Source organism: Bacillota bacterium, from assembly GCA_023511485.1.
Lineage (GTDB): Bacteria > Actinomycetota > Aquicultoria > Aquicultorales > Aquicultoraceae > CADDYS01.
On the sequence record JAIMBH010000001.1, the window covers coordinates 57672 to 173014 of the forward strand.

110 protein-coding genes and 1 pseudogene (2 of these 111 cut by a window edge) are annotated in these 115343 nt (G+C 45.7%); 8 read left to right on the forward strand and 103 right to left on the reverse strand.

Going from position 1 to position 115343, the window contains the following annotated elements:
* The 6 genes and pseudogenes from wecB to fabZ form a co-directional block, all read right to left on the reverse strand.
* Nucleotides 1-596: the 5' portion of a UDP-N-acetylglucosamine 2-epimerase (non-hydrolyzing) gene (gene wecB, locus K6T91_00265; GenBank protein MCL6471234.1), read on the reverse strand. It extends 469 nt beyond the left edge of the window; 596 of the gene's 1065 nt are visible here — the first part of the coding sequence; its start codon is at nt 594-596; its stop codon lies off the left edge, out of view.
* Between the two features lie 72 nt (nt 597-668).
* Nucleotides 669-1772 (reverse strand): DegT/DnrJ/EryC1/StrS family aminotransferase, encoded by a 1104-nt coding sequence (locus K6T91_00270; protein MCL6471235.1) that lies wholly within the window; start codon nt 1770-1772, stop codon nt 669-671.
* 178 nt (nt 1773-1950) lie between these two features.
* A complete protein-coding gene (locus tag K6T91_00275) occupies nt 1951-2685 on the reverse strand; it encodes an N-acetyltransferase (protein ID MCL6471236.1) in 735 nt (244 codons plus the stop codon).
* A gap of 4 nt (nt 2686-2689) precedes the next feature.
* Nucleotides 2690-3697 (reverse strand): annotated as a pseudogene (locus tag K6T91_00280) (Gfo/Idh/MocA family oxidoreductase).
* 21 nt (nt 3698-3718) lie between these two features.
* Entirely contained in the window at nt 3719-5014 is a 1296-nt protein-coding gene (locus K6T91_00285; protein MCL6471237.1) for a nucleotide sugar dehydrogenase, read from the reverse strand.
* 129 nt (nt 5015-5143) lie between these two features.
* Complete coding sequence (fabZ, locus tag K6T91_00290) at nt 5144-5566, reverse strand: 3-hydroxyacyl-ACP dehydratase FabZ (protein ID MCL6471238.1); 423 nt, start codon at nt 5564-5566, stop codon at nt 5144-5146.
* A 263-nt stretch (nt 5567-5829) separates the two neighbouring features.
* Between fabZ and K6T91_00295 the strand changes: the two genes are divergently transcribed.
* A complete protein-coding gene (locus tag K6T91_00295) occupies nt 5830-6933 on the forward strand; it encodes a DUF3048 domain-containing protein (protein ID MCL6471239.1) in 1104 nt (367 codons plus the stop codon).
* A 97-nt stretch (nt 6934-7030) separates the two neighbouring features.
* Here the strand turns inward: K6T91_00295 and murA are convergent, their stop codons facing one another.
* From murA to lysA, 29 genes are all read right to left on the reverse strand, one after another.
* Complete coding sequence (murA, locus tag K6T91_00300; protein ID MCL6471240.1) at nt 7031-8329, reverse strand: UDP-N-acetylglucosamine 1-carboxyvinyltransferase; 1299 nt, start codon at nt 8327-8329, stop codon at nt 7031-7033.
* Nucleotides 8330-8640: 311 nt separating this feature from the next.
* Nucleotides 8641-9054, reverse strand: a complete 414-nt coding sequence (locus K6T91_00305) for a F0F1 ATP synthase subunit epsilon (GenBank protein ID MCL6471241.1) — start codon at nt 9052-9054, stop codon at nt 8641-8643.
* Between the two features lie 17 nt (nt 9055-9071).
* Nucleotides 9072-10481, reverse strand: coding sequence for a F0F1 ATP synthase subunit beta (atpD, locus tag K6T91_00310; GenBank protein MCL6471242.1), 1410 nt, complete (start codon nt 10479-10481; stop codon nt 9072-9074).
* A gap of 121 nt (nt 10482-10602) precedes the next feature.
* Nucleotides 10603-11487 (reverse strand): ATP synthase F1 subunit gamma, encoded by an 885-nt coding sequence (gene atpG, locus K6T91_00315; protein MCL6471243.1) that lies wholly within the window; start codon nt 11485-11487, stop codon nt 10603-10605.
* 15 nt (nt 11488-11502) lie between these two features.
* Nucleotides 11503-13020, reverse strand: a complete 1518-nt coding sequence (gene atpA, locus K6T91_00320) for a F0F1 ATP synthase subunit alpha (GenBank protein ID MCL6471244.1) — start codon at nt 13018-13020, stop codon at nt 11503-11505.
* A 10-nt stretch (nt 13021-13030) separates the two neighbouring features.
* Nucleotides 13031-13570: an ATP synthase F1 subunit delta gene (gene atpH / locus K6T91_00325; protein MCL6471245.1), complete on the reverse strand. Its 540-nt coding sequence runs from the start codon at nt 13568-13570 to the stop codon at nt 13031-13033.
* Nucleotides 13570-14052: a F0F1 ATP synthase subunit B gene (gene atpF / locus K6T91_00330; protein ID MCL6471246.1), complete on the reverse strand. Its 483-nt coding sequence runs from the start codon at nt 14050-14052 to the stop codon at nt 13570-13572. Before atpF ends, atpH begins: the two co-directional genes overlap by 1 nt.
* Before the next feature lie 36 nt (nt 14053-14088).
* Nucleotides 14089-14313, reverse strand: coding sequence for a F0F1 ATP synthase subunit C (gene atpE / locus K6T91_00335; protein ID MCL6471247.1), 225 nt, complete (start codon nt 14311-14313; stop codon nt 14089-14091).
* Between the two features lie 32 nt (nt 14314-14345).
* Nucleotides 14346-15182, reverse strand: coding sequence for a F0F1 ATP synthase subunit A (atpB, locus tag K6T91_00340; GenBank protein MCL6471248.1), 837 nt, complete (start codon nt 15180-15182; stop codon nt 14346-14348).
* Between the two features lie 34 nt (nt 15183-15216).
* Nucleotides 15217-15627 carry a hypothetical protein gene (locus K6T91_00345; protein ID MCL6471249.1) on the reverse strand — a complete coding sequence of 137 codons (411 nt, stop codon included), beginning with the start codon at nt 15625-15627 and terminating at the stop codon, nt 15217-15219.
* Nucleotides 15611-15991 carry an AtpZ/AtpI family protein gene (locus tag K6T91_00350; GenBank protein ID MCL6471250.1) on the reverse strand — a complete coding sequence of 127 codons (381 nt, stop codon included), beginning with the start codon at nt 15989-15991 and terminating at the stop codon, nt 15611-15613. The genes K6T91_00345 and K6T91_00350 overlap by 17 nt, the downstream gene beginning before the upstream one ends.
* A gap of 115 nt (nt 15992-16106) precedes the next feature.
* A complete protein-coding gene (locus tag K6T91_00355; protein MCL6471251.1) occupies nt 16107-16613 on the reverse strand; it encodes a cytidine/deoxycytidylate deaminase family protein in 507 nt (168 codons plus the stop codon).
* A gap of 5 nt (nt 16614-16618) precedes the next feature.
* Nucleotides 16619-17869 (reverse strand): serine hydroxymethyltransferase, encoded by a 1251-nt coding sequence (locus K6T91_00360; protein MCL6471252.1) that lies wholly within the window; start codon nt 17867-17869, stop codon nt 16619-16621.
* A complete protein-coding gene (rpiB, locus tag K6T91_00365) occupies nt 17869-18351 on the reverse strand; it encodes a ribose 5-phosphate isomerase B (GenBank protein MCL6471253.1) in 483 nt (160 codons plus the stop codon). Before rpiB ends, K6T91_00360 begins: the two co-directional genes overlap by 1 nt.
* 195 nt (nt 18352-18546) lie before the next feature.
* Nucleotides 18547-19194: a threonylcarbamoyl-AMP synthase gene (locus K6T91_00370; protein MCL6471254.1), complete on the reverse strand. Its 648-nt coding sequence runs from the start codon at nt 19192-19194 to the stop codon at nt 18547-18549.
* Nucleotides 19195-19207: 13 nt separating this feature from the next.
* Nucleotides 19208-20080 (reverse strand): peptide chain release factor N(5)-glutamine methyltransferase, encoded by an 873-nt coding sequence (gene prmC, locus K6T91_00375; GenBank protein MCL6471255.1) that lies wholly within the window; start codon nt 20078-20080, stop codon nt 19208-19210.
* Nucleotides 20080-21147 (reverse strand): peptide chain release factor 1, encoded by a 1068-nt coding sequence (gene prfA, locus K6T91_00380; protein MCL6471256.1) that lies wholly within the window; start codon nt 21145-21147, stop codon nt 20080-20082. The genes prmC and prfA overlap by 1 nt, the downstream gene beginning before the upstream one ends.
* 173 nt (nt 21148-21320) lie before the next feature.
* Nucleotides 21321-22217 carry a DUF1385 domain-containing protein gene (locus K6T91_00385; GenBank protein ID MCL6471257.1) on the reverse strand — a complete coding sequence of 299 codons (897 nt, stop codon included), beginning with the start codon at nt 22215-22217 and terminating at the stop codon, nt 21321-21323.
* Between the two features lie 60 nt (nt 22218-22277).
* A complete protein-coding gene (gene rpmE / locus K6T91_00390) occupies nt 22278-22535 on the reverse strand; it encodes a 50S ribosomal protein L31 (GenBank protein ID MCL6471258.1) in 258 nt (85 codons plus the stop codon).
* A 175-nt stretch (nt 22536-22710) separates the two neighbouring features.
* Nucleotides 22711-24147 (reverse strand): transcription termination factor Rho, encoded by a 1437-nt coding sequence (gene rho / locus K6T91_00395; GenBank protein ID MCL6471259.1) that lies wholly within the window; start codon nt 24145-24147, stop codon nt 22711-22713.
* A gap of 60 nt (nt 24148-24207) precedes the next feature.
* Nucleotides 24208-24870 carry a fructose-6-phosphate aldolase gene (gene fsa / locus K6T91_00400; protein MCL6471260.1) on the reverse strand — a complete coding sequence of 221 codons (663 nt, stop codon included), beginning with the start codon at nt 24868-24870 and terminating at the stop codon, nt 24208-24210.
* Nucleotides 24871-25043: 173 nt separating this feature from the next.
* A complete protein-coding gene (locus K6T91_00405) occupies nt 25044-26006 on the reverse strand; it encodes a zeta toxin family protein (protein ID MCL6471261.1) in 963 nt (320 codons plus the stop codon).
* Nucleotides 25993-27357, reverse strand: a complete 1365-nt coding sequence (locus tag K6T91_00410; GenBank protein MCL6471262.1) for a 2,3-diphosphoglycerate synthetase — start codon at nt 27355-27357, stop codon at nt 25993-25995. The genes K6T91_00405 and K6T91_00410 overlap by 14 nt, the downstream gene beginning before the upstream one ends.
* The gene (locus tag K6T91_00415) at nt 27354-28163 is read right to left on the reverse strand and encodes a metallophosphoesterase (GenBank protein ID MCL6471263.1); all 810 of its coding nucleotides are present in this window, start codon (nt 28161-28163) and stop codon (nt 27354-27356) included. Before K6T91_00415 ends, K6T91_00410 begins: the two co-directional genes overlap by 4 nt.
* Nucleotides 28164-28392: 229 nt before the next feature.
* Complete coding sequence (locus K6T91_00420; GenBank protein MCL6471264.1) at nt 28393-30624, reverse strand: amylo-alpha-1,6-glucosidase; 2232 nt, start codon at nt 30622-30624, stop codon at nt 28393-28395.
* Nucleotides 30625-30716: 92 nt separating this feature from the next.
* A complete protein-coding gene (gene thrB, locus K6T91_00425; protein MCL6471265.1) occupies nt 30717-31613 on the reverse strand; it encodes a homoserine kinase in 897 nt (298 codons plus the stop codon).
* 215 nt (nt 31614-31828) lie between these two features.
* Nucleotides 31829-32881: a threonine synthase gene (gene thrC, locus K6T91_00430; GenBank protein ID MCL6471266.1), complete on the reverse strand. Its 1053-nt coding sequence runs from the start codon at nt 32879-32881 to the stop codon at nt 31829-31831.
* 5 nt (nt 32882-32886) lie between these two features.
* A complete protein-coding gene (locus tag K6T91_00435) occupies nt 32887-34167 on the reverse strand; it encodes a homoserine dehydrogenase (protein ID MCL6471267.1) in 1281 nt (426 codons plus the stop codon).
* 139 nt (nt 34168-34306) lie between these two features.
* Nucleotides 34307-35611 (reverse strand): diaminopimelate decarboxylase, encoded by a 1305-nt coding sequence (gene lysA / locus K6T91_00440; GenBank protein MCL6471268.1) that lies wholly within the window; start codon nt 35609-35611, stop codon nt 34307-34309.
* Between the two features lie 265 nt (nt 35612-35876).
* Between lysA and argS the strand changes: the two genes are divergently transcribed.
* Together argS and K6T91_00450 are read left to right on the forward strand one after the other, a co-directional pair.
* Nucleotides 35877-37541: an arginine--tRNA ligase gene (argS, locus tag K6T91_00445; GenBank protein ID MCL6471269.1), complete on the forward strand. Its 1665-nt coding sequence runs from the start codon at nt 35877-35879 to the stop codon at nt 37539-37541.
* A gap of 201 nt (nt 37542-37742) precedes the next feature.
* Nucleotides 37743-38168: a BlaI/MecI/CopY family transcriptional regulator gene (locus K6T91_00450; GenBank protein ID MCL6471270.1), complete on the forward strand. Its 426-nt coding sequence runs from the start codon at nt 37743-37745 to the stop codon at nt 38166-38168.
* Between the two features lie 103 nt (nt 38169-38271).
* Here the strand turns inward: K6T91_00450 and rlmH are convergent, their stop codons facing one another.
* The 61 genes from rlmH to K6T91_00755 form a co-directional block, all read right to left on the reverse strand.
* Entirely contained in the window at nt 38272-38745 is a 474-nt protein-coding gene (rlmH, locus tag K6T91_00455) for a 23S rRNA (pseudouridine(1915)-N(3))-methyltransferase RlmH (GenBank protein MCL6471271.1), read from the reverse strand.
* Between the two features lie 10 nt (nt 38746-38755).
* Nucleotides 38756-39967 (reverse strand): trypsin-like peptidase domain-containing protein, encoded by a 1212-nt coding sequence (locus K6T91_00460; GenBank protein ID MCL6471272.1) that lies wholly within the window; start codon nt 39965-39967, stop codon nt 38756-38758.
* 179 nt (nt 39968-40146) lie between these two features.
* On the reverse strand, nt 40147-40791 hold the full coding sequence (sigH, locus tag K6T91_00465; GenBank protein MCL6471273.1) for an RNA polymerase sporulation sigma factor SigH: 645 nt from the start codon (nt 40789-40791) through the stop codon (nt 40147-40149).
* 188 nt (nt 40792-40979) lie between these two features.
* Nucleotides 40980-41486: an NYN domain-containing protein gene (locus tag K6T91_00470; protein ID MCL6471274.1), complete on the reverse strand. Its 507-nt coding sequence runs from the start codon at nt 41484-41486 to the stop codon at nt 40980-40982.
* Nucleotides 41487-41556: 70 nt separating this feature from the next.
* Nucleotides 41557-42294: a 23S rRNA (guanosine(2251)-2'-O)-methyltransferase RlmB gene (gene rlmB / locus K6T91_00475; GenBank protein MCL6471275.1), complete on the reverse strand. Its 738-nt coding sequence runs from the start codon at nt 42292-42294 to the stop codon at nt 41557-41559.
* Between the two features lie 92 nt (nt 42295-42386).
* Complete coding sequence (gene cysS / locus K6T91_00480) at nt 42387-43895, reverse strand: cysteine--tRNA ligase (GenBank protein ID MCL6471276.1); 1509 nt, start codon at nt 43893-43895, stop codon at nt 42387-42389.
* 17 nt (nt 43896-43912) lie between these two features.
* Entirely contained in the window at nt 43913-45376 is a 1464-nt protein-coding gene (gene gltX / locus K6T91_00485) for a glutamate--tRNA ligase (GenBank protein MCL6471277.1), read from the reverse strand.
* Nucleotides 45377-45536: 160 nt separating this feature from the next.
* The gene (gene ispF / locus K6T91_00490; GenBank protein MCL6471278.1) at nt 45537-46010 is read right to left on the reverse strand and encodes a 2-C-methyl-D-erythritol 2,4-cyclodiphosphate synthase; all 474 of its coding nucleotides are present in this window, start codon (nt 46008-46010) and stop codon (nt 45537-45539) included.
* Nucleotides 46007-46744, reverse strand: coding sequence for a 2-C-methyl-D-erythritol 4-phosphate cytidylyltransferase (ispD, locus tag K6T91_00495; GenBank protein MCL6471279.1), 738 nt, complete (start codon nt 46742-46744; stop codon nt 46007-46009). The genes ispF and ispD overlap by 4 nt, the downstream gene beginning before the upstream one ends.
* A gap of 8 nt (nt 46745-46752) precedes the next feature.
* Complete coding sequence (locus K6T91_00500) at nt 46753-47835, reverse strand: PIN/TRAM domain-containing protein (GenBank protein ID MCL6471280.1); 1083 nt, start codon at nt 47833-47835, stop codon at nt 46753-46755.
* A gap of 302 nt (nt 47836-48137) precedes the next feature.
* Entirely contained in the window at nt 48138-49211 is a 1074-nt protein-coding gene (gene disA / locus K6T91_00505; GenBank protein ID MCL6471281.1) for a DNA integrity scanning diadenylate cyclase DisA, read from the reverse strand.
* 202 nt (nt 49212-49413) lie between these two features.
* Nucleotides 49414-50769, reverse strand: a complete 1356-nt coding sequence (gene radA, locus K6T91_00510; GenBank protein MCL6471282.1) for a DNA repair protein RadA — start codon at nt 50767-50769, stop codon at nt 49414-49416.
* A 2-nt stretch (nt 50770-50771) separates the two neighbouring features.
* Nucleotides 50772-53240: an ATP-dependent Clp protease ATP-binding subunit gene (locus K6T91_00515; protein MCL6471283.1), complete on the reverse strand. Its 2469-nt coding sequence runs from the start codon at nt 53238-53240 to the stop codon at nt 50772-50774.
* Nucleotides 53241-53654: 414 nt separating this feature from the next.
* Nucleotides 53655-55166 carry a lysine--tRNA ligase gene (lysS, locus tag K6T91_00520; protein MCL6471284.1) on the reverse strand — a complete coding sequence of 504 codons (1512 nt, stop codon included), beginning with the start codon at nt 55164-55166 and terminating at the stop codon, nt 53655-53657.
* The gene (gene greA / locus K6T91_00525; GenBank protein MCL6471285.1) at nt 55166-55678 is read right to left on the reverse strand and encodes a transcription elongation factor GreA; all 513 of its coding nucleotides are present in this window, start codon (nt 55676-55678) and stop codon (nt 55166-55168) included. Before greA ends, lysS begins: the two co-directional genes overlap by 1 nt.
* A 347-nt stretch (nt 55679-56025) precedes the next feature.
* Entirely contained in the window at nt 56026-57105 is a 1080-nt protein-coding gene (locus K6T91_00530; protein ID MCL6471286.1) for a shikimate dehydrogenase, read from the reverse strand.
* A 105-nt stretch (nt 57106-57210) separates the two neighbouring features.
* On the reverse strand, nt 57211-58116 hold the full coding sequence (locus tag K6T91_00535) for a quinate 5-dehydrogenase (protein ID MCL6471287.1): 906 nt from the start codon (nt 58114-58116) through the stop codon (nt 57211-57213).
* Entirely contained in the window at nt 58067-58654 is a 588-nt protein-coding gene (locus K6T91_00540; protein ID MCL6471288.1) for a transcriptional regulator, read from the reverse strand. The genes K6T91_00535 and K6T91_00540 overlap by 50 nt, the downstream gene beginning before the upstream one ends.
* Before the next feature lie 177 nt (nt 58655-58831).
* On the reverse strand, nt 58832-60001 hold the full coding sequence (locus tag K6T91_00545) for a trypsin-like peptidase domain-containing protein (protein MCL6471289.1): 1170 nt from the start codon (nt 59999-60001) through the stop codon (nt 58832-58834).
* A gap of 135 nt (nt 60002-60136) precedes the next feature.
* Nucleotides 60137-60904, reverse strand: coding sequence for a type III pantothenate kinase (locus tag K6T91_00550; GenBank protein MCL6471290.1), 768 nt, complete (start codon nt 60902-60904; stop codon nt 60137-60139).
* A 156-nt stretch (nt 60905-61060) separates the two neighbouring features.
* Nucleotides 61061-61678 carry a nitroreductase family protein gene (locus K6T91_00555; GenBank protein MCL6471291.1) on the reverse strand — a complete coding sequence of 206 codons (618 nt, stop codon included), beginning with the start codon at nt 61676-61678 and terminating at the stop codon, nt 61061-61063.
* A 127-nt stretch (nt 61679-61805) separates the two neighbouring features.
* Entirely contained in the window at nt 61806-62210 is a 405-nt protein-coding gene (locus K6T91_00560; GenBank protein ID MCL6471292.1) for a DUF1284 domain-containing protein, read from the reverse strand.
* Entirely contained in the window at nt 62194-62712 is a 519-nt protein-coding gene (locus tag K6T91_00565) for a biotin transporter BioY (protein MCL6471293.1), read from the reverse strand. The genes K6T91_00560 and K6T91_00565 overlap by 17 nt, the downstream gene beginning before the upstream one ends.
* 81 nt (nt 62713-62793) lie before the next feature.
* Nucleotides 62794-63780 carry a biotin--[acetyl-CoA-carboxylase] ligase gene (locus K6T91_00570; protein ID MCL6471294.1) on the reverse strand — a complete coding sequence of 329 codons (987 nt, stop codon included), beginning with the start codon at nt 63778-63780 and terminating at the stop codon, nt 62794-62796.
* The gene (locus K6T91_00575; GenBank protein MCL6471295.1) at nt 63761-64402 is read right to left on the reverse strand and encodes a DedA family protein; all 642 of its coding nucleotides are present in this window, start codon (nt 64400-64402) and stop codon (nt 63761-63763) included. The genes K6T91_00570 and K6T91_00575 overlap by 20 nt, the downstream gene beginning before the upstream one ends.
* Nucleotides 64403-64534: 132 nt before the next feature.
* Entirely contained in the window at nt 64535-65383 is an 849-nt protein-coding gene (nadC, locus tag K6T91_00580) for a carboxylating nicotinate-nucleotide diphosphorylase (protein ID MCL6471296.1), read from the reverse strand.
* A gap of 1 nt (nt 65384) precedes the next feature.
* A complete protein-coding gene (gene nadB / locus K6T91_00585) occupies nt 65385-66992 on the reverse strand; it encodes an L-aspartate oxidase (protein MCL6471297.1) in 1608 nt (535 codons plus the stop codon).
* Between the two features lie 69 nt (nt 66993-67061).
* Complete coding sequence (gene nadA, locus K6T91_00590; GenBank protein MCL6471298.1) at nt 67062-67955, reverse strand: quinolinate synthase NadA; 894 nt, start codon at nt 67953-67955, stop codon at nt 67062-67064.
* Nucleotides 67956-68089: 134 nt separating this feature from the next.
* The gene (gene folK, locus K6T91_00595) at nt 68090-68590 is read right to left on the reverse strand and encodes a 2-amino-4-hydroxy-6-hydroxymethyldihydropteridine diphosphokinase (GenBank protein MCL6471299.1); all 501 of its coding nucleotides are present in this window, start codon (nt 68588-68590) and stop codon (nt 68090-68092) included.
* Between the two features lie 11 nt (nt 68591-68601).
* The gene (folP, locus tag K6T91_00600) at nt 68602-69801 is read right to left on the reverse strand and encodes a dihydropteroate synthase (protein ID MCL6471300.1); all 1200 of its coding nucleotides are present in this window, start codon (nt 69799-69801) and stop codon (nt 68602-68604) included.
* A gap of 51 nt (nt 69802-69852) precedes the next feature.
* Nucleotides 69853-70416, reverse strand: a complete 564-nt coding sequence (folE, locus tag K6T91_00605; protein MCL6471301.1) for a GTP cyclohydrolase I FolE — start codon at nt 70414-70416, stop codon at nt 69853-69855.
* A 194-nt stretch (nt 70417-70610) separates the two neighbouring features.
* Complete coding sequence (gene ftsH / locus K6T91_00610; GenBank protein MCL6471302.1) at nt 70611-72533, reverse strand: ATP-dependent zinc metalloprotease FtsH; 1923 nt, start codon at nt 72531-72533, stop codon at nt 70611-70613.
* A gap of 192 nt (nt 72534-72725) precedes the next feature.
* Entirely contained in the window at nt 72726-73304 is a 579-nt protein-coding gene (gene hpt, locus K6T91_00615; protein ID MCL6471303.1) for a hypoxanthine phosphoribosyltransferase, read from the reverse strand.
* A gap of 69 nt (nt 73305-73373) precedes the next feature.
* Nucleotides 73374-74765 (reverse strand): tRNA lysidine(34) synthetase TilS, encoded by a 1392-nt coding sequence (gene tilS, locus K6T91_00620; GenBank protein MCL6471304.1) that lies wholly within the window; start codon nt 74763-74765, stop codon nt 73374-73376.
* Between the two features lie 38 nt (nt 74766-74803).
* Nucleotides 74804-75958, reverse strand: coding sequence for an ABC transporter substrate-binding protein (locus K6T91_00625; protein ID MCL6471305.1), 1155 nt, complete (start codon nt 75956-75958; stop codon nt 74804-74806).
* 149 nt (nt 75959-76107) lie between these two features.
* Nucleotides 76108-76740 carry a LysE family translocator gene (locus K6T91_00630; protein MCL6471306.1) on the reverse strand — a complete coding sequence of 211 codons (633 nt, stop codon included), beginning with the start codon at nt 76738-76740 and terminating at the stop codon, nt 76108-76110.
* An 882-nt stretch (nt 76741-77622) separates the two neighbouring features.
* Nucleotides 77623-78204, reverse strand: a complete 582-nt coding sequence (locus K6T91_00635) for a hypothetical protein (GenBank protein MCL6471307.1) — start codon at nt 78202-78204, stop codon at nt 77623-77625.
* A 408-nt stretch (nt 78205-78612) separates the two neighbouring features.
* Complete coding sequence (gene fliN, locus K6T91_00640) at nt 78613-79692, reverse strand: flagellar motor switch protein FliN (GenBank protein ID MCL6471308.1); 1080 nt, start codon at nt 79690-79692, stop codon at nt 78613-78615.
* Nucleotides 79693-79703: 11 nt separating this feature from the next.
* Entirely contained in the window at nt 79704-80687 is a 984-nt protein-coding gene (gene fliM / locus K6T91_00645; protein MCL6471309.1) for a flagellar motor switch protein FliM, read from the reverse strand.
* Between the two features lie 32 nt (nt 80688-80719).
* On the reverse strand, nt 80720-81271 hold the full coding sequence (locus K6T91_00650; GenBank protein MCL6471310.1) for a flagellar basal body-associated FliL family protein: 552 nt from the start codon (nt 81269-81271) through the stop codon (nt 80720-80722).
* 115 nt (nt 81272-81386) lie between these two features.
* The gene (locus K6T91_00655) at nt 81387-81626 is read right to left on the reverse strand and encodes a flagellar FlbD family protein (protein MCL6471311.1); all 240 of its coding nucleotides are present in this window, start codon (nt 81624-81626) and stop codon (nt 81387-81389) included.
* A gap of 213 nt (nt 81627-81839) precedes the next feature.
* Nucleotides 81840-83090 carry a flagellar hook protein FlgE gene (locus tag K6T91_00660; GenBank protein MCL6471312.1) on the reverse strand — a complete coding sequence of 417 codons (1251 nt, stop codon included), beginning with the start codon at nt 83088-83090 and terminating at the stop codon, nt 81840-81842.
* Between the two features lie 139 nt (nt 83091-83229).
* The gene (locus tag K6T91_00665) at nt 83230-83610 is read right to left on the reverse strand and encodes a flagellar protein (protein ID MCL6471313.1); all 381 of its coding nucleotides are present in this window, start codon (nt 83608-83610) and stop codon (nt 83230-83232) included.
* An 83-nt stretch (nt 83611-83693) separates the two neighbouring features.
* Nucleotides 83694-84143 carry a hypothetical protein gene (locus tag K6T91_00670; protein ID MCL6471314.1) on the reverse strand — a complete coding sequence of 150 codons (450 nt, stop codon included), beginning with the start codon at nt 84141-84143 and terminating at the stop codon, nt 83694-83696.
* A gap of 12 nt (nt 84144-84155) precedes the next feature.
* Nucleotides 84156-85784, reverse strand: a complete 1629-nt coding sequence (locus K6T91_00675) for a flagellar hook-length control protein FliK (protein ID MCL6471315.1) — start codon at nt 85782-85784, stop codon at nt 84156-84158.
* Between the two features lie 21 nt (nt 85785-85805).
* Complete coding sequence (locus K6T91_00680; protein MCL6471316.1) at nt 85806-86312, reverse strand: hypothetical protein; 507 nt, start codon at nt 86310-86312, stop codon at nt 85806-85808.
* A gap of 147 nt (nt 86313-86459) precedes the next feature.
* Nucleotides 86460-87053: a lytic transglycosylase domain-containing protein gene (locus K6T91_00685; GenBank protein MCL6471317.1), complete on the reverse strand. Its 594-nt coding sequence runs from the start codon at nt 87051-87053 to the stop codon at nt 86460-86462.
* A gap of 98 nt (nt 87054-87151) precedes the next feature.
* Nucleotides 87152-87613 carry a flagellar export protein FliJ gene (gene fliJ / locus K6T91_00690; GenBank protein MCL6471318.1) on the reverse strand — a complete coding sequence of 154 codons (462 nt, stop codon included), beginning with the start codon at nt 87611-87613 and terminating at the stop codon, nt 87152-87154.
* Between the two features lie 103 nt (nt 87614-87716).
* A complete protein-coding gene (gene fliI / locus K6T91_00695) occupies nt 87717-89054 on the reverse strand; it encodes a flagellar protein export ATPase FliI (protein ID MCL6471319.1) in 1338 nt (445 codons plus the stop codon).
* Nucleotides 89038-89739 carry a hypothetical protein gene (locus K6T91_00700; GenBank protein ID MCL6471320.1) on the reverse strand — a complete coding sequence of 234 codons (702 nt, stop codon included), beginning with the start codon at nt 89737-89739 and terminating at the stop codon, nt 89038-89040. Before K6T91_00700 ends, fliI begins: the two co-directional genes overlap by 17 nt.
* A complete protein-coding gene (fliG, locus tag K6T91_00705) occupies nt 89732-90775 on the reverse strand; it encodes a flagellar motor switch protein FliG (protein ID MCL6471321.1) in 1044 nt (347 codons plus the stop codon). Before fliG ends, K6T91_00700 begins: the two co-directional genes overlap by 8 nt.
* Nucleotides 90776-90860: 85 nt before the next feature.
* The gene (gene fliF, locus K6T91_00710) at nt 90861-92504 is read right to left on the reverse strand and encodes a flagellar M-ring protein FliF (GenBank protein ID MCL6471322.1); all 1644 of its coding nucleotides are present in this window, start codon (nt 92502-92504) and stop codon (nt 90861-90863) included.
* Between the two features lie 16 nt (nt 92505-92520).
* Nucleotides 92521-92793: a flagellar hook-basal body complex protein FliE gene (gene fliE, locus K6T91_00715; GenBank protein MCL6471323.1), complete on the reverse strand. Its 273-nt coding sequence runs from the start codon at nt 92791-92793 to the stop codon at nt 92521-92523.
* 49 nt (nt 92794-92842) lie between these two features.
* Nucleotides 92843-93271 carry a flagellar basal body rod protein FlgC gene (gene flgC / locus K6T91_00720; protein ID MCL6471324.1) on the reverse strand — a complete coding sequence of 143 codons (429 nt, stop codon included), beginning with the start codon at nt 93269-93271 and terminating at the stop codon, nt 92843-92845.
* Between the two features lie 3 nt (nt 93272-93274).
* The gene (flgB, locus tag K6T91_00725) at nt 93275-93682 is read right to left on the reverse strand and encodes a flagellar basal body rod protein FlgB (GenBank protein ID MCL6471325.1); all 408 of its coding nucleotides are present in this window, start codon (nt 93680-93682) and stop codon (nt 93275-93277) included.
* On the reverse strand, nt 93682-93909 hold the full coding sequence (locus K6T91_00730) for a helix-turn-helix domain-containing protein (GenBank protein ID MCL6471326.1): 228 nt from the start codon (nt 93907-93909) through the stop codon (nt 93682-93684). The genes flgB and K6T91_00730 overlap by 1 nt, the downstream gene beginning before the upstream one ends.
* A 284-nt stretch (nt 93910-94193) precedes the next feature.
* Entirely contained in the window at nt 94194-94388 is a 195-nt protein-coding gene (locus K6T91_00735) for a hypothetical protein (GenBank protein ID MCL6471327.1), read from the reverse strand.
* Nucleotides 94389-94598: 210 nt separating this feature from the next.
* Entirely contained in the window at nt 94599-95018 is a 420-nt protein-coding gene (locus tag K6T91_00740) for a hypothetical protein (GenBank protein ID MCL6471328.1), read from the reverse strand.
* Nucleotides 95008-95406 (reverse strand): flagellar export chaperone FliS, encoded by a 399-nt coding sequence (fliS, locus tag K6T91_00745; GenBank protein ID MCL6471329.1) that lies wholly within the window; start codon nt 95404-95406, stop codon nt 95008-95010. The genes K6T91_00740 and fliS overlap by 11 nt, the downstream gene beginning before the upstream one ends.
* Before the next feature lie 38 nt (nt 95407-95444).
* Nucleotides 95445-97721, reverse strand: coding sequence for a flagellar filament capping protein FliD (fliD, locus tag K6T91_00750; GenBank protein MCL6471330.1), 2277 nt, complete (start codon nt 97719-97721; stop codon nt 95445-95447).
* A 39-nt stretch (nt 97722-97760) separates the two neighbouring features.
* On the reverse strand, nt 97761-98153 hold the full coding sequence (locus K6T91_00755; protein MCL6471331.1) for a flagellar protein FlaG: 393 nt from the start codon (nt 98151-98153) through the stop codon (nt 97761-97763).
* Between the two features lie 447 nt (nt 98154-98600).
* Here K6T91_00755 and K6T91_00760 point away from each other — a divergent pair, with 447 nt between their 5' ends.
* The 5 genes from K6T91_00760 to K6T91_00780 all read left to right on the forward strand — a co-directional run bounded on the left by K6T91_00760 (nt 98601) and on the right by K6T91_00780 (nt 105727).
* Complete coding sequence (locus K6T91_00760; protein ID MCL6471332.1) at nt 98601-99719, forward strand: glycosyltransferase; 1119 nt, start codon at nt 98601-98603, stop codon at nt 99717-99719.
* A 19-nt stretch (nt 99720-99738) separates the two neighbouring features.
* Nucleotides 99739-100857: a glycosyltransferase gene (locus K6T91_00765; GenBank protein MCL6471333.1), complete on the forward strand. Its 1119-nt coding sequence runs from the start codon at nt 99739-99741 to the stop codon at nt 100855-100857.
* 20 nt (nt 100858-100877) lie between these two features.
* Nucleotides 100878-103187, forward strand: a complete 2310-nt coding sequence (locus K6T91_00770) for an FkbM family methyltransferase (GenBank protein MCL6471334.1) — start codon at nt 100878-100880, stop codon at nt 103185-103187.
* Nucleotides 103188-103405: 218 nt separating this feature from the next.
* Complete coding sequence (locus K6T91_00775) at nt 103406-104527, forward strand: glycosyltransferase (GenBank protein MCL6471335.1); 1122 nt, start codon at nt 103406-103408, stop codon at nt 104525-104527.
* Between the two features lie 24 nt (nt 104528-104551).
* Nucleotides 104552-105727, forward strand: a complete 1176-nt coding sequence (locus K6T91_00780) for a glycosyltransferase family 4 protein (protein MCL6471336.1) — start codon at nt 104552-104554, stop codon at nt 105725-105727.
* Nucleotides 105728-105741: 14 nt separating this feature from the next.
* On the opposite strand, the gene K6T91_00785 is transcribed toward K6T91_00780, so the two are convergent.
* From K6T91_00785 to flgK, 7 genes are all read right to left on the reverse strand, one after another.
* Nucleotides 105742-110907, reverse strand: coding sequence for a glycosyltransferase (locus K6T91_00785; GenBank protein MCL6471337.1), 5166 nt, complete (start codon nt 110905-110907; stop codon nt 105742-105744).
* Nucleotides 110908-111323: 416 nt separating this feature from the next.
* The gene (locus tag K6T91_00790; GenBank protein MCL6471338.1) at nt 111324-112127 is read right to left on the reverse strand and encodes a class I SAM-dependent methyltransferase; all 804 of its coding nucleotides are present in this window, start codon (nt 112125-112127) and stop codon (nt 111324-111326) included.
* 205 nt (nt 112128-112332) lie between these two features.
* Complete coding sequence (locus tag K6T91_00795; protein ID MCL6471339.1) at nt 112333-113160, reverse strand: flagellin FliC; 828 nt, start codon at nt 113158-113160, stop codon at nt 112333-112335.
* Between the two features lie 164 nt (nt 113161-113324).
* The gene (gene csrA / locus K6T91_00800) at nt 113325-113570 is read right to left on the reverse strand and encodes a carbon storage regulator CsrA (protein MCL6471340.1); all 246 of its coding nucleotides are present in this window, start codon (nt 113568-113570) and stop codon (nt 113325-113327) included.
* A complete protein-coding gene (locus K6T91_00805; GenBank protein ID MCL6471341.1) occupies nt 113570-114013 on the reverse strand; it encodes a flagellar assembly protein FliW in 444 nt (147 codons plus the stop codon). Before K6T91_00805 ends, csrA begins: the two co-directional genes overlap by 1 nt.
* Before the next feature lie 189 nt (nt 114014-114202).
* Nucleotides 114203-115102, reverse strand: coding sequence for a flagellar hook-associated protein FlgL (gene flgL / locus K6T91_00810; GenBank protein MCL6471342.1), 900 nt, complete (start codon nt 115100-115102; stop codon nt 114203-114205).
* 10 nt (nt 115103-115112) lie between these two features.
* Nucleotides 115113-115343, reverse strand: partial view of a flagellar hook-associated protein FlgK gene (gene flgK / locus K6T91_00815; protein MCL6471343.1) — the end only. It continues 1191 nt past the right edge of the window; only the last 231 of its 1422 coding nucleotides appear in the window; the start codon falls outside the window, past its right edge; its stop codon occupies nt 115113-115115.

A 115343-nucleotide genomic window follows, 5' to 3' on the forward strand; every position in this document is an offset into this window, starting at 1 on the left:
AGAAGATAACTTTTTGGTTTAAGTTTAAGCTTATCCAAGATAAGGGACTTTTCTTCTGCGATTGCTGCAAAATGAAGGGCGGCATCATACATAACATCGCCGACAAGCTCAACACCTTCTACTATCCCTTCATTCTCAAGATTTTCAACCGCAGTTTTTGTTGGGCAGAACAAAATGTCAGAAAGCCGGTCTGTAACAATCCTGTTTATCTCTTCTGGCATCCCGCGATCAAAAGACCTTAAGCCAGCTTCTACATGTGCAACCGGGATATGAAGCTTTGCCGCAGCAAGTGCACCGGCAAGCGTTGAGTTAGTGTCTCCATAGACGAGCACCATATCCGGCTTCTCATCAATGAGCACCGCTTCTATACGCCCTATCATCTCTGCCGTTTGCTTGCCCTGCCTGCCTGAGCCAACCCCAAGATTATAATCCGGCTTTGGCAAACCCATCTCAGCAAAAAAAATTTCGGACATATTGTAGTCGTAGTGCTGTCCGGTATGGATGAGCACTTCCCGGCATAATTTGCGGATCTCTGTTGAGACAGGAAGGCTTTTTATAAATTGCGGCCTTGCCCCAACAATTGTTGCAATCTTGATCACTTAATCATTTTCCTAACTCTAATCTAACATTAATAATAGCTGTGGATATTAACCTCGCTTCAAGACCCTTTAAAAATCTACCGCCCGCTTGATTATATCAGCTATTATTTCCATATCCGACTCTTCCAATTCAGGATACAGCGGTATTGCAATAGTTTGTTTTGATGCGGCCTCACTTACCGGCAAGTCACCTTCAGTATAACCCAAATCCTTGTAAACCTCTTGCAGATGTAGCGGAACCGGATAATAAACACCATGGCCGATGCCGTTTTCCTTGAGCGCTGTTTCTATCCTCTCTCTATTTGGTACCTTGATGATGTAGAGATGATAGACATGCTTGACGTGCTCAGGTGAGCTTGGAGTTATGATTTTAGTGTCCGCAAACAGCTTATCATAATACTTAGCTTTTTGCCTGCGAGCATTATTCCAGCGATCAATGTGTTTTAGCTTTACTAAAAGTATTGCAGCTTGAAGCTCATCAAGGCGGCTGTTGTAGCCCATCAGACTATGGTGGTATTTTTTATTGCTGCCATGTTGCCTAAGCAATCTAACTTTATCTGCCAGCTCTTTATCGTTGGTTACAACCGCTCCTCCATCACCAGCAGCTCCTAAATTCTTGCTCGGGAAGAAACTGAAGCAGGCGACCGAGCCAAGCGAGCCAACTTTTCTGCCACGGTACTCAGCCCCAATTGCCTGGCAGGCATCCTCAATAACTTTGATGCCATGCCGCTGAGCAATATCATCTATTGTATCCATTTCCGCCGGTTGGCCAAATATATGCACCGGCATTATCGCTTTAGTTCGCGCAGTTATTTTTGCTTCGATCTGCTCTACATCCAAATTATAAGTTTGCGGGTCGATATCTATAAACACCGGCTTTGCACCAAGTCTTGAGATGGACTCCGCCGTTGCGAAAAAAGTAAACGGACTTGTGATTACCTCATCGCCCGGGCCAATACCGCTCGCTTCCAGCGAAAGAACCAGCGCATCGGTACCATTTGCGACACCAACCGCATACTTGGCGCCGCAATAATCAGCAATTGCTGCTTCAAACTCCTTAACCTTTGGGCCAAGTATATAACGTCCGCTTCTTAGAACATCTAAAACAGCGGATTCTACTTCGTCTTTTATCGAGCTATATTGCGCCTGTAGGTCTAATAGTGGAATTGACATCTATCCTCCCCGGATTATGTCTTAAGTGCCAATCTTCCAACGTGCTAAATTCAAGTAAAGTTACTCAAGCTATCAGCTACCAGCTGCTAAATAATATTTCTTATCCGCAGCACTGGGCAACTGCAGCACTAGAGCACAAACACCGGTACTTTGGTACATCAAGGCTTCGGCACTAATCTTACAGTTTCTCTTCCTCAGGGACATCCCTCACAACCCTTGCTGGAACACCCATAACCAATTTCCCAGGAGGAACGTCTTTTGTCACTATAGAGCCCGCCGCAATAAAGGCCTCCTCACCTACCACAACGCCAGGCAGAAGAATAGCATTTCCGCCAACGCGAGCTCCTCGTTTTATGTGAGGGCCTTTTATATGCTTAAACCGCTCTTTAGTTCGTCCCATAAAGTTATCATTTGTCGTTGTCACGCAAGGGGCTATAAAAACATGGTCTTCAAGAGTTGTATAAGCGGTTATATATGCGTTTGATTGTACTTTAGTATAGCTGCCAATCGTGACCCCGTTTTCAATACAGACGCCCCTGCCGATAAGCGAAAACTCGCCTATCCTGCAATTCTCCCTAATTGAAGCAAGATCAGCTATCATCACATTTTCTCCAATCGATGAGCCGGCATATAATACCGCCCCTGTCCCTATAATACAGTTCGCGCCCACCTTAAGCGCCGGCTGCGGCTCACTGTAGGATAAGGTGCTGGTTTTAGCGGGATTAGGCTGCTTGCCCACAACGGCACCATCGCCCATAACTACGTTCTCGCCGATCTTGGTGCCCTCATGAATTACGCAGTTGTGGCCTATCCTGACACCCTCCCCCAGCTCAACATCGGCAAGAATAATGCAGTTTTCGCCAATTTCAACTCCTTGGGGAACCTTAGCGGTCTTATGTATAAATATGCTCAAGGCCCTAACCCTCCGCTATTTTAACAGGTTTCCCACCACTTTTAAGGGATTCCTGGGCCGCCTCAAGAACTTTTACTACCCGCAAACCATCATAGCCGTCGCTTCTTGGCGGCCGCCTTGTTTTGATAGACTCAATGAAATGCTCGCACTCTGCCCTTAAAGGCTCTCTCATCTTTATGCTGGGGATAGTTATATCGCCAAACCTTAGGGTCAAATCCTGCCCGTAAGGTGTATAGCCAGGGTTGGCACCGACACCTTTATCATAAATGCGAACTTTCTCAGAGCTTTCCATATCATCAAATACCACCATTTTTTTGTTTCCAACGACGGTAAGTTTCCTTATCTTATGAGGGTCAAGCCAGCTAACGTGAATATGGGCCATCACTTTGTCGGTGCAGGATATCGAACAAAACACGACATCTTCTACTCCGTCGGTAATATACGATTCACCACGTGCCGACACCTCAACTGGCTCCTTGCCACTCAGAAGATAGAAAATGATTGAAATGTCATGCGGGGCCAGGCTCCAGAGGGCATTCTCATCCCTTCTTACCTGGCCAAGGTTGAGCCTCTGTGTGTAAAGATACTGGATATCCCCCAGCTCTCCTGAATCAACCAGGCCCTTAATATAAGTAACTGCCGGATGGTACTCAAGTAAGTGACCGACCATCAGTATCCGGTCTGCCTTCTCAGCAGTATTAATTAAATCGCGCGCTGTCTCACTGCTTAGAGTAAGCGGCTTTTCAACCATCACATGCTTGTTTGCAAGTAGCGCTTTTTTTGCAATCTCGTAGTGTGTTATAGCCGAACTAGCAATTACAACAGCATCGATTGAAGTATTGTTCAGGAGGCTGTCGATCTCCTGGGTAACCTCTATTTCTGGGTAGAGTGATTTTACTTTCTTCAGGTTATCAGGATAAAGGTCACAACAAGCCACGAGGTTGCTTTCAGGCATCTGCGCAAAATTTCGAACTAAATTTGGGCCCCAGTAGCCGTACCCTATAACTCCTACGTTAACCAATCTCTTCCCCCGCTATATCCTAACGATATTAGCCCGAATGTAATTCCTAAGCTTGTTTCTTGTATCAACAACAAGCTTTGCGTTATCAACAACCATAGTATAATCGACCGATGTATGGTCTGTTACTATAACAACGCAGTCACTCTCAGAGACAAGCTCACTCGTAAGTGCGACCGATTTATATGTCTTCGTACCGATAATTTCTTCTTCGACATACGGGTCATGATAAATAATCTGGGCGCCAAGATTATCAAGTAGGCTTATAATCTTAATTGCTGGAGATTCACGGGTGTCCCCAATATCCTTCTTATATGCAAGCCCTAGGATAAGTATCTTAGAGCCATTTACGCTCTTCTGATGGGAGTTAAGAGCCTCAGCGACCTTATTGACTACATAATATGGGACACTCTCGTTCATCTTTCCGGCAAGCTCTATGAACTCAGTATGAAAATCATATTGCCGCGCCTTCCAGGACAGATAAAATGGGTCGATCGGTATGCAATGGCCGCCAAGCCCAGGCCCGGGAGTAAAAGGCATGAAACCGAATGGTTTCGATGCGGCAGCATCGATTACCTCCCAAATATTTATTTTCATACGATCGCATAAAAGCATGAGTTCATTTACCAACGCTATATTGACGCACCGAAAAATGTTTTCTAAGAGCTTGGTCATCTCAGCAACACGAGTTGAGGATACCGGAACAACAACTTGTACAAACTGCGAGTAAAATAGTTTTGTGAGCTCGGTACAGTCAGCTGTTACGCCGCCAACAACCTTAGGCGTGTTATGAATACCGTAAGTCTTATTTCCTGGGTCGACCCGCTCAGGAGAAAATGCAAGATAAAAATCCTTACCAACAGTCAATCCGCTCTCCTCTAAAATCGGAAGGACCACCTCTTCGGTAGTTCCAGGGTAGGTCGTGCTTTCAAGTACAACAAGTTGGCCTGCTTTTAAACACTTGCTAATTTCAGCAGCTGCCGAGCGCACATACGATATATCTGGCTCACGCATCTCGCTTAGAGGGGTTGGCACGCAAATAACAATAATATCAAGGTCCCTAATAATTGAGAAATCAGTCGTTGCACTGAGTAATCCAGCATCGACCATTTTCTTTATTGCTGACGATTCGATATCAGGAATATAGCTATCCCCGGTATTTATTCTTGAGACCTTCCCTTTATCTATTTCAAGACCAATAACTTTGAATCCAACGCCCGCTATGGCCACTGCCAGCGGCAGACCAACATAGCCCATGCCAATAATCCCAACACGGGCAGTTTTTGAAGTAATTTTATTATCCAATGACATCCTTGAACCTTCTCCTAAAATAACGGGCAGAAATCTAGAAGTATCAAAGCACCAATCACGCTGGAACACTGTCGCATCTAAACCCAATGCCCTATAGCACCAATAGCCGACAGTTTGGTAAGCTATAGCCTATTTCACAGCAAATGTTAACTCTCCCTCGGCCACAATCTCGCCATTAACTGAAGCAACAGCCTTACCCTTACCAACCGGACCTTTCGATTTAGTTATTTCCACTTCGAGCACAAGCTCGTCACCCGGAACCACCTGTTTTCTAAAGCGAAAACCGTCTATGCCGGCAAAAAAAGCGATCTTTCCTTTATTCTGCTCCAGGCTTAAGATAGATACTGCACCTACCTGAGCTAAAGCTTCAACGATTAAAACACCAGGCATCACAGGAAAATTTGGGAAATGGCCTTTAAAAACTGGCTCATCGGCTTTTACATGCCTTATTCCCCTGGCTCTTTTCCCCGGCTCAAATTCGGTTATTTTATCAACCAGTAGAAACGGCTCACGGTGAGGGATTATCCTCTTGATATCTTCTACTTCAAGCACTTTGCCTCCTTAAGAAGCTTTTAGCTTTTAGTGATCAGCTATATATTGCATGCTAATGGCTAGATGCTGATCGCTGAAAGCTAGTAGATAACGACGTCCCCAGGACGTCGTTATCTACTAATAGTAGCGTTTTTCCAATTTTTTATCAAACGCCAGCAGCGCGCTATGCCGCTCTACTTGACGAAATAGCTATACTAGTTTATGCTACTATGGTACCTAAGATGGGGCTCGACCGCATTACGACTTTAAAGCTAGTTTAGAAGATGAAGAAAAAGTATTTCATAATCATAATTATCTTTACTATGCTATCCATATCAGGCGCCGCAGTAGCGCTCTACTGGCCGAAGTTATCACCTCCTAAAAAGGTTAAAGTTTCCCCTAAGAAAAAAGAAACTCCCAATATCACTGTGCCTGAAGTGAAACTGCCTGAGGCCTACTGCCCTCTTGATGATGAGAGTACAACCGCACAAAACAGCATGCGCCGGCCACTTGCAGTCATGATTGAAAACCACCCCGACGCACGGCCGCAGTCCGGCCTGACTAAAGCATGTATTGTCTACGAGACAGTAGCCGAGGGCGGAATAACCAGATTTCTGGCAATATATGTCCATAACGATGTCCGCAATATAGGACCAGTTAGAAGTGCAAGATCGTATTTCGTAGATCTAGCCAAACAATACAATGCGATATACGCTCACTGCGGCGGACCGACAACTATCCACAATATCATAAGAAGGCTTGGGGTTGCCGATCTCGACGAGTTCGCAAACAGCAAAGCCTACTGGCGTGTTAAAACACGCCATGCCCCACATAACCTTTACACATCAACCGATCGGTTAATAGCAGGCGCACAGGCGCGTAAATATGATACAAACCTAAACACTGCCAGGCTAAGCTTTAAAGAAGATGTCACCATCGATCTGCGCCCTGCCGGTGCATCAATCGATATTGATTTCTCAAAAGCCGAATCAAAGGTTCGCTATGTCTACGATCGCCAGACCAATCAATATAATCGACTAATGGCAGGACAACCCCATGTAGATGCCGACACCAACCAGCAAATTGCACCGAAAAATGTTATTGTGCAGTACGTGTCGATCTCCAAGATAGCCAACGACATTAAAGGAAGAATGCAGGTTGATTTAGTCGGCTCTGGAAAAGCAGTTGTTTTTCAAGACGGAGCGGTGATCCAAGCAATATGGCAGCGACCCACTGTAGGCAGCATAACACGCTATTACGACCTAAGCGGATCCGAGATCAAACTTAATCGGGGGCAAACGTGGATTGAGCTAGTCGACCCGTATGACATGAAGGTCAATTATCAGATTGTACCTATGGGTGCTACAGCGGCTCCTACAGGCAATTAAACCTCTACTGCCCTATCCAAGATAATGCTATCAGCATTCAGATTTCAGCTTTTTATTTGTCTATTAGCTGGCAGCTGAATGCTGATAGCTAACGAAATTAGCTACTGCCAACAACCTTGAGTGCGCTTGCGCGTTCCTTCTCGTCTACCCGTTCTATATCCGCACCAAGCGCCTGGAGTTTGTGCTCAAAGTTCTGGTATCCCCTATCTATATGATATATGTCTAAAACCTCGGTTACTCCCTCAGCAGCAAGCCCGGCCACAACGAGCGCTGCTCCGCCTCTTAAATCTGGAGCTCTGACAACAGCTCCCGTCAGTCTAGGAATTCCCCTTATTATGGCATGACGTCCCTCGGTTGTAATGTTACCTCCCATACGGTTTAGCTCGCCGACGAACATAAACCGGTTCTCAAAAATATTTTCGGTTATTATACTGGTGCCGTCCGCCATGGAGAGAATCGCCATAAACTGTGTCTGAAGGTCCGTGGGGAAGCCTGGATAAGGAAGCGTCGCAATGTCAACCGGCTTGATCCGGGAGTTTCCTTTTACCCGTATTTCACCGTTAGCAATATCTACAGTTGCCCCTATATTTCTTAATTTACTTATAACCAGCTCTAAGTGCTCATGGACTGCTCCCTCAACTACAACATCACCCCTGGTGATCGCGCCGGCAACTAGAAGCGTGCCCGCCTCTATTCGATCCGGTATTACACGGTACTCGACTCCGCTTAGAGATCCAACGCCCTCTATGCGTATTGTCGAAGTACCTGCCCCTTCTATCTTTGCGCCCATCTTAACTAAAAAATTCGCCAGATCTACGATTTCGGGTTCCCTTGCAGCATTATCGATAACCGTCGTGCCCTCTGCAAGGGTTGCCGCCATTAACAGGTTCTCAGTTGCACCAACACTTGGATAATCAAGCGCTATCTTGTTACCTACCAGCTTCTCTGATGTAGCTTCGATAAAGCCGTGGCCAACCTCAAACCTGGCACCAAGCATCTCTAAACCCCGAATATGCAAATCGATCTTACGCGAGCCAATATTGCAGCCACCTGGCATTGCAACCCGTGCTTTCCCCAGCCTTGCCAGCAGAGGGCCCAAAACAATAATAGAAGCCCGCATCTGGCTTACAAGCTCATAGGGAGCTTCAGCGTAGAGAGAATTTCCGGGTTTGATCTCGATTGTATCCAGCCCTATATAGCGAACAGCGGCTCCCAGCCGCTCAAGGACCGCCACCATAATCGTTACGTCGGTAATGAGGGGTACATTTGTTAAAACGGAAGTTTCCTCGGTTAGTAATGCTGCGGCCATTAGCTTTAGCGCAGAATTCTTAGCACCGCCCACTGTCACTTTACCGCTTAATCTATTTCCACCTTTGATGACAAATTTGCCGCTCATAAAAACTACTTCCAATCAGCCGAATTCTGTAGCAGTATATAAATTCCCGACTGCGCACAAACAAAACTACCGTGATACTTTACTTTTTGTTTATTGCTTAGAAAGAGAGTAAACCAAAGGACTATTTTACTCTTTAAAACGATACAGGCTTCACTCTTATGCTTAAGTAAACACTCACCAAAGCATAAGAGCCCAGCCTGTTTTTTAATATATTAATATAAAAGAGAATATAGGAGAATAGAGTGCCAGTCAACCGCATGCCTATAGTAGCACCGGTGACCATTGCCCGCAGCATTCTTTTTATTCGCGCTCTACCTTGATCGACCGGCGACTTTAAGCCTGAGAAGTGCTTTTCTCAAGCTAACTTCAACTTCAAGTAGCTCTTCTTCAGTCATGCCGGCCTCGGTAAGCTGCTTCTCGCGCTCCTCTTTTTTTCTTTCGGCTCGAGCTACGTCAATCTGAGAGGCAAGTTCGGCTGCATCGGCCAGTATGGTTACCTTGTCGTCTCTAAACTCAAGGTAACCACCCATAACCGCTATATGTTCTTTTTCATTGTTATTGATAACCCTTAGCTCACCGATTTCAAGCGGCGTGACGATCGGAATATGGTGCGACATGATGCCAAGCTCACCTTCAACACCACGCGCTACTACCATATCCGCTTCACCGCTATATACGATTCGCTCAGGGCTAACCACTTCGCAAAATAGCTTGTGATCAGCCATCTATTTAAACCTCCGAATTAAGCAATACCGGCCATAATCTGCTCGGCTTTTGCTACTGCATCGTCAATGGTTCCAACCATATGGAATGCCTGCTCAGGCAACGAATCATGTTTGCCCTCAACGATTTCTTTAAAACCGCGGATGGTCTCGGCAAGAGGTACATAAGCGCCTTTCTGCCCGGTAAACGCCTCTGCGACGTTAAATGGTTGACTTAAGAACTTCTCTATCTTTCTGGCCCTCTGAACCGTCAGCTTATCTTCCTCTGAGAGCTCATCCATACCGAGGATCGCAATGATATCCTGAAGCTCTTTGTACCTCTGCAGAATCTGCTGAACGCTACGCGCAACGTTATAATGCTCGTGACCGATCGCACCTGGCTCAAGAACCCTTGAAGTTGAGTCGAGCGGGTCAACTGCCGGATAAATACCCTTCTCTACAATCGCTCTTGAAAGAACGGTTGTCGCATCAAGGTGTGTAAACGCTGTCGCTGGTGCCGGATCGGTTAGGTCGTCTGCTGGAACATAAATCGCCTGTACAGATGTGACCGATCCCTTACGAGTCGATGTGATTCTCTCCTGCAGGTCACCCATCTCAGTTCCAAGTGTCGGCTGGTAGCCTACAGCGGACGGCATACGTCCAAGAAGCGCTGACACCTCGGAACCTGCCTGGGTGAAACGGAAGATATTATCAATAAAGAGAAGAACATCTCTTCCCTGATCACGGAAGTACTCAGCAATCGTAAGGCCTGTTAGACCAACACGGAGACGTGCACCTGGTGGCTCATTCATCTGGCCGAAAACAAGCGATGCCTTATCGATAACGCCTGACTCTTTCATCTCAAGCCAGAGGTCGTTACCCTCTCGGGTACGCTCACCTACGCCTGTAAAGACCGAGTATCCGCCGTGTTTGGTAGCAATGTTATGGATCAACTCCATAATCAAAACGGTTTTTCCTACACCAGCACCGCCGAATAGACCGATTTTACCACCCTTAACATATGGCGCTAAAAGATCGACAACCTTAATACCGGTCTCAAAGATTTCGGCAGTTGGCGTAAGTTGCTCAAACGCTGGGGGCTTGCGATGAATCGAATACCTCTCCGACGCCAAAATTGGCCGATCATCATCAATTGCCTCTCCAAGTACGTTTAGGAGCCTGCCAAGGGTTCCCTCCCCCACCGGAACCGTAATCGGTGCTCCGGTATCAACAACCTCCATGCCTCTTACCAGACCATCGGTTGAGGACATGGCCACAGCCCTAACCTTATTTCCCTCTAAATGCTGCTGCACTTCAGCCACAACCTCGATTTTACCGCGCGGCGTATCGGCCGAAATCTTTAGCGCGTTATAAATCGGAGGGATCTCATTGGGCTCAAATTCTGCGTCAAGAACGACGCCGATAATCTGAACTATTCTCCCTACGCCCATTTATTCACCTCTTTTATATGCGAAACTCAAACTCAGTATACATAGCAGCATTGCTTTGCTATCTAAAACAGACGCTCGCAATAGCCACTAATTTGTAATTCAACATTCGGAACTCAAAGTTTTATGCTTCCTGTAGAGCGTTGGCACCGCCTACGATTTCTGCAATCTCCTGCGTGATTTGCGCCTGCCTCGCTCTGTTGTACCACCTGGTAAGGCTTTCAATCATCTCTCCGGCACTATCGGTTGCATTTTTCATGGCGGTTCTTCTTGCCGCATGCTCGCTAGCGGCGGATTCCATGAGCGCCCTTAACACAACCGTATCTATGTATCGAGGAAGAAGATCGTAGAGCACGGTTACCGCATCCGGTTCAAACTCATAACCTGCCTCCTGTACCTTTTTGTCTTCTGTGCCGGTTATCTCCTCCTGCGCGATGGGCAAGAGCTGATGGACCATCGGCTTTTGCTCCATAACTGACTTAAAATGGTTAAATACAAGGTAAGCTTTATCAAGAGTCCCCTCTTGATACATTTCAACTAACCTGTCGGCTACTATCTTCGCCTCAACAAATGTAGGGTTGTCTGAAAATTCTGTGTGTGCAGCTATCATCTCGTAGCCAGAGAACTTTAAATAGCCTACTCCCTTTCGCCCAACAGCGAGAAACTTTACATCTCTTCCTTCGGCCACTTCTTTTCTGTACAGTGCCTCCGATTGCCTTAGAATGTTCATGTTAAACGCACCACACAAACCCCTGTTGGAGGTTATCGGTACAATAACAACGTTCTGAATCGGGTCGTGTACCTTAAGAAGCGGATGGCTATCCGGACCGACATGTTTTGCCACATTGCTTAATACCTCGACCATTTTTACGGCATACGGACGTGCAGATTCAATACGCGCCTGTGCTTTCCTGATTTTTGCAGCCGCAACCATCTCCATGGTTCTGGTTATCTGGCGCGTTTTCTCAACGCTTTTTATCCTGCTTAAGACTGCTCTTGCTTTTGACATTATGCACCACCTAAACTACACGGTCCGGCTGGCAAACATCGGTTTAAACTCCTGGATAATTTCTGAAAGTTTCTGCTCGGTCTCTTCGGAGATGACTTTCTCATCAGCGATAGCCTTTGCAACCTCCGGATATTTTGTGTGAATTACTTCAAGTAGGCCCTTTTCAAATTCCCTGATTTTTGGCACATCAATATCATCAAGAAAACCGCGTGTGCCAGCAAAAATAGCTATGACCTGATCCTCAAACGGCATTGGCACATATTGATCCTGCTTCAACACCTCAACCATGCGCTCGCCTCTTGCCAGCTGAGCCTGAGTTGCTTTATCTAACTCTGAGCCAAACTGGGCAAAAGCCTCGAGCTCACGGTACTGGGCTAGGTCAAGCCTTAGTTTTCCTGCTACCTGCTTCATGGCTTTGGTCTGTGCGTTGCCGCCAACTCGGGATACTGAAATACCTACGTTGATAGCCGGGCGCACACCTGCATAAAACAGGTCTGACTCAAGGAATATCTGGCCATCGGTAATTGAAATAACGTTTGTCGGGATATAAGCCGACACGTCACCTGCCAGAGTCTCGATAACCGGCAGAGCCGTCAGAGAACCTCCACCCAGCTCATCGCTTAACTTACATGCTCTTTCGAGTAACCTTGAGTGAAGGTAGAAAACGTCACCCGGATAAGCCTCGCGACCAGGCGGACGCCTCAAGAGTAGCGACATCTGACGATATGCCTGCGCTTGTTTGCTTAAGTCATCGTAAACAACCAGGGTGTGTTTGCCGTTATACAGGTAATGCTCTGCCATAGCACACCCCGCATAAGGTGCGATATACTGCAGCGGTGCCGGGTCTGATGCCGGAGCTGCTACAACAATTGTATATTTCATCGCATCGTACTTCTCCAGGGTCTCAACAACCTGGGCAACAGTCGATGCCTTGCCGCCGATAGCAACGTAAACACAGATAACACCAGTTTCTTTCTGGTTGATAATCGTGTCGATTGCGATAGCGGTCTTTCCGGTTCTGCGGTCGCCAATGATAAGCTCACGCTGTCCACGACCAATCGGAATCATGGAGTCAATCGCTTTTATACCAGTCTGCAAAGGCTCTTTAACCGGCTGCCTCTGGACGACACCCGGTGCCAACCACTCGATAGGCCTGTAGCCTTCAGGATTGATTGGACCCTTGCCGTCTATTGGCTGTCCAAGCGGATTAACAACACGACCAAGGAGCCCATCGCCAACAGGTACCTCAGCGATCCTGCCGGTACGCTTGACGATATCACCTTCTTGAATCTTCAAGTAATCACCCATGATAACGACACCGACATTATCCTCTTCGAGGTTCAGAGCCAGTCCGTATACACCATGGGGGAACTCCAGCATCTCGTTAGCCATGACGCCGCGTATTCCGTGGACGATAGCAATACCATCACGGGCTTCGAGAACCGTACCAACTTCTTCGACCTCTATTTGAGGTTCATACTTCTCAATTTCTTGCCTCAATATTGAGGCAATTTCTCTTGACTTGATTCTCATCTACCTCTCCTTACCGCGTTAGAGTTAATCGTTCGCGTAAGTGGCCTAAACGTGATTTTACGCTCGCGTCAATAATCTGACCATCTGCATAAATTAGCATTCCACCAACAATGCTTGGATCAACAATAGTCTCTACAGTTACCTCTTTTTGGGTGGCCTCGGAAAGCTTCTCCTGCACCTTAACCTTTAAATCATCAGTTAAAGGCACGGCAGTTACAACTTTAGCGAGTACCCTCTTTCTCTTCTCGTCAATTAACCGCTCAAGCTCATTGCGGATTTCGTTAAACAGGTCTTCCCTGTTGTTGTCAAATAAAATCCAGAAGAAGTTGCGCGTAATCGTTGATACCTCGTGAAGGAACACTTTGTTAAAGACGCTCTTCTTTTGCTCGCTATCGACTTTGACCGACTGGAAAAACCCTTCAAACTCGGGGTCGGTCATAAACTCCCCGACAAAATCAACCTCCTGGACAACTTTATCCAGCATATTCTTGTCGAGAGCTACGTCAAATAGCGCTTTTGCATATTCGTGTACTACCTGTTCGTCTCTCATTAAAAGCGACCCACTTCACTTAAGTACTTATCAATAAGTTCTGCATGTGCGTTTTGGTCAAGTTCCTTCTCGATGACCTTAGAAGCCAAATCTACGCTAATGTTGGCTACCTCAGCCCTTAACTCTTTGATTGCCTGCTCAACATCGCGATTGATTTGCTCTTCGGCTTTAGCAATCATACGTTTAGCTTCTTCTTCGGATTTCTGAATTATCTCGGCCCTCAGGCTCTCACCCAATTGTTTACCTTCGGCGATGAGTTTCTGAGCCTCAGCTCTAGCTTCAGCTAGCCTTTCCTCATACTCCCTAAGTAAACGCTCTGCCTCGAGCCTTGCATGCTCTGCCTGCTCGATAGATTCTCTTATCTTGCGTTCGCGCGCCTCTAGGATCTGTACGAGTGGACCGAATCCGAATTTGCCGAGCAATACGACTAACAGCAAGAATGCAATTGTCGTATAGACTATAAGCGGTTGGTTCAGTTCCATATAAACCACCTATTCTCTACAAAAGATTCAGTCCTTCTACTTGGAGAACAACATGATGCTGATAACGAAGCCGTATAGAGCTATAGCTTCTGTAACACCGATGCCGATGAACATTGTTGTTCTCAAGGTACCGGCGGTCTCAGGCTGGCGAGCCATACCCTCGAGAGTTTTACCGACAAGAATACCCATGCCGATTCCGGGACCGATAGCGCCAAGACCTATAGCAAGTCCAGCTCCAAGATGTGCAAGAGATCCTTCCATACCAAATTTCCTCCTTTCAGATTCCTTAGACTTTAATGTTCTGCATGTATGGATAGATTTACATACACTGCGGTCAATATCGTAAAGATATATGCCTGGATAAACGCGACAAATATCTCAAAGGCATACATCACAACCGCCATTACTAATGGCAATGGAGCAACGATTATGCTTCCAAACATAATTATCAGACCTAAGAATGAACCTATAACAACGTGACCCGCAAATAGGTTTGCGAAAAGTCGGAGAGAGAGTGAAAGCGGTTTGGATAAAAGACTCACAAACTCTATTGGGTATAAAATGACATACATTATCTTTGGAACGCCGCCCGGCGCAAGGTTCTTCCAGTACCTGAAAGGACCCTGTTTTATCATTCCGGTGCCAACGAAAGCGAGAAGGACAATAATGGAAAGCGTTGCGGTAAAACTTATATTTCCAGCCGGAGCATATGATCCGGGAATTAAACCAAGCAGGTTATTAAAGAGAATAAAGAAGAAGATAGTGCCGATAAATGGGAGCCATTTCTTGCCCTCATGCCCGAGGTTCGAATCTACTATGTCGAGCTTGACAAACACAAAAATGGCCTCAATCGCATTTCTTAAGCCCCGCGCAACTAAACCTCTACCCCTTGCCGCATAGGTAACAAGCGCAAACGTAAGTATAGAAGCAAGGATAACTATCGCTACAGCTTTATTTATCGAGAAATCAATACCAAAAAGATGCATAGCCGGGCCATGTGGCAGTGGTATTCCCCAGAGCTGAAATGCGTGGTGATTTTCAACCACTTTTCCATCAACTACTATCTGCTCTGCAAGCTTAAACTCATTTAAAAGCTCGCCTATAGGCGATGATGCCGCTTCTGCTGACAATTTAAACGCTCCTTTCCTGACTCAAGGCCGGATGCTAATCCTTTAACCAACTTTTCATGCTTATTGCAAGCATAACTGTAAAACCAAAAGCTAATGTAGTTAATGCAATCAGCCAGTTTGGCCGCACAATATGTGATATCAGGTATACTAGAAACCAGAGTCCGATCAATCTTATCGGAAAACCAGCCGCTGCTATGGCAACCATAGCTCTCGGCGATTTGCGTAAATATTTATCTGATAGCTTTACAAAGCCAACTTCGCTAAGTATATATGCCGCTAATAAGGCAAGTCCGATGGTCGTGCTCCACAAGCCAGACCATCCCCAGAAATACCAACCTGCCAGCACTGCACCTGTCCATACCGGCAAGCCGTATAACATAATCTCTTTTAACTTAAAAGGAGGCTTGTTGCGTGAGCTCTGCTTTCTCTTACTGCGAGGAGCCACTCTTTTTTCGCTCCTCTTTCTGCTCCTCTTCTACGAGAGCACGGTATAGGTTTAAAAACCCTGACAAAGCACCTATCACTACCCCTATAGCCAGAGCCCATGGCCCCCTATAACCGGTAATCCAGTTAAAAAGCCATCCTAAAAATACGCCGACGAGAACTCCCGCCACCAATTCGGTCCCTAAAGAGGCATATTTCAACATATCAGCTGTAGAAGATTTTGGAGCGTCGTCTAGCTTTCTATTGCCTGTCGTCTTTTTGCGGTTGTCAGCTGTTCGTTCTGTTACCTGTTGTTCCCTATTTGGTTCTTCGTCACCTTCGAACTCCTGATCCCAATAGGGCCAACGATCGTTTGATTGTAACATTTAATACAAAACACCTTCATGATAACATACTACAAATTTTTCCTGCTTGCAATAGCTTGGTTACTTATTTAAGTATACTTTGTCAAAAAAACCTCAATTGTGGACTGCTACCGTTTTAGAATGGTAGCTGAATAACTGCTATTCCTGCCTCATTAAGCAGGTCTTGTGCAAGTTTGTCTGGATAGCCTTCAGCGTATAATATTTCCTTAATGCCTGCATTTATTAACATTTTAGCACAAAGTACGCAGGGTTGGTGAGTGCAATAAATCGAAGCTCCTTTGACCGCAACACCGTGCACAGCGGCCTGGATCAGGGCATTTTGCTCGGCGTGCAGACCCCTACAAAGCTCGTGCCTCTCTCCTGAAGCTATCCCCTGGTCCTCTCGAAGGCACCCCACCTCGTAGCAGTGCCTAATTCCAGAGGGAGCACCATTATAGCCGGTGGCAAGAATACGTTTCTCCCTGACCAGCAAGGCGCCAACTTTTCTTCGCAAGCATGTGGAACGTTCTGAGACCTGCCTCGTAATGGACAAAAAATACTCGTCCCACGATGGTCGTGGGTCTTGCCCCAACGGTTTGATCTGACTTTCGTTGCCCTCCTCGAGCCCAGGTCCAGTTTGCATGAATGTTAAACTCCTAGCGAGAGTTTGCTATAAATAGGGAATTCTTTGCATAAGCGTTTTATCTCGTCTCTTATCTTCTCAAGAATCCGCGTGTTGCCGATATTTTCAAGCGTATCAGCTATGAGACTTGAAAGATGCTTTATTTCCTCTTCTTTAAGGCCACGTGTTGTAACCGCCGGCGTGCCTAAACGGATACCGCTGGTAACCGAAGCACTCCTTGTTTCAAATGGAATAGTGTTTTTGTTGGCGACTATGCCAACCGAGCCCAATGCATTTTCGGCCTCAGCTCCGGTTATGCCCTTATTCGTAAGGTCAACCAGCATCAGATGGGTATCAGTGCCCCCAGAGCATATCCTGAATCCGCGCTCCATAAGCACACTAGCCATTACCTTGGCATTCGTGACAATTTGGGCCGAGTATGCCTTAAACTCATCCGACATCGCCTCTTTGAAGCATACTGCTTTAGCCGCTATGGTATGCATTGAAGGGCCACCCTGTGTTCCTGGAAACACCGCTTTATCCAGGGCCTTTTCATACTCCCTGCGTGCCAGGATAAGCCCCCCTCGTGGGCCGCGCAGAGTCTTGTGTGTGGTACTAGTAACAACATCGCTGTATGGCACCGGGCTGGGATGCACACCGGCCGCAATCAGACCTGCGATATGCGCCATGTCTACCATTAGATAAGCCCCTACTTCATCAGCTATCGATTTAAAAGCTGCAAAATCGATTATCCTCGGATAGGCGCTGGCGCCGGTAACGATCATGCGGGGTTTGTTTTTTATGGCCAAGTCGCGAATCTCATCGTAATCTAGTTGCTCTGTTTTTTGGCTAACCCCATAATAAACAAAGCGATATATCTGGCCTGAGACATTTGCTGGACTGCCGTGCGTCAGATGCCCGCCATGAGAGAGCGTCAGCCCCATCACTGTATCTCCAGGCTTTAGAAGTGCAAGGTAAACAGCCGTATTAGCTTGCGCTCCAGAGTGAGGCTGAACGTTTGCATATTCGGCGCCGAAAAGTGCCTTGGCCCGCTCAATAGCAAGGTTTTCAACGATATCTACAAACTCGCAGCCTCCATAGTATCGCTTCCCAGGATACCCTTCTGCATATTTGTTAGTCATGACCGAGGTCTGCGCTTCGATGACATCCTCGCTTGTATAGTTTTCAGATGCGATAAGATCAAGCGTATTCTGTTGGCGATGTAGCTCACCCTGCATAGCTTGCCATATCTCTGGATCGCTCACCCGTAAAGTCATTAATTTTCTCCTGATCTTTCTTCTATCTTACTTATCTTTTCGACGCGCCTGGCATGCCTGCCACCTTCAAACTCAGCTTTCAACCAGGCCCGTAATATTTCTTTGGCCATCTCAGAGCCCACAATACGTGAGCCAATGGTAAGAACGTTGGCGTTATTGTGCTCACGGCTTAGCCTTGCAGAGACCGGTTCGCTGCAGTTGGCTGCCCTTATACCTTTTACCTTGTTGGCAGCAATTGCTACACCGATGCCGGTACCACAAATAAGCACACCGCGGTCGAAATTTTTACTGGCAACTTTCCTTGCCACATCTTCAGCAAAATCGGGATAATCTACTGATTCTTCATTCATTGTTCCGACGTCTAAAAACTCGATACCCTCCTGCTGAAGAACCGCCTTTAACTCTTCTTTTAAGCTGTACCCTGCATGATCAGCACCTATTACAATCTTCAGCTTCGTTACCGCCTTTCCTGCTTTACACATTTTAACAGCCTTTTAAAGGATACCCTGGTACAGACGGCCTTGTAAAGAGCCTGGTACTCAGAGTTGGACTATGCTATATATCTACTGCCAACCGCATAATTAATAGCTATCAGCTTTTGGCTTTTGGTTTTTAGTAGCCTTATAAAGAATATAGAAATAAAGAGCTGGGTGCTGATAGCTTTATATGATTTCGACTTACTTATATAGCCCCAGCTTACTTAGCACCTCTTCCCACGGAATATAGCCCTCTCGTATCAATCTTGGCTCATCGGTCGACACATCCACAACTGTTGACTCAACCCCTAGCTTTGTTTGCCCACCGTCTACAATATAGGCAACCTTTCCTCGCAATCCCTCTTCTACCTCCTTAGCCGTCTTAGGGCTTGGCTTTCCAGCAATATTTGCACTGGTGGTAGCAAGCGCAACTCCAGAAAGCTTAATCAAAAGCCTTACTATATCGTTATCTGGACACCTTATGCCAACTGTCTCACCGCCAGCTGTCACTGCATCCAGTACAGCAGCAGACCTCTTAAAAATTAATGTCAACGGACCTGGCCAGTACTCTTTCATGAGTTTCCTTGCGGTACTACTTATTTGAGCGGCATACCTTTCAGCATCCTGAGGCTCTGCTATAAGAAGTATCAATGGTTTATCTACCGGGCGGTCCTTTGCCTTAAATACTTTCAATACCGCCTTGGGATTGAGCGCATTCGCCCCTATGCCATAAACTGTATCCGTTGGAAAAACCACGAGTTCACCGGCTTTTACAGCTGCAGCAACCGGCATAAGCTCTCTTTCGCTTGGATTTCGCGGGTCTACTTTTATCGTTTTTGTACTTTGCATTTTAAACCACTTACTATATATTTTGTGCTTTTACAATCCGCTCAATATTCTGATAATCATTGATTACGCCGATGCCTGCAAAAAAACCGGTATCTCTCAACAGGTCCGCAACTTTGGTGGCCTGGCCCGCACCAACCTCAAACATAAGAATTCCGCCTGGCTTAAGGTACCTGGGCGAATCTTTTACGATTACCCTGTAGAAATCCAGACCATCCTTGCCACCGTCTAAAGCCAGCCTGGGTTCGAACTGGACTTCTCGCTGCAGTAAAACAATTTCACCGCTTGGTATATAAGGCGGATTGGAGAGCACAAGGTCAAACTCATTCTTAAAATCCCAAAGACCGGAGAATACATCAGATTGGATAAACCTGACTCGATCTGAAAGATTAGCCGTCTTTGCGTTCTCTTTGGCGACCTCCAGTGCCTCAGGCGATATATCGGTTGCAAAAACAACCGAGTCCTTATATTCATGAGCAATGCTTAAGGCAATGGCACCCGTGCCGCATCCAATATCCAGGACCTTTCTTGTCCCGCCAAGCATTCTTAGTTGCTTTAAAGCCTCTTCAACTAAAAGCTCGGTCTCAGGTCGGGGGATAAGCACTCCCTCACGACACATTAGATTGAGATACCTGAATTGCTGCCGCCCTAGAATATATTGAAGCGGCCGCCCAGTAAGTCTCTGCTTAACAGCCCGTGTTATAAAATCGTACTCTTCCGGAGACACAACGTATTCTCTGTTTAAATAAAGCTCGTAACGACTAAACCCAACCGCATCGCCGATAATATACTCGGCTTCTACCCGCGGATTTAATATAGAGCCACCCTTTAACTCGAGGGTGGCCCAATTAAGCATATCTACAACAGCTGAAGACTTTGTAGCAATCATCAAACCACCTGCTTAAGTTTAGCCGCTCTATCAGCCGCAGAGAGTGCATCTACAAGCTCGTCGATTTCCCCCTCGAGTATTGCCGGTAGGTTGTAGACGGAGAGGTTTATACGATGGTCGGTCACCCTTCCCTGCGGGAAGTTGTATGTGCGTATTCTCTCGCTTCTATCACCGGTTCCTACCTGGGACCTTCTGGCCGCGTCAAGCTCGGCTTTCTGCTCGGTCATAAGCTTCTCGTATAACCTTGCACGTAGGATCGTCATAGCGCGCTCGCGGTTTTGCAGCTGACTCTTCTCATCCTGGCACGACACTACCAAACCAGTCGGCAGGTGCGTGATTCTTACTGCCGAGTCAGTGGTATTTACCGATTGGCCGCCGGGGCCTCCAGATCTAAATACGTCCACCTTGATATCGTTTGGGTTGATCTCAACCTCAATGTCTTCGGCCTCAGGTAAAACAGCAACCGTTACCGTTGATGTGTGGATTCTTCCGCCGGACTCAGTAACGGGTATCCTCTGCACCCGGTGCACGCCGGACTCATATTTGAGCTTACTATACGCACCCTGCCCTTTAATTTCAAAAATAACCTCTTTGAACCCCCCCATATCCGAAGGGCTTGAACTCATAAGCTGTGTCTTCCAGCCATGAGATTCCGCATAGCGGGTATACATGCGATAAAGGTCGGCGGCAAAAAGGCTTGCCTCATCCCCGCCAGCACCAGCTCTTATCTCCATAATGATGTCTTTCTCGTCATTTGGGTCCTTGGCAACCAGCAAAAACTTAATCTCCTCTTCAACGTGCTCCTTTTCTTCGCGCATAGAGTGAAGCTCGCTTCGCAAGAACTCCTGCATTTCAGGGTCTTTTTCTTCCCTTATCATCTCGCTAGCATCCGCTATGCTGGCCTCTAACTCTTCTAATCGCTTGATTTGATTCATAAGAGGCATCATACCGGCGTGTGCTTTTGCCAGCTCGCGGTATTTACTTTGATCCGAAATCACAGCCGGGTCGCTAAGCTTTTCCGTTATTTCATTATACTTATCAACAAATTCTTTTAATCTCTCAAGCATTGCATCTCACCAGTTATTTCATAACCCTTTTAATTATAATGAAAGATAAAGAGCCAGTAAACAAAAGAAAAAGGCCAGTACAGCAAGCCTTTTTCTTAAGTTATAAGCTTTCAGCAGTCAGGTACTTAGCTTTAATAATACTAATAGCTGATAGCTGAAAGATAACTGCTAATTTATGGGGATTCTAAGCTAACAAGCGTGGAGTGGGTTTCAATTTGCGCTTCTTTTTGTCTTGCGTAGCCCTCTGCTCCTTCGACTTCTAAAACCCGTTTAAGCGCGGAGATCGCCACTTCTAGTTGCGACTCATCCGGCTCTTTGGTAGTAAGCCTCTGGAGTGCAAGGCCAGGTGCCATAATTATTCGCATGATAAGTGCGTTGCTATGCCGAGCCGCAAGCCGGGTTATCTCATATGAAATACCTGCAACTACCGGAAGCAAGATTATCTTGCCAACAACCCTTAACAAAATACTGCCTGTTGGCAGAAAAGAAAATGTAAATATGGCTACGACCATAACTATCAGCATAAAAGCCGTACCACATCTGATATGAAGCGTACTGTACTTCGCTGCATTTGCAGGCGTAAGCTCTTCTCCGGCTTCGTAGGCATGAATGGTTTTATGCTCTGCGCCATGATACTGAAAAACCCGCTGGATATCTTTTAACCGCGACACAACTGCGATATAGCCAACGAAAAGCATTATTCTGAACGAGCCTTCAATAAATGTAAACAGGATACGGCTTCCCTTCAATGGATCAATTGCCTTTGTAAATAAAATGGGCAGGACCATAAATAGCCCTACCACCATAACCAGTGCTATGCCTAGGGTGGCCATCATCTCTTTAGGCGTTATTTTCTCTTCCGTTGACTCGCCAAGCGAGAGATTTGCAGAAAGAGCGATGGTTTTGATTCCTAGAACCAGCGTCTCAATTAAAACAAAGATGCCCCTAAAGAAGGGTTTCTTAAGAATAGGCCAGCGATCGCTGATGGAATTGAACTTCTCGTCGATTACGACGATATTCCCTTCCGGCTCCCTGACTGCAAGGCTCCAATTCCTTGGACCTTTCATCATAACGCCTTCTATAACAGCCTGACCGCCGTAAAATGGTTTGGCCACGCCAGCCTATCCTCCCTATTGTACTACTTCTACTTCTTCTTTGGCCTCCGACCCTTCAGAACCAGTCCCTGTTACCTCAAGACCGTATTTCTTCTGGAAACGTTGTACCCTACCGCCGCTATCGACTAACTTCTGCTTACCGGTGTAGAACGGGTGACATTTCGAGCATAGCTCTACCCTAAGTTCCGGTTTTGTTGAGCGAGTAACAAAAGTCTCGCCGCAGGAGCACGTAACTCTCGCCTCAACATAGTTAGGATGAATACCGCTTTTCAAGCCTTACACCTCCAAAAAAATAGTTCACAGCATCGTGATGTACTTTTGCCGTGAACTGTTGACCTCGGCTAAACTGCATTAAAATGTTAGCATAACGAGCCGGGATTGACAAATTTTTTAGCTATCAGCTATCAGTTCTTTTATAGGACTGATAGCTGAATGCTGATAGCTTCTTTTAGTAATTGTCGCTGGTACGCGACTTTGATATCTGCATTAGAAATTCCTGGTTTGATTTGGTTTCCTTCATCTTATCAATCAGAAGTTCTATAGCAGCTCCCGGGTCGAGCGCATGCAGAACCCTTCTTAGTTTCCAGATTAGCTGCGCCTCATCCGGCGGCAGAATAAGCTCTTCTTTTCTTGTACCGGATTTTTCGATATCAATTGCTGGGAATATCCTCTTATCGGCAAGCTTCCTATCAAGGTGGAGCTCCATATTTCCAGTACCTTTAAATTCTTCAAAGATAACTTCGTCCATTCGACTGCCGGTATCGATAAGAGCCGTGGCTAGGATGGTTAAGCTACCGCCGCCTTCTATATTTCTTGCCGCACCGAAGAACCTTTTTGGTGGAAAGAGAGCTGTTGAGTCAACACCGCCCGAAAGAATTCTCCCGCTTGCTGGGGTGGTCAGGTTATATGCTCTGGCAAGCCTGGTGATAGAATCAAGCATGATTACGACATCCCGTCCATGTTCGACCAATCTCTTTGCCCTCTCCAACACGAGTTCAGCCACTGCAACATGATTGTCTGCAGGCTGGTCAAAGGTTGAGCTTACAACCTCACCTTTAATGGACCGCTCCATATCGGTAACCTCTTCCGGTCGCTCATCAACAAGTAGCGCCATCATATGCACTTCGGGATTATTAGTGGTTATTGCATTTGCAATTTGCTTTAGTATCGTAGTCTTTCCAGCTTTAGGGGGAGATACAATAAGTCCTCTCTGCCCTTTGCCAATTGGCGCTGTAATATCGATGATTCTCGTTGTAATTTCATACGGTGTAGTCTCAAGCCTGAACCGCTGATTTGGATAAATAGGAGTAAGTGACTCAAATTGTGCGCGGGACCTTGCAGCTTCTGGGTCAGAGCCGTTTACAGCCTCAATCCTAAGTAATGCGTTATACTTCTCGGTGTCTTTGGGGGGCCTTACCTGACCCTCGACTTCATCGCCACGCCTTAGATTAAACCGTCTTATCTGCGATAGTGAAACATATATATCGCCCTCACTTGGAAGATACCCCTGGGTTCTCAAAAAACCGTAACCGTCACTTAGGATATCGAGAATACCCTTCTTAACCAAAAGCTTTTCTTCGCGCGCTTGCTCTTCCCTTACTTCAACCCTTGGCTCGTATTTTTCTTCAGGTTTCGATGGGGTAATTGTCTTTTCCCAAGATGTGGTCGAGGGCTCACGCGCCGCTGTTCCTGTGGTAGTTGCCGTTTCGGCTGCCTTAGCTGTCGCACCGGTGGAGTTCAAATCCCCGTCACTTTTCGACTGCACGGAGAGAATCGCATCTATGAGTTCCTGCTTTCTTAACGTAGAAACACCGCCAATGCCCAACTCCGCAGCGATAGGCCTCAGTTCTGCTAAAGTTTTTGATTCTAGTTGTGCTTTATTCACTCTTTCACCTTCTTTGCCAGAAAAATAATTTTCATGTACTGTTTGGGTATTGGGCGGTTCCTACTTTATCGGTGATACGCACTCCTGAAGCTTTTTCCAATCAGCATTAAACTTTTCTATTCCTATATCGGTAAGTGGATGCTTAATCATTTGCTTCAACACGTTATATGGCACTGTTGCTATATCCGCGCCCACTTGCGCTGATTGGATCACATGGAGAGGATGCCTAATACTGGCTGATATGATTTCCGTCTTAATATCATAAATATCGTAGATTGACACTATTTTGTCAAGTTCTGCAATGCCGTCATGACCAATATCGTCCAGTCTCCCGACAAAAGGGCTCACATAGGCCGCCCCGACCTGTGCTGCTAACAGGGCTTGGTTTGCTGAAAATACAAGGGTCATGTTTACCTTAATTCCCTCTTTACTTAGAACGCTGGTTGCTGCGAGGCCTTCCTCCATAAGAGGGATTTTAACTACTACATTTGGGGCAATCGATGCCAGCTCCCTCGCTTCCTGAATTATACCGTCTCTTTTTGTACTGATCGCTTCTGCGCTTACCGGACCATCGATGATCGCGGCAATTTCTGCAATCGATGATTCAAAATCCTTCCCTTCTTTGCTGCACAGGGATGGATTGGTAGTAACACCACATATAATACCCAGGGAGTTCATCTCCCTTATATGATCGATATTTGCAGTGTCAATAAAGAGTTTCATTGTGTTATGCCTCCTGTGAAGTAGCTTGTTGATAAGTTGCTTAGCGCCGCTACACTGCCATCAACGATGGTAAATAAAGTAGATTTACGCGAGTGTTTTGCCGGTTTTTTCTGTTATCGGCAACCCATAACAGCACTTTAGCATTAATCGATTTGCCAGCTAATAAGCCAGAATCAATCAAGGTCATCAAGGTCTCTGGCAGATAAAACCCCGGTATCCTCATGATCCGGTGGGCCTAGAACTTGATTTAGTATCTCCTCCAAGACCAGGATAACTGTTGTATCCAGGTTATGGCTTGATATTACAGGCACATCATAATTGCGGGCAAGCTCATTTATATACTCTCCTATTTTCCTTATCGACTCAAAGTTCTCTTTATACCGTTCATATGGCCGGCCACCCTCAGTTTGCAGCTCCCTGATGTAAAAATGGCTTCTATGGAGGTCTTCGTCGTCTACAGTAATTACCATTGGGATTACAAAGGCTTTCTCGCAAACCGTGCTGTTTATAAAACCTGGGACTACATGTATGCCCTCTATAACAATATTTAAACCCTCTTTAATCGCCCTGTCGACAACTGCCCTGATGCCGACAGAGACTACTTTCACCTGTTCGGCAAATCCAGCTATAAGAGGATCCTTCTCTATTGTCTGATTCACAGCCTTCCATGCTGTAAATGAGGACTCATGCAGGTACGGTACAAGGTCTTTAGACAACATCGCACGCATGACTTCTCGCAGCGAATCGGTTGCAACAATATGTGTAATTCCAAGACGATGGGCTACTGCACTTGCAATCGTTGATTTTCCAACACCAGTTGTTCCGCCTATTAGTACTATAATGGGCCTATCAACGCTAAGAAGCGCCTGCCATCTTTTATACTTATCTGCATAATCCTTGCCTTCGTGAGACAATAGCACATTGTAAACCAGCTCTCTTAGCTCGTCAATCTTTATCGAGAAACGCCCGGATTCCATCAACTGCTGCTGGATAACTCTTGCTATCCTGTAGGATCGGCTTGGAGGAAGTCCGGTCGCCATGAGTGCAGAAGCCATCAGGCCTTTTGAATACGGCAGCCCATGTTCATCATCGCTTATGACTATTTGCTGCGGACGATTATCTTTATTGCCGTTCAATTCCTTCACACCCCGCAAATTTCGCCTGAGCCCTTTTCCCTATCCACTCGACAAGGTCGCTTAGTTCACCATCGCCACCGATGGTTACAGGCAGGTTATCCATATAGACAACTTCAAGACCCATATCTAAACCAATGCTTGTTACCACATCTACAGCCGCCGCTTTAAGTTCGGTAAGTAGCGTGGTAAATTTGCCCTTCGCACTCTCTATCTCACGCCTGAGAACCTTCCTGTTTGAAAGACTGGTGCTAACCCCCACAACTCTAGCTCCATAGCTTTTCTCCAGGTGGCCGACTATTTTGCCCTTCATAGAAGCCGGCGAGGTAGTTGCTAGAAAGACCTCCTTGCCTTCGATATTTTGTAGAGGCTTCGGCCTAAAGATGGTGTGAACAACTTTTATACCAGGATTAATTTCCCTGATTGCTTTGTCAACACGTTTTATTCTGCTCTTATCAGCCAGTGGGGGCTCGCACATCGAAAGCACAACAAGGTCAGATAATAATACCCTGTAGGTGCCAAAATATCCCGCGACATAATCAAGAGGCTGGTGCGCCCCTGCTACCAGTATATAGGCATCGGATGATACTGGCGGCAGAGCCGAACCAGATCCTTCTAAGACAACAAAATCTATGTCAAGCTCATTTGCCAGCCTAGCGCCGGCCGCGACATTTGACACAAACGGCTGCCCCGCAAGCCCACCGCCGCATCTCCTGCACCCTATAGCAGTGATACGGCTCGTCAAAGCATCTTCAAGATAGTCAGATGCCGCATGCTTTCCAGACCTTGCCAGATGTAATAGATATTGTGGAGTAAGCTCAATCTCCTTGCCTGCAATCATTTCGGGCGCTTGCGGCCCACCCCGTCCCATTGCTATAACGCCTGGATTAAAGCCTAGCTCGTCAAGGCGCCGGCAAATATAGCCAGCAACTGCGGTTTTACCTACCCTTTTCCCCGTCCCAATAACACTAAGTGACGGTTTCTCAAGGACATCCTGGAAGGCCGGCGGATAAAACCAAAAATCTGCGCCAACGTAAGGTATATCCTTAGTTAAAACATGACTTGCATAAAAAAATCTTTTGGCATACCCGATAACCGGTTCATCGCTAAGGTCAACAACCATTTTCGGCTTGAATTGCTCTATGGCATCCATTATTGCCTTTAATGGGTCATGATCTTTAACAACCGGGCATCCGAGATCATCGAACTCCCCTTTTTCGGATATTTTTTCAAGACCTCCGACAAATACCGCCCCAGCCACACTATAGTTATATTGCTTTTCTAGAACTTCAATCGCTGATTTAATTACCGGGGGATAATGTTCACCATCGATCAATACTATAACCCGGGTTATAGCAGGCCACCTCCAGTTGCTGTACCGGCCTCAACTTTTTCCCATTTGCAAGACTTACGCTCCTCGCACGAGAAATCTGCGATCAGTTCTCGGCTTCCAAAAGGATATTTCCTATATATCCTGACTCTATCGTTCTCTTCAATCTGAATGATATTGTAGCAGGGCTTCGTATTACCCCTGAGCCTTAATGTGCAGGCTGTACCTGCATTAACCACCACAAGATTTTCGATCCTCCACACGTAAGGGACGTGCTTATGTCCACAAATAACAAGATCAACACCGCATTGAATCAGTAGCTCCAATAAATCGCCTGCATCGTGAATCATGCTTCGCTCGCGCCCAGTACCGGGGACGGGCAATAGATGATGGTGAAGCGCAAATATTTTAAAGTAGTTGTTATCTTTAAAACCCGACTGAAGCCAATCGTAGCGTTCCCTACCAATTCTACCATTGTCTAAATCTGGCTCGCTTGAGTCGGCGCTTACAACCGTTATGCGATCAAACGTCATGATCCTATCCCTTTGGCCAAATAGCTCTTCAAAATGGAGGTATCCCACATTTCTTGAGTCATGGTTTCCCGGCACGTAGACATGTCTTTCACACTCAAGCATCGATAAATAGGTCTGGGCCATGGTATATTCCTGCTTGAAGCCCTCATTTGTTAAATCACCTGTACAGATTACGATATCCGGTTTTAGCTCATTTAGCTCCTCGATGGTTCTGCTCATCAAGTTAGGGATAAAGTATGGTGAGCCGGCATGAAGGTCGGATATATGAGCAATTGTTACCAGAGTATTACCTGCCATTTAATTCACCTTCGCTGAACTGGAAATATCAGGTTATAAAAGTTGTTTTTATAATTATCGGCTAGTTTGATGGAGTTCCTCTCTTGTTTCTAGCAATCTCTCTAAGAGCCAAAGAATTATTGCAATCGACACAGCCATCAATGTAGACAGCAATAGCCTTTTGACAATAGAAAGGAGCGATTTTCTGACGAGTGACACTTGGACCCACCCCTTATTTTAACTCATATAATTACCCGGTCAACTGGGACTCTATCTCTGTGACGACTTTAACTCTGCCGGTTTGAGTAAGTTCTGCCGCAGTTGTTGTAGACCCTTCGCGATTGAAGAGAATCGAAACTGTCTCACCGGCAATCCTTAAATTTTCGAGCTCGACCTGATTTAGCCATCTTGGCAGAACAGGATTGTTAATGCTTATGACACGCTCTCTAGCGTTTGGGGTAATACCAAGCATAGCCTGAAACATCAAAAATACGCTTCCGGCCGCCCATGCCTGTGGACTACAGGATACCGGGTAGCTTACTGGTTTGCTCGCCCCTCTGCGAGTAAACCCGCAAAAAAGCTCAGGAAGCCTATAATAGGTGTGGTGGATGGCCGCATCAAAGAGGGCACTTGCAAGTATGGTTGCCTCTTCATTAAACCCGTAAGACTTGATTCCACTTATGATTATTGCGTTGTCATGGGGCCAAACGGAACCGTTGTGATAACTCATAGGGTTATAGACCTTTGCAGCCTTGCTTACCGTTCTTATCCCCCACCCCGAAAACATATCCGGCTGCATGAGCCTTCTTACAACATGGGTTGCTTTATCCTCATCAATTATTCCGGTATACAGGCACTGGCCAACGTTTGATGTTACTGTGCCGACCTGTTTTTTATTGCCATCAAGCGCCAGAGCAAAATATCCCTCATCGGGCATCCAGAAAACCTCGTTAAATCTTTCCTTAAGTTCCATCGCCTGGCGCTCTAGCTCATCGGCACGCTCAATATTGCCGATGTCTCGATAGTATTTGGCTATGCCCATCTTCGCCCGGTACACATATCCCTGGACCTCACATAAAGCTATCGGCGGCTCAGCTATTTGCCCATCAGTATGGGAAACCGCGTTCCATGAATCCTTCCAACCCTGGTTTATGAGCCCCCTCTTGGAGTGGCGCCTATACTCCAGAAAAAGGTCTTTGTCAAAGTCTCCATAATCGTCAATCCAATGCAGGCAGGCCTCTATATTTGGCGTGATCTTTCGCATAAACTCAAAATCGTTCGTCCACAGGTAGTACTCTGCCGCTAAGATGAGATAAAGTGGTGTCGAGTCAATTGAGCCGTAATAAGGGGTGTGCGGGATCTCCTTTAGAATTGCAAGCTCGCCTTCCCTTATCTCGTGCAATATCTTGCCCGGTTCTTCATCCTTCCAATGGTTTACCTCTTTTCCCTGGAACTTACCAAGAAAATTCAGAGTCTGTTTTGCTGGTTCGGAGGTAAGTAAGAGAACCTGCAGCGCGGTAATTAAACTGTCTCTTCCAAAAGGAGCCACATACCACGGGATGCCGGCATGAATTATCCTCCCGTCTTTATGATCCGCCATAAGAGCACGAATATCGCTTATGCCCCTGTTCATGACGGCGTTAAATAACTCGTTATCTGTATATATCCTGGTAATTCCCCTCTCCCAGTGAGAGTAGGATAATCTCAGTTTTGTAACTGTTTCGTTGAAATCGGCCTTTTCCGATTTTGCGTGTCCGATAAGCGGCAGGATATGATAGTTAAAAACAAGTCTTCCGCTAGGCTCAATAGCTACCCTTTTTCTTATAGTTGTTTGATTTAGAGCGGTCTCGATTGAGTCTGGCTTAAATGGCAGGCCTATTTTGGTCTGCCGGAAGACTTTATCTTCACCGATATAGGCCAGTACAAGCTCATCACCAATGATTTTGGGATACAAAAGCTTGCCCCTATTTTGCCTCCTTAGCCCCCTCACCTCAAAAATATCAGCAAAATCCGCATTGAAGGAAAGAGCAAGCTCAAGCTCAACCGGATATTGGTTGTAGTTCTTAATCCTGATTCGCTCGTGAAAACCTTCTGATATCACTCTTAACCTTCTTATATTTAGTGTCTCCTGCGGGATTAGGAGCACATCGCCTTCTCTAACATCGGCATTGGTAAGTTCAATATGAGCCAGGTAATCGCGTTCTGCCGTTGAGGAGAGCAAAACTGGGATTCGTCCATTTACTGTAAACTCGAAGTTGCTCAAAAAGCGGGTATCCTTATAATACAGCCCCAACCCACTGGTGTTCTCAGCCGGAATATTTCCTTCGTTGTCTGTGAAGAGAAAGTAATCGCCCTCTTTTATTGCTAGGCGCTTTTCACGCAAGTCAACGATTATAAAGGGGATCCCTTCATTAAGTATACGGTTTGTTGCTTCTACTTCTACGTAGAATTCTTCGCCCTCTGGTGTGACGAACTTCTGCAACTAAACTCCCCCTAATGTAAACTATATGAAAGAAGCCAGGCGCCAGAAGAAACTTAATTACTGGGCTCTTTCTCTAACCCTTGCCTTTAACTCTAGCCGCTTATAATCTTAGTTCCTTCAAGGTCAAATTCTGCTAGATGGACCATATAGTTTTGGCCTCTATCCTTTAACAGCCGCTTTACATTATCATAAAAAGCCTGCTCGATAGATCTATCGATTATACATATCAGGCTTGGTCCCGCGCCACTTAGCGCGATGCCCGCGCCTTCAATACCGGCAATATCTTCGATTATATCCGTAAGCCCCGGCACCAGCGATGCTCTATAGGGCTGGTGAAGTCTATCTTCCATGGCATATTTAAGTATATCGGATTTTCCGGTAAGCAACGCCGACACCAGAAGGCTCGAGCGCGCGATATTAAACACCGCATCGGCTAGCGGGACCTCTTCCGGTAAAACCCTTCTTGCCTTTTTTGTCTCAAGGATACTATCCGGGATAAGAAGAACTGGCTTTAGTTTTTCGGAAGGCTTGTATGATACGGCCTTAAAACCGTTACCAATCCCGTAGCATATCGTAAAGCCGCCGAAGACGGCTGGCCCCACATTATCGGGATGCCCCTCTATCTGTGTTGCCAGGGAAAATATCTCTTCTTTCGATAGTTTTGATCCTGCAATCTCGTTAGCCGCGACAAGGCCGCCGACTATCGCAGTTGAGCTGCTGCCAAGGCCACGACCCAGCGGAACATTGTTTTCTATCTCAATGCGAAGACCACTATATCTGTATCCTACCTCATCAAAGAGCCGCTTTGCAGATATAAATATCAGATTTTTCTCACCAGTGGAGAGCCCGGTGTCTTGAGGCACTTTAATCTCTAGACCCCCATCTGTCTCTTCCACCCTAAACCTATTGTAGAGGTCGATACTTAAACCAAGAACATCAAATCCCGGTCCTATATTTGCCGATGTTGCCGGCACTATTACCTCAACCATCTTGCCCCCTTTAGCGGATCGAAAGTGCTAAATAAATATCGAAATGTAGTGCGGCACCTTAGCCATATATAAACGTATTGTAGGGCTTTAGCCCTATCTTGTAGCCCTTGAGGGCTGCGCCGCTTTTCAATTTTGTATTCTCAGCTTTTAATTTCATAGATTGATCGGTTTGGGTAGGCTAAGGTTTTAGGAGATTCTGGTTACCAATCCTGGGGCTACCGGCCAAAAACCACCCGCTCGACAGCTTCCAGAGTAGCCTCAACCTCGATAGGTTTTCCGCCCTCTCTAATAGCGGTATCGGGGTCTTTTAAACCATGGCCGGTCAGCACGCAAACAACTCTTGAACCTCTGGGCACACGCCCTGCGGCCACCATTTTGCGCAGGCCTGCAACCGATGCGGCCGATGCAGGCTCACAAAAAACGCCCTCTGTCGATGCGATAAGCCTGTAAGCCTCAAGGATTTCCTCATCTGTTACCATATCAATAAACCCGCCGGATTCTCTTGCGGCTGCCTCCGCTTCCTTCCACCTTGCCGGATTTCCAATTCTTATGGCGGTTGCTACTGTCTCAGGGTGTTCCACAGGATGCCCAAGAACTATTGGGGCAGCGCCCGCCGCCTGAAAACCAATCATCTTCGGCAGGTTATTGATCCTTCCGGCATCCGCATACTCTTTAAACCCCTTCCAATAGGCAGTTATATTGCCGGCATTTCCAACCGGGATAGCCAGGTAATCCGGTGCCTCCCCAAGAACATCGCAAACCTCAAAAGCCGCTGTCTTCTGCCCCTCAAGCCTGTATGGATTGACGGAGTTAACGAGGGTTATAGGGTATTCTTCTGATATCTGCCGTACAATTTTAAGCGCCACATCAAAATTGCCCCGCACTGCTACAACAACTGCTCCATGCATGAGAGCCTGAGACAATTTTCCTAGGGCAATTTTTCCCTCCGGTATTAAAACCACACACCTTATCCCAGCCCTTGCTGCATAAGCTGCTGCGGATGCACTTGTATTCCCGGTTGAGGCACATATTACCGCGCGCGAGCCCTCCTCCAATGCTTTGCTTATCGCAACAGTCATACCCCTATCCTTAAATGATCCTGTAGGATTTAAGCCCTCATATTTAAAGTAAAGTTCGCATCCCAGCTCGGGACCTATCTTAATTGATGGGATAAGCGGGGTATTGCCTTCCAGAACAGTGCATACCGGTGTATCTTCGTTAACGGGAAGAAAATCAAAGTATTGCCTAATCAGCCCTTGCCAATCCATTATTGCTACTCCATCCTTATCACGTTATGAATCATTGCAACTACATCTAATTGCTCTATCTTCTTTAAAGCCTTCTGCAAATTCTTCTCTTGCACTAAGTGAGTGCCAAAAACAAGCTCGGCATACTCTCCGCTTGAGTTCTTCTGTATCGCTGTTTCGATACTTACATCGCTGTCGCCAAGTGCCTTAGATATCTTGGCCAGCACGCCAGGCCTATCAAGTGCTTCAAGCCGCATGTAATAACGCGACTTGGTTTTTTCAATCGGCTTTATTTTCTTGCGCTCAAAGCAGCCGCAGGTCATACTGCCAATCTTGTTAAGATGCATGTTCTGGGCTATTTCAAATACATCGCCAACGACCGCGCTGGCGGCAGGAAGCCTTCCGGCACCCGGGCCGTAAAACATAACCTCACCAACCGCATCGCCTTCAACAAATATAGCATTCATTACGCCTGAAACCGAAGCCAGTGGATGTTTCTCCGGTATCATCGCCGGGTGAACTCTTACATCTATGCCTTCATCATCTTCTTTGGCCAGGGCTAGAAGCTTGATTGTATAGCCCATCTCCCGTGCGTAAACGATATCCTGGTAATCTATACTTGTGATGCCCTCGGTATAGACTTTATCTACCGTAACCCTACTGTTAAACGCAATTGACGCCAGAATAGCTATCTTAGCAGCTGCATCGTGTCCATCGACATCTGCGCTTGGATCAGCCTCTGCAAATCCTTGGGCTTGCGCTTCTTTTAAAGCCTGGTTAAACGACATACCTTCATTAGCCATTTTGGATAGAATATAGTTAGTTGTGCCGTTTATTATCCCCATAACACGGTATATCGTATTTCCGGCAAGACAGTGTTTAAGCGGCCTTATAATCGGTATTCCCCCACCGACGCTTGCCTCAAAGAAAAGATCAACGCCATTTAGTTCGGCAAGCTCAAGCAAGGCCCCACCACGGCTTGCCATAAGGGCCTTGTTTGCCGTAACTACATGCTTTTTATTTTCCAACGCAGCTTTAATAAACGTGTAGGCAGGCTCAATACCACCTATTACCTCAACAACGATATCGATATCAGGATTATTTATAACTTTGTAGGCATCATTGGTTATAAGTTTGGCTGGAACCTCGCCTTTCACCCTCTTTGGGTACTTCTCGGCCACCAGCACAACTTCTATGTTAACCCCTGCAAGCGTGGACAATTTTTGCGCCTTTGTAGTCAATATGTGATAGACTCCAGACCCAACCGTTCCGTAACCTATAATCCCTACACCGATTCGTTTTCTCACTTAACCTAAACCCTGCCCTTAATCTAAATTCTGAGGCTTTATATTAATATGAAGCCTTATTAGCTATCGAAAGCTTTAAGCCGCCAGCTTTTAAGCTTTCAGCACTAAAGAAACTGATGGCTGAAAGCTGGTAGCCTCTTTATTCTATATTAACGTCCAATTTTATAAGGTCCTCAAGTGTTTCCCGCCTGATTATCTCCCTGGCCACACCACCATTTACTAGAACTACCCCTGGTCTAGGCTGGCGGTTATAGTTATTTGCCATAACGTATCCGTAAGCTCCAGTTGCCGGAGTACACAAAATATCGCCTATCTCTGGATGAGGAAGCTCAACGTCCCTAATCAAGATATCGCCCGACTCACAGTGCTTGCCCGCAACAGTTACAACCGTATTTGGCTCATCACCTGCCCTGTTGGCAAGAAGGGCCTCATATACGGCACCATAGAGCATTGGGCGCATGTTATCCGACATGCCACCATCAACTGAGACATATGTACGGATGTTGGGAATTTCCTTTATTGCACCAACGGTATAGATGGTCACACCAGCATTGGCAACAATGGAGCGACCTGGCTCTACCATAATCTTAGGGATTGGAAGACCTAGATGGCCTGCCTCTTTAATAACGCCATCCACAATAACTTTTGCGTATTCTTCAACAGTGGATGGCTCATCGATAGCCTTATACTTAATTCCAAGTCCACCGCCAGTATTAAGCTCATCAATTATAAAGCCCGTCTCTTCCTTTATTTGTTTTACAAACACCATAATTATCTCGATTGCCTTAGCAAATGAGCCAAGCTCAAATATCTGCGAGCCAATATGTGCATGAATACCCCTAAGATCAACATTTCTTAGCTCAAGTGCCCTCTTTACCGCACTCAAGGCAAGACCATCTTGGAGGCCAAAGCCAAACTTACTATCTATCTGGCCTGTTTGTATGTAGCTGTGGGTTTGTGGTTTTATTCCGGGTGTTACTCTTAAAAGAATCGGCTGCACCCTGCCCTTATCACCAGCAATTCTATCAAGCAGCTCAAGCTCAGAAAATCCGTCTACGACAACCCGACCTATGTTGTTATCAAGAGCCAGCTCAAGCTCATATGGAGTCTTGTTGTTCCCATGGAGGAATATTTTTTCCATGGGAAAATCGGCCTTTAAGGCCGTGTAGAGCTCGCCAGCCGACATCACATCAAGAGCCAAACCCTCTTGCTTTACAATCTGGCACATGGCTATGCAAGTAAAAGCTTTACTGGCGTAAATTACTTCGAAATCTACGCCTTTTGTACCAAAAGCTTCTATATATGCACGGCACTGACCCCGCAGAGTTTCCTCGTCCATTATAAAAAGCGGGGTGCCATATTCTTTTGCAAGCTCAACGGTATCACAACCGCCGATTTCCAGATGTCCTTCGGAATTGATCTGGGCCGTAATCGGTAAAACCAATGAAACCTCCTGAGGATTCGGGTTAACCACGAGGAGTAGCTGACAAGCATAAGGCTGCTAATCCAGGTAAGTTTAACATATGAGAGACAGCAAAGTCAAAGCTCATGGCTGGTGAACGGGCAAGTTTGCTAATAGACTAGTGCAAGGTTACGGCAACATCGCCTCACCCTCTGGTGTGATTTGCCAGTTTACCTATTCACCTATTCATAATAAAACCTGCTATAATTTATATATTTGCAAATATGATTGGGGTAACCATCTATATATGATGATACAAGATATACTGGCCGGCTTAATCGAAGATGCACTCAAGAGAGCACGTGACGAGCAAAAGCTCCCCATAGAGGATATTCCAAAAGTTACATTAGAGCACCCAAGAGAAAAAGAGCATGGCGATTGGGCGACAAATATTGCCCTCGTTCTTGCCAGTAAAGTCAAGATGCCGCCGCGTGCCGTTGCGCAGGCAATCGTTAATTTGTTAGGCGACAGCAAGCGGTATATTGATAAGGTAGAAATCGCAGGTCCCGGCTTTATCAATTTTTACCTCAGCAACGAGTGGCTATATACTGTATTGGCTATGATCAAAGAACAGGGCGAAAAATTCGGATATTCAACTGTGGGCGCAGGGCAAAAAATCCAAATTGAGTTTGTAAGCGCCAATCCGGTCGGCCCTATGCATATCGGCCATGGTAGATGGGCCGCAGTCGGCGATACCCTAGCAAACGTTCTGCAGGCCAACGGCTACAGTGTTGAGCGCGAGTTCTACATTAACGATTACGGCAACCAGATGAATATCTTTGCAAAATCTGTTGCCGCAAGATATGCAGAACTTCTTGGCCAGGACGTCCCCTTCCCCGAGGATGGATACAGAGGAGAGTATATTAAAGATATCGCGCGTGAAATCATTGCCGAAGAAAATGATAAGTATCTAGGCATCCCCGAAAAAGAACGTGAGGAGATATTTAAAGAACGGGCATATCGGCAGGTTTTGGAACATATCAAAAAAACGCTTGAACAAATGGGAGTGGTGTTTGATAGCTGGTTTAGCGAGCGTACACTTCATGAGTCTTCAGAGGTCGAAAAGACCATTGAGGAACTTAGGGAGCGCGGGTATGTCTACGAATCCGAAGGTGCTGTTTGGTTTAAGGCTTCTGCCTTCGGAGAGGAGAAAGACCGAGTCTTAATACGTGCAAACGGCGAGCCCACATACTTTGCCGCAGACATCGCATATCACAAAAGCAAACTGAACAGGGGCTTTGACAAGATAATAAATATTTGGGGCGCCGACCACCACGGCTATGTCGGCCGCATGAAGGCCGCAATCCAAGCCCTGGGATATCCGGCAGATAAAATGGAGGTAATAATTGGCCAGCTTGTAAATCTCCTGCGTGCAGGAGAGCCGGTCAGGATGTCTAAAAGAACCGGCGAGATGGTCACCCTTGATGAGCTCTTAGAAGAGGTTGGTAGCGATGCCGTGCGTTTCTTTTTCCTTATGCGAAGCACTGATAGCCCAGTGGATTTTGATATCGAACTTGCCAAGCAGGAGTCGAACGAAAACCCTGTCTACTATGTACAGTATGCGCACGCAAGAATATCAAGTATAATAAGGTATGCCGAGGCTGAAGGTGTTATCCCCACCGGTAAAATAAATTACCAGCGGCTTGAGACCGAGCCTGAACTAGACCTTATAAAAAAGCTGGCCGAATGGCCCGAAATACTTGAATGGGCTGCCCGGCAGAGAGCTCCTCATCCACTGACAGCTTATGCTCAGGAGCTTGCCGCAACGTTCCATTACTTCTATACTAAATGTCGGGTAGTTAGTGAAGACGAAGAGCTATCGGCCGCTAGGATGGCGTTGTCTGAAGCAACAAGAACCGTCCTGCGAAGCGTTCTGCGCATGCTCGGTGTTTCAGCTCCTGATAGAATGTAATTCAAAAGGCTTAATTTAAGCCTTTTGGGTGAGTTGACATAAACCTGATGGCAAGCAAACATTAAACAAGTAGGTTTAAATATTAAGTACTTTAGTGACTATTACTCTTAAAGGTACTAAACAATGGTAAAGACTATTGCTGCCTCGTCAGCAATAGCATATAAGCAATAAAGATAAAAGCAAGCAACTAGGAGGTATTATATGGCAAAGAAGACAACACGAGTTAGAAAAAATCGAGTTGGTGTTGGTTCAGGCTTAGGTGAGCTTGAAGCAGATATAATGAGCGTTGTGTGGAAACTGGGTAGCGCATCGGTTAAGGATGTTTTTGAACAACTCTACCCAGAAAAAAGATTGGCATATACCACGATAATGACCGTGATGAGCCGCCTGGCGAATAAAGGCGTATTAAAGCAAGATAGAAGCGGCACTGCTTACATCTACACGCCAAACATCAGCCGAGAAGACATGGCAAACAATATGATAAGCCATGTCGTCGACAAGGTGTTGGGCGGAAACATTGCACCTGCCGTTGTACACCTGCTGCAGAAAAGCGAAGTTGATGCCAGCGAAATTGAAAGAATCAAGCAAATGGTCGAAGACAGGAACAAAGAGTTGGTAAAAGGCTAGCAACTACTAGACACTCCAAGCCAGCAACGTAGACAAAGCACCCTATCCTTTAGACGGGGTGCTTTATTTTTTCTGGATTCTGCCTCCTGGCTCCCGGATTTTTCTAATAGTGATATGGTTCTCCCCTAATTATCTTAAAAGACCTGTAGAGCTGCTCTAGAATGATAAATCTTGCAATCTGATGCGGGAAGGTCAGCCTTGAGAGTGAGAGGCGAAAATCAGCAGCCTTGATTATTGAGTCATCTAAACCCAAGGCACCGCCAATAACAAATACAATATTGCTTTTACCAGCAATCATCAGCGACTCGACCCTTTTCGCAAGCTCTTCTGAAGATACCTCTATTCCCTGCCGGTCCAAAGCTACGATATACCATGAGTCGGGCTCAGGCATGTATTTTTGCAGTTTTTGAGCCTCTTTTGCTTTAACTTCAGAATTAGGTCTTACGGATACCTTCTCTTCTGCTACCTCTTGTATGTTCACGCTTACATACTTAGATAAGCGTTTTTTATAATCATCTATGCCTTGTTTTAAGTAGTCTTCTTTAATTTTGCCTACGGCAATAATTCGAATCTGCAATAAGCCTCCGCTAGCGATTGGGTTTCTCGATAAGGGTAACCTCAGCTACACCTTCTTTGCCATCCCTAAGGTAAGTCAGCTTAAGAGTATCGCCGACTTTACTTTGCCTGACTTCGGCTATAACCTCATCCATACTCTCGACAGCTTTTCCATTGACAGCAATTATCAGGTCCTTTGCCTTTAACCCCGCTTTGTCGGCCGGGCTTCCCTTTACGACCTCAACAACCACAGCGCCTTTTTTTATCTCCGACCCCTTTGTAACCGCGCCAATATCCGCATTTTGGCCGTAGATACCCATATATGGGTGGCTTGCTTTACCCTTCTCTATCAGCTGCTTGGCTACAGCCACAGCAGTTTCAACCGGTATCGCAAAGCCCACGCCCTCTGTAACACCGCTGCTCGATATGATCAAGGTATTTATTCCTATAATTCTGCCCTGCGAATCACTTAATGCGCCGCCGCTATTTCCAGGATTGATCGGTGCATCGGTTTGGATGAGGTTGGTATAAGTCTTTGTTTCTCCTGCACCCTCATCGGGCATACTAACCGTTCTGTTGAGCGCGCTTATTATTCCTGAGGTTACTGTATGCTCAAAACCAAATGGGCTTCCTATAGCCACGGCAATTTCTCCTACCTGAAGCTTCTTGGTTGAGCCAAACTCAGCGGCCGGCAGGCCCGTCTTATCCACCTTAATCACCGCTATATCAGTTTCGTTATCAGCTGCTACCACCTTCCCTTTCATCTCTTCGGTCCCCACAGTGACAAATATTTCTTTTGCGTCTGCTATAACATGGTTGTTTGTTATGATGTAACCATCCGTGCTAAAAATTACGCCTGAGCCAGCGCCACTTATTACGTCGGGATGAAACGTATCCTTAATCGATTGTTTAACCCTGATATTTACAATGGAGGGCTGCAGCTTTTTTGCGACTGCAGTAACTGGACTGACGCTATCTTTGCTAACCCGGATTACCTCTTTTGTGCTAACTTGATCTTGCCCACTGCTGCGGTAGACCCCAGCCGGAGTGTTACCATATAGATAAGGCACCAAAAATGCTGCGATAAGTCCACCGCAGAGTGCACTAAAGAAAGCAACCAGGACAAGGACCTTAATGCCTGGCGCCATGTAGCTGTCCCAGTTAGAGACAAAACCGGACCTCTTGGTTTGAGCAAAATCTTCCGATTCAAAATTATCATCGCCACGGTTGAATTTATTCTGCACGTACCTATCCTTTCTTCAATTTGTTAAAAGCTATACTTCCAACTAGTAATTATTATTCCCTTGTTTGCATAATAAAACAAATAAACCCGGGCAAATTCCTCAGAAAAATCTTGCGGCAGCTTTAAAATCATAGAACCTATCGCTGAAGAAATAAAAAAGGTTGGGTGGCATAAGGCAGATTAAGACTTTGCTTGGCGCCTTTTGAGATACAGATCGATCTTGCGTTTGACCCTTTGAAGGGCGTTATCGATTGATTTTACATGCCGGTTTAACTCATCGGCAATCTCCTGATATGACTTCCCGTCGATATAGAGTTTAAGAACCCGCGCCTCTAAATCGCTCAATATTTCACCAAAACTGGTCTTAATGCTCTGCATTTCCTCGCCGCTTATGACAAGGTCTATCGGATCAGCGATTTCTGTGCCGGACAGCAAATCCATGAGCATTCGGTTTGACTCATCCTCAAAATATACAGGGCTGTTCAATGAAACATACGAGTTAAGGGGGAGATGTTTTTGGCGTGTTGCAGTTTTTATTGCTGTAATTATCTGCCTGGTAATGCATAGCTCTGCAAAAGCTCTAAAAGAGGACTGTTTATCTTCCTGGTAGTCTCTGATTGCTTTATAAAGTCCAATCATTCCCTCCTGGACCAGGTCATCCCAATCGGCACCGATTAAGAAATAAGCACGCGCTTTCAATCTTACAAAGTTTTTGTATTTATTGAGAAGGAATTCGAGTGCAGCGTCGTTCCCTTTTTTGGCCGTAGCCACCAGCTGGCCATCGGTTAAAGTCTGAAAAAACGCGCCCGGAATATAATAAGACAAACCTGTTTGGACCTGCACTACTGCTCTCCTTGATCGATAAGACGCGAATAGACCGCTCCAACAACCCACTGCTGCCAGGGTTAGCCTTTAAAGGCTAAGTGAATGATTGTAATGTAGAAATTATTATAGGCGTCATATAATCGTACGTCAAGAACATGGAAGCTAAGCAACCAATTATTTAGGAAAAACTATTCCTTGATGCCTATGATCCTCTCAAGCGCGGTTCTAAGGGCGTTATCGAGTCTTTCTTCGAGTCGGAACTTCCCGCCCTTCTTGGAAAGCGACTTGATTTCTTTTTCGGTCGACTCAAGTTCGAGCAAAAGCTCACGGGAACTTTTGCGTAAAACTCCCGGTTTAAATATCACCTTTTGTTCAGTATAATCGGAGGTCGCAACTACAATATCTCCTTCGTGGTCACCCTGATGTACCAGTTGCTCGATCATCCTGTCCGCCGTCTCCCCTGTTCTGGTAAACCAGACATCGATGCCGAGTATTTCTGCGTGCTGTCGGCTTGCCGCACCGGTCTTGGCCGCATCAAAGACAAGGATGACTTTATAGTCCCCCTGTGTCTGCAAGGTAGCGAGGTCTTCTATTAGCTTAATGCGAGCAAGCTCAAGGTCACTCTCCCGCCACTTTTTGTATCTCTCCGTTGTGTATATTAAGTTATATCCGTCTACGATTAATAGCTTTTTCATAAGTGAGCTCTTTCAGCGCTGAAGTTAAATATTTCTTCCTGCAGCCTCGTAACACTGGCAAATTGTAGCACTAATCTCCCATTTCCCTCTGCCTTAATGCTTCATACATTAAAAGCGCACCAGCTACGCTTACATTTAGCGAGGATACATGCCCCTTCATAGGTATTGCAACTAAAAGATCGCATTTCTCGGCAATAAGACGTGAGAGGCCCTTTCCTTCGCTTCCTAAAACGATAGCGATCGGCATATTAAGGTCGGCTTTAAAGTAGACCTGAACGGCCTTCTCGCTTGCGCCAATAACCCAAAAACCCTCCTCCTTTAAATCGTCTATTGTATAAGCAAGGTTACTGACTTGGGCTATTTTTACATAAGCAGTCGCACCGGCAGATGCTTTGTGCACCGTAGCCGTCACAGGAGCTACCCGTCTCTTGGTTACAATTATTCCAGCTATCCCCGCTGCATCAGCGCTTCTTATAATCGCGCCAAAGTTCTGCGGGTCAGTAACACCATCTAGAAGCAAAATAACTGGTTTTTTAGCCATATCAATACCCTTGAGAAACTCCGCAAGAGAGAGATATTTATATGGCTCGACTAAGGCGATAACTCCCTGATGCGACCTTGATCGGGACAGTTCATCCAAATGCTGTCTATCCACCCTCTCAATAGAAACGCCCTGTTTATTTGCCAGGGCTTCTATTTTGCTTAGTATATCTGATGGTTTTACGTTTTGAGCGATATATATTTTATTTATATGCTTGCGGCTCTTGAGTAGCTCGTAAACTGCCTGCCGCCCCTCTACGGTTTCCAAATTTACCACCCAATAACTGGTCTAGAGATTAATGCACCGCCCCATTTCTTGCAATGGCGGTCCCTAGAACTTTGGATAATAGTTCCTGGACCTTACTTAAGCTTCCACCTTGAACCAAGCGGAGTATCCTCTATCTCGATTCCCAACTCGCTAAGAGCACTCCTTATTCTATCTGCAATTGCCCATTCCTTATTTTTTCGAGCCTGGTTTCTGCGAGCAAGGATATTATCGATCAACTCAGATTTGCCTTTTTTGTCAATACCAGTTTCTAAGACTTCAGATGCAAGCTCGTATATAGCATCTGGAAGTTTACTTTCAATTTCTTCCGCCTCCGGCAGTGCAAGATTAAGACCCACTGCACCTGCAAGTTCCAGAAGCATCTCATCTGCCTTAGAAAGCGTATCCTTAGCAAGTATAGTCATCTCTTGCTCAGTCGCTTCGATAAATGTGTTAATTTCTTTTACCAACTCAAACAAAGATGCCAGAGCCGCCGCACTGTTGAAATCGTCGTTCATTGATTCAACGAACTTTGCTTTTGCGCTCTGAATTGCATGTTGCAGGCGGCCAGTTTCTTCGATCTGCTCGGGAATTCTTGTTACCGTCGGCGATTCCATGGCGCTTTCTATCCTTCTTCGAACGTTTAAAAACCTCTCGTACGCAGCCTCGGCCTCCCTAAGTTTTTCTGAGCCAAAGTCAATTGGGCTTCTGTAATGCGTTCCCAGTGCGAGCAGACGCAAGACATTCGGATTATGCTCTTTGAGAAGATCTCGCACTAATATAATATTGCCCAGCGACTTTGCCATTTTCTCCTCACCGATGTTGACCATCCCCCCGTGCATCCAGTACCGGACGAACTGCTCTCCAGTATAGCCCTCTGTCTGCGCAAGCTCGTTCTCATGGTGGGGAAAGATAAGGTCTTGGCCTCCTCCGTGGATATCAAAGCCGACACCAAGGTATTTTAGAGACATGGCAGTGCATTCAATATGCCATCCAGGTCTTCCCTTGCCCCATGGACTATCCCACGACGGCTCGTCTGGTTTTGCCGATTTCCACAATGCAAAATCCATAGGGTGATGCTTTCTCGGGTCGATCTCGACACGCTCTCCTGCTCTCATCTCCTCCAGAGTGCGGTGTGCAAGTTTCCCATAACCGGGAAATTTGGTGACCTCAAAGTAAACGTCGCCATCGACCTCATAAGCAAGTCCCTTTTTTATCAACCCCTCGATGATTTCAATCATCTCATTTATGTGTTCCGTCGCTTTAGGTACTATGGTAGGTCTTGCAAGCCCCATCTCGTCAGTATCTTCAGTAAAGGCAATAGAATACCGCTCGGCTATTTCTTGAGCCGAAACGCCCTCTTCTTTAGCTTTATTGATAATCTTGTCATCGACATCGGTCAGGTTGCGAACGTATGTAACTTCGTATCCTAAATACTTCAAGTACCGGTAGATAATGTCGAAAGATAAGTAAGTACGTCCATTTCCTATGTGGATATAGTTATAAACGGTTGGGCCGCATACATACATGGCAACTTTGCCTTCATCCCGCGGAACGAATTCTTCTTTTTCTCTGCTCATCGTGTTGTAAATTTTTAAGGACATCTCTAGTACACCACCAATTAACTAGCCTCTTTTAACGCCTTCTCCACTCTTGCTATTGCTTCGTCCTTATCAAGGATTTTTAAGACGTAGGGCAGCTCCGGGCCTCTTAAACTTCCTGTAAGCGCAACGCGGATTGGCATAAAAAGGTCCTTTCCGGCTATGCCACGCGGCTTAAATGCCTCGCGCAATCCATTTACCAGCGCGCGGCCGCTTTCAAAATCCAATTGTTCTTGGCTTTTCAGCTGGTCGAGAAGTACGGCAAGAACTTCGGAGGCCTGAGGTTTTTTAAGCCACTCGGCGGCTTCGGGCTCTATCTTAAATTCGCTTAAGAATATTTTAGCATATGCCGGTATCTCAGACAGCACAACGAGATTTCCGCGCACCGCCTCTACTATCTTCATCAAGTGTTCAAACTCGTCCCGGGATAGCTCACCATCTGGTACCAACCCCGCATCCCTTAGATATGGAACGCAGAGGTTGGTGAGTCTTTCTAGATCTGCCAACCTTATATGCTGGCCGTTTAGCCAGTTAAGTTTATCAATATCAAATATTGCCGGGCTTTTAGATATCCGCTCGATTGCAAAAGCCCGTGCAAGCTCGTCAAGCAAAAACACCTCGCGCGTATCCTCAGGTGCCCAGCTAAGAAGTGCAAGGTAGTTGTTTATTGCCTCAGGAAGATATCCTTTTGATCGATAATCGCTAACAGCTGTTGCGCCATGACGCTTGCTGAGTTTTCCTCCATCGGGACCAAGGATCATGGCGTTGTGGGCAAATTTTGGGACAGTATAGCCAAGCGCTTTAAATAAAGGGACGTGCCTTGCTGTGTTGGTTATATGATCCTCGCCCCTTATGACATGGGTGATCCCCATCTCGCCGTCATCAACTACGACCGCTAAATGAAATGACGGTGTGCCATCGGAGCGTAGAATAATAAAGTCACCAATAACGCTGCTTGAAAACTCAATCTCACCCCGAACCAGGTCCTGAACGATAATTTTTTCATCGGGCACGCGAAAACGTATAGCCGGCTTTCTACCCTGCGCGATGCACTCAGATTCCTGCTCCGCAGTCAAATTGCGGCAGGTTCCCTCGTATATTGGCATAAGGCCCATAGCAAGCCTTTTCTTTCTTCTCTCCTCCAACTCCTCTGGGGTGCAGTAACAGCGGTAAGCCTGGCCAGAGTGCAGAAGCTCGTTGACCCGCATTTGATACAAATCAAACCTCTCGCTCTGTCTATAAGGACCAAAATTGCCGCCAACGTCTGGGCCTTCATCCCAGTTAAGGCCCATCCAGGCCAGGTCTTCTAAGATAGAGCCCTCAAATTCGATCGTTGAGCGGCTTCGATCGGTATCTTCGATTCTAACGATAAACGTACCCTGCTCCTTTCTGGCATAAAGCCAATTTAAAAGAGCAGTCCGAGCCGTCCCAATGTGCAAATGCCCGGTTGGACTTGGTGCAAAACGCACGCGTACTTTACCCATGATTCCCTCGCTAGCCAATACTTTGCTGCTTATCGATCTAATAACTAATAGCTAATAACCGCCTCACTATATATAATCTCACTATATATAATAAACTATTAGCTATCAGCGCTTAGGCTACCGGTTTTTTTCTTTATCTTGAAGCCGGTAGCTGATAGCCTTATATCTCCTCGACTAAAACAACAGCCTGGGCTGCTACACCCTCACCTCTTCCCGTATAGCCAAGACCCTCTGTCGTTGTTGCCTTAATACTTATTCTTGAGATATCAATGCCGCAGACACCAGCAACCGATTCCCTCATCTGCTGCCTAAAAGGAGCTATCTTGGGATTTTCAAGAACTACGATTGAGTCGATATTAAACACGCGATACCCTTTATCCTTCAAGATACTAACAGTATCTTCCAACAGTTTAAGGCTGGAGATATCTTTAAACTTCATATCGGTGTCGGGAAAATAATACCCGAGGTCGCCCGCGGCAACTGCGCCTAACATCGCATCGATTATTGCATGCGTCAGCACATCGGCATCAGAGTGGCCTTCAAGACCGACATCCGATGGGATAGATACTCCCCCAAGTATTAGGGAGCGGCCTGCGGCAAACCGATGTACGTCAAAACCTATTCCTATTCTCATTCTTTCCACTTTCCAGTAACCTTTTGCCGATTTTCGATTCCAGGAGCCAAAACCCTGCTCTTAAGTATTGCTTCTGCAATTATTAAATCAGCCGGCGTAGTAATTTTAATATTCTCTTCTGAGCCCAAAACTACCTTTACCCTACCGCCAATCCTCTCCACCAAAACCGAGTCATCGGTCCCGTAAAATCCCTCGCTTTTAGCCTTCTCATGCGCGCACAACAGCGTTTCGAAATGAAACGCCTGCGGTGTTTGTATCTGCCAGGTTTGCATCCTATCAAGCGTCTCAACGATAAAGTCGTCTTTAACAAGTTTTATGGTGTCTTTAGCAGGAATGCCGGCAATGGCACCATCGCAATCGACAAGGCCTCCTGCAACGCGATTGATCAGATCGGGGTCGACAAGGGGCCTTGCCCCATCATGTACCATCACCACATCAACACCTTTAATGTCTCCGGCAGTTACGAGACCTTGATAAACTGAGTCCTGGCGCTCTTTTCCGCCAACTACCACTTTGGATACCTTAGATGCATTATATTTGTCTACAACTGAGCGACACTTATCAAGATTCTCTTCGGTTGTTATTACTATTACCTCATCAACCGAAACGGCTTGCTCAAAGGATATAAGCGTGTGCGCCAGCACAGGTTTATCTAAGAGGGGCAAGAACTGCTTGCCCCTCTTATTGCCCATACGTTTGCCTTTACCGGCGGCAACTATCAAAGCCAAGTTCATGCCTAATTTTATCCCTTGCTGTACTCTTGATCTTTCATGCGGCCAAAAATCATCCGGCCGGCCGGCGTTTGAAGTACGCTGGTCACCAAAATCTCAACTTCTTCGCCAACGTGGATCCTCCCGCCATCGACAACTACCATCGTGCCGTCGTCGAGATAACCCACGCCCTGTCCAGATTCCTTGCCCTCTCGAATAAGACCGACAAACATCTCCTCTCCCGGTAATACAACCGGTTTTAGTGAATTTGCCAGCTCATTTAGGTTTAAAACTTGAACCCCCTGGAGTTCAGCCACTTTATTCAGGTTATAATCATTGGTCAATATCGAGGATTTTGTTTCGGCTGCAAGCCGAACAAGCTTCGCGTCGACATCCGCAAGATCTGGATAATCTCTCTCCAGAATCTCAAGATGCAGCCTCGGCTCGTTCTGGAGGCTTTTAAGTATATCAAGCCCCCTTCGTCCCCTGTTTCGCTTAAGCGAATCTTCCGAATCCGCTATCATCTGAAGTTCCCTTAGCACAAATCTCGGTATTGTGAGGCTTCCCTCGATAAACCCGGTCTTTGCCACATCGGCAATACGCCCATCGATAATAACGCTGGTATCTAGCAACTTTGCTTTTCCCAGGTCAAGTTTACCGGCTTTAGTTTCATGCGTCCTTGGGATTGGTATTGATTGGAAAAATGTTTGCAAATCGTCCCTTTTCTTTAGGGCTATCCTTACACCAAGATAGCCCAGTACCACGAACGCAAACATTGCCACTAAGAATTGCACAATTTTGATCTCAAGATAGCCGAATGGTATCGAAACCAACCAGGCTAAGATAAATCCGATAAGCAATCCAAAAAGCGCGAGCATTAGATCGGCTATCGGTAGCTTGTGTATCCGATTCTCCACCCAATTCAGCGTCGTTAGTAACCGACGGCCAATAACTCCGCCTAAGACGTAACCGATACCGACTCCGATAATAACATATAGAATAATTGCAAAAACTTCATATTTGGAGAACAGGTCCGGTACATAGCCGGCATTTGCCAGCTCGTAGGCTCCAATGGCGCCGGTTACAATGAATACAATACGTATTAATTGTAACACTGCTAACACCCCTATATTTTAGCTCATGTGGATCAGCTTACTGTTTCACCTCCAATCCATTGCTTATTACCTGTACCAACTAGCATTTTAAAGAATAACACAGTTTCTATAATATAAGCTACGAGTATAGAAAATAAGAATTTAGACAGATTTAAATAGCTGGTATATTTTACCATGTAAAATAGCTATTTTGCATAGCCAATAGATCGTCAGCTACCTTGCCTAACTTGGCAACCGTTGGATTAGACGTGAATAGTATTATCTGCAAGAAAAACGGCAGGCTGGAAGCATTAGGGATGTATTTAAATGTACCTCTCAAGTATATTGTACTCTTTCAGCCTCTGCAGGCCATCTTTTATCGCCTTGGCGCGGATCGGTCCAACACCTTCAACCGAGTCTAGTTCCTCAATACTTGCATTCATAATCGACTGTAAATTATGGAACTTGGTAACAATCTTTTCTATGACATCGTTATAAAGCCTCGGTATCTTGCTGAGTAAACGGTATCCTCTAGAGTGAACAGGCTGCTCAAGAAGGTCTACTACTTCTTCGTAGCCAAGAATCTTGGCTATCTCGTTTAAATCAAGTAGTTCTTCCGGTGTCAGGTCTGCTAAAGCCTCGCTAATCTCATTTACCTTCTTTGGATCAACGGCGTAGTCTTTGATAATCATCACCGATTGCTCATCAGCGGTACCGACTAACTCATCAAGCTGCAATCTAATAAGGCGCCCTTCGGTCCCAAGCTCGCTTATGTACCTCTCAACCTCGCGAGATACCCGCCTTACCATCTCAGATCGCTGAAGAACTGTTACCACGTCAAGAAGCGTTGCCAAATCCTCAAACTCAAGCGCGCTTAAGTTGGCAAGGACCTCGTCTAAACGTATCTTATACTTCTCAAGGGTTTGTAGAGCCTGGTTTGCTTTAGCAAGAAGCACCCTGATATCTTGAAGGGCGTATTTAATACCGTCTAGATAAAGAGAGATAATATCCCTTCTCTGAGATATTGAGATTACAAGTGCCTTAGTCTGCCTTGCAACCCTCTCTGCAGTACGGTGCCGCATACCGGTCTCGCTTGTCGGAAGCGTGGGGTCTGGGACTAAGTGAACATTGGCGCGCAGAATGCGGCTTATTGCATCATCCATAATTATTGCGCCATCCATCTTGGCAAGCTCAAACAATCTCTGCGGGGTAAACTCAACCGAAAGTTCAAAGCCACCGTTGCACAGAGACTGTACTTCTTCGTAATCGCCTATAACAATCAGTGCCCCGGTGCGCGCGCTTAAGATGTGCTCCAGACCTTCTCTGAGTTCGGTGCCAGGAGCAACCTTCTCAAGTGCCCTAACCAATTCTTTTTCTTCACGGCGAGTGAACTGCATTTAAACCCCTACAAAGTTAGATTTTAGTTACATGTAGAGTTATCGTACTCCATAAGCTGAAAAACTATTCCGGTTTAACGGAAGATTTAACTTATAGCCCAATAGATTATGATAACCAATTTTTGATATTAAATCCATCGGCGAAAACTACCTAAGGGTTTATAAGAAAATGGTTCCAGGAAGAAGCAATTGAATTACCTCATTAAACAATATAGTTGAGTGCCCGCTGAACATCCCTAACCTTGATAAGGTCTAGTTTTGATCTACTCTTTGATCTAATCTCCTGATCGGGAATAATCGCATGGGTAAACCCCAGCTTTTCTACTTCTTTTAGCCTCTGTTCAAGCTGGCTTACAAACCTCACTTCACCGACTAAGCCTACTTCCCCAATGACCACTAGATTTTTTGGAATAGCAACGTCTTTATGTGCAGATGCTACGGCCAAAATGATTCCAAGGTCTGCCGCGGGTTCATTTACTTTAACACCACCTACCGCATTTACATAGATATCCTCCTGCCCTAAATGAAACCCCAATCTCCTATCAAGGACAGCAACTAGAAGCGAAAGCCTGTTGTAATCAAGCCCCGTAGCCATCCTCCGCGGCATGGATAGATATGAAGGTGCTACAAGGGCCTGCAGCTCAACAAGAAGCGGCCTTGTCCCCTCCATAGTTGCTATTACCACCGAGCCGGATGAATCCTCCGGTCTTTGGTTTAAAAAGAGCTCAGATGGGTTCGCTACTTCGATTAGCCCGGCATCGGTCATCTCAAAAATGCCAATCTCGTTGGTCGAGCCATAGCGGTTCTTAACCGCCCGCACAATCCTGAAAGACTGGTAATTGTCGCCTTCGAAGTAAAGGACGGTGTCTACCATATGCTCGAGCACCCTAGGACCTGCAATCGAGCCTTCTTTAGTAACATGGCCAACGATAAAAGTTGGAAGGTGCGTGCTTTTTGCAATCCGCATTAGATAGTGTGTGCACTCACGCACCTGAGACACACTGCCCGGGGCAGATGGTATATCGGGGTGAAACATAGTTTGGATAGAGTCGATTATAAGGATTGAGGGATCAATAGTTTTAACTTGGTGGTCGATTAATGTAACATCAACCTCGGATAGTAGGTACAAATCTTCCGATAGTGTCCCCAGCCTGCCTGCGCGCAAAGATATCTGGCGCACAGATTCCTCCCCGGAGACGATTAGAACGCGCCCTATCTTGCCCGCCAGCCGGTTTGCCACCTGAAGCAGCAAGGTCGATTTTCCGATACCCGGCTCACCCCCTATCAAGACAAGAGAGCCAGGTACTACCCCTCCGCCAAGAACACGGTCGAATTCAGAAAGGCCTGTCGGAATCCTTGTTTCATTCTCAACGGCAACACTTGTTATCGGCTTTGCCTCATCAGCGGCACTTAATTTTGATTTAGAAAGCAAAATGTCAGGCTCTAAAGGTTCCTCGACCATGGAATTCCATTCTCCACAATCGGGACACCGCCCCATCCATTTCGGGGCGGTGCACCCGCAAACCTGACATCTGACTATGTACTTTGTTTTACTCATATTTATGCTTCACGACCGCCAGTCGAACCGCCAATCTGCGCCGGCTCGAGCCTGCGAAAGTCGATCTTGCCTTCCTTTTCAGTGATGACTATCTTTTCACCTGCTTTAAAGAATCCCGCAAGCAAGCCCTCTGACAGTGGGTCCTCAACTAGCCGCTGAATAGCACGGCGCAGCGGCCTTGCACCCATCGCAGGTTCATACCCTTCCTTAACGAGAACTTCTTTAGCCTCGTCGGTGAGTTCAACTTCAATAGCCTGATCTCTGAGCTGCTTGGCAACCCTTGCAAACAAGAGATCTATAATCTTCTTGATGTCGTCTCTTGTGAGCTCGTGGAAGACGATCACGTCATCTATACGGTTTAAGAACTCGGGACGGAACGTCTTCTTAATCTCGCTCATAACCTTGTTTTTCATATCCTCATAGGAAAGACCTTCCTGGGCTTTTCCAAATCCAAGCGGTGTGCCCTTCTGGATATAGCGGGCACCTAGGTTTGAGGTCATGATGAGAATGGTATTCTTGAAATCAACCGTACGCCCCTGCGCATCAGTTAAGCGACCATCCTCGAGTATCTGCAGCAAGATATTAAAAACGTCTGGATGCGCCTTTTCAATCTCATCAAGCAATATTACAGAGTATGGGCGTCTACGCACCTGCTCGGTAAGCTGCCCACCTTCGTCATAGCCGACATAGCCCGGGGGCGAGCCGACCATCCTAGAGACGGTATGCTTCTCCATATATTCAGACATATCCAGCTGGATAAGCGCAGCTTCATCGCCAAATAGGAACTCAGCAAGCGCTTTAGCAAGCTCGGTCTTGCCAACACCGGAAGGCCCGAGGAAGATAAACGATCCACTGGGTCGCTTCGGGTCTTTAAGACCGGCTCTCGTTCTCCTGATAGCCTTTGAAACTGCTTTAATAGCCTCATCCTGGCTTATAACTCTTTTATGAAGCTCCTCCTCCATCCTAAGAAGCTTTGCAGTTTCCTCTTCGGTTAACCGGAAGACCGGAATACCCGTCCAGGTCGAAACGACTTCCGCTATTTGCTCCTCGGTAACTGTTGCCGATGGTATTTGAGCAAGCGCCTCCCAGGTTGAATCCTTCTTGCTGAGCTCAAACTCAAGATTGCGCTCTTTATCGCGAATGGTTGCCGCTTTTTCAAAATCTTGAACCGCTATTGCAGATTCCTTTTCGCGCCTCAGTGTGCGCAAATCCTCCTCGATCAGAAGGGTCTCTGGAGGAATAACCATCCTCTGCATCCGTACCTTAGATGAAGCCTCATCAATGAGGTCAATAGCCTTATCCGGAAGGAATCTATCCGCAATATAGCGGTCAGATAGCTGCGCCGCAGCTATTAACGCATCGTCGGTAATCATTACTTTATGGTGCTCTTCATAGCGGTCGCGTAGACCTTTAAGGATATCAACAGTCTCTTCGACCGAAGGTTCACCTATTTTCACCGGCTGGAACCTCCGCTCTAGAGCAGCATCTTTCTCCACATGCTTGCGATATTCATCCAGAGTAGTCGCACCTATCGTCTGCAGCTCGCCCCTTGCAAGAGCGGGCTTTAGAATGCTGGCAGCGTCAATCGCACCCTCTGCGGCGCCTGCGCCGACCAGATTATGCATCTCATCAACAAAGAGAATAACGTCTCCGCGTTCGCGGATTTCCTTCATCACCTTTTTAAGACGCTCTTCAAACTCGCCGCGGTATTTTGATCCTGCAACTAGCGCTCCAAGATCAAGGGTGTAGATCTCCTTATTTTTAAGAAGATCTGGTACCTCGTTGTTGGCTATCTTCTGAGCAAGGCCTTCGACAACCGCAGTTTTGCCAACCCCAGGCTCTCCAATAAGAACAGGGTTGTTTTTTGTCCTGCGGCATAGAATCTGCATAACACGCTCGATTTCCTTTTCGCGGCCAATGACAGGATCTAGCTTTTTCTCGTGGGCAAGCCGTGTGAGGTTACGTCCAAACTCATCGAGCAGTGACCCTCCGTAAGTCCGTCCATAAGTGCCCGGCTCACTGCCAGTTTTACCGTAATAGCCGCTCAGCAGCTGAATTACCTGATTTCTCACACGATCGAGGTCTGCACCGAGATTATATAGAACTCTGGCGGCCACTCCCTCGCCTTCTCTAATGAGGCCTAAAAGTATATGCTCGGTGCCGATATAATTGTGACCAAGCTGAAGAGCCTCGCGCAATGAGAGCTCCAGTACTTTTTTCGCCCTTGGGGTGAATGGAATATGGCCAACCGGAGCCGACGTACCCCGGCCAATTATCTCCTCAACCTGCGCACGAACATCATATAGGCTAATACCTAAGCTCTGAAGTGCCCTAGCTGCTACTCCCTCTTCTTCCCTAATCAAGCCCAGGAGAAGGTGCTCTGTTCCTATATAGTTTTGGTTTAGCATGCGCGCTTCTTCTTGTGCAAAGACAACCACTCTGCGCGCCCGTTCTGTGAATCGCTCAAACACAGCTATTCTCCCTTCTCTTAACTCTAGCTTAGCCTTATTGCACCTTCAATACAATATTTGCGCAGCTACTTAACTGTAATATCCCCATATTTATTCGGAGGCAAACAGTTAAGTCTATTTTACCATTATCCGCGCCTTGCGGCGAAAACAACCAAAGCGTCTTCTGTGGGTATAGCAATTGCAAAACTGAGCCTCAGGACCTTACCTGGGGAAACGGTAATCTTCAGGTAATCCAGCCATCAACCTTATTATCGGTATTATTGCCCTAAATCCTTATTAGAAAACAGAAATCAGAAACGGAAGCAAAAAATTAGGCTAAGAAGGGCACAATAATGGTTGAAGATTTGTTGGGACAAAAAAGCGGCCTTTGCCTTTTTATCTCTGATCCCTGCTCTGGTTCCTGATTTCTGGTTTCTAATCCTTGGATTCTGGCCGCATGTGAGGAAAGCTTATAACTTCGCGGATTGAATAATTATCAGTTAGAAGCATGACAAGCCGGTCTATCCCTATGCCAAGCCCACCTGTTGGAGGCATACCGTACTCTAGGGCCCGCACATAGTCCTCATCCACCTGCCTTGGGGCCTCTTCATCACCGTACTCACGCAGCTTAACCTGCGCCTCAAATCGCGCACGCTGGTCGATTGGATCGGTCAGCTCGGAAAAAGCCGTCCCGATCTCAAGCCCTATTATAATCAGTTCAAACCGCTCAGTCACATCCGGATTATCGAGCTTTTTCTTGGCGAGCGGACTAATCTCTGTAGGGTAATCGGTAATAAAAGTAGGCTGCCACAGCTTTCCTTCAACAAGTTTTTCAAAAAGCTCATTAATTATTTTGCCCTGTCCCCAGTGTTCTTCGGGCTCTATACCGTGGTCCCTGGCGATTTTTCGCAGCTCATCAAGGCTTTGATTTAACGAAACCTTAAGCCTTCCGTATTTCTCTATCGATTCGACCATTGTCAGACGCTGCCACTCTCCGGAGAGATCGACAGGTTGATCCTGGTACATAAGTTTTAGCGTGCCAACAGCCTGCTCGGCGGCATATTTGATAAGCGACTCGCACAAATTCATCATATCTGCGTAATCAGCGTAAGCCTGGTATACCTCAAGCATTGTGAATTCGGGATTATGCCTGACCGAGAGACCCTCATTCCTGAAGTTCCTATTTAGCTCATAGACGCGCTCCATATCGCCCACTATTAGCCGCTTTAGATATAGTTCCGGGGCTATGCGCATATAGAGGTCAATATCGAGCGCTTCATGGTGAGTTATAAATGGCCGCGCCGCGGCACCACCAGCAATTGGCTGAAGCATAGGGGTCTCTACTTCAATGAAGCCACGGTTATCAAGCCATTCCCGTATGGCCTTAACTACCTTATTTCGTGTAAGCAAAGTCTGCCTGGCCTGGGGATTTATAATGAAATCAACATAGCGCTGGCGAAACCTGGTCTCTACATCCTTTAAACCATGCCATTTTTCAGGAAGCGGCCGCAAAGACTTTGTAAGCAATGTATAGGATTCTACACTTATCGAAAGCTCGCCCCGCCTGGTTTTGAATATCTTGCCGGTTACACCGATAATATCTCCGATATCATACTCAAGAAAATTACGGTACCCTTCTTCACCAAGCGTGTTTAGCGATAGAAAAAGCTGGATGCTTGCCGTGCGATCCTTTATCACCATAAAACTGGCTTTACCGTGCCTGCGAATGGCCATAATACGACCTGCAACAGTCGTCGACTCACCAGTCTGCTCTCCTGCCTCAATTGAGCCAAATTTGTGGATGATATCCTCGATGAGGTTTGTGCGGTTGAATTTAGATTTAAATGGATTTTCGCCAGAAGCTTTGATTTTTTCTAGCTTCTGGCGCCTTATCTTCATTACTTCACTAATATTTTCAGTAGCCTGGAGCTCGGGCTCTTTTCCCATTATCTTTTGGTTGCGACCTTCTTGCTAATAGGATTCTTGCTAACTTTTAGTATTTTATACTCTAGGAAACCCTCAGGCACGCGAACCTGGACGGTATCGCCTGCCTTCTTGCCCATTATAGCACGACCTACCGGTGATTCGTTAGAAATTTTATGATTCGTTGGGTCGGCTTCAAATGAGCCCACGATTTGATACTCTTCCTCTTCATTGGACTCAATATCAAGTAGGAGAACAAAAGAGCCTATGGCAACATTGCGGGTTTTGCTGCTGCCGTTATCCTCGATAATCTTAGCCATCGAGAGCATGTCATTAATTTGAGCAATCCTGCCTTCAACAAAAGCCTGCTCATTCTTTGCATCATCGTACTCTGAGTTCTCGCTTAAATCCCCAAACTCAATAGATTCTTTAATCCGCTGCGCCACCTCCTTGCGGCGGATTGTTTCTAAATAGCGCAGCTCCTCAAGCAGCTTATTATGACCATCACGCGTAAGAATAATCTCTTTTTCTGGCAAGACCTTTCGCTCCTTTACACGTAAGAGCACTTTTTAGTAGTGCTGGCTTCACGTGAAACTAGCTACGTATTATAAAAAAATGCTCCTTACTTGTCAAAAAATTCCGCCCTTTTTATTTTTGGACAAATGTTTACCCAAAAATAATTTGTAGCTGGATTATAATTAAGGCTTGTAGTGCAGATATACCACGAACAGTACAGATTTAGAAGTAAGAAAAAGCTTTAACTCTAAAATCTTTAGAATATTATCGGCCGATTTCGGCCAATTTATAAGCAAAATTTGTTACTTGCTTACCGGTATGATAAAACCCAGCCTGCGTAGCACTGCAACAGTATTTTGCCGTCCTTTTACCGTCCGGCAACAGCTTTGAGCTTTGCGTTTTCCCGCACCTTATTTATATGGGCATCAGAAAGCTTTTTATCGAAGCTTCTTAGAGCCGCCAGCTTAAAGCCATGCTTTTTAGCCATCTCAGACATCTCGTTTACTTTTTTTATTGATATATCCTTGCCAATGGTATAGCTTTCATATTTTCCCTCAAGAGCCAGCAGCATCGTTTCCGCAATGCAGCCCAGCCCAAGCCCTTTAGGCAGGCCAAGAACATCATAAAGGTCTACATTCCCAGGAATTTTTGTAAGACCCCCATCAATAACTAGAACATCTTTCCTCATCTTTGTAACAGCCTCCGCTACGTCACGAGGACGTGCAACGTCGCAGATGACCGCACCGGGCTTAATATCATTGGGGTTAATGACCGCATCGACCGCACCTGTAACCGTTATAATTACATCGGCAGGTCGAATAGCGGAAAGAGAGCTTGAAATCTTCACTTGCTTGTTCTTGTTCGATATGCGTTCGCCCAGCCTTGCAAGCCTGCCCTGATTCCTACCAATAAGTATTACTTCTTTAAATTGATCGGCTAGGAGCTCGGCAGCCGCACTTCCAATAGACCCAGTAGCACCAACAATAGCCAGGGTTGAAGAATCAAGGTTTATGTCCATCCTCCTTGCAGCCTCTATTGTACCCTCGATAGCAAGAACAACCGTGTAGGTATTACCTGTTGTGACCGGCACGCTGGTCATCTCATCAACCAACCTGCCACCCTCTCCCGGAATTGCGGTAAAGGCTCCCAGCCCTATTATGCCCGCACCCTCTTTCCTGCCCATTTCACAGGCTTTCACTATTTTCTCAATCACATAATCCTGATCTAAATCATAAAATTGGTGCGGAAGAAACGGCACAACAATAAACCATCCGATCGCCTCTTTTCCGGTAACAGACCTAACTCCGGTGATCTCTGAGAAAATAAGGGGTCTGCGTCTTCTCAAAACGCTGGCAACCACCCTTGGCGAGACCTTCTTGGCTATTTTATATTTCTTAGTCACGTGTTCTATATTCATTGGGTGGACTAAAAATCCAAATGTTTCCATGTAAACTCCTTCATTTAAACTTTAAGCTGCCATCTATCAGAAGGAAAATGGTTACTGGTTTAACAGACCAAGCTGATAGCTAAAACCTGACAGCCTAAAGCTTCCTTAATTAAGCCTTTCAATCCTCGGTTTATAATCGAGCTTCTTTAGGATTTCCAGATAGTCCTGTGAACTTACTTCTTCCCACTTTTTATCTAAAAGTGCCAATAAGGTAGCTTCAAGGACGTTCGTGCCAAATGAACGGCCGTTGAAAACAGGAGTAGTGGTTATCAAGAGCTCCACACCCCGTGCCTTCATATCATCAACATCCTGTTGGGTTGTGGTGTTGGTAAGTATCCACTTGCCCCTCATGTCTTTTGGCATGTATTTGCGAATAAAAAGATAATCCCCCGCTATGATATCTGATTCGTAGTAAAACCGCGCATATTTGTCAGATGAGTTATTTTCCTGCTTGCTGCCTGTCGGGTAAAGTATTTTAAACGGCATCTTAGTAACAACCGGCAAGATTATTTTAGCAAGCATCTTAAAATTATCCATCGTACGGATTGGAATAGGTATGTTAAGCCCAAAGATAAGATCGCCAAATATAATCTTGCAGCCAAGCCCATGCAGAGCCTCAGCCATTCCAAACCTATCGACCGCACTCACCATTAGTACCGATTTAGTCGATAACGGAAGTCCCTCTACTTCAGCAAGGAATCGTATCGTCTCACGCTCAAGTGAGTCTTTAAGACCGCTGCCATCAACAACCGGCGTTTTTTTGACAACCTTTCTTAGCCTCTGTGCATCCCTTATAACATAGCGCTTTCCATCAGCATACAGGTAAAGATCTATCCCACCGAGCCCAATCGCATCGACTTTGCCATCAAGGTCTTTTAATAGTTGCATGGCTCTGGATAAATCGCCATCGGTTCCAATTCGCTCTATGCAAAAATCCTCACCGAGCAGACTGATATTAACTTTATGATTTCTTTTTGAAGATCCTAAACTTGCGCTTACTATAGTCTTCACTGTTCCGCTCTCTTCCCTCGGTCACGCCCGCAAGTACGTCATGTAGAGCCTGTTGATCAACTTTACGGTCTCTTCTTATGGGTGAGCTTCCAATTGAAATCCCCACCACTTCACGGTCGAGTATCTTCTCAAGCATTGCAATACGCTTATCTGATGCCAGAAACACCACAACATCGTAGTCTTTAAGACCCGCAAGCAGAGCGAGAAGCTCATTGAAGATCTGGGCTCCGCTTTTTCTTCGCACGTATTCTTTGCGCTCGGTATCACTTAAGAAGTAAATAAAATCAACCGCAAATTCCTGTGCAACTTTCTCAAGTTCTTCCTTATTGGCAATCGGAAAGCCAACTACTGCAATCCGGTTTCCCCTTCTTACCTCGCCAAGGCCTTCAAGGTGGGAAACAAACGAGCGCTCCAGTCCAAGAGCTATAGCCACTTCTTGTTGGGTCGCCCCGACTGCTCGCCTATGTAGAATCTCGCTGATTATATTTACAAGCCGGTCACGATCGATGATCTTATCGCCTATCCTATGAAGCTTCATGTCGCTTTCCTTGTGCACAATTTTGTGTACATTTTATACCAAGCAGGATAATTGTTCAACAAAAAAGGCCTTGCCTTCTTCACCTACTGCTATGGTTCTTTTGAGGCAAGGCCTTAATCTACCGCAGCTTACCAAATTTCGTTGATTAACTGCTCACGCCGGCACAGTATCAAATTGTTAATTTTCAGGGCGCTCACCTAACTCAAGCTTAAGGGTCATTCTTTTGCCATCGCGATAGATTTCAAGAGGTATCTTCTCACCTACTTTATGCTTATCGATAAAGTCGAGAAGGTCATCCATGTTAGTCACGTTTACGTTGCCTATCTTAACGATAATATCTCCACCGACCGGGTATTGCTCTCCTGTATCGGTGTCAATGCCGACCTGGGAACCTCTAAGTCCTGCTTTATCTGCAGGACCGCCCGGCATGACCTGGATTACCATGACACCCTTATCAACTGGGGCTTTTACAAGGTCAGCAAATGCTTTGTCCATTTCCCGCCCAGCAATTCCGATCCATGGGTGGCTTGCCTTGCCATTCTTACTGATTTGCTCAGCAATTTGCTTGACCGTATTGCTCGGGATGGCAAAAGCTATGCCAGCAAAATCACCTGATTGCGTATAAATCTGAGAGTTTATACCGACAACTTCACCGAATGCATTAAGAAGCGGTCCGCCGCTGTTTCCAGGATTTACTGCCGCGTCGGTTTGGATTGCACCTCTTATCTGAAACCTCCGGTCGGCCGAGTCGATTGTCCTATTTATCGCACTGACTATACCCTGAGTCATTGTGCCATTGAGTTCAAATGGCGAGCCTATTGCATAAACCGTGTCTCCAACTTTAAGTTTCGAGCTATCGCCCAACTCGAGAACTTTTAAATTCCTTTTTCCGGGGTCAATTTTTAGAACGGCAATATCGGTACTGGGGTCGGTTCCCAAAAGCTTTGCCTCAACTTCATCCTTATCGTTTAAGAGAACCATTATTTTACTTGCCTTAACTCTTGAGTCCTGAACTACGTGAGCATTAGTTACAATAAGCCCCGATTTATCGATCACAAAACCTGATCCGCTAGCCTCTTTCTCCTGTGACGGCAGAGGTATAATAAAACCAAAGAAATCGGATGATCTGTTCTGGGTAAAGGTCGATTTTATATGAACTACGCCCGGCGCAAAATTCTCATAGATAGCTTCAGCAGAAAGCTCTCCTGCCGATTTTTGCTGCCGCACCACTTTTGAGAGATTAACCGTCTGTCCAGTATCTGCAGGCGCCACCGCATTCATCGCAAAGAAGACCAATAAACCTCCCAACACCGCCGAGACGAAACTAGTTAACACCGTTTTCCACACAGATATCCTTCCTTTCAATTTAGCTGTCAATGATCAGCTGTCAGCTTACCAACTAAGCTAACAGCTGAGGGCTGATTGCTATTCTAAATCAAAGTTTTAAATTTCTTGCGAATTTCCAGTGAATTTTTGTGTGTCCTATGCTTTGTTTCTCTCGTAAATCCTTTGCAGACCGGTAAGAGTAAGAGTCGGGTCAACAGCGGTTACACGAGTACACTCCGGAGCTATAAGGCCCGCAAGCCCACCGGTCGCTACGACTTGACCTACCGGGCCCATCTCAAGCTCAAATCGCTCTATGATTCTATCAACCAATCCTCCGGCTCCAATAAGAACTCCCGATTGAATGCTTGCACGCGTGTTCTTGCCGATAGCGTTTTTCGGCGGCGCCAAGTCGACTCTGCAGAGCCTAGCAGCACGGGCAAATAAAGCCTCGGAGGATACCTCAACGCCAGGGGCAATCGCACCGCCCAGGTATTCACCGCGCCCAGTCACCGCGTCAAATGTAGTGGCAGTTCCAAAATCTACGATTATTAGCGGACCACCGTAGATCTCAAATCCGGCAACAGCATTGGCAATTCTGTCCGCCCCAACTTCCTGCGGGTTATCATAAAGAATTGGTACCCCTGTGTCAGTATCGGGGCCTACGACCAGGATATCCTTTTTCAATAAATTAGACGACATATCAATAAGCGACGTGGTAACTGTTGGTACCACCGAAGCTATTGCAAGCGACTCTATATCGTTAAGGGCAAAGCCGCCCAATTGAAAAAGGTTTGAAATAGTAAAGGCCAGCTCATCAGCTGTTGCCCTGCGGCTTGTCGCAATCCTCCAGTCTGCCTTGAGCTGCCTTTCTTCAAAGCAGCCAATTACGGTGTGTGTATTTCCAACGTCTATAACAAGCAACATCTGATTCAGTAACCACCCGCCTTCTTAAAATATCTTTGCAGATAAAGAAATAATATGCTCAATTGCAGGGTATGGCAAGTGTGTTGAAGCTCTCACGATTCAGCAGTAGTTAAAGTTTTATCAAAACGAATAGCCGGGTGAATCTCTCAGCCTAAATTAAAACCCTATCCACGTGACATTTTCATCACTGCGTGCGGTCGGCTCGGGGTCGCTTTCACGATAACCTATCGGCATTACGGTAACAAGTTCGTGGTCTTTCAAGCCGAGAAAAGCCATTATTTCGGTTTCTACCCATAAGGCCGATGTTAAACAAACTGTTCCTAAGCCTAAAGACCAGGCCATGAGTTGGATATTTTGGATAACCGCAGCGCACGATATCAGATCTACTTTATGGGCATACTTGTTGATTTTCCTAGGGGTAGTAATGAAAATAACAGCAGGTGCCCCTCCGAGATTCTTCGCAAAGTTGGATATGTGCTCCATGCTTATATGCTCAGACATCTCTTTTGGATAAAGCGCCATGATATCAGCCAGATATGCAGGAAATTTGCGGATTATTTTTACTACATCATCCCGCTGTTTACCTGCTACAACAATTATATGCCAAGGTTGGCTATTTAGCGGTGATGGCGCAGCAATACCAGCCCTAACTACCTTTTCCAGCAACTCCCGAGGCACAGGGTCTGGTAAAAATTTGCGAACTGTGCGCCGCGAAAAAATCGCTTCCTCGAGCGCCATTGAGGCTCCCTGTATTGTTAAATCATTAAGAGCCATAGTTATCCCCTAAAAACCTTATTAGCACCGGCATTCTACTAGAATATACCATACATTGTTAATAAAATAGCATACTTGTGTGGTAAAAATTTTAAACTTGCGCAATTAACTTCACTGAACCAAAAAATCACTCGACAGGGTTAACCGCATAGGTGGACCTGCAGAAGGATGCAAACCACTCGCATTCGGTGCATATTGCGCAGAATAACCCCCTGTCCACAGCCTCTTTAACTTTTGAACGAAGAAATTGGGATACGGAAACGGTTCCAGGGGTAATTTTTAGGATTTTCAAAACCTGCCTATCCATATCAAGTACACGCTTTTCTGCCTTTGTGCATGTTGTCCCAATAAGGTGGGGGCAACATGCACAGATATCGTCTGCACGTTCGGTAATTCTTATAGCCTGAAATGGGGATTTACAGGCTTCTACAATACGGTGCATATTCTGCACAAACGCATCGCTATAGCCTCTTCCGGCAAAGGTGTAGATACAGAGAAGATGGTGCCCTCTTAAGTTAATCGGCTTGCTCACCTGTTGCAAGTCCTACCCCCCTGGCAACAGCAGCTGCAACAAAAGCTTTTATCATGTCCAAAAGGATAAATGGAGCAGCCCCTAAAAGTATTGCTTGAGAAAGCGCCAGTTTATTAACAAAGGCAAGCTGCAGGACACCTAAGAGATAGATAATAAATACCCCTGCGACCATGGCTATGGTAAGTCGGAGGGTATTTACCTTACCCTTTGAGATAATGAAACCAACAATGCACGCTGCAGCTATAAAACCAAAAAGATACCCCCCGGTCGGACCAAAAAGAACGCCCAACCCTGCGGTGCCTCCAGCGAAAACAGGAAGCCCCACTACTCCCATTAAAACATACACTAGCATACTTAGCGCACCGTAAGCAGGACCGAGAGTAGCCCCGGCTAGGAGCGAGAAAAAAACCTGCAGGGTCAAGGGAACTTCTGTAAAAGGCAGGCTCACCTTAATAAGAGAAGTTGCAGCAGTAAGTGCAGCTATTAACGCTGCTTTTACCATGGCAGATGTGTTCAAAGTGCTCTCCTTTCTAATTGTAAACCTATTATATATTATGGTTTACAATTTTATAGGAGTTGCCCTTTAAGTCAAGCGCTTTTTAACAGTGACATCCCCCGCCGCAAAGGATTTTATACCGCCCTTTGGCAGCTTAATCCGGATAGACCCATAATCGTCAATACCTACAAACTCGCCTTCGACTGCTCCGTAGAGCATGCTAAGGGAAATATTTTTATGAAGCATCGTGCACCTGCTAATCCAATCCTTTTGGATGCCCTTCCAATCACCATCAAGAAGACGGTTATACCCCTGTTCAAGTTCAAAAAGCAGGCTGGCAACAAACTCGCGCCTATTTATTTTTCTGCCCAAAGCCTCAGAAAGGGTTGTCGCGTGCTTCCTGCTATCTTGAGGGATTCTGCTTAAGCTAAAGTTCGCATTAATGCCAAAGCCTATGATTAAGTAATCTATCTTATCTGCCTGTGCAGTTAACTCAAGCAATATCCCGCTGACCTTCTTGCCTTTTATTAAGATATCGTTTGGCCATTTTATCTCAGGCTTGATCCCAAGGGTCTCAATGGTCTTTGCAGTAGTAACCGCTGCAAGTATAGGAAATCTTGAAGCCTCAGCTGGCAATATATTGGGGCGCAGAATTACTGAGAGCCAGATGCCGCCCATCGGAGACGACCAGCTACGGTTAAGACGGCCTTTCCCCCGGCTCTGCTTCTCTGCAACTACAACAGTGCCTTCCTTCTCACCATCTTCCGCCAAAACTTTGGCAACATTATTAGTTGAATCGACAACCGTTTCATGAACAATCCTTTTGCCGATATATTTTGTTTTAAGAATCGGTATTAGCTCCTCGGGGATGAGTATGTCTGGGGATGATACAAGCCTGTAGCCAAGCCTTGAAACCGCCTCGATCTCATATCCTTTTCCCCTTAAGTTGTTGATATGCTTCCAGATAGCTGCGCGAGAAATTGATGATTCACTAGCCAGCTCCTCGCCTGATAAATACCCGTCGTGTTTCTTAAGCGCTTTTATGATTGCTACTTCAGTCGATTGCTTTTTCACGGCTCCTCCTGACTACGTAGTAGATAACAAATATGATGATTAGTATTAAGATAAGTATACTAAATCTGCTGAAAAGCTTCTTGATTAGCGGCCAGTTCCGCCCAAAGAAAAACCCCACAAGACCTAACCCAACTGTCCATGTGATAACTGCGGCAGCAGTGTACGCCAAGAACTTGGGAAAATCCATCTTTGCCGCACCGGCAAGAAGCGGTATAAAAGTACGTAAACCTGCAGCAAATCTTCCGATAAACACCGTCTTTGTACCGTGTAAATCGAAGTACTGCTCAGCAGCCTTAATTTTCTCGGGCGATATAAACCTGCCCCAAAAACCCTCACTAAATCGCTCCCCAACTTTTTCAAGAAGGGGACGCCCTCCTTTCCGGCCTATAAAATAGCCGGCAATATTGCCGGCTATTGCTGCAATAACTGCAGTAGCTATGACATAGAATATATTAAGTTGACTTTGTGCGGCAAAAGCTGCACCAAGAATTAGGACCGTCTCCCCAGGAATCAACAGCCCCAGCAAGAATAGGTTCTCAAGAAACAGCACGGCAAAGATTACAAAATAGCCGTAACTGCTAAAGTATCGGATCAGTGTATCTGTGATTGCAGCTTCATTCATCTTAGGCTCGCTTTGATCGCAATCCTTACGTACCAAGGTTCAAATATACCAGGGTCTTTTGTTGTTAACTTTGGCACCTTGACATATTTAGACCCATGGTCTGTGACACAGCTGCACTGGCAAACTGCAACACTAGTTAATAATCTCCATTGATATATCCAATGGTTTTGCTGCTTGGGTAATGGCACTGGTTGAGATGCGATCGACTCCAGTTGCGGCAACTTCAGCTATGTTGGCTAGCGTAATGCCGCCGGATGCCTCCTTGATTGCCTTATCCCCTATTATAGCAACCGATTCCTTCAAGTGCTCAATATCCATATTATCAAGAAGTATTATGTCGGCCCCGGCGTCAAGGGCAGCCTTAACCTCATCTAAAGTCTCTGCTTCAACTTCAACCTTTAAATCAGGATAAGCTTCTCTTGCTTTTTTTACTGCCCTTGCTATATCTCCGGCAATTCTAATGTGGTTATCTTTGATAAGAATCTGGTCAAAAAGACCAAAGCGGTGATTGACCGCGCCACCGACCGATGTGGCGTATTTCTCCAGCAGCCTTAAGCCCGGCATCGTCTTTCGCGTGTCCAGGAGTTCGACTCCATATTTATCAATTTTTTCTTTAAACATGCGGGTTTCGGTAGCAATACCGGAGAGATGCTGCAAGAAGTTAAGCGCCACCCTCTCGCCCCCAAGGATGGCCAGTGCGTCCCCTGAAACTTCAGCAATTCTAGTGCCGGAGCTAACAAAGTCGCCCTCGTTTACCAAAGGCAAAAAAATCGTATTTTTATCTAGGTAACTGAAGACTTTTTCTGCAACCGGCAGTCCTGCTATCACACCGGGGCTTTTGGCAAGTATCTCAGACCTTATGCTAACACCGTATCCAATCACAGATTTGGAGGTGGTATCTCCTGCCTCGCCGAAATCTTCCTCAACCGCCCGCTTCACTGCAAGCTCCACCTCTTTTTCAAATTCCCGGCTCGTAAAAATATTATCCTGCAAGGGCTTCCTCCATAATGCGATGCTCTAAATGGCGGATCCACATATCGTTTGGTTTGTTATAGTCTTCCCGGAAATGAACCCCGCGCGACTCTTCCCTCCAGAGTGCGGACCTTGCAATCAACCGTGCAACAAGCAACATGTTCTGCAGCTCAAATCCAGCCGAGTCCGAAAACTCGGTCTGCAATATAGCAGCTTTTTTGTCAAGTTCGGCTATAGCATGTGAGAGACCCTGCTTGCTGCGAACGACACCGACAAAGCTGGTCATTAGCTGCTGTAACCACCGGCGCTCCTCCTTAATATCTAGATCTACTTCAGGTCTCTTGATCTGGTAGCAAATGCTTACCTCATTGATAGGGCTTTCCTCTTCTAGCATAAGCTTGCGTGTTATCGTGTCGATAATGCGCTTGCTAAATACCAATCCCTCAAGGAGGGAGTTGCTTGCCAGGCGGTTTGCACCGTGCACGCCGGTGCATGCCACTTCCCCGGTTGCATACAGCTCTGCAATATCGGTCTGCCCATTTAAGTCGGTTTTTACTCCACCTATCGTATAGTGAGCTGCAGGTCGAACCGGAATCAGGTCCTTAGAGATATCAATGCCGGCCTCTAAGCAGTGCCTCCAAATTGTTGGAAACTTCTCTTTTAAAGTGGTCTTCGGAATATGTGTTGCGTCCAGATACACCGGGCCTTCATTGCATTTTTTCATCGCCTGGATCATCTCGCGAGTCACTATATCCCTAGGCCCGAGCTCAGCCAACGGATGCCTCCCAATCATAAACCGCTCGCCATTGCAATCCCTTAAATATGCCCCCTCCCCGCGTAAAGCTTCCGTGATAAGAAAACGCGGCATTGAGTCGTCATCAAGTGCAGTGGGGTGAAACTGTATGAATTCCATATCAAGCAAAGTTGCTCCGGCTCGGTAGGCCATAGCCATTCCATCGCCAGTAGAGATCTTTGGATTAGTCGTAACAGAAAATACCTGCCCTGCACCACCAGAGGCTAAAATAACTGCTCTTGCCAAGTGCAGTACAAGCCGGCCAGACTGCTCATCAAGACAGATTACACCGACACATCGCCCTTTATCCACTACAATATCAAGTGCAAATCTATGCTCAAAAACCTGCACACTTTGCCAGGCACTAGCTGTCCTTATCAATGTCGCCTCGATCTCGCTTCCAGTTGAGTCTCCCGAATGTAAAACCCGTGCAAGACGATGCCCGCCTTCCCTTGAAAGGCCGATCTGATTACCATCCCAATCAAAATTGGCTCCAAGCCCGATAAGTTCACCTATGCGATCCGAAGCCTCATTTACAAGAACATCGACCGCATTTTGGTCGCAAAGCCCGGCTCCGGCTTCCAGAGTATCTTTTAAGTGCAGTCTTGGAGAATCCTCGGGGCTTATTGCAGTTGCCACCCCTCCCTGGGCATACCAGGTTGCCGTTTCTTTAAGCTCACCCTTTGTGACAAGCGCAACGTCGAATTGCTTAGATATCCCCAATGCAGCAGAAAGACCCGCTACGCCGCTGCCCACAACAACGACATCGGTCTTTACTTTATCTAATTTTTCGGAGTTGAAGTTAACTAGGTATCTAGGGATCATTTTCTCAAAACGCCATCAGCCTACAGTTTTCAGCTATCAGCTTGTCTCATAAAAGCTGATGGCTGATAGCTAAACTATTTCCAACATCCTATCTATCGCCAGCTTTGCACGCACTGCTATATCTTCCGGTACTTTTATTACATGCTCCATATCCTGCAGGGCGAATAAAACCTTCTCAAGGGTAGTCCTTTTCATATTCGGGCATACCGCACGCTCGTATGCTGGGTAGAATTTCTTTCCGGGATTTTCTTTTTCAAGCCGGTGAAGTATTCCAACTTCCGTACCGATAATAAACTCCTCGGCATCTGTTTCCCTGCAGTACCGCAGAATCCCTTCAGTACTGGCTACTGCGTCGGCAAGCTCAACCGTTTCGGTTAAGCACTCTGGGTGAACTACAACTAAAGCCTCTGGGTGCGCTTCTTTCTGCTTCACTACCTCCGCTGCGGTTATCCTGCGATGTGTCGGACAAAAACCTTTCCAAAGGTGTATCTTCTTTGATGTTTTTGTCGCAGCGTAATAGCCTAGATGCTGGTCCGGAGTAAAGATAATCTCATCAGAATCGATCGCCTCTACAACTTTTAGCGCATTTGCCGACGTGCAGCAGTAATCGGTCTCAGCCTTTACTTCAGCACTAGAGTTCACATAGGTTACAACCGGCACTCCAGAGTGCAGTGCTTTGAACTCACGCAGTTGCGCCGCTGTTATCATGTCTGCCATCGGGCAGCCCGCATTTATATCAGGTAGAAGAACGGTTTTCTGCGGCGAGAGAATTGCGGCTGTCTCGGCCATGAAATGAACCCCGCAAAAGACAATGATATCGGCATCTGTACTGGCCGCCTGCTGGCTCAAACGGAGAGAATCGCCGACAAAATCGGCAATATCTTGAACCTCGCCTATCTGGTAATTATGAGCAAGGATTATCGCGTTTTTTTCTTTCTTAAGCTTAAGAATCTCGTTAATCATATTAAGATCACAGCTATCCAAACTTAAAAACCTCCGATTTTAATGGTTGCTCAGTTGCCAGTTGACAATGCTGCAGTTAATATTTCTTTCTGCAGCACTACTTCACTAAGTAGCACTGAGCAACTCTCAAGATATTATACTGCCCTCAAGTTCAAACTGCCAATTTTCTTAATGCCCTGCCCTGCGACTTTATCTAGATATGCGCGGATAAAACCGTTGCCGGGCAGCTCAATATCGGGCTCTATCTCAACCAACGGCACCAGAACAAAAGCCCGATTTAGCATCTCAGGATGCGGGACCTTAAGGTCTTCCTCGTCGATCTGGGCTTCGCTGTAGATTATGATATCGACATCTATTGTTCTGGGTCCCCAATGCAATTGTCTTTGCCTCCCCAGCTTTGCCTCAACCTTCTGGGCAAGGGCAAGCAAATCATGTGGAGAAAGGCCGGTTTTAACTTTAACTATTATGTTATAAAAGTTGCCCTGCGGCACATCTCCAATAGGCTCGGTTTCATAAACTGAAGAAACTTTTATAATATTTACGCCTGGTGTAGTCCCTATTATCTGTACCGCCTCTTTAAGATATCCCTGGCGGTCGCCCAGATTTGAGCCCAAACTTAAATAAGCTAGCTCCATATATACCACGCTTAAGATTTCTGCCTTTTTATGGCGTCGGCTACTTTACATGCCCTGGCAACATTTATTACATCATGCACGCGAACAATGTTTGCACCCTGCGTAATGCCATATACTACACTTGCAATCGTACCCTCGACTCTCTCCTCCGGGCCGAGGTCAAGAATCTTGCCGATAAATGCCTTGCGTGACGTGCCAAGCACTATTGGATATCCCAGGCTCTTAAATTCTGCAAGACGGTTTATTATCTGCAAGTTGTGTTCCATTGTCTTTCCAAAGCCAATGCCGGGATCAATCAGTATTTTGTTCCGGTCGAGGCCGGACTCAACAGCTTTTTCCGCCTGCCTATCCAACCAGTCACAAATCTCTGCCACAACATCTTCATATGACGGGTTTAACTGCATATCGCGCGGCGTCCCCTTCATATGCATAATAATCACCGGGACATTGTGCTCAACCGCAACCTTAATCATGCCTTCATTCCGCAAGCCGCTAATATCGTTAATTATCGAAGCACCCGCATCTAGCGCCATCTTTGCCACCTCCGGCTTGTAGGTATCGATAGAGATGGGAATATCAATTTTACCGGCCAGCGCCTCGATAACCGGTATTGTGCGGTTAAGCTCCTCTTCCAAAGATACGGGCTCCGCACCCGGCCGGGTCGACTCACCGCCGATATCGATAATATCGGCGCCATCGGATACCATTTGCCGTGCATGAGCAATTGCTATATCCCGCTCAAAGAACCGACCGGCATCAGAAAACGAATCCGGTGTTACGTTTAAAACGCCCATGATATGGGTTTTTGCAGAGAGATCGATTGTAAACCGACCTGCTCTTAGTACCGGCGGTCTGCTGTCATAATTGCTAAGCACCGTTACTATTTTTTGCGCAAGCTTTGGTAAGCCAAAGGGCTGCAAGGAGAGTTTCTGGCACAGCTCATCAAACTGGCGAAGTGTTCCCATCAGGATCATATCGACCTCGTGCAAATCCATTTTATAAAGGTCCCAGGGAGCCGCAGCCTCCCCGCCGCGCGAGAGCATCTCCTGCTTTACTATATTTGCAGCGCGGGGATCTATACCGGATATTTTTATAACACGGTGGATCGCCTTAGGAGCCATTATTCTTATGCCATGTGTGGATACCCTGAGCTTTTTTAGCTCCTCCTCGGCAACGTGGTGGTTTTCTATATTTATAACTCTAGGATTCATCCTTATCTTTTTCCCTAATACAGCCAAGTAGCCGGCAATATTGAACAGCCTTTATCTTCCATTTATCAGCGAAAGCGCCTCCATACGCGCTGCCGTGCGCTTTCTAAACTGACCTCTTACAGCAGATGTGACCGTTACAGCACCCGGCTTCTTAACGCCGCGCATCGTCATGCACAAGTGCTCGGCCTCAACAACAACCATAACCCCTAGCGGATTTAGGGCCTCGACTAAGGCGTCAGCTATCTGGGTTGTAAGTCTTTCTTGGACCTGAAGCCTTTTAGCGAACACATCGACAATTCTAGCCAGCTTACTGATACCTGTAATACGACCATCCTCACTAGGTATATAAGCAACATGAGCCTTTCCGATGAAAGGCATCATATGATGTTCGCAAACTGAATAAAGCGGGATATCCCTTACCATAATCATCTCGTCATGATCTTCTCCAAAAGTTACACCCAAAACCTCGATAGGGTTCTGAGTCATGCCACTTAAGATCTCCTCGTACATGGCCGCCACGCGCCTCGGCGTGTCTCTTAGGCCCTCACGCTCAAGGTCCTCACCAATCCCTTCAAGGATTAGCCTAACCCCCTGCTGGATTTTCTCTTTATCCAATTAATAAGCTCCTTTCAGCTTATTTTGCCTTAGATATACTAAGCAGCCCTAAAGGGCTGCACTACTTCTGGATTCTGGCCTCTGACCTCCCAGCTTCTCCCTATTATTATGCCATATTTAGGAATTTTTGCGAATAAGTAAAGACAAGAAAGGCCACCTTTGAGGTGGCCTTTCTTATTAATCAAGCTTTAAGATTAGCCTTCAACTGGTCTTAGCTTGCCTGGGATATCTACTGCTCCCTTGGCTGGCTTGGCCTCAGCAGCAGCTTCATGCGCTTTACCCTCTGGGGTAGCTTTAGCGCCATTAAGCAGCTCTTTACCCTCGAGAATACGCTGAAGCTCCTCTTTTTCGAGAGTTTCTCTCTCGATCAATGCTTTTGCGATATTGTCAAGAACTGCTCTTTTCTCGGTCAAAATCTGCTTAGCTCTCTTAAACGCCTCATCAACCATACGCCTTATTTCTTTATCTATCTCATAAGCGATCTCTGGACTATAATCTGGATGAGATGCAAAATCACGGCCCAGAAACACCTGATCCTGTTTCTGTCCAAGGGTTAGAGGCCCTAACTTCTCGCTCATTCCATACTCACAGACCATCTGGCGTGCGATTTTTGTAGCGCGCTCAAGGTCGTTATGTGCACCAGTTGTAACATCTCCAAAGACCATCTCTTCAGCTACGCGACCGCCGAGAAAAACAGCAAGGTTGCTAGTGAGCTCGGTTTTTGAAACCAGGAACCTATCTTCAGTTGGCAGCTGCAGGGTATATCCAAGTGCTCTGCCCCTCGGGATGATCGATATCTTGTGAACCGGATCGGTGTTCTCAAGTGTGTGCGCTACTAGGGCATGTCCCCCCTCATGATAAGCGATAATCTCTTTTTCCTTGTCGCTTATCAGGCGTGTCTTACGCTCCGGCCCCGCGACCACGCGATCGATAGATTCTTCAAGCTCGAGCATATCGATCTCCTTTTTGCCATGTCTTGCAGCAAGAAGCGCAGCTTCATTTACAAGATTGGCAAGGTCGGCACCGGTAAACCCCGGCGTCCTCCGAGCCAGCACGTCAAGGTCGACATCTTTAGCCAGAGGCTTTCCTTTAACGTGAACTTTTAATATCCCAAGCCTTCCAGCAAGGTCCGGCCTGTCGACAACTATCTGGCGGTCAAACCTGCCCGGGCGCAAAAGCGCCGGGTCAAGAATATCCGGCCTGTTTGTAGCAGCGATGAGTATAACGTTATCTTTTATGTCAAAACCATCCATCTCAACCAGCAACTGGTTAAGTGTCTGCTCGCGCTCATCATGTCCACCACCAAGTCCTGCGCCCCTATGGCGGCCGACGGCATCTATCTCATCCATAAAGATAATGCACGGAGCATTCGCCTTAGCCTGTTCAAAGAGGTCACGCACTCTGGACGCGCCGACACCGACAAACATCTCGACAAAGTCCGAGCCGCTTATTGAAAAGAACGGGACTCCAGCTTCGCCTGCCACTGCCCTTGCAAGAAGCGTCTTGCCGGATCCAGGTGGGCCGTAAAGCAGCACACCCTTCGGAATCTTTGCACCGAGTGCTTGGAACTTAGCCGGATTTGCCAAGAATTCCTTGATCTCGTGCAGCTCTTCGACAGCCTCGTCAACGCCGGCAACGTCCTTAAACGTTACCCGAGGCTGATCTTTAGTAAGCCGTTTCGCCCGGCTTTTGCCAAACGACATGACCTTATTGCCGCCGCCCTGCATTTGCTGCAGCATAAACATCCAGATGGCCAGGATTAAAACAAACGGCAAGAAGTTCAGGGCAATGCTAAGCAGAACCGACTCTCTCTGTGGATCAACGCCAACAATTACATTATTCCTTTGCAGCTTTGGAATAAGCGTCTGATCCTGAGATGGATAATAAAGTGTAAACTTTGCGCCTTTATTGAAATTTGGCTTGTACTCGCCATCGATCCGGTGGTCCCTGTCAAAGATCATTACACGCGCAACGTGTCCCTGATCGACCTGCTTTACAAAATCTGTATATTGCAGCTGATCCGGTTTCGGCGGTGATTTAAATACTTGCGCAGCAAGTATGACAGCAACCAGAATGATCACAAACCAAAAACCGGCGCTCCTAAAAAGCCTTTTCAAATAATATCCCCCTCGTTTGTTTCATACAAAAATGCTAACATAATTGCGACCTATCTACAATTTGAAGCATACTGCCCATCTAATTTACTTTGCTTACAAATAACCTTTCAGCAAGAAACCGAGAGCTAAAAATCTAGGATAAGTTCTTAAAATTTTTTTGACTCCTGAGTGCTAGATTCTGGCTTCTTTCTCTTATGATAGCCCATTATTTTCGTAAATGGATCGCTTAAGAGTCCCGATAAAAGGCAGGTTTCTGTATCTCTGCGCGAAGTCCAGGCCGTAGCCGACTACAAACATGCTTGGAACAGTAAAGCCCACATATTTTGGCTTTATCGGAACGCTTTGCTTGCCCTCCTTTACGATAAGCGAACATATCTCTAAGCTTGCCGGACGTCTCGAACTTAAATTTTTCGTCAAGTAATTTAAGGTAAGACCACTATCAAGTATATCCTCGACAATCAAGACATGCCTGCCTTCGATATCCTCGTCAAGGTCTTTAAGAATCCTTACAACACCCGATGTTGTTGATGAAGAGCCGTAACTTGATATTGCGATAAAATCAGTCTCAGCAGGGATGCTAAGCTCTCTTATAAGATCAGCAAGGAAAACAAAGGCCCCTCTTAAAATGCCTACAAGTACAAGGTCCTTCCCTTTGTAATCCTCGCTTACTTGCCGCCCAAGCTCAACTACCCTGCGCTTTATTTGCTCAGATGTTAAGAGAACGTCTTTAATATCATCGGTTACAGACTGCTCGGCTGCATTTACCTCCATTGTTCCTCCTGTTTGGTTCTTTGTTCTATATCACCAATTGGGCCAGGATAAAACCAATATAGCCCATTTTTATTGCCTAAGCTTTAAGACCAGTACTTGTTTTGTGTCTTCGGTTACTTTAAACCGGTCGTCAATGCGAAACCCAGCTACCCAGATCACCTTATCATCACCGACTACGATCGGAATCCGATCCCGCTCCCTTCTAGGAACCTTCTCATCAACAAGAAAATCCTGTAATTTCTTTTCTCCCACCATACCAAACGGCATAAAAGCATCGCCAGGTTTGCGGGTTCGAACTTTAAGTTTCGGCGGAACCTTTTCCGCGTCTAAATGGGCGACATTGCCATTTTTCTCAAACTTAAGTTCGCGTGGGCTTATGTGTTCTGCCTCAATCGCAATTCCCAGGGGCTCAATAAAAGTGATACCGGGAATTTTTAACTCCGTAACTTCAAGCTTTGGTGCTGCAAATAAATGTTTTTTGGCAAAAACCAACTGCTCATATTCCGTAAATACAATAATGTTTCCCGGAAGTTCAAGCTCAAATCGGGCCGGAACTTCGCTTAAGCCACGCAAGATAGCTTCCACATGCTTAAACTCGATACCCCGCAAATCGGATTTCACCCATTTGATTGACTTACGCACAAGCCGGCGCCTCAGTGACAGGGATTGGGCCAGTAGTCCCTGTATAGGCATACGCACAATCTCATTGCCCACATCGGCCAGAGCTTCAAAAACGGCATTCGTCAATTCATTTAAGTGGGATTGGTCCTCGCGCACAACCTCGATGGTTTTAAGAAGAGACCCTCTAAATTGCGGGTTATAATCTGTTAGCAGGGGTATTAATTCATGCCTTATTTTGTTTCGCAAGATCGATAAATCTTCATTTGAGGCATCGATTCGAAAATCAAGCCCGTTATCTTTTATATATTCTAAAATATCGTCTTTTGTTATCTCAATAAAGGGTCTGATGTAGAGGTCTCTCACCGGCAGTATAGATACCAGCCCTTCAAGCCCGGCGCCTCTTATCAGGCGCATTAAAAACGTTTCGACCTGGTCGTCTGCGTGATGGCCAAGGGCTATTTTACTAGCTTTAATTTTCGCTGCAAGATCGCCCATCAAACGGTATCTGGCCTCACGAGCAGCCTCCTCTAGTGAAAGCTTGTTGCGCTCTGCCAGCTCCGGCACATCAAACCTCATCAGCGTTGACGAAACCCCAAGCTTAGATGCAAGCCCTGCGACGAACTGCGCATCTTCGGCAGCCTCCCTGCCTCTTATCTCGTGGTTTAGGTGGAAAACGTGAAGAGACAGACCATACACCGTTTCGACCTGCTTTAAGAAATGAAGTAGCGCAACGGAATCTGGACCTCCGGAGACCGCAACGAGCACTTTGTCACCCGCTTCGAGCATCCGATACTTTTGGATTGTGCTTAAAACACGGTCGAAAAACCAGCTTTCGACCAAGAGCATCACCTCAACGGTACCCTAGGATACCGATTGATTTACGGATCAATCCGCTTTACGAATACCTGTGCGTCCTTCTCTAGTTTTAAAATAGTTCCGCCCTTTTTAGGATTCCTCTCTTCGTCAAAACTAAACGTGCCGGTAACTCCCTTAAAACCGCGGATGGTGGCAAGTGCATCCCTTATTTTCTTGGGATCGTCGGAATTTGCGCGTTTGATGGCCTCAATGACAAGCGATATTGCATCGTAACTGAGTGCAGCTGATGGCCCAGGCTTATTTCCATAATCCGACTGGTATAGATCGACAAACTCTTGCACCCTCGCATCGGGGTCTTCAGGGGAGAAATGAGCCGTAAAATAACTTCCGACCGCCACATCGCCGGCAATCTTAAGCAAGTTCTCACCATTCCAGAGGTCGGTTCCTAAAAACGTGCACTTAATACCCTTCTCCGCTACTTGCTTCATAATAAGGCCTGCTTTGTCTTCAAAATCAGGAAGCAGTATAACTTCTGGGCTTGTCTTTGCAACTTCATTTACTTGCGCGGTAAAATCTGTGGCATTGATGTCATATACCTGCACACTTTCCACTTTGCCGCCAAGCTTTTCAAACTCTTGTTTGAAATTATCAATTAAATCTTTGGCGCCCGGGTCTCCACTATTGTAGATTGCGGCCGCTTTTTTTAATTTGAGGTCACGTTCGGTGAAACGGGCCAATACGGTGCCCTGATATTTATCTACGTAGCAAGCCCTGAAGACGTAACTCCCTATCTGCGTGATATTGGGCTCTGAGGCACGGATCGCTATCATGGGTACACCGAGCCTGTTTGCATAGGGACCAGCACTTATTGCAGATTGATTTGTATAGGGCCCTACAATGGCCGATACCTTTTGCACTTGGGCAAACTGTGCAGCAATACTGGCTGCAACGTTTTCGTTTGATGAATCATCACCCGGAAAAATCTCTATCTTGCGGCCGAGGACCCCGCCTTTAGAATTAACGTCGTCTACGGCAAGGTCAATAGCGTTCTTGCACAGTAACCCGTAGTTTTCAAGTTCTCCCTTCATTGGTAAGATCAGGCCTATTTTGATTGGTTTTTCAAAACCACCCTGAGGTGGTACGGGCTTTGAACACCCTGACGAGGCAAGAGCAAGCAAAAATATTGCGGTAACTAGAAAAATCAAACGTTTCGACACAGCGCCTCCTAATCCGATTTGTTATATTTGCTATACAGTATAAGCATAAAGCCCATGCGCTTTACCGCATGGTCAACCATGATTCGATTTTTTATGATACGCCGGGTAAATTTATAAGTCAAAACACCGGTTGCTGAATATGTTTCGGGTTAAAAAATCTTGAGGTTAAAGATAAAAGTTATTGACAAAAAAACCAGAAACAGACCGCAAACAAAGAGAATTCCCCGGTAAATGCGATCGGTGATAAACCTCTTCCCGGTTACCACAGCGTATGCAACCAACCCATACCATAAAAAATCCCCAAAGATATGGCCAAAATAAAAAGACGCCAATCCAGGTATGCCATGTTTAAGTGAATCAAGAACATATTTTGCTCCAATGGTAGCCCACCAAAAAGACCAATATGGATTGGCTATACTTGTTGTAATCCCCTGGAAAACTGAACCTACTTTTATTTGCCCATCACTCGGCCTAAAATCCAAAGAGACCTGCCCTCTATAAGCATCACTGCTTATACCATAGCCCATCCATAGCAAGAAAACGCCGCCAACTATACCTATTAATCTAGTTGCAATAGGGTTACTTAGAACTGTTAAAATTCCAAGGGTAAGACCTGCGACGAGTACAAGTTCAAGTACTGAGTGGCCTACTATAAGCATATTGGCAGCACGCTGACCTCTCCTGGCCGATTCATTTATAGCAACTGTAAGAAGCGGTCCGGGCATCATTGCGCCGGTAAGTGCAACAGCCAGTGCAGTCCAGAATATTGTAAATATTTCCAGTTCAGCCTCCAAAGGTTTTAGAATTCTCTATGTGTTTCCTAGTATAGCAAGTTAGAAAAAAGCAAGCAGCAGATAGTAAATAAATATCCTCGCTTCCTGTTAGTACTGCCAATTTGATTCATTTTGATTAAAAATCGAACACATAAAAGGAAGGAATGTTGCAAGCGGCTGTTCTCTTAACCTTACAAATTAGTTAGAAATTGTGCGCGGATACACTTGCTCGGTGCTGCCAATCTTGTTGGCATAAAAAAGCGTACAAGAAGTACAGCGTGTCTTATCGTTTCTTCTGCAGCAAGGTACATTTACTACTTCCCAGCAGTTCAGTCCCTCTTTATAGGCATTGCAGTTATGATAATGGCTTGCCGGACACTTCCTTAGGTCTGAGCAGGAGTTTTTTCTTCTATCGTGAAGACTATATACGTTCATCACGCACCTCCAGCCTACGCGCAAACAGGCTAGCCATTAAATAGTTGGCAATTCTAATTTACCACATAATGGCAAATTATGCCAGTAGTTTTTGCGGTTTTTTACGCTCTTTGCGAAAAATAGCACTATTGAAAGAAGAAGTGGTTTGTTTCTGGGCGTGTTAATCCTTAATCAAAGCTTAATTTTAGAGCCCTGTTCAAGGACAACCCCGATGATCGAAAGGATGATAATTGCAAGTGTGATGAGGAATATAATGGTAAAACTTTTAATTTTATGTCCCATAAAATTCTCTTTTGCCAATGTATCTCTCCTGCTCATCGGCTATAAACGCACTAAGATTGCAATTATTGTTACTAACTATTTTAGTCAAGCACTGAGGCTAAGTCAACGAATAATTCCTAGTTACTGGATTGGTTTAATAGAAGATAACAGCCCTTACTAGAGGGGTATCTTACGCTAGAATTCGCGAGCGATATCTAAAAGTGGGGCTAGGAGCGACCCGGGGGAGTTGCCGGCCTTCACCCTGGCTTTAATTACAACCGCCTGGTCCCCTTCCGCCCATCCGATTGCAGCATAAGTATCTGTATCTGTCCCAAAACTAGACATCGTTCCATTTAGCCATATCAATTGACGTCCCTGCCAGTAAGTATATCTTAACTGATAGATAGCTTCTGCCGCCTCTGTTTCGCTTCCATATTGGCTAATCGTAGCGGTAAAAGTTTCGATTTTGCTTCCCCCGTCCGTTGGCATATAAGTACGCATACTGACTTGGCCTTCGATGCTCTCCGCAATCATACTATAACCTGATATGCTGGTAGGGAAACCCGCTGCGGCGTTCTCCTTTAGGCCAACCTGCTTGCCGCCACCTGAACTTCTCTTTTCAGGGTAGAACCTGTTTTCAGGCCTGCTAACATCAGACCCTTTAACCTGGCTATCAAGTATAAGGGCAAGTGCAATAAGGAGCACAGAAAGGCAAAAAAATGTTGCCAGCAAGATTATCGCTATGTTGGTTATTCTTGCTTTTATGCCAGAGCCCACCGGTTTACCCCTACGGCTAACAATATAATCTCCTGCAAATATCTGCAATTATTATTCTACAGGATTTATGTGCTCTTGGAAGCCTGAATCAGCAAACAGAGAGGGTGCCGGTAAAAATATAGACCTAGGAGTTAGAAAATAGACACGGCGATCGATAAATAGGGGGAGGAAGAGCTCGGCAGCAGGACAAACCGGAAACCCTGAAGGAGAGCTTTCAGATGAGAGTTTGAGCCCTTCCTCATGTAAAGATATCGGCATACGCAGGTAAAACCTGTATAAGATTTCAAAAAATTATGCCTCAAACGGTGTCTGGTTAAATAGTGACTGGCAAAATGTATGGCTAAAGATTTGTATCAAACCTGGTCTTTAATCTAAAGACCATGACCTGCAACCTTAATTTCTTAATCTTTAGATGCTCTCAAGCCTAGCCCTAGGGCTCAATATTTCAGTAATCCTTATACCGAAGTTATCATCGATGACAACAACCTCTCCACGCGCTATAACTTTGCCGTTGACCAAGAACTCAACGGGCTCTGACGCTAATTTATCAAGTTCGATTACAGAGCCCTTTGATAGCCTTAGAATCTCCTCTATCGACATCTGTGTCTTGCCAAGTTCAATGGAGGCATCAAGCATTACGTCCAGTAGGAGTGATATGTTATTGTTGCCGCTTGCAGCATTTCCAGCATCCAGTGTCCCAAATTTTGCCGGCTGCGTACCCTGTGGAACCTCCCGAACCCGGGGTGATTCCTCTATGCTTGAGCTATAATTCTCCTCGTCTTCTTCAAGCCCAATATTCTGCCCAAAGTCAGATTCTGGTGCTTCAAGAGCACTTTCGCCCGCATCGTTTTGTATTCCCGGCGAACCTGCTTCAGCAGCCGATTGGTCGCTAAGCAAAATACCGATCATCTGCCTGCTTAAATCGCTTGGAAGCAGAAAACCTGTGTCAACAGCACCGTCTGGTAGTTTAAGCCCAGTTACCACACTTAAAAGGTTGCCATCTGGATACAAAAAGCCAATGCTACTAAAATCTGATGCATCCTGCAGCACGACTATATCGGTTATAGAACAATCAATATCATACCCCATACCCTGCGAAATATTTACCATTGCCTCAGATATAGCACCGCCGATAATTTCTTTAAGGCCCTCAAGGATAACCTCATCGTCTGCCCCAACTTCCTTAGCATCATCAGGAATCGCTAGATCAAAGATTTTAGGCAAGCCGTCTCCGTTTATGAACATAAAGAAGCTACCATCTACTGCCTGCCGGCAGGTAAGCTGGACAAGTAAGACAGGAGTAGCAACTATATTAGCGACTTCAGAAAGCTCTAATGCATTGACCGTTGAGGAATCCATGCCGACACTTTCGCTAAGCCTATCTCCTAGAGCCTTGGCAAAAGATGCCGTTATTAAATCACATATCTCACCAATTGCGCTTTTTTCTATTTCTGAGAGCTCTACTACATCTGGTTTTTCGTCGTTCATAGGGCAACTCCTTAAGTAGCTACTTTAGTGGTCTTTACTGCCAGCCTCTTTCCAATTATTCCGGGCTGGGCATAGAACTTAACTTTGTTATTAACCAAAACCCGAACGTCATGGTTGGCCGGGGTATCCAGCTGAATCGAATCGCCCGGCTTTAGTTGAAGTAAGTCCTTGACACTTATTTTAGTCCGTCCTAATTCGATTGAAACAGGCAGCTGCACCTGATTTAAATTTTCGCGTATCTTCCTGTTCTCAGCATTGTCGTTGCTCTTATGTTCAAACTTTGCCGAGAACCATACCTGTCTGGTAAGCTTCGGCATGATTGTCTCAAGGGTAAGATACGGCAGACAGATGCTCATGGCTCCGGTGGCCTCACCTATCCTTACCTCAAGGGTTGCTATAGCTACAATCTCGTTTGGAGGTACAACCTGTAGCAGTTGAGGGTTAGTCTCCAGCGACTCTATCGATGGCTCAACATCGTGGATTTCTGACCAGGCCATCCTGAAAGCCATTAATATTCTCTCGGCAACCTTTCTTATGATAACCTGTTCTATCTCGGTTAGATCTCTAACCTTAGTCGGCTGGTCTCCCATGCCACCGAGCAGTCTATCCAGAATAAGAAAAGTAAGTTCGGGGCTTATTTCTAAAACTGCACTTCCAGGCAAACCCTTCATCTTAAAAGTAATCAAAGAGCTTGGAGTTGGAAGTGATTCGACATACTCTTCAAATGATTGCTGTTCTACAGAAGCAAGACTGAAATTAATACTCTGGCGAACATAGACAAATAGAGCTGTTTTAAGATGACGCGAGAAGCCCTCATAGATCAACTCCATCGTGCTTAGATGGCTTTTTGAGAATTTGTCGGGATGCCGAAAGTTGTAGATGCGGACATGCTTTGCACTGGAAGGCATCGCCGAAGCTTCTTCTTCAAAGCTCTCCGATTGCCCCGCAGTAGACAAAAGTGCATTAATTTCCTCTTGTGTAAGCGTTCCGGCCATAATAAACTCCTACTATATCTATGGTAAGATTCTTACTGCATAATGAACGTTGTAAAGTAGACACGTTCAATTTTACCATAGCCAAGTAGAGAGTCTACCGCCTTTTTAATCTCAATCTTAAGCTTTTCTCTTCCTGCCGTATCCGAGATATCATCCATCGATTTAGATGACAAAATTGTTATTATTTTATCGTTGATTTGTGGCTTTCTTTCCTTTAGCTCATTCTCAAGCTCGGTGTTTTTGCTATCGATCTCAAAAGCTATCGCAGTCTGCAGGTAATTTTGACCGCCAACAAGATTAACTGTAAACGGGTCAAGAGTAATAAATTTTCCTAATTCCTTCTTTTTGGCCTGCTCTTCTTCCTTCTTTGTAGCAGCATTACCCTGAGCGACTTTAGTTATAACTAAAGCACTCCCAACCGCCAGGACAGACACCATAATAATCAGGATAGGTATCCTAAAAATCCTTAATTTAGAAATCATACCAGAACCCCTGCCGGCTTTGCCTTCTTTTTGAGACTCAGTCGGTTCGGCTTCTATAATCTCCTTTTCGTTTACTTTACTTACAGCTTTTTCTTCCGCCATGAACATACCCCTTGCAGATTTCTAAATATTAAGCACGTGTGGCTTTAATAATGAATGAAATTTTACTGGTGCTTTAGTGTTTTTTGATAGTTCTTTGAAGGATGGTTCGAAGATGCTAAGATGCTTTATGCTCCTCTGTGTGGCAGGCATGGTCTGTATATACTATAAGCCTTGGGCCACCTGCTTCCTGATAGTGCTCGACCACTTTTTTTGTTATTTCTTCGGGCGTTTCCCTGACCATAAACTTCTTGTTATTGATGAGAGTTACTACAGTATCTGGATTGGCTTCCACGACCTCTATTAAATTTGCGTTAATTGTAAATTCGCTTCCGTCAAGACGCGTAAGTTTTACCACAATTTACCCCGAAATGATCTTTTTACCGTAATTCCTGGCAGCGTATATACTAAAAGCTAAACTTTTTCTTACGGTTATTTTTATCGGCAGATTGGTAGCTCTACCTTAGCAAAAATAAAGTAAAATAGGGGCTTCTATGGAAGCCCCTATTTGAGTTAAACTATGCCACTTTAGCCGTTGATATGGCAATTTTAGCCTACCAATGGGCCGTTACTACCGCTTGAGATTTACCAGTTCCTGAAGCATTTCATCAGACGTGCTAATGATTCTCGAGTTGGCCTGAAAACCGCGCTGCGTGACGATCATGCTGGTAAACTCGCGGGACAGATCAACGTTTGCCATCTCTAGTGAGCCAGCTACCAGGGTTCCGGTCGCACCTTCCGCCGGAGCACCGTAGTGAAGCTCTCCGGAGTTATTGGATTGCCTGAACATTGATTGGCCTGACTTCATTAAACCCGCTGGGTTTCCGAACATGCCAAGGGCAATCCTTGCAAGCGGCTTGTTCATGCCGTTTGTAAATGTGCCGGTAATAGTACCATCAACGCCGATGAAGAAGTTCTCAAGAACACCCATCGGAAAGCCATCCTGATATTCGGCTTTAACATCGGATTTGTTCGCTGCAAACTGGATCGTCTTAGTAAAATCAAGTACGATGTCCTGGTTGGGTGCTGCGCCGCCACCCGGATCGACATTTAATGTTGGCGTTCCGCCTGTATTAATCGTGCCGTCTGGGTTATATGTGATTGTTCCGGTGTCGCCGCTATTTAGAACGATAGTATCACCAGCCTGCGGCAAAACGTCATACTGCCATGTGTTGTCCGCTGTTTTTGTAAAGGTTATTGTCAGGTAGTGGGCTACGCCTAGAGAATCATACACTTGGCGTGTCGTGGTTGCGGTGGTACCAAGAGATGCATCAGCATCAAGATTGCCTGTAAAAGTAACGCGGCCTGTAGCCTGAGAGATGCTTAATTGCCCTACCGGAACGTTAATATGGGTTGGATCCATACCGGTATCGATCTGCCCCGGCTTTGTTGAGTTATTATCCACCATCCAGCCCATCACATAGTATCCTGTTGCTGGGTCTACCAGGTCCTTCATTAAGTTAAGATCAAACGCGCCAACCCTAGTGTACACCTGGCCTTGGCCTGTATCCAGAACAAAAAAACCGTCACCCTGGATGGCTATATCGGTTGCCTTACCAGTTGATTCAAGCGACCCCTGGGTCATCAGTGTATCTATCGAGCGGACCATCATACCAAGGCCGGCCTGTTGCGGGTTTGAGCCACCGAGAGTTGCCGATGGGGCGCTTGCAGACCTTATAGTCTCATAAATCATATCCTGAAACGTTACACGGCTCGACTTAAAACCAACCGTATTTACGTTAGCAATGTTGTTTCCAATAACATCCATTCTTATCTGGTGGTTTCTTAAACCAGAAACCGCACTAAACATTGAGCGCATCATAGCGCATCTACCTCCCTAATTACCTTCATTCGTAGTTAAATTAATTGTAAGTTAGCCCCATGGTGAACTGGATATCCTAGTTGCTTCGGTCAATCCGCAACTACGAACTTCCTCTAGAGAGGTCCAGTTCTTTAAACGGTTACATGATCACGGCGCTATCAATATTGGTAAAAACATTCTCTTTAATGTTTTTGTCGTCAACCGCCGTGATAACGGTTTTGTTCTTTATGCTCACCACGAGAGCCAAGTTATCGATAAGTACAAGGGACTCGCGTGCTCCCTTGCTTGCAGCTTTCTCTACACCAGATTGAATCCGGTTGAGCTGAGACTCGCTTAACTTGATATTTCGCGCTTGAAGCCTGGCCTGTGCGTGGGCCGAGAACTTCACGCCCTGCATTTCACCGGCAAGAATATCCTTAAAGGACGGCCCAGCCTGCTTTTTTGCTTGCGTTTGCGTAACTTTCTTTTGCTCTACCGGCTTTACATGGTTAGGCTTCAGTTGATTGCCCGGCGCGAATATCTTATCTGTCACTTTGCTCCTCCTTCCTTGCCATATTATTCCTTTTGCCTAGTTATCGGCTGTTTAACTTAATCTCTTTGGCCTTACTGGTAGATTCTTGCTACATCGGCAAGTTTTACCTTTTGCCCTCCAACAATAAGCATGGGCTCACCATCTTCATACTTTACCTCTGATACAGTCCCTGAGACACTTGAGGTATCGATTTTGCCATCTCCATCCTTATCTACCCCCAGCGGGACGGTCCCCTCGACCTGTTTCCCTATTAAACTGCTGGCCTGGGTCATCTGTGACCACCTAAACATGCGGTCAAACTTGTCGTTTAAGTTCTGCATCTGCTCCAGCGCGTTAAACTGCGCAAGCTGAGCGATATACTCGGTATCCTTTGCAGGCTCAAGCGGGTCTTGGTAACGCATCTGGGTGATGAGCAGCTGTAAAAAGCTGTTCTTGCCAAGGCCTTCCCCCGTAGTCGATGGTGCACCAAGATAGCTTTGGCCATAGCCTAATGCTTTTTGCGTTGCCGAACTTACTTCCATTTGTATCACCTCCTACGCTAAGTAATTAACCGCCATATCAAGTCCTAGGCTTAGCCTAGTCCTAATTTTTTGGATCTCCTGAACTATCGCAGCTCTATCATAATTGCTCACGGCTCTTTCACGATGTTGGTGATCCGTATCGCGGCTATGACCTTCGTTGTTCTGGCCAACTGAAACATGGAATTCCTTGATTTTAAGTCCTTGCTCTTCTAGCGATTGTTTCAGATTGCCTAGATTTTCCTCGATTATCTGCTTTGCCTGGTGCGTTGAAGCATCAAGGACCGCTCTAATCGTACCGCCCTCGATAGTTAAGTGAATCTTAAGCTCGCCCAAGTACCTGGGCTTAAGCTGGATTCTGGCTTCGCTCCTCGCACCTGAAACTAAAACGTCAAGCTTCTCAACGAGCCTCTCAATAAGCTGCTTAGGATCGGCAGCCAACACAGAATCAGCAGCCGCACCGGACATTGCAGTGGATGAATCCTTTTGCGTCAGCTCTGTTGCGAAGGGCTGCTTATTCTCAACCGTATAACTATAATTCGATTGAGAGCCCGAACTTCCAGTGTTTGAAGTGGCGGCATCATTGGCAGAAGTATCTGTGCTCTTTGCATCCGCCGTTATTTGCTGTACGCCCGCTCCGCTTTGCGAGGCAAGTCCCTTATCAGCGACTGGCAGCTTAGCTGTATCCAGAGCAACATCGGTACTTTCGCCCTGGGCTATACCGGTTTGCTGAGCTGCTGCGTCTGCTGCCGGGAGGCTTTGCACAAGCGCCACGGGCACATCTGAACCATCGTCTGCTGCCGCAGCCTGCAGTAACTCGTTCATACCAGTAACGCCGGAAACCTGTGCCTCTGCTGTAACTTGGGAAGTGGCGCTAACCTGTCCGCCATCCGCAGCAGATACTGTGCCCCCGACTGCACTCTGCCCAGCAACCTGGTTGGCTGCGTTTTGCCTGACATGGAATCTCTCCATAAACATATCCCTGAGATGGATAGCCAGCTTGGTATCGATACCGCCCGCCAAAGCGCCATCTGTTTTACCTGCCTCTAGACCCATAAGGCTGAGCAGGTTGGCTACCAATTTATACTTGACCATATCCAGCTCCTGGTCTGACAGAGATTGTCCTGTCCTGTGAGCAAAAAGGCGCAGCTTTAATTTAAGAGAATCAGGCAAACCATCGGTTAGCCTACCAAGACCTCCCTTTCCCCCTTCACCAGAGCTGAGGCTGAAGTTGCCAAGAAGCTTAATAAACATATTGCGGGTGTTCGTATCGCCCTCCCCGACAGCCAAACCGCTTAATAGCTCGTCGAGAATAGGTACAATATCTTCCTTCTTTATATCGGTATTTCCGCTTTTTAGCGCTTCGATTATTAAGTTAATCAGTCTCTCTCCCAGCCTGGCAATTAAGTCTTCCATATCATAGCTATCCTGGGGCTTATCACCTCCCGCTATGAGCAACAGCAGTCCCTTCCTGATTTGTGGGTCAGAGTTTAAAGCTATGGCCTCGTCACTACCGTTTAGTTGGGCTGCAAATTCGCCCAATAAAGGTTCAAAGCCACCTGTTACCTTGGGGGATTTACCGGGTTGAGATTGTCCGGTGGGATTTAAGGATACTCCAAGGAATGGAGTCTCTACAATGTTCACGTGTTCACCTCCCTTCATGAGCTATTCTTGGGCATTTAAGCCCAAATCTTTACTCAGACCGGCGGCACGCTTAGCATCCATAGCAGCTAGAATCTCTGCTGCGTTTGATGCTTTCATCTTGCTCAATATAGTAACTGCTTCACTATCGGATAGCTCAGCAATTATTTTAGCCGCTTGGTCTGAATCCATGGATTCATAGATCTTTACCAGCTTATTAAGCTCTTGATTACTATCCTGGCTGGTAGCAGGTAATATTAAGTTTGTTGTTGTCGTTGTAACCGGTTGAGTCGTCGTGGTTGTCCCGGTTTTTTTCTCTGCTGCCTTAACCGTCGTAACAGGCGACTTAGCCTTACTTTTTTTATCGACTTTTTCCTTCGCAACATTAGCTTTTTTCTGCGCAGGGAACTTAATAACTCCGGTATATCTCAACGCAGCGACCAGGATCACCACATAAAGAACGATCAGCATGACCGCCAGCAATACCCCGTTTTTTTGCTTATTATTCTTAGCGTTTTGTTTAGCTGCCATATTCTAGCCCTTAAACCAATACCGCCGCCTTATACATTTACTAATAGCCGCCTTATATGTTTACTAATATTCTCTGATACTTGCCAATACTCCCTGCTTCAGGATTAAATCACCACAAGGAGGCCAGAAGTCCTGGTCCATAATAAATTAAAGGTCTTCCCCTCTAGCCCAAGAATTCAGCTCTTGCAAGCGGCTCATTATCCTTGCCACATAGCTTTGCGTCTCTTTAAAAGGCGGTATTCCGCCATATTTTTTCACATTACCCGGCCCAGCGTTATACGCTGCCAGCGCCAGCTCTATCGATCCAAAGCGGTCCAGCATCATTTTTAAATACCTGCTTCCACCGTCGATATTCTGCGCGGCATCAAATGCATCCTCTACTCCCATAGATTTTGCCGTTGCCGGCATAAGCTGCATGAGACCCATAGCTCCAGCTGGAGATTTAGCATTCGGATCAAAGCTAGATTCCGCCTCGATTACCGATCTTATAAGGTTATAATCTAAGCCATACTTCTCAGCAGAAGCCGCTATAAGGTCACTAAATTCGACCTCCTCACCGCTGGCGGCTTTTAAAAGTGCGGCTGCCGAAGCAGAGACTGACCTGCTTTTTTGGTCAGCATATTTTAGGGCCTCGGCAAAATTAGATAGGTCAGTCGATTTATCACCACTGCCAGGCAATCGCTTAACCGGAACCGAATCAAAAAGCCCTGTATCGACCGGATTTGTTGAGCCCGGCCCCATGCTTCTGCTTATTTGAGGGCTCGGCTGTATGGTGCCGTAACCAAAGCGGCTGCGGATATCCTGTATGCGGCTTATAATATGTCCGATACCGCCAAGCATTAAATCTCCTCCAGATTCGATCTTTTACGGTTATGCCGTATTGTCGCAAGCTCGTCGATTACACCCTGCTCAACACGCGCAAACTCCTTTTGGAACTCCTCGTACTGCTTATCATAGAGCTTCTCGAGAATCTTTTTATCTTTAGATGCCTCTATCAAGCGCTCTTGGGATCTTTTTACCTCGCTGGCTATCTCTGAAAGTTTGATTAGCTGCATTTCAATGTCACGCTCGACTTTATCTATATAGTTTGAATAAGCGGCAGCCTCGGCTGGATCAGGAGAAGTCTGCTGCTTTGCCCTAAAATCGTTATGAAGTCTTGTGAGCTTTTGCTTTAGCTCTTCAAGTACGGCTTTTTCAATCTTAAAAACCCTCTTGATATCAGCTAGCTCTTTTTTAAGTATGTCTTCTTTTTTCCGCCTGTGATGAAGAACAGGTTGTAGCTTGAATTTAAACTTGGGCATGTAATCCTCCGGATTACGTCTTGATGTGCCAAGGCTCCAACGTGTCGAACCTACTGCCTGCTATTACCCTGGCCCCTGGGATTCGGTCCCTGGGCCCTTTTTGTTATCCACCGTTATCCTTAAATATACTTTCTAAATGCTCGACAGTTCGCACGAAATCTTCTTTCTCGTCTACATCTTGTTTTAAAAAAGCCCTTACTGTATCAATTAACTCAATAGCGTAATCTATTTTTGGGTTGCTTCCACTAACATATGCACCGATATTTATCAGGTCTTCGGCCTCTTGATAGGTAGCAAGCGTATCTCTTAACTGTCCAGCAACTACCATGTGATCTTTGCTTACAATATCAGGCATTACCCTGCTTACACTCTGAAGTATATCTATCGCCGGATAATGGTTCTGCGATGCAAGCCTTCTTGAGAGAACTATATGGCCGTCCAGAATGCTTCTTACCGCATCGGCAATTGGCTCATTCATATCGTCTGCCTCGACCAGAACCGTATAAAGCCCGGTGGTCGTACCTCTGCTAGCGGTACCAGAGCGCTCGAGCAACTTCGGTAGAAGCGCAAACACAGATGGAGTGTATCCCCTCGTAGCAGGAGGCTCACCGATTGCCAACCCAACCTCACGCTGTGCCATCGCAAACCTTGTTACCGAGTCCATCATGAGCATGACATCGTTACCCTGATCTCTAAAATACTCGGCGATAGCAGTTGCAGTAAAAGCTCCTTTTAACCGTATAAGAGCAGGCTGGTCGGAAGTCGCAACAACTACAACTGAGCGAGAGAGGCCTTCTTCGCCTAAATCTTTCTCAATAAAGTCCCTAACCTCCCTGCCCCTTTCACCGATCAACCCAATGACGTTGATATCTGCCTCAGTGTTTCTCGCTATCATTCCAAGAAGCGTGCTTTTCCCAACACCGCTTCCGGCAAAGATGCCGATTCTTTGACCCTTCCCACAGGTCAGGATACCGTCGATGGCTCTTACCCCAAGAGCCAGGTGCTCACTTATCCTTTTTCTGGTTAAGGGATCCGGAGGCTTATTGTGCAGCGGATACTCCTTTGAGGTTAGTATTGGGCCCTTGCCATCAATGGGGCGACCCAAGCCATCGATCACACGCCCTAAAAGCGCACTTCCGACACCAACTGAGAGCGATCTGCCGCTTGCCACAACTTCACTTCCCGGCTTGATGCCGCTCATTTCACCAAGCGGCATCAGCAACACCCTGTTCTCTTTAAAACCGACAACTTCTGCGGCAACCGGTGGTTCGTTTCTTGATATCTGTATATGGCATAGTTCACCAACTTGAGCAGCAGGTCCACACGACTCTATGACAAGCCCGACAACCTGAATTACCTTGCCATTTTGTTTGATTGCCGAAATTTTCCTTACGGCATCGCTGAATTTATCAAAATCAAGGTCTTTAATCCCCTGCCTCATTGCCACTTACAACTCCTCTAAGAGCTTGCTCAACCTGATAAAGCTGTGACTGCACACGGGCGTCTACGTTGCCTGCACTTGTTTCAAGTATGCACCCGCCACGCTTAATCCTTCTATCTGCAATGATTTCGATCTTTTCGATCCTGTCGGCTATTGACATAAGCTCGTCTTTGTGAGCCCTCATAATTTCCAGATCATCTGGGCTGACCCTTATCTCAATATGTTCACGCTCTGCCGCAACCATAAGTGCCTTCCTTGCTACGTTAACTATCACCCTGGGATCGACTGTAACTTGCTCGCAGACTATCTTTTCAGCAATCTCTACTGCAAGATTTACGATATTCTCTTCAACAGAGTTTATAACCCTCCATTTCTCTTCAGCAGCCTGTTTGGCAATCGATATAATGGTGTCCAATGCCTTGGATATCTCAGCCCTTGCAGAATCCAGACCCTCCTGGTATCCCTTCTGGTAAGCTTCATGCTCAATTTGCCGAACCCTTCTTTCGGCCTCTTCGATAATCAAGCTGGCTCTGGTTACTGAGTCCTCAATAACGCCGGCTGCAGCGGTGCTTTCTGCGGCCAGCGTTTTACCGGTTTGAAAGTCCTCATCAGAAGATATGTCATTTGGTATGGGGTCAAAGTGAAGATTTCTGATTTTGTCGCTGTTTCGAATAATCCTAGACAATGATTTCTTCCTCTCCGCCGCGGGCGATAATAATCTCGCCATCCTCCTCCAAGCGGCGGACCGCATTTACGATCTCCTGCTGCGCTTCTTCGACATCTTTTAGACGAACCGGCCCAAGGAACTCCATATCTTCCCTGAGCATCTCACCTGCCCTTTGGGACATATTCGCAAATATTTTCTCTTTGAGATCGTCGTTTGCTGTCTTAAGCGCAAGCGCGAGTTTCTTGGAGTCGATTTCCCTAAGAACCCTTTGTACCGCACGGTCCTCGAGGTTGATGATATCCTCGAATGTAAATAGTTTTCTTCGGATCTCATCGGCAAGGTCCGGATTCTCATCCTCAAGTATTTCAAGGATAGCCTGCTCCGTCCCCCTATCAACCTGATTCAGTATCTTAACGGTCGCATCTATCCCGCCGCTTGTTGAATATTCCTGGCTCCTGGCAAGCGAGGATATTTTGGACTCTAGAATATTTTCTACCTCGGCGATAATATCCGGCGTCGTCCTGTCCATAAGCGCAACCCTTTTTACAACCTCGGCCCTCAGCTCTGGATCCAGCTGCTTAAGTATCACTGATGACTGCTCAGGACGTAAGTGAGTCAGGACAAGCGCTATAGTCTGTGGATGCTCATCTTCAATAAAGCTTGCAATCTCACTTGGGTCGGAGTTTCTAAGAAAATGAAACGGCGCGAGCTCGAGGGTTGCAGTCAGCCTCTCCATGATCTCCCTGGCCTTGTGTTTCCCAAGAGCTCTTTCAAGAATGTCGGTGGCATACTCTATACCGCCCTGCGTGATAAACTCCTGGGCCTCATAGAGGTCGTGAAACTCTCTGAGGACGCTATCGGTCACGTGCTGCGGCAGTTTTTCAACATGTGCTATCTCAGCGACCAAAAGTTCAACCTCAGATTCGTTTAACTTCTTCAGAACCTGGGCAGAGAGTTCGGCACCAAGCGAGAGCAAAAGCACTGCTGCTTTCTGCCGATCCGATATTTGCCTTAAGCCACCACTTGAGCGTTGTCTGGTCCTTGTAGGCGGCATATAAACCCTCCTATTGATAAAGCCATCAGCTATCGGCTTAATTTCAAAAGCCCGCTGCTGACTGCTGACAGCTAAAAGCCAAAAGCTATGTATTTAACCAAACCCTGAGCAACTGGGCAACATCTGCAGGACGTTCCTTTGCGAGGTTTTGTATCTCTTCCCTCTGCATCTGCCGCCTCCTCTGCCGAATTAATAGTTCTTTTCTCTTCTCAGGCGGCAAATCGCTCATCTCCGCCTCCACTTCCGCTGCCGTTATGTCAATTTCACCAACACTTGCTATCGATCCTGCAGAGAATGACCCGGCAAAGTCACCCGTCCGGCGTGTAGACCTAAAGCCGGAAGCCATCCTAAATAAGACATATAAACTGACAGCTAACAATATCAAAACGACGGCATATTTAGCATAGTTTGCGTAAGCTTCTTTCCTTTGCGCATCTGCGATCGCGCTTTCTTCCTTCTTCGCCCACTCCGTGTCAAAAGGCACACTGCTTACCGTTAGAACATCTCCTCTTCCTTTATCGATACCTGCAGCCGCAGAGACCAGCTTCTCGATCGTCTCATCACGCACCGGCTTGCTCCCATCGTTGTTTACAACCACAGCAACCGAGAGCTTTTTAACCTCTCCGGGTGGTTTGACCTCATGCTCGGTGATCTTTGTCGAATCGTAGTTTCTTGTTGTTTTCGAGCTCTTATATTCAGAATTACCCGAGCCGTAAGTTACTCCTGGATACGTAGTCGAACCTTGGGTGGTGTTTGTCGACGTCCCGGGAACCTGTGAGCTTAGGCCAGCCACCCCGCCAGGCGGAGCTCCCTCCCCACTGTAAGTCTCCTTCTCAATCTGCTCGCTTACAATAGGCGGATTCTCACCCTGCTCAACCTTATTTGTCTGTATTTCTTTCGAGGTAAAATCAAGTTCTGCCGAAACCCTGACGACAGCGTTGTTCTCGGTTCCAAGCACCCGGCCAAGCATAGATGAGATTGATTTTTCAAGGCTATTTTCATAGGCTTCTTTGGCTTCAAGCTGGGTCTTAGTGTAAACCCCTTGGGTAGCCATAGCCGAGTCGCCGGTTGCTTCATTTAAGACGTTGCCATTTGTGTCGACAACTGTTATATTCTCCGGCTTTAGCCCCTCAACGCTTCGGGCGACCAGATTTACAATACCCTGAACCTGATTACCTGAAAGTTTCGCGCCTGCCTTCGGCTTAATAACAACCGATGCGGTTGCCGGATTTTCCTTCTCGCTGTAAAGTGAAGGTTCGGGGACAACAAGATGGACCCGTGCCCCGCTGATTTCATTTATTTGTGAGATAGTTCTTGCAAGTTCACCCTCTAGAGCCCTGCGGTAATTAACTTTCTGGGTAAACTCCGATAGACCGAAATTATTCTGGTCAAATATCTCAAAACCGACGGTTCCTCCCTGCGGCAAACCTTGCCCGGCAAGGTCAATTCTTGTTTCGTATACTTTATCGCTCGGGACTTTAATGATGGATGTTCCATCTAATACATAAGGGATTTTCTTTTCCTGAAGTTTTGACACTATAGCGCTTGCATCTTCAGGGCTTAAGTTAGAGAATAGAACGCTATATGACGGGCGAGAGATCCAGAAAAGAAGCGTGCCCAACGCAACCAGGAAGGCGACCGTCGTTATCACGATCGTCATCTTCTGGTTTATATTGAGCTTCTGCCAGCCGATTTTAGCCTTTTCGATCGCTTCAGCGGGCGATGCCATTAACTATCCTCACGCGCTAGACTTGCATTCTCATTACTTCTTGATAAGCTTCGATTACCTTGTTTCTAAGTTGGATAGTAAGCTGTAACGCTACATTAGCTTTTTCAACCTCTACCATGACATCATGTATGTCAAGTTCACCTGCTACGAATTTTTCTATCGCCGTATCTGCGTTCTTCTGCAAACTGTTTGTTTTCTCAATTGTTTCATTGAGAATTCCAGCGAATGATTCGAGGGTTTTGCCTGACGGGCTATCTGTTTTTTCTGCTCCAATTGATCCTAGATTGATCTGACTAAGTTTCAATGGTGTAATATCCACTACGTTCAGCCCCTCTTAATTATATCTCCAGGGATTTCATTGCCATGCTTTTAGCAGCAGCTATAACGGTAACGTTTGCCTCATAGGCACGCTGCGCGGCAACCATGTTTACCATCTCGGTTACGATGTTTATGTTAGGCATTGCTACATACCCGTTCGCATCAGCATCCGGGTGGCTAGGATTGTAAACCAACCGTGGAGCGCTGGTATCTTTTGTTATTCCTATCACTTCGACTCCCTGCCCGGGAGATGTACCAGCACTTCCAAATAACCGTGCGAAGCCTCCCCCGCCGCGCGGCGCCATTATCACATCTCGCCTGCGGTACGGCCCGCCTTCAGCCGTGCGGGTTGTATTGGCATTGGCAATATTGCTGGATATCGTATCCAGCCAGAGTCTATTTGCAGTTAGGCCGGATGCGCTAATGCGAAGCGTCGAGAACAGGCTCACCTTTTACCTCCCTCCGTTAATGACCGTCTTTAGTGTATTGAAGCGAGCGCCCATTAATTGGGCTATTGCATTGTACTTTATATTATTCTCTGCGAGCTTGGTCATCTCTTCATCGATGTCTACGTTGTTTCCGTCATAGCGCATCGACGTTCCTCCCAGAGACTTTACATTAATCCCAACTGAAGAGAGTGAGCTTGAAGCTGGCAGGTGCCTTGGATCGGTACGCTTAAGATTTGAATTATACTTGCTATCTACAGCATGCTTAAGCTCCTCTTCAAAGCTCACATCCTGTTTTTTATAACCGGGTGTATTAATATTCGCTATATTGTTTGCGATTACCTGCTGCCTAAGAGCTGTTGCGTCAAGACCGCTGTTTAAGGCTACAAAAGTGTCGTTAGAGAAAAGATCGATCAATTCTCTGCACCTCCACTCACCTCGATGCCATCGAAGGCCTCTTCGAAGTTGCTGCCTGAAGCGATTAACCTATCTATCAGCGCCTTTGGAAAGCGCCATTCTTTGCCAATCTTAAGGCCAGGTAACTTTCTATCCCTGGCTAACCTGCATATCGTTATCTGGCTCATCTGTAGGTACTCAGCCAGCTGCTTTGTCGTCATTATCTCGGTGGTTTTGCTTTTCATCGCTTTCCTCCGGCACCAGCCCTTGCCTATTGGCTATATTACTATTCTTTGCTGCGCCTAACAAGCAAAGGCTTTATATATTTTAAAATAATTTTCGCTATTTTACCAATCTATTAAATACTTTACCTTGCGATTATATAGTTTTATATTGCTAACTAGCTTTTGGTTGCTTATTACGCACTTATGATATTCTTGATAACCTTCTATATATTTTGGCATCCGATAGATTGTTATAATATCGCTTGACATATTATTTTATCTTTTTCTATCGTTTCAGGATTTGACTAAGCACGCGCGGAGAAAAACACTATGTTGCTTTTAAGTTCAGAGGAATCTTCTGGAAGATTGATAGTGATTTGATTTGTACGGAACGCCTCAGTCGGTCGGTGTTCCCTGGCTTCCGTTTCCGGTCCGGCCAATCTCAGATGCCTCTCTCTTGGTTCCTCTGAATTTAAATTAAGAGCTAGTGCCTCCGCCATCTAAATCCCCTTAACGATTGCCCCTAAATCAAAGGATTGCTGGCAATTTCAAGCTATCAATAAAGTAATCGGCATTTTTTTGGGAAGGCTTAAGCATTTTTTTGATGTGTGGTTAAGCAGGGCTTTTGCCCTGCTTAAGGTTTTGATGTGCCAATATTTTTGTTTTTTTGACCTTGGCACCTTCGCACCTTGGTGCTTCAGGACTAACACCTAGCTATTTTTATTTACTACACTTCTTACCGCTTGTGGCCTGTTATAGGCCTTGTGCGCATCCTTTTTAATTCGCAGCTCTTTTAACTGCGCCAGGGTTTCCTCTCTTCGCTTAAGCAGTAGTTTAAGATTTTTATCCCCCTCGCCCGATATTTGCTCGAGAGCTTTTAATATAACATCGCGCTCGTGTGCTGAAAGCTGATCCACTCCTGAGTCTTCCTGTTGGTTGTCCAGGGTCTCTATCTTTGATAATGCCTCTTCCATTTTACCGATTACCACATTTAGCTTTTCTACATCTAATGCTTCTATCGCAGCCCTTTCTTCATCAATTAGAAGCTTGATATCCTTGAGGTAGGCTGATTTTCGCTTAATATAATCGCTCATCTGTGACACGTCTTTGGCCTTTGAATTAACTGGCAATATTTACACCTGCTTTTTCTATGCCCCTTGGATTCTTCATAACTTCAGCCCAGGCTGAACTTAAATCGGATAGCAGGCCGATGCACTCGTTAACCAGCTTAGAATCTTTCTTAATGTTTGCTTCGATTAGACGTGAATTTAAGTAGTCATAGATTTGCGAGAGGTTTTTTGCGATATCCCCACCCCTTGCTTTATCAAGAGCTACGTTTAGCTCAGATACGATGTTTTGTGCCCTTACAATATTCGTGTGGGCTTTGCGCCAGTCCTTCTCATCAAGTCCGCTTACCGCTACTTTCAGGAACCTGACTGCCCCCTCGTACAGCATTCCTACTAATGCTTCAGGTGTTGCTGTTTGAATCTTTGTCTCCAGGTATTGCTTTGTCGACACTTTGCTTCAACTCCTTCGTAGTTTATATATAAGCGGCTTTAGCCGCCAAAAAAACTGCTGAACTGCATAGACAATTTGTTCTGCATCTCCTGCAGTCTCTGGATTGCAAGCTCCATAGCTGTAAACTGCTTTACAAGAGTGTCCTCACGCTGCTGGTACCACTCCTCCTTATAAGCTATCTGCTTGTCGATATAGCTTATCTCACTCTGGAGCTCTTCCTGCAACCTTGGAACAACACCAGTGCTGTTTGTAAAAGTAACGTCAAACCCATCTATATTTACAGTGCCCGAGCTGACCTTGATTTCAATTGTGTGCGAGCCATCGGAGAGCCCGGCTATTGAATAAACATTCTGCATGCTCTGTGTCGAACTGCTTGATAAATCGACATCTTGTTTATAGACCCCGTCAATATATACCTTGGCAACTCCCATGCCAACGTCTTTAGTCGCATACCAGGTCACACCGCTTCCAGTAAAGGTAAACTTGGCAGAGTCGCCTGCGGTTGAAGATTCCTTTGTGTTCCCGCCTGCTCCATCGGCCCAGCTGCCAATATAGGTGACCTTAGAGTCATCTTCTGTGTAGCTTGTAACAGATTTTGTCCCGCCCTTATCCAGCACCTGGTCCATGAAAAGAGAAATCCTTGCAGCAACACCATCTTCATTGTTGTCTACTTTGCCATCAGCATCTATGTCGTTAAAGAAAAGGCTAGCCACTGCACCTGCGTTATCATTAAGGGCTGCGTCAAGCTTTGCCTCATCAAGCACCAGAGTGCTTGATTTTCCAAAGTCATCGCTCGTGATTGTGATACCTATTTCAGCAAGCTGATCCATGGTCGCAGAAAGTCCCGTGACAATAGACGTTGCTTTGTTAACAAGTTTAGATTTTATATCTATGAGGGTCCTGTCTGCCCTTAGAATGCCTTTTTTTCTGTCATAGTCCGATAATGGCTCTTTTACCTTTTCTTCGCTAAGCCTGGTATTTATGAGAGTAATTGCGGCGTTATATTTATCGATGAAATCTTTGATAGCCGCTTTGGCCTTTGAGTTATCTTTCTCAATCGTTATCGTGGCATCTGAGGAATCTTTTTTCAGATGCAAAGTCACACCGGCTATAACCCCTGTTACATCGTTGGAAAGACTTGTGATTGCACTTCCGCCATTTATTGTAAAGCTTGCATTAGTTCCAATAGTTTCTGTTGCTGCACTATCTAAGACATACGTTGCTTTCTCAAGAAAAGTACCTGTTACATCTGCTCTGCTTATAGATAGACTCCCTGTGCTCTTGTTTGTTAAAACCAGCTTATCGTTTATGCTGTCATAAGACGCACTAACACCGGCAGTAGAATTATTTATGCGATCAATGACTTTCTGCAAGGTATCCGTGTTTATATTGTAGGTAATCTCCACCCCATTGATGGTAAACTTACCATTGCCGCTACCATCCACAGCCCAATCTGCGGCACTTGTGATTCCCTGAAAGTTTGCATCAGCAAGGATTTGCGTGGTTCTAACCCTGCCTAGATGCGACGTGCTGGTTTTAGTAAGATTGTCGACTTCAAACCCTGCATTAAGCAAGCCAACGGCACTTAAGAAATTACTGGTATCTCCTGCGCTTCCAAGATTTAGGGTACCAGCCGCTGCAGCTTTTAGTGACAATTTATCTGTGTTTAAGTCGTAACTTATCGCGTTGGCCGCATCCAGCCCGGCCATATTCTTGATATTAGCATTGCTGTTGATGCCCGAAACGATATCATCCAGGGTAAGTCCGCTGGCGTTCGAAATTACCTCATCAGCATAACCAGATTTTGTTACTTTAAGTTCGTCCACCTTGCTGTCAGAATTGGTATCTGATAGCGTAAAAATCGCCCCATTTATAGTAAATGTGCCTGCAGTAGGATTTGTACTGAACCTGGATGTGTAGCTGCTTATCGGCTCTGATGTAACAATTTTACCGCTTATGCCAAGGCCTGATGCCCCACCTCCACTGGTTACCTTTGTGCTGGTGGCAAGATTATTTACGTGTATGGCATATGTTCCTGTTGCCGCATCCGACGTTGCGTCTGCGGTTACTATGGTCTGATCAGAAGAAGATGCGCTGCGCGCCATCATTGTTGATTTCTTCAGGAGAGCCTCAAGGCTCTTATCGAGGTTGCTAAGTGCTGTTTGGATCTCAGACCAGTAATCTTTCTTCCAGCTCAATAGCTGTTTTTTATCCTCTAAAAGGTTGAGCGGGCGCCTTTCAAGTGCCATAAGCTGGTCGATTAACTTGTTGAAATCGATCCCTGAGGCAATTCCGCCAATCCTAAACGTGCTCACAACCAAACAACTCCCTGTCAATATTAACTAAAGCCACTGCTAGGCTATCTTATCTATAATCAAGCCTACGGCATCGAGAAGCCTTGAGCCCACCTTTGAAAATTTTGGCATTGGTATTTCACGAATAACTTCGTTGGTCTTCACGTTGACGACCTTGACGTTTATATGGTCAGGTCCCTCTTTTTTAACGCTGAAGCGAAGCTGGATATTAAAGGCCTCAGCCAGCTCATTAAAATCCTCCATTAGTTTCTCGACCGTTTTTTTGTCGAGCTTAGAAGAGCTTACAGCCTGGTTAAACTTGTGCTTCGCCTTCTCGTATACCTTTTGAGCCTGCGCTACCTCTGCAGGCGTCCTTGAGGCCTTTACGGCGTCTAAATTTAGCCCATATTCGACAAAATCTACTACATTGGTATCAATGCTTCCTGCTTGCAACTTTACCGCCTCCCGGCAATACCAATACATTGAACTGCCAGGTAAAATGCCTATAATTTACATTTGCCTATATTATCGGCAGGTTTGGCGATTTTCTGCAGTTTACCGGGAATTACCGGTTTGCAAGGCTTTACTTCTTGCATTCAAATACTTCTTAACAGCAAAGAGAACTACCGAATGCAGCCGGGCTCATCAGCCCAAGCAGTTTAAAGCTCCCACCTCCAAATAGAACTGAGGGCTTCTTAGCCATGCTTGCAACAATTCACAGTTTGGCTTGTGCCTCCAAGCAATAATCCACTAATTAATCAAAAAATCCTAAAAATTAATAGCCTCAAGCCGATAACAATCTATAACTAGCAGCAGGCTGGTTCTTAACCCAAGAACCGGAAAACAAAAACCATAGTCAAAGCAGCTAATGTAGCTTTATTAGCAGAAGGAGAAGCTTAAGTGATAAGCGTAATAATGCCGGTATACAATGCGGCAGAGTTCTTAAGAGAATCTATTGAGAGCATCTTAAACCAGACAGAGGCCGATTTTGAGCTAATCATAGTAAACGATGGGTCAACTGATAATAGCGAGGATATCATACTCTCCTACTCCGACCCACGTATTGTATATGTAAAGCAGGAGAATGCCGGTGAGGCTGCGGCAAGAAATACCGCTCTTGAGCACGCAAAGGGAGAATTCATAGTATGGCAGGATGCAGATGACGTCTCTCTGCCAATTCGCCTTGAAGTACTAAAACGCCAGTTCACTTCCCCATCGATTGGTTTTACTCATTCAGATATGCTTTTGATCAATGATTTAAATCAACCGATAAGTTATTGGCAATCTCGAAACATCAGCAAAGAGCGTCTCCTTCGTCTATTCCTCAAGATAGGAACACCCTTTAACAATCCCAGCATGATGCTTCGCCGCAAGATGATCGAGGGATTTAAATATGACACTAGCCTTCGCATAGGAACAGATTCCGATATGGTATTTCAACTTAGCCGTAACTGGGATTCTGTTCATGTCCCTGAGGCCCTATATCTGTACCGCAGGCACTCCAATAACATAACCAAACAGTTGGACTATGAGACTGTGGCTCTTCACATCCGGAAATTTCTTGAACGGCATAGCCTTCAGGAGCTCGTCCCGGAGCTGGATTGGAATAACGGTGACGATACCAATAACGAGGCAAGAGCATACGCAATCATCGCTCTAATCCTGTCTCAACGCTGGATGACAATCGATGCGGGAGCATGGCTTGATAAAGCGCAAAAACTGGCTCGAGGAATAGAGAGCAAGCTCTTTATAAATGCCGTCAATCATTTCATTAATAAGAACTATGAGATCGCATTAGGGCTGTTTGAATCCTGCCCAACCAAAGATCACATAACCGAGAACTATATGGGAGAAGTTTGTGCTTTCATGGGAGATTCTATCCAAGCCTACAGGCATTTTATGAGAGCTCTGGAGCTTAGCCCACAATATGAAGAGCCGCTGGATAACTTAAAAGCAATTGGATATTCCAAGAACCTGTATTTGGCTGATAGGTCATGGATGAGGTTTATGTGCGCTTGATTTATGCTGGAGGTAAGCGATGATTAGCGTGATTATGCCGGTTTATAACAGAGAGAAATTCTTAAGCGATGCTATTAAGAGCATCTTAAACCAGACTTACAAGAACTTTGAGCTAATCATAGTAAACGATGGCTCAACTGATAACAGCGAGGATATCATCTTATCTTTCACTGACCCACGCATCAAGTATATAAAGCAAGAAAATGGTGGAGTAGCCGCAGCTAGGAACAAGGGCCTGGATAACGCTCAGGGTGACTTTATATTATTTCACGACTCAGACGATATCTCGTTACCTATGCGGTTTGAGTTAATGCGCCATAAATTTGCTTCCCCAAACGTGAGCTTTGTACACTGCGACATGTTAGAAATCGATGAGCTGCATAGACCTACACGTTACTGGCAATATCGAAATATCGAGAAGGCTCGTCTATTAAGGTTTTTCTTAAAAATGGGCAATGCGTACAGCGTTGCCAGTATTATGTTGCGCCGATCAGCGATAGAAGGCCTTCACTACGATACTTCCCTTCGCGTAGGCTCAGATGCAGATTTTGTGCTTCGCATTCCCGGCAATTGGACTTCGATACATATATCTGAGCCATTACTCCTATACCGCTGGCATTCCAGCAATATAACTAAGGAAGCAGTTAGGCGCGAGCACGAGCTTCATGTCCAAAAATTCTTAAGCCGCCATACGCTTGAAGAGTTAATACCTGAAATAGAATGGTCGCAAGGCAACGCTGGTGATAATAAGGCCAAAGCATGCGCTATCGTCGCATTATTATTATACAGACGTCATATGCTATCAAGTGTTGAGACTTGGCTTAACAGGGCAATAAACCTGGCACAAGAATTAAACGCAGAACTCTTTGTTAAAGCTATCGGCAGCCTAATTTTTGATAAACCAGATGTCGCCCTACAGATACTCGATTCTTTCACAGCAAAGGATCATATCATCGAGAACTACTTAGGAGAAGCTTATGCCTTATTAGGTGATACAGCTAATGCATATAGAAAGTTTATGAGGGCTCTAGAGCTTAAACCGCATTATGAAGAGCCCTTGGATAACTTAAAGGCTCTGGCAGGGCCTAATGGGTTATACACACTAGACATATGCACGCGAAAATTCGCGTGCGCTTAATTGCCTCGGGAGGGTAAATTATGGAGAACTTTTTTAGGTTTTATTACGCAGGTAAAGAGGTTTGCTTTGATCTAACTAAAGAAGATCACATCAGTCAGATCATCCGCAAAACAAGCAATTTCTATGAAATAGGGATGCTTGAAGATATCAAGTCCAGGATCGGTGCAGGCAGCACAGTCGTTGATGTTGGCGCGTTTATTGGAAACCACTCGGTTTTCTTTGGATTGGTTTGTGAGGCCTCTGTATTTAGCTTTGAACCCTTCTCCGAGTCATTTGCCCAGCTTAAGAGAAACATAGAGCTTAATAAATTACAGGAAAATACTAGGCTTTTCAACTGTGCGCTAGGCGCTAAGCACCAGAAAGGTAAAGTAAAGTTACCCGACGAGGGCAACCTCGGAATGGCGCGTGTAGTCGAGGATGTCAATGGCGAAGTCGATATATGTACGCTTGACGAGATTGTATTTGACTTAGCTGATGAAATCGATGTTATCAAAATCGACGTAGAAGGAATGGAGTTAGAAGTCCTTAAAGGTGCTGAAAGGATTTTAGAAAGGGACCATCCCCTCCTCTACATTGAGATTATAGACAATCAACAGCTCGCGGAGGTTAAAACCTTTTTGAGTAGATTTGGCTACAACATGCAAGGCATCTTTAACGATACGCCGACATACCTATTTGATGCCAGCAATAATAAAAAAAGCATTGGCATCTGGGCTGGTGATGGCAATAACTTCCAATTCGTTGAGCCAGTTGCACGGTCCCTTAAGAAAGAGTATAAGGTTAAAAGATTTATTTTTAACGGTGATGTAGCGCGGCTTAGAGCTCAGCTCGACGATTGCGATATCGCCTGGTTTGAATGGGGTAACGGCCCTATAATCGCAGCATCTCACCTGGTAGATATCAACACGCCTATTATCTGCCGAATCCACCGCTATGAAGCCTATGACGATGAGACCCTAAACCTCATCAACTGGGCTAATATTGATAAGATCATAGTGGTTGCTGGTTACATTAAAGAGATGCTTGTCTCAAAGGTCAACAGTATTGCAGGTAAAATCGAAGTCATCCCCAACGGCATCGATATTGGCAAACTTACGTTTACCGACCGAAAAAAAGGCTTTGAAATTGCGTTTCTAGGCAGACTTCACTGGCATAAAGACCCCCTGTTCGCCCTACAATGCTTTTACAGCCTCTATCAAAGAGATAACAGATACCGCATCCATTTTGCAGGGCGTTTCTGTGACCGTGTCATCGAACAAAAGTTTTATTACCTAATAAAAGAGCTGGGCATTGAAGATTGTGTGTTCTATGACGGGGAGACAAAAAATGTTGATGCCTGGCTAGATGATAAATCTTTTATTATCTGTTCAAGCGTAATCGAAAGCCAAAACATGGCTGTTATGGAGGCTATGACAAAAGGAATAAAGCCTCTGGTCTATAACTTCTTTGGAGCAAAAGATATTTATCCGCAAAAATATATCTTTAACTCTCCTGCTGAATTTGCCGACGAGGTATTGCAGGGAGACTACAATCCTGCCGAGTATCGTGCCTTTGTCGAAGAGAATTTTAGCTTTGCAGATCAAATGGCAAAGATAAAGAACCTTATTGCAAACACTGCTGCCATCTCAAAAAATAGTAACCATGCGGTGGTCTTTTTACCTAAAGCACTAGGGATAGAACCAGTTTCAAAAGAAGACTTAAGTGATTGGGATATCCTGATTGCCGAGGATCGTTTTGCTGATGAAGAGAGAAATAGGTTTTTCAAGCACCTAAAGCATTCTAGCGCAGACATAGTGAGAGTTCCGGTTATTTATCCACTTATTGAGAATCACGAAATAGCCCGGTGGGAGATTGCAGCGAAAAGAAAGAGCCCAAGACAAGGGTTGGTGGAAAATTGTTACTGTAAAGTTGGTCCAGGAAGCGAAGTAGAACTGCCTTACGAAGCGGCTTATCTGCTATTTAACGAAAAACGTTTTGAGGAGGCTTTAAAGTCTTTCGTTGCGGCCTATCAAAGCGAGTCCAATCCTCAAGAAAAAGCAGTATATTTGCGCTGGATTGTGCTTTGCCTAATCGAGCTCGAGAGAGATGACCAGGCAACCAATGTTTTAGAAGATGCACTACAAATTTACGAAGACAACGCGGACATATACTACCTCTACATGCTCACATGCTTGCTTGGAAATAGGTATGAGCGTATACAAGCAAGCATCGATAAAATTATGGACTTAGGTGATGCTTTAGCGTATTCCGAGTTTTTCAATGACGTTAGCAAAAAAGCATTGGCAATTTTACAATCTGTTGGCCTTTCTAGTAACGCGTTAACAGCCTAGTTGGGTCTATGCACTGTATCGAAAAAGCATCAAATAGGCTGACGCATTTGTTCATGCTAAAAAACTTTACATCCCAGCTTAAATATTTTTCTGAGAGCTTCTTTCCTAGAAAATAGACTGCATAAAAATAAAGTTTTTGCCGATAACTTAAGATAACTAGTACGGCAGATTAGTTTGATTCTATTAACCGGAAGCACAGTCAACAGACATTGCAATAGATAAATAATATAGGTGGAAGGAGCGGCTATAGTGATCAGCGCAATAATGCCGGTATACAATGCGGCAGAATTCTTAAGAGAATTATTGAGAGCATCTTAAACCAGACAGAGGCCAATTTTGAGCTAATCATAGTAAACGATGGGTCAACGGATAATAGCGAGGATATCATACTCTCCTACTCCGACCCACGTATTGTATATGTAAAGCAGGAGAATGCCGGTGAGGCTGCGGCAAGAAATACCGCTCTTGAGCACGCAAAGGGAGAATTCATAGTATGGCAGGATGCAGATGACGTCTCTCTGCCAATTCGCCTTGAAGTACTAAAACGCCAGTTCACTTCCCCATCGATTGGTTTTACTCATTCAGATATGCTTTTGATCAATGATTTAAATCAACCGATAAGTTATTGGCAATCTCGAAACATCAGCAAAGAGCGTCTCCTTCGTCTATTCCTCAAGATAGGAACACCCTTTAACAATCCCAGCATGATGCTTCGCCGCAAGATGATCGAGGGATTTAAATATGACACTAGCCTTCGCATAGGAACAGATTCCGATATGGTATTTCAACTTAGCCGTAACTGGGATTCAGTGCATATCCCTGAGCCATTAGTATTATACCGGCGACACTCCAATAACCTTACAGTTCAAGCCAATTTCGCAGATTTAGATATAGTACACGTTAGAAAATTCTTAAATTCCCATGGCTTTGAGGAATTCTTCCCTGAGCTTAACTGGGAAAATGGCAGTGCTAGCGACAGCATGGCAAAGGCGTGCGCACTTATCGGCCTGTTCATGGCACGCCGGTGTAAAATGCCTGAGGCCGAGGCCTGGTTCGAAAGAGCGGCAAATCTGGTCAGTAGCATCGACGGCAACCTTTTTACACGGGCCATGATAGGTCTGGTTAATGGTCAACCTCAGATGACGGTAGAGCTGCTTAACTCCTGCAATACCCGCGACCATGTAATCGAGAATTATATTGGTGAGGCAGCCATGCAGATGGGTCAGCTAGAAGAAGCATTCAATCATTTCATGAAAGCACTTGAATTCTCACCGCATTACTATGATGCGATGGATAACCTAAAAAAGCTAGGACAACATATTGGTCTAAGGCTCGTATAAAAACCGTGCTTGGTGGGGTAGAAGATGAGAATCCTGATATTTGCGCTAGGTGAGCGAAATGCCTCCGAGGGAGGTGCCGGCACATATATAAGAACCATAACTAAAATCCTCCAGGATAGAGGCCACAGCATTAATTGCTTGTATCACTCTGATATCAGGCTGCTGCCTGAGGACGTCATAGCCAAGATAGTTGGGGCCCGAAGACAATACGTCGAATTACTTGGAAACCAGCATCCCCTGCTTGCAAGTATCGAATCCTCTAAATACGAATGCATGAGGGTTCTTGAATACCTCGGGAACGGGTCCTACGATATTATCCATTCCCAGCAAGCAGTCACAAGTTACGCGGCACAAAAGATAAGGCCTGATGTACCGCTCGTTGGAACCATCCATGGCTGCTATGTCAGCGACGTTATCTGTGAGGGATTGGTAGCCAATTATGAGGCAGCGCAAATTTTCAGGCAATACGACGAATATGCCATCTCTTGCCCGACAAGTGTTATCGCCGTTTCGCGATCGATGGATGAGAACTTGCCTCCTATTCCAGAAGAAAAGCTTGAGGTAATCTTCAATGGCGTTGACACCGACTTATTCAGCCCAGCTGAGAGAAAGAACAATCCAGGTAGCCCAGTAAGGATAGCGGCCTCAGGAAGATTGCATGACCACAAAGGCTATGACATTTTAATGCACGCACTGGTTATCCTCAAAGAACAGGGGCTCGAATTTGAGGTTACGATGTTCGGATCAGGACCGCAAAAGGTTAAATTAGAAAATATCGTGCGCTCAAATCAGTTGCCGGTTACCTTTAGGGGTGAGGTATCAAGGGAAGCTCTAGCAGCAGAGTTGCCGCATTACGATATCTTCGTGCAGCCATCACGCGCCGAGAACTTTCCCTTTAGTGTAATCGAGGCCATGGCATGCGGCTGCGCTCCTATAGTTACTAGGATAGGTGGCATGAAGGAACAAGTCGACCACATGACCAATGGAATTCTCTGCCCGCCAGAGAACGTCTATGCACTGGCTGAATCGCTTCGCCTACTAATTAAAGATAGGGCCTTAAGAGAAAAGATGGGCCAAAGAGCAAGGGAAAAAGCCGTTAGTAATTTCTCCTTGGAAAAAATGGCCGATAGGCTTGAAGAGGTCTATCGAAAAACTATCGAAAAGCACTTTTCCAAAGTCTGTGGGCTGCAGGCCAGCTAGCTTTCAAAAACGCATTAAACTAAAATACTAATGCTCCTCCTTATTTCAGCGATAAGCGGCGATTCTGGGTATTTCTTAGCTCCAGCATCAAGTATCTCTAACGCATGGTTTACTTCCCCAAGCTTAATAAGGGTACGCGCTAAAGATATATAGAGGGAAATTTCCTCTATTCCCCTATTTAATGCTTCGGTAAGAAACGTCTTTGCTTCTTCGTAAAATGCATTCTCAAAAGCGGTGCGTCCCAAGATAAAAAACGCCTCCCCGTCAGCACAGTTGTTTTCATAGGCACGAATTAACGCTTCAACTGCCATCTCGTTGTAGCCGACATCGTAGTAAATCTTCCCAAGCAATAGGTTACTCTCCCCCAGCGAGAAACCGATTTGCTTTAACAATTCAATAGCCTTTTCAAAGACATCGAACTCTTGTAGCTGAAGGACTTTTCGTAAGAAGTCTGCAACAATGCGCTGAGCTTGTTCCCTTTGCTTGGCTTTTACCTGCAGAGATACAGGATTACCGCGCAATAGATCCACAAAAGCTAAATACAAGTCGCGGATAAGACCGTAATCCTTATAGCCTGTTATGGAATCTAGCAATTCTGACGCGCTCTTATAACCACCCATAAGAGTATAGCAAAGGGTCTTATTAAGCGCAGCCAACGGATAATGCTGGCTTGATTCTGGAATTTTCTCAAGCTCGGCTACGGCTTCTTGATAACGGTTTAGATTTAACAAGCACTCTCCCCGCAGCAGTGCAACCTTAGCAGGATTTGTACTTTTCTTTGCAAGCCTATTGAGATAATTAAGGCTAATATCGTACTGGCCCGCCTGATTAAAGATGAACGAGAGTGTCACGATTGTATCTTCAAACGTCATATCGACAAGTGACTCAAGGAATCTTTTTAACGCGTTTGGATTTTCGCGGTGAATAAGCATTAGACCCACGTCAGCAAGTGTAATACAATCCCGCGGGTTATCTTCAAGAGCTCTTCTATACATTAATAGAGCTTCGTGCTCATTACCAAGGGCTCTATATGCTCGGGCAAGACTATAAGCGGCCATATAGCCACCCATGCCCGGCTGGCTTATATGGGTCTTCCCTGCTGGACCAAGCTGCAGGCATTTCTTGAACTTATCTATGGCACTTGTAAAATCTTTCTTATCTAAGTGGACCAAACCATCAATAAAGAAGAGATCGGTGTAATCAGGATACGCCTCCTCAGCGTCAACCAGTACCTTTAGGGCGTCATCATATCGGCCCAATTCCCTTAAGCAAATAGCAATATTTTTTATCAACAAAGAGGCATAAGCCAAGTCGAGGTTTGACAGGTTAGCAAAAGCCTTCTTATACTGTTCTAACGCTTTTTCATAGTCTCTGACCCTTAGGTACTCGCCTCCGAGATTAAACCTGATAAATGGGTCATCCGGGTACTTCTCAACCTCTCTCATAAGGATATTTAAATTGCGCTGGATTTTATCCTTATCCCTGGTCGCCTTATTTAAATAACCGTAATGGTGGAGTCTTATGCTGGTGTAGCCAAGCTTAGGATTATGAGATTGGACGGTGGCTACTATTTGCTCATGCAACGCACCCTTAAACCTATACTCAGGCTTATTCCTCCAAAGCCTAAATGCGAGGTGGGCAACTGCACCATCCTCTGCTTTATCGCCTACATAATTAAGCTCATTAAAGAAGAACCCTTCGAAGTCTGTATCGTCTAGCAACTGCCTTAGCAAGTCTTTATCATCTTGCACCAGCTCTTCATCGGCATCCAGGTACATTACCCACTCACCAGTTGCATGGTCAAGGGACAAATTTCGCGCGTCTGCAAAATCGTCTTTCCACTTGTAGTAGATAACTTTCGCGCCGAATTCCTCAGCGATCTCTACGGTATTATCCGTAGAACCGGTATCAACGATAACTATCTCATCAACCACATCTCTGATGCTTCTCAGACATCGCCCTAAGTTATCTGCTTCATTCTTGACTATCATTGCAAGAGAAAGCTTTGGTCTTTGTCTGGCTGGCCTATCTTGAACAACTGCCGTCCTGGAAGTAGATAACTGTTCCACAGGCGCCATTTCTTGGCGATGTTGTTTCTTAACATTAGCTATCTTTTCCGGCTTAGCAGTAGGTAGGGTCTTAGCAACTTGGTTTCTCATCGGTACTGCAGTAAGTACAAAAAACTGGATGACCGCATGTTTTAAGTATTCATCAGATACCAGCCCACTTGCATGTAGCTTGTTAAGGAAGTCAGCCTCGTCAGGATTATAAGCAGCCTTGGTTGCAATGTTTTCAACCTTAAAACCTGCTGAGTTTAAAAGCGCTATGATTCCCTCCAGCGTAAAAAATCTTAGGTGGGTTATATCCAGAATACCGTTGTCTTCATACTTCCATGAGCCTTTAAGCAGTTGAGCTAATATAGAAACATGCCCTACATTTGAGATACCGCATATTATCTTGCCATCAGGCGCAAGATAATGTCTTAAGTCGGCCATAACCTGCCACGGGTTATAAAGGTGCTCAAGCACATCAAAAAGAACTATGCAATCAAAATATTTCTCGGGATAATCAAGGTCGATTTTTTCGATATTGGACGCAACAACCCTATCAAGATATTGCTTATCTTCCTCAGAAACTTTTTCCTTAATTTCTATTCCCACAATCTCGGCCACGCCACGGTCCTTAAGAGCCCTTCCGGCAACCCCGGTCATGCAACCCACATCAAGAACCCGCTTCGCGTCAGTCGGCACCAGCTTGATAATATCGCCGTAGTAGGGATTTCTTCTATCTGTGGCTCTCTCTGTGTTAGTACGGGTCTCTCCCTTCTTTATTGCTTCTTCAGGCAAAACGGCAAGAAGCGGGGGTGTCGGGTTTAAGGCAAGGTTCCAGAGCTTTTCTTCAAGTATGTCAATTGTTCGTGTCCAGTTGTAATTAGCCGCCGTCTCAAGTCCGCCTTTTATCACCCGCTCGCGCAGAAGGTCGTTGTCAAGCAAGTGGTTTACCGCAGCGTAGATGGATTCCGTATCACGGAAAGGCACTGCTAAACAATTTACACCATCTTTTATATAGCTCTTTGTGCCTTCACTTATTGTTACAACAAGCGGGGTTCCGCTTGCCATAGCTTCAAGCGGTGGTAGTGGGAAAGCATCATATATGGACGCATAAACAAAAATATCGCAATCGGCATAGATCTTAGCTAGCTCTTCCTGGCTTGGCTTCTGCACAAATGTGTCGCACTTTATCTGCAGTGAAGACCGTGGCTTGGGCGAAACCCAAACAATCTCAACATCACGCTCTTTCTTTATCCTCTGGTAGGCTTCATTTATATAGTAGAGCCCCTTGAAAGCGAGGTCATCTGGACCAATCATCAACAATTTTGGTCTCTGCCGCTTGCGCCTGCGCCTTGGCTTAAACAAGTCCAGATCAATAGCGCAAGGAATTATTTCGCTCTCCCGGTCGTAGAAGCCCCGTATCAACTCCCTCATCCCTTCTGAAACCACAAACAAGGGTACGGGAAGCGAATTATTTATGTCTGCAAGCCTCTGGATTTCGGGATTGTAGCCAGAGGTTCGCTTTTCATGGTTCTTTTCAAAAAGATATTGGTCCCCTTGAGCAAAATGAGCATAGGCAGATCTCTTAACCTTGAACAGTTCTTGTGCTTGCGTCCAGAATGTAGCAATAACAACATCGCTTTCTGGAGGAATAAAATCGGTTATATTTTTGCCAAAAGGCACTTTGATCACCTTAGTTCTAAGGTCAAACCAGTCAGGCTGTGACCAGTTGGATACAACATGCACATCATGGCCTCGCTCTTTTAAGCGATTTACGTGCTCAAAAATAATTTTTGGTCCCCCGCCTACCCCATGATTTACCGTAAGGTAGGTCACAGCAAAATGCTCATTGCGCTCTCTCGCAGTCTGGCTTTTCAGGTTAGTTAAAGCCTCAAGGTTGTTGATGAATTTCAACAGTTCTGGCTGGTCCTTAATTCTTTGGGTAATCAGTAAACCCATCCGAGCCGAAAGGCAGGATGGCTGCGCCTCAAGAGCCTTCTTATAATACGAATCTGCTTCGTCAAACTTACCACTAGCGGTTAGACAATCTGCATAGGAAAGCAGGAGGCTCAGATCACCGTGTTGCTGTTTCAATATACCTGCAAGAATAGGTTCTGCTTCGGCAAACTTTCCTATCATCATAAGAGTTAGAGCCAGCATTTGCTTTACGTAAATGGAAGATGGAATTCTTTCTTGCAGCTTCTTAAATACTGATAACGCTTCTGTGACCCTTCCATCGAAATAGTATCCAAGCCCTTTATGATACTGTCTTGACAGCTCACCGCGATTGGCTTCGAATGAATTGGTATCCAATCTCATCTTCGTAAAAAGCGCCACATGAAGCTCTGCTGTGATGTCTACAGCACCAGGATCATCTTGTTCCTTGAGTCCTTGAATCCCCCATTTCTCATCAAATATCTCCTGGTCCTTTTGAGAATGTTTTTTTATTTCATCTAAGCTCGTCCCATCGCCAAGATAGGTACGGCCACCAAAGTGGTAGACAAATGTATTACCCGCGCAAATTAAACGATATCCCGCCATTGTAGCGCGCATACAGTAATCGCTATCGGCAAATGAGCTTAAGTTATAGTCTTCATCGAGTAGGCCAACCTTTTCGATTACTTCGCGCTTCACCAACATACAAAAAGCGTCGATATCATCTGTTTCAAACCATTTTTCTCTTCCCTGCCGGTTAAACTCCTTGGCGAAGATATGCATGGCATCCAGGGTATCGTAATCTGCCCTAATAGTTTGGGAACCTTTAGCGTGATTGGAAAGAGGTCCGACAATACCTATGCTCTCTTCACTTTCCAGGCACTCAATCATATTATCTAGCCAATGATCTGTAACAACAACGTCGTTATTAAGCAGTACAACATAATCACCTCTGGCTTCCTTAATGCCCTGATTGAATCCCTTAGTAAAGCCCTGATTAGTTGCATTTTTGATAACTTTTGCGCCAAAGACCGATTCAAGATAATCAATCGTACCATCGGTTGAGCCATTATCGACAAGTATTAATTCAAACGGTGCAATTGTGTAGCGAAATATGCTCTCGATACAGAGTTTGGTGTATTCCAGTTGGTTATGGCTGAGGATTATTATGCTGGTTAGTTTATCGCTGGGCACGCTTTAAGACCCCCGTGATCATATCCTTCATCTTTTGCTGCAACCAGTAATTCATCCGGCCTGCGCACAAAAACCTTTAGCGACTAAACCGAGTTAGCTACAAGTTTATACTAAGCAAGTGATAAGTAAAAGTAAAGAATTCTCTATTTGTCAATGCAAAGGGAATATGTCACCCTTTTCTGCAAAGCGATTATGCATTGCTTGGCAGTATCCTTTTCATTAGGTCTGGACTCCCTTCAATCAATGGTTTGGTATGCCATAATCGTAGTTCAGAGGGCTATCTTTTTACAGATATTTTATGACGGGACCGGTTAGGAGGTGGGCTTGCTTAAGAGCAAGGCTTACCAAAGATGAATGTGGCTTACTATTTATTGATTAAATTTATTATGCTAGCAACTATGCAACGACGTAAGCCATTATTTCTTTCTACAAATCATTATCTCGGTTGTTGGGCTTTCTCTAAAAATTCTGATTGCGAGCGACTCAATCGGATAAAGTATCGCACCTATCCGATTTCCATATTTTTCTCCTCGTGCGGTATTTTTTTGGATCAGGCTCCACACTTTTTTAAAGATAACCTTCTCAGAATCGATTGGGTAGTTCATAAAATAACACATCGGTTTTCGTTTTATAATGTCAAATCCAGCTTTCGCTAATATCTCTTCAATATTATTGAGCGTGTGGCAGACTTGGTGTTGTGTTCTAAAAGTCTCACCGTGAAGAAAGTTGTCGGAAAAGATAAGGTAGCCCCCTGGTTTTATAAGGTCAGCTATATTTTTTATCGCGTTCTTGTACTTATCGTCATCTACGATATGAAAAAGAACATCAAAAGCACTGACAACATCGTACTGCTGACCCTTCAATACGTATTTTTCCTCGCTAATATCTGCCCTGAAAAATATTTTTTCGGGATACTTTTTTCTAAGTTTGGAGACTGCCGTCTCTGTTATATCAAGACCTGAAATGTGCTTAACGCCTAATTCACACCATAGGTCAATAAAAAAGCCAGTACCAGAACCTACGTCTAAAACCTTGATCTCTGGTAGATTAAGTCGAAGAGATTTTATATGCTTGCGGAAAACTTTTCTCTTTATTTTATAAAACCAATGATTGAAAGAATTACCTAACCCCTTGAAGCCAACGCCATGTAAATTAAAAGAATCGCTCAATCTATTTTCCCAATAGACCTTAGGGTCGAATATCTCCCTTGCGCTGTTCATAAACTCTCCCTTGCTAAGGATTTCCCTGATTAGGTTTTCGGCAAGTTGCAAGGTAATCTTAAGGATTTAGAATTTATAAATTGGGCAGAGATAAAGCTTGCTCAGGAGTGGTTCCTCACCACTAAGTTACGGCCATGCCGAGCGCACAATAAAGCGGCTGGCGAAAAGCCAGCCGCTAGTAGTTGTAATACTGAAGGGTACCCTTCTACCTTAAAAGCTGCAGAACCATCTGGCGGCTGGTGTTGGCCTGAGCCAAAGCTGCCATACCAGACTGTGAAAGGATCTGAGCCCTGGTGAAGCTAACCATCTCAGCGGCAACATCAGCATCGCGGATACGGGACTCGGCGGCTGCAACGTTTTCTGCGTTAACACCGAGGTTTGCGATGGTGTGCTCCAGCCTGTTCTGGATAGCACCAAGTTTGCTTCTCTGGGTAGATATTGTATTGATAGCTGCGTCAATGCTTACAATAGCCTGGCTGGCTAAGGTATGCGAAGTAATGCTAACACCGCTGATTGACAGAGCTGAAACGGTGGCCTCAGCAATAGTTACAGCAATTGACTGGCCACTGTTTGCCCCAATCTGGAAGTTAAGGGCAGTGGCTGATTGGGTACCGTCGAGAAGCTTCATGCCGCCACCGTAGGTGGTGGTACTTGCAATACGATCGATCTCTTCAAGTAAGCTGTCGATCTCTTGCTGAATTGAATCTCTTTCCTGTGAACCTAAGGTATCGTTAGCAGCCTGTACTGCTAGCTCCCTAATCCTTTGCAGGATGCTGTGAGTCTCATTGAGTGAGCCCTCAGCTACCTGGATTAGAGAAATAGCGTCCTGAGCGTTTGCAGTGGCCCTGCGAAGACCGTTAACCTGGCCCCTCAATTTCTCAGAAATGGAAAGACCGGCTGCGTCATCGGCTGCACGGTTGATGCGAAGGCCGGATGATAGTCTTTCCATTGTCTTGGCCATGCTAGCCGCGGTGATGCCCATGTTACGGTTAGCGTTCATGGCCTCGATGTTGGTGTTAATCGTGAAACCCATTTTCTCCTCCTTGAAAAATGTTTTTGGCTTCCTTGCCATTGCCTTTTATGCCTGGCAAAATCCCTTCCCTACCGGCCGGTTTGAGAGAAAAGCTTCGCTGCGACTAAAAGGCGCTCTTTTTCCTTGTATATTATCGACAAGATAGCAATATTTCTGCAGTTAATTTAAGGATTTTTCAGAGCAAATTTCGGGAGTACCTCGCTGGCATTTTCAAGAGCTGCTTTTGAGGCGGCAGCGGCCAGCGTGTTTTCTTCAAGGATGGATTTATATATTTCCTGGCGGTACACGGGGACATCTTTTGGCGCTTTGATACCGATTTTTACGTGGTCATCCTTAATTTCGACAATGAAGACCTCGATATCATGACCTATAGTTATACTCTCATTAACTTTCCTTGTTAAAACAAGCATTATTGCTCCTGTGAATCTGGTATCAACGGATGTTTAGTAAAATAGTTATCATTTGCCAATATTACTTGTTTAGCCGTATTGTTCCTCGAATTAATTATAATCGGCGCTTTTAAGTTGGCCGTTATCCTACGTGGGTCATCTGGTATTGTCAGAATCGATAGCACAACTAGATTCTCATCCAGCTTACCCTCCGGTTCAATCCTGTCCAAATCAGCTTCACTGATAATTGGTTCGTAGTTTTCAAAAAACAGCCAAGGGTTCGTCACTACAAAAGCAACCTCCGGCATCTCAACGGATTGAAGCCAGCTAAAAGGGCTGCCCTTGGCGTGCGGTATCAGTATAAACCTCTCCGCATCGGGAAAGCCTGGTATCTCATCGATAAACCTTATTATATTTTCTTCTTTTACCTCAACAGGCCCGAAGCGAGTTGTAGCAAACTCCATTATACTCTTCTGCTTTACCTTAACATTTGCCATAGTGATTTAGAAGCTTTAAACGGACAATTTTTAAATTGCCCAGTAGCTTTTCACTCTCCTTCCCGTTGATAAAGTTTATGAGGTTGCCATGCAATCCGTTTTACCCGCTCTTTCTAAGCTCTTTCTAACAGTACTGTTAGCTACAGCTTTGGATAACTAATCCAGAAAATCAATCAGCGATTTTTGCATTGCCATACTACCGGTCATAAGTGCCGACTGGTAGACGTTTTCCTCCATCTTAAGTTTCATAATAACATCTAGCATATCAGCATCTTCTATGTTGCTTAAGATGCCACTTAAATTAATCTTATCCTGTTCAATCTTGTCCTTGGCAAGCTCAAGGCGGTTTACTCTTGCACCGACTACCATTAACGCATTGGTTATCATCTCCATTGCATCATCTACTCTGTCGATATCCTGCGAAACCGCACCGTAATCGCCGGCAAGTAAGTGGTCACGAAGGTCAGCTACTACTTGAAAGACATCGGTCGGGGCTTTAAACACCGCATTCCCGTTCATGTTTACCTGAACATTGACCCCTTTTTCAATCTCGTAATTAATAGCTCCACTATCGCCATTATAGTTAACCTCAGGAGGTGGTGGTCCAGGGATATTTTTGCTAAATGGTGCTGTGGTCGTTTGGTAACCTGCAAAAATATACCTATCAGCATAGGTTGTGTTTGCTATGTTGATTATATTTTCCAACAGCTGGTCTACCTCAGCGGCAAGAGAATTGAGCTCGCTTTGTGAATTAGTGCTGTTTGCACCCCTTACAGCAAGTTCCCTTACCCTGTGAAAGACATCTATGGCGTTTCTAAGGGCAGCATCGGTGGTATTTAGCCAAGCAAGACCGTCGTTGATATTGTTTAAACGCTGGTCCATGTCTTTTAGCCTTGCTTTTATATTTAAAGATTGGTTTATAGCAGCAGGATTATCCGAGGGCCTTTGATAAAGCTTGCCGGTCGATAGCTGAGCCTGGTATTTCTCTAAGCGCTCATAAGAGGCCGCTATATTCTTAAGTATCGTGCTTTGAAGCATATTATTTGTTACCCTCATTTAAACCACCCTACCACTTAACCAAACCGTTTATAAGAACATCAAGCATCTCATCAAAGGCAACAACAACCTTTGCTGCAGCCTGATAAGCTCTCTGGAACTTGATCATATTTGACGCTTCCTCATCCAGAGAAACACCGGACACAGATTGGCGATGCGTCTCGATCAACTCGAAATAAAGCTTACCGTTAGTCACCATCCTGCCGGCTTCCTGGGATTCGATACCGTAGTCGGTAACAAT

What these genes read in the sequence shown, in the direction of transcription:
- atpA (MCL6471244.1), bottom strand. Translation starts at nt 13,020, where the DNA reads ATGAGAATCAAGTCAAGAGAAATTGCCTCAATATTGAGGCAAGAAATT.
- fliM (MCL6471309.1), bottom strand. Translation starts at nt 80,687, where the DNA reads ATGGCCGGAACGCTTACACAAGAGGAAATTAATGCACTTTTGTCTACT.
- K6T91_00555 (MCL6471291.1), bottom strand. Translation starts at nt 61,678, where the DNA reads ATGGCTCTTAATGATTTAACAATACAGGGAGCCTCAATGGCGCTCGAG.
- atpG (MCL6471243.1), bottom strand. Translation starts at nt 11,487, where the DNA reads ATGTCAAAAGCAAGAGCAGTCTTAAGCAGGATAAAAAGCGTTGAGAAA.
- folK (MCL6471299.1), bottom strand. Translation starts at nt 68,590, where the DNA reads ATGGAGCTAGCTTATTTAAGTTTGGGCTCAAATCTGGGCGACCGCCAG.
- argS (MCL6471269.1), top strand. Translation starts at nt 35,877, where the DNA reads ATGATGATACAAGATATACTGGCCGGCTTAATCGAAGATGCACTCAAG.
- atpF (MCL6471246.1), bottom strand. Translation starts at nt 14,052, where the DNA reads ATGGAACTGAACCAACCGCTTATAGTCTATACGACAATTGCATTCTTG.
- csrA (MCL6471340.1), bottom strand. Translation starts at nt 113,570, where the DNA reads ATGCTTGTTTTAACAAGGAAAGTTAATGAGAGTATAACTATAGGTCAT.
- K6T91_00770 (MCL6471334.1), top strand. Translation starts at nt 100,878, where the DNA reads ATGGAGAACTTTTTTAGGTTTTATTACGCAGGTAAAGAGGTTTGCTTT.
- fliJ (MCL6471318.1), bottom strand. Translation starts at nt 87,613, where the DNA reads ATGCCCAAGTTTAAATTCAAGCTACAACCTGTTCTTCATCACAGGCGG.
- fliF (MCL6471322.1), bottom strand. Translation starts at nt 92,504, where the DNA reads ATGGCATCGCCCGCTGAAGCGATCGAAAAGGCTAAAATCGGCTGGCAG.
- prmC (MCL6471255.1), bottom strand. Translation starts at nt 20,080, where the DNA reads ATGATTGCTACAAAGTCTTCAGCTGTTGTAGATATGCTTAATTGGGCC.
- K6T91_00805 (MCL6471341.1), bottom strand. Translation starts at nt 114,013, where the DNA reads ATGGAGTTTGCTACAACTCGCTTCGGGCCTGTTGAGGTAAAAGAAGAA.
- thrC (MCL6471266.1), bottom strand. Translation starts at nt 32,881, where the DNA reads ATGGATTGGCAAGGGCTGATTAGGCAATACTTTGATTTTCTTCCCGTT.
- ispD (MCL6471279.1), bottom strand. Translation starts at nt 46,744, where the DNA reads ATGAACTTGGCTTTGATAGTTGCCGCCGGTAAAGGCAAACGTATGGGC.
- K6T91_00550 (MCL6471290.1), bottom strand. Translation starts at nt 60,904, where the DNA reads ATGTTGCTTGTTATAGACGTTGGAAATACACACACCGTAATTGGCTGC.
- nadA (MCL6471298.1), bottom strand. Translation starts at nt 67,955, where the DNA reads ATGATTAACGAGATTCTTAAGCTTAAGAAAGAAAAAAACGCGATAATC.
- flgL (MCL6471342.1), bottom strand. Translation starts at nt 115,102, where the DNA reads ATGAGGGTAACAAATAATATGCTTCAAAGCACGATACTTAAGAATATA.
- K6T91_00575 (MCL6471295.1), bottom strand. Translation starts at nt 64,402, where the DNA reads ATGAATGAAGCTGCAATCACAGATACACTGATCCGATACTTTAGCAGT.
- rpiB (MCL6471253.1), bottom strand. Translation starts at nt 18,351, where the DNA reads ATGTGTAAAGCAGGAAAGGCGGTAACGAAGCTGAAGATTGTAATAGGT.
- K6T91_00450 (MCL6471270.1), top strand. Translation starts at nt 37,743, where the DNA reads ATGGCAAAGAAGACAACACGAGTTAGAAAAAATCGAGTTGGTGTTGGT.
- disA (MCL6471281.1), bottom strand. Translation starts at nt 49,211, where the DNA reads ATGCAGTTCACTCGCCGTGAAGAAAAAGAATTGGTTAGGGCACTTGAG.
- K6T91_00350 (MCL6471250.1), bottom strand. Translation starts at nt 15,991, where the DNA reads ATGTTACAATCAAACGATCGTTGGCCCTATTGGGATCAGGAGTTCGAA.
- K6T91_00730 (MCL6471326.1), bottom strand. Translation starts at nt 93,909, where the DNA reads ATGAAAAGCAAAACCACCGAGATAATGACGACAAAGCAGCTGGCTGAG.
- K6T91_00360 (MCL6471252.1), bottom strand. Translation starts at nt 17,869, where the DNA reads ATGACTTTACGGGTGAGCGATCCAGAGATATGGCAAGCTATGCAGGGT.
- K6T91_00780 (MCL6471336.1), top strand. Translation starts at nt 104,552, where the DNA reads ATGAGAATCCTGATATTTGCGCTAGGTGAGCGAAATGCCTCCGAGGGA.
- K6T91_00530 (MCL6471286.1), bottom strand. Translation starts at nt 57,105, where the DNA reads ATGGAAACATTTGGATTTTTAGTCCACCCAATGAATATAGAACACGTG.
- K6T91_00355 (MCL6471251.1), bottom strand. Translation starts at nt 16,613, where the DNA reads ATGCAAACTGGACCTGGGCTCGAGGAGGGCAACGAAAGTCAGATCAAA.
- K6T91_00285 (MCL6471237.1), bottom strand. Translation starts at nt 5,014, where the DNA reads ATGTCATTGGATAATAAAATTACTTCAAAAACTGCCCGTGTTGGGATT.
- K6T91_00540 (MCL6471288.1), bottom strand. Translation starts at nt 58,654, where the DNA reads ATGAAGCTTCATAGGATAGGCGATAAGATCATCGATCGTGACCGGCTT.
- K6T91_00650 (MCL6471310.1), bottom strand. Translation starts at nt 81,271, where the DNA reads ATGGCGGAAGAAAAAGCTGTAAGTAAAGTAAACGAAAAGGAGATTATA.
- cysS (MCL6471276.1), bottom strand. Translation starts at nt 43,895, where the DNA reads ATGTCCTTAAAAATTTACAACACGATGAGCAGAGAAAAAGAAGAATTC.
- K6T91_00765 (MCL6471333.1), top strand. Translation starts at nt 99,739, where the DNA reads ATGATTAGCGTGATTATGCCGGTTTATAACAGAGAGAAATTCTTAAGC.
- K6T91_00680 (MCL6471316.1), bottom strand. Translation starts at nt 86,312, where the DNA reads ATGGCAGCTAAACAAAACGCTAAGAATAATAAGCAAAAAAACGGGGTA.
- ispF (MCL6471278.1), bottom strand. Translation starts at nt 46,010, where the DNA reads ATGAGAATAGGAATAGGTTTTGACGTACATCGGTTTGCCGCAGGCCGC.
- K6T91_00565 (MCL6471293.1), bottom strand. Translation starts at nt 62,712, where the DNA reads ATGGTAAAAGCAGCGTTAATAGCTGCACTTACTGCTGCAACTTCTCTT.
- thrB (MCL6471265.1), bottom strand. Translation starts at nt 31,613, where the DNA reads ATGGTTGAGGTAATAGTGCCGGCAACATCGGCAAATATAGGACCGGGA.
- nadB (MCL6471297.1), bottom strand. Translation starts at nt 66,992, where the DNA reads ATGATCCCTAGATACCTAGTTAACTTCAACTCCGAAAAATTAGATAAA.
- murA (MCL6471240.1), bottom strand. Translation starts at nt 8,329, where the DNA reads ATGAGCGGCAAATTTGTCATCAAAGGTGGAAATAGATTAAGCGGTAAA.
- K6T91_00415 (MCL6471263.1), bottom strand. Translation starts at nt 28,163, where the DNA reads ATGGCAGGTAATACTCTGGTAACAATTGCTCATATATCCGACCTTCAT.
- K6T91_00670 (MCL6471314.1), bottom strand. Translation starts at nt 84,143, where the DNA reads ATGGAAGTAAGTTCGGCAACGCAAAAAGCATTAGGCTATGGCCAAAGC.
- fsa (MCL6471260.1), bottom strand. Translation starts at nt 24,870, where the DNA reads ATGAAACTCTTTATTGACACTGCAAATATCGATCATATAAGGGAGATG.
- fliG (MCL6471321.1), bottom strand. Translation starts at nt 90,775, where the DNA reads ATGCCGCCTACAAGGACCAGACAACGCTCAAGTGGTGGCTTAAGGCAA.
- prfA (MCL6471256.1), bottom strand. Translation starts at nt 21,147, where the DNA reads ATGCTTGAGAGATTAAAAGAATTTGTTGATAAGTATAATGAAATAACG.
- lysS (MCL6471284.1), bottom strand. Translation starts at nt 55,166, where the DNA reads ATGGGAAAAGAGCCCGAGCTCCAGGCTACTGAAAATATTAGTGAAGTA.
- K6T91_00295 (MCL6471239.1), top strand. Translation starts at nt 5,830, where the DNA reads ATGAAGAAAAAGTATTTCATAATCATAATTATCTTTACTATGCTATCC.
- K6T91_00660 (MCL6471312.1), bottom strand. Translation starts at nt 83,090, where the DNA reads ATGATGCGCTCAATGTTTAGTGCGGTTTCTGGTTTAAGAAACCACCAG.
- fliN (MCL6471308.1), bottom strand. Translation starts at nt 79,692, where the DNA reads ATGAACGACGAAAAACCAGATGTAGTAGAGCTCTCAGAAATAGAAAAA.
- K6T91_00735 (MCL6471327.1), bottom strand. Translation starts at nt 94,388, where the DNA reads ATGGCGGAGGCACTAGCTCTTAATTTAAATTCAGAGGAACCAAGAGAG.
- atpE (MCL6471247.1), bottom strand. Translation starts at nt 14,313, where the DNA reads ATGGAAGGATCTCTTGCACATCTTGGAGCTGGACTTGCTATAGGTCTT.
- K6T91_00385 (MCL6471257.1), bottom strand. Translation starts at nt 22,217, where the DNA reads ATGATGAAAGGTCCAAGGAATTGGAGCCTTGCAGTCAGGGAGCCGGAA.
- K6T91_00270 (MCL6471235.1), bottom strand. Translation starts at nt 1,772, where the DNA reads ATGTCAATTCCACTATTAGACCTACAGGCGCAATATAGCTCGATAAAA.
- K6T91_00685 (MCL6471317.1), bottom strand. Translation starts at nt 87,053, where the DNA reads ATGGGGCCGGGCTCAACAAATCCGGTCGATACAGGGCTTTTTGATTCG.
- atpD (MCL6471242.1), bottom strand. Translation starts at nt 10,481, where the DNA reads ATGGGCGTAGGGAGAATAGTTCAGATTATCGGCGTCGTTCTTGACGCA.
- radA (MCL6471282.1), bottom strand. Translation starts at nt 50,769, where the DNA reads ATGAGTAAAACAAAGTACATAGTCAGATGTCAGGTTTGCGGGTGCACC.
- hpt (MCL6471303.1), bottom strand. Translation starts at nt 73,304, where the DNA reads ATGGAGGTAAATGCAGCCGAGCAGTCTGTAACCGATGATATTAAAGAC.
- gltX (MCL6471277.1), bottom strand. Translation starts at nt 45,376, where the DNA reads ATGGGTAAAGTACGCGTGCGTTTTGCACCAAGTCCAACCGGGCATTTG.
- K6T91_00795 (MCL6471339.1), bottom strand. Translation starts at nt 113,160, where the DNA reads ATGGGTTTCACGATTAACACCAACATCGAGGCCATGAACGCTAACCGT.
- K6T91_00790 (MCL6471338.1), bottom strand. Translation starts at nt 112,127, where the DNA reads ATGAACAGCGCAAGGGAGATATTCGACCCTAAGGTCTATTGGGAAAAT.
- atpH (MCL6471245.1), bottom strand. Translation starts at nt 13,570, where the DNA reads ATGAGAGACGAACAGGTAGTACACGAATATGCAAAAGCGCTATTTGAC.
- K6T91_00470 (MCL6471274.1), bottom strand. Translation starts at nt 41,486, where the DNA reads ATGAAAAAGCTATTAATCGTAGACGGATATAACTTAATATACACAACG.
- fliI (MCL6471319.1), bottom strand. Translation starts at nt 89,054, where the DNA reads ATGAGGCAGGGGATTAAAGACCTTGATTTTGATAAATTCAGCGATGCC.
- K6T91_00305 (MCL6471241.1), bottom strand. Translation starts at nt 9,054, where the DNA reads ATGGCTGATCACAAGCTATTTTGCGAAGTGGTTAGCCCTGAGCGAATC.
- K6T91_00370 (MCL6471254.1), bottom strand. Translation starts at nt 19,194, where the DNA reads ATGCAAAGTACAAAAACGATAAAAGTAGACCCGCGAAATCCAAGCGAA.
- folP (MCL6471300.1), bottom strand. Translation starts at nt 69,801, where the DNA reads ATGAATCCTAGAGTTATAAATATAGAAAACCACCACGTTGCCGAGGAG.